Source organism: Tardiphaga sp. 839_C3_N1_4 (assembly GCF_051811045.1).
Lineage (GTDB): Bacteria > Pseudomonadota > Alphaproteobacteria > Rhizobiales > Xanthobacteraceae > Tardiphaga.
On the sequence record NZ_JBPWQD010000001.1, the window covers coordinates 3,341,826 to 3,457,168 of the forward strand.

104 protein-coding genes, 1 tRNA gene and 1 other RNA gene (2 of these 106 cut by a window edge) are annotated in these 115,343 nt (G+C 62.0%); 64 read left to right on the plus strand and 42 right to left on the minus strand.

What is annotated here, in order from left to right; all coding sequences use genetic code 11:
* Both AB8A38_RS16065 and AB8A38_RS16070 read right to left on the minus strand, forming a co-directional pair.
* Positions 1-449 carry the 5' portion of a flavin reductase family protein gene (locus tag AB8A38_RS16065; protein ID WP_439086626.1) on the minus strand. It extends 160 nt beyond the left edge of the window, so the window shows 449 of its 609 coding nt (coding positions 1-449); the start codon lies at positions 447-449; the stop codon falls past the left edge of the window.
* A 3-nt stretch (positions 450-452) separates the two neighbouring features.
* Complete coding sequence (locus AB8A38_RS16070) at positions 453-1,418, minus strand: Bug family tripartite tricarboxylate transporter substrate binding protein (RefSeq protein WP_439086627.1); 966 nt, start codon at positions 1,416-1,418, stop codon at positions 453-455.
* Positions 1,419-1,554: 136 nt separating this feature from the next.
* On the opposite strand from AB8A38_RS16070, the gene AB8A38_RS16075 reads away from it, so the two are divergent.
* Both AB8A38_RS16075 and AB8A38_RS16080 read left to right on the plus strand, forming a co-directional pair.
* Positions 1,555-2,391, plus strand: coding sequence for an IclR family transcriptional regulator (locus AB8A38_RS16075; RefSeq protein ID WP_439088536.1), 837 nt, complete (start codon positions 1,555-1,557; stop codon positions 2,389-2,391).
* A 335-nt stretch (positions 2,392-2,726) separates the two neighbouring features.
* Positions 2,727-7,553, plus strand: coding sequence for an NAD-glutamate dehydrogenase (locus tag AB8A38_RS16080; protein ID WP_439086628.1), 4,827 nt, complete (start codon positions 2,727-2,729; stop codon positions 7,551-7,553).
* A 453-nt stretch (positions 7,554-8,006) separates the two neighbouring features.
* On the opposite strand, the gene AB8A38_RS16085 is transcribed toward AB8A38_RS16080, so the two are convergent.
* Positions 8,007-8,083, minus strand: a tRNA-Arg gene (locus tag AB8A38_RS16085).
* A 159-nt stretch (positions 8,084-8,242) separates the two neighbouring features.
* Positions 8,243-9,670 carry an ATP-binding protein gene (locus AB8A38_RS16090; protein ID WP_175368586.1) on the minus strand — a complete coding sequence of 476 codons (1,428 nt, stop codon included), beginning with the start codon at positions 9,668-9,670 and terminating at the stop codon, positions 8,243-8,245.
* Between the two features lie 447 nt (positions 9,671-10,117).
* On the opposite strand from AB8A38_RS16090, the gene rpmH reads away from it, so the two are divergent.
* The 13 genes from rpmH (at position 10,118) to AB8A38_RS16155 (ending at position 20,428) form a co-directional block, all read left to right on the plus strand.
* A complete protein-coding gene (gene rpmH, locus AB8A38_RS16095) occupies positions 10,118-10,252 on the plus strand; it encodes a 50S ribosomal protein L34 (RefSeq protein ID WP_011471298.1) in 135 nt (44 codons plus the stop codon).
* Between the two features lie 24 nt (positions 10,253-10,276).
* Entirely contained in the window at positions 10,277-10,639 is a 363-nt protein-coding gene (rnpA, locus tag AB8A38_RS16100) for a ribonuclease P protein component (RefSeq protein ID WP_089262790.1), read from the plus strand.
* A gap of 73 nt (positions 10,640-10,712) precedes the next feature.
* On the plus strand, positions 10,713-12,572 hold the full coding sequence (yidC, locus tag AB8A38_RS16105) for a membrane protein insertase YidC (protein ID WP_439086629.1): 1,860 nt from the start codon (positions 10,713-10,715) through the stop codon (positions 12,570-12,572).
* Between the two features lie 61 nt (positions 12,573-12,633).
* The gene (gene yihA / locus AB8A38_RS16110; RefSeq protein WP_068732797.1) at positions 12,634-13,284 is read left to right on the plus strand and encodes a ribosome biogenesis GTP-binding protein YihA/YsxC; all 651 of its coding nucleotides are present in this window, start codon (positions 12,634-12,636) and stop codon (positions 13,282-13,284) included.
* The gene (locus tag AB8A38_RS16115; protein WP_439086631.1) at positions 13,284-13,661 is read left to right on the plus strand and encodes a DUF423 domain-containing protein; all 378 of its coding nucleotides are present in this window, start codon (positions 13,284-13,286) and stop codon (positions 13,659-13,661) included. The genes yihA and AB8A38_RS16115 overlap by 1 nt, the downstream gene beginning before the upstream one ends.
* A gap of 92 nt (positions 13,662-13,753) precedes the next feature.
* Complete coding sequence (gene argB / locus AB8A38_RS16120; RefSeq protein ID WP_120288257.1) at positions 13,754-14,650, plus strand: acetylglutamate kinase; 897 nt, start codon at positions 13,754-13,756, stop codon at positions 14,648-14,650.
* Between the two features lie 107 nt (positions 14,651-14,757).
* The gene (locus AB8A38_RS16125) at positions 14,758-15,768 is read left to right on the plus strand and encodes a DUF1036 domain-containing protein (protein ID WP_439088537.1); all 1,011 of its coding nucleotides are present in this window, start codon (positions 14,758-14,760) and stop codon (positions 15,766-15,768) included.
* Between the two features lie 23 nt (positions 15,769-15,791).
* Positions 15,792-16,499: a pyrimidine 5'-nucleotidase gene (locus AB8A38_RS16130; protein ID WP_315840437.1), complete on the plus strand. Its 708-nt coding sequence runs from the start codon at positions 15,792-15,794 to the stop codon at positions 16,497-16,499.
* Between the two features lie 100 nt (positions 16,500-16,599).
* Positions 16,600-17,445, plus strand: a complete 846-nt coding sequence (gene dapD / locus AB8A38_RS16135; RefSeq protein WP_231078267.1) for a 2,3,4,5-tetrahydropyridine-2,6-dicarboxylate N-succinyltransferase — start codon at positions 16,600-16,602, stop codon at positions 17,443-17,445.
* A gap of 67 nt (positions 17,446-17,512) precedes the next feature.
* Positions 17,513-17,989: a DUF805 domain-containing protein gene (locus tag AB8A38_RS16140; protein ID WP_439086632.1), complete on the plus strand. Its 477-nt coding sequence runs from the start codon at positions 17,513-17,515 to the stop codon at positions 17,987-17,989.
* A gap of 98 nt (positions 17,990-18,087) precedes the next feature.
* The gene (locus tag AB8A38_RS16145; RefSeq protein WP_439086633.1) at positions 18,088-18,708 is read left to right on the plus strand and encodes a DUF805 domain-containing protein; all 621 of its coding nucleotides are present in this window, start codon (positions 18,088-18,090) and stop codon (positions 18,706-18,708) included.
* A complete protein-coding gene (dapE, locus tag AB8A38_RS16150; RefSeq protein ID WP_439086634.1) occupies positions 18,705-19,871 on the plus strand; it encodes a succinyl-diaminopimelate desuccinylase in 1,167 nt (388 codons plus the stop codon). The genes AB8A38_RS16145 and dapE overlap by 4 nt, the downstream gene beginning before the upstream one ends.
* On the plus strand, positions 19,868-20,428 hold the full coding sequence (locus AB8A38_RS16155) for a phosphorylase family protein (protein WP_315840433.1): 561 nt from the start codon (positions 19,868-19,870) through the stop codon (positions 20,426-20,428). The genes dapE and AB8A38_RS16155 overlap by 4 nt, the downstream gene beginning before the upstream one ends.
* Here AB8A38_RS16155 and truA read toward each other — a convergent pair.
* The 3 genes from truA to def all read right to left on the minus strand — a co-directional run bounded on the left by truA (position 20,425) and on the right by def (position 22,755).
* Entirely contained in the window at positions 20,425-21,165 is a 741-nt protein-coding gene (gene truA / locus AB8A38_RS16160; RefSeq protein ID WP_439086635.1) for a tRNA pseudouridine(38-40) synthase TruA, read from the minus strand. The genes AB8A38_RS16155 and truA overlap by 4 nt on opposite strands.
* Positions 21,165-22,097, minus strand: coding sequence for a methionyl-tRNA formyltransferase (gene fmt / locus AB8A38_RS16165; RefSeq protein ID WP_439086636.1), 933 nt, complete (start codon positions 22,095-22,097; stop codon positions 21,165-21,167). Before fmt ends, truA begins: the two co-directional genes overlap by 1 nt.
* Positions 22,098-22,233: 136 nt before the next feature.
* Entirely contained in the window at positions 22,234-22,755 is a 522-nt protein-coding gene (gene def / locus AB8A38_RS16170; protein ID WP_439086637.1) for a peptide deformylase, read from the minus strand.
* 220 nt (positions 22,756-22,975) lie between these two features.
* On the opposite strand from def, the gene AB8A38_RS16175 reads away from it, so the two are divergent.
* Positions 22,976-24,190 carry a DNA recombination protein RmuC gene (locus tag AB8A38_RS16175; protein ID WP_439086638.1) on the plus strand — a complete coding sequence of 405 codons (1,215 nt, stop codon included), beginning with the start codon at positions 22,976-22,978 and terminating at the stop codon, positions 24,188-24,190.
* A gap of 42 nt (positions 24,191-24,232) precedes the next feature.
* The gene (locus AB8A38_RS16180; RefSeq protein ID WP_439086640.1) at positions 24,233-25,600 is read left to right on the plus strand and encodes an AmpG family muropeptide MFS transporter; all 1,368 of its coding nucleotides are present in this window, start codon (positions 24,233-24,235) and stop codon (positions 25,598-25,600) included.
* An 11-nt stretch (positions 25,601-25,611) separates the two neighbouring features.
* Here AB8A38_RS16180 and AB8A38_RS16185 read toward each other — a convergent pair whose 3' ends face one another.
* The 5 genes from AB8A38_RS16185 to ffs all read right to left on the minus strand — a co-directional run bounded on the left by AB8A38_RS16185 (position 25,612) and on the right by ffs (position 29,165).
* Positions 25,612-26,058, minus strand: a complete 447-nt coding sequence (locus AB8A38_RS16185; RefSeq protein WP_315840428.1) for a hypothetical protein — start codon at positions 26,056-26,058, stop codon at positions 25,612-25,614.
* A gap of 16 nt (positions 26,059-26,074) precedes the next feature.
* Positions 26,075-26,677, minus strand: coding sequence for a recombination mediator RecR (gene recR, locus AB8A38_RS16190; protein WP_439086641.1), 603 nt, complete (start codon positions 26,675-26,677; stop codon positions 26,075-26,077).
* A 1-nt stretch (position 26,678) separates the two neighbouring features.
* Positions 26,679-26,999, minus strand: coding sequence for a YbaB/EbfC family nucleoid-associated protein (locus AB8A38_RS16195; RefSeq protein WP_315840426.1), 321 nt, complete (start codon positions 26,997-26,999; stop codon positions 26,679-26,681).
* 21 nt (positions 27,000-27,020) lie between these two features.
* Positions 27,021-28,898, minus strand: a complete 1,878-nt coding sequence (locus tag AB8A38_RS16200) for a DNA polymerase III subunit gamma/tau (protein ID WP_439086643.1) — start codon at positions 28,896-28,898, stop codon at positions 27,021-27,023.
* A gap of 170 nt (positions 28,899-29,068) precedes the next feature.
* An RNA gene (gene ffs, locus AB8A38_RS16205) (signal recognition particle sRNA small type) lies at positions 29,069-29,165 on the minus strand.
* A 180-nt stretch (positions 29,166-29,345) separates the two neighbouring features.
* Between ffs and AB8A38_RS16210 the strand changes: the two genes are divergently transcribed.
* The 6 genes from AB8A38_RS16210 to AB8A38_RS16235 all read left to right on the plus strand — a co-directional run bounded on the left by AB8A38_RS16210 (position 29,346) and on the right by AB8A38_RS16235 (position 34,397).
* Positions 29,346-29,768, plus strand: coding sequence for an HIT domain-containing protein (locus tag AB8A38_RS16210; protein WP_439086645.1), 423 nt, complete (start codon positions 29,346-29,348; stop codon positions 29,766-29,768).
* Between the two features lie 5 nt (positions 29,769-29,773).
* On the plus strand, positions 29,774-30,712 hold the full coding sequence (gene nudC / locus AB8A38_RS16215; protein ID WP_439086647.1) for an NAD(+) diphosphatase: 939 nt from the start codon (positions 29,774-29,776) through the stop codon (positions 30,710-30,712).
* A 32-nt stretch (positions 30,713-30,744) separates the two neighbouring features.
* Positions 30,745-31,677 (plus strand): sugar kinase, encoded by a 933-nt coding sequence (locus AB8A38_RS16220; protein ID WP_315840424.1) that lies wholly within the window; start codon positions 30,745-30,747, stop codon positions 31,675-31,677.
* A gap of 78 nt (positions 31,678-31,755) precedes the next feature.
* Positions 31,756-32,265, plus strand: coding sequence for an Lrp/AsnC family transcriptional regulator (locus AB8A38_RS16225; protein ID WP_089262825.1), 510 nt, complete (start codon positions 31,756-31,758; stop codon positions 32,263-32,265).
* Positions 32,266-32,410: 145 nt separating this feature from the next.
* Positions 32,411-33,448, plus strand: coding sequence for a YeiH family protein (locus AB8A38_RS16230; RefSeq protein WP_439086648.1), 1,038 nt, complete (start codon positions 32,411-32,413; stop codon positions 33,446-33,448).
* Positions 33,449-33,515: 67 nt separating this feature from the next.
* The gene (locus AB8A38_RS16235) at positions 33,516-34,397 is read left to right on the plus strand and encodes a LysR substrate-binding domain-containing protein (protein ID WP_439086649.1); all 882 of its coding nucleotides are present in this window, start codon (positions 33,516-33,518) and stop codon (positions 34,395-34,397) included.
* 181 nt (positions 34,398-34,578) lie between these two features.
* Here the strand turns inward: AB8A38_RS16235 and AB8A38_RS16240 are convergent, their stop codons facing one another.
* From AB8A38_RS16240 to hrpB, 3 genes are all read right to left on the minus strand, one after another.
* The gene (locus AB8A38_RS16240) at positions 34,579-36,078 is read right to left on the minus strand and encodes a phosphomannomutase/phosphoglucomutase (RefSeq protein ID WP_439088538.1); all 1,500 of its coding nucleotides are present in this window, start codon (positions 36,076-36,078) and stop codon (positions 34,579-34,581) included.
* A 142-nt stretch (positions 36,079-36,220) separates the two neighbouring features.
* The gene (locus tag AB8A38_RS16245; protein ID WP_315840420.1) at positions 36,221-36,739 is read right to left on the minus strand and encodes a TIGR02281 family clan AA aspartic protease; all 519 of its coding nucleotides are present in this window, start codon (positions 36,737-36,739) and stop codon (positions 36,221-36,223) included.
* A gap of 141 nt (positions 36,740-36,880) precedes the next feature.
* Positions 36,881-39,355: an ATP-dependent helicase HrpB gene (hrpB, locus tag AB8A38_RS16250; RefSeq protein ID WP_439086650.1), complete on the minus strand. Its 2,475-nt coding sequence runs from the start codon at positions 39,353-39,355 to the stop codon at positions 36,881-36,883.
* A gap of 202 nt (positions 39,356-39,557) precedes the next feature.
* Here hrpB and AB8A38_RS16255 point away from each other — a divergent pair, with 202 nt between their 5' ends.
* Complete coding sequence (locus AB8A38_RS16255) at positions 39,558-40,622, plus strand: acyltransferase family protein (protein ID WP_439086651.1); 1,065 nt, start codon at positions 39,558-39,560, stop codon at positions 40,620-40,622.
* Positions 40,623-40,625: 3 nt separating this feature from the next.
* Here the strand turns inward: AB8A38_RS16255 and AB8A38_RS16260 are convergent, their stop codons facing one another.
* Complete coding sequence (locus tag AB8A38_RS16260) at positions 40,626-41,231, minus strand: hypothetical protein (protein WP_439086652.1); 606 nt, start codon at positions 41,229-41,231, stop codon at positions 40,626-40,628.
* A gap of 139 nt (positions 41,232-41,370) precedes the next feature.
* Here AB8A38_RS16260 and polA point away from each other — a divergent pair, with 139 nt between their 5' ends.
* Positions 41,371-44,406 (plus strand): DNA polymerase I, encoded by a 3,036-nt coding sequence (gene polA, locus AB8A38_RS16265; protein WP_439086653.1) that lies wholly within the window; start codon positions 41,371-41,373, stop codon positions 44,404-44,406.
* Between the two features lie 118 nt (positions 44,407-44,524).
* Positions 44,525-45,160 carry a LysE family translocator gene (locus tag AB8A38_RS16270; protein WP_175368563.1) on the plus strand — a complete coding sequence of 212 codons (636 nt, stop codon included), beginning with the start codon at positions 44,525-44,527 and terminating at the stop codon, positions 45,158-45,160.
* Here AB8A38_RS16270 and AB8A38_RS16275 read toward each other — a convergent pair.
* A complete protein-coding gene (locus tag AB8A38_RS16275) occupies positions 45,157-45,783 on the minus strand; it encodes a glutathione S-transferase family protein (RefSeq protein ID WP_439086654.1) in 627 nt (208 codons plus the stop codon). The genes AB8A38_RS16270 and AB8A38_RS16275 overlap by 4 nt on opposite strands.
* Positions 45,784-45,958: 175 nt before the next feature.
* Here AB8A38_RS16275 and pyrE point away from each other — a divergent pair, with 175 nt between their 5' ends.
* The 3 genes from pyrE (at position 45,959) to AB8A38_RS16290 (ending at position 48,917) form a co-directional block, all read left to right on the plus strand.
* Entirely contained in the window at positions 45,959-46,522 is a 564-nt protein-coding gene (gene pyrE, locus AB8A38_RS16280; RefSeq protein WP_089263651.1) for an orotate phosphoribosyltransferase, read from the plus strand.
* Positions 46,523-46,636: 114 nt separating this feature from the next.
* Entirely contained in the window at positions 46,637-48,001 is a 1,365-nt protein-coding gene (locus AB8A38_RS16285) for a sodium:proton antiporter (protein WP_439086655.1), read from the plus strand.
* A gap of 100 nt (positions 48,002-48,101) precedes the next feature.
* The gene (locus tag AB8A38_RS16290) at positions 48,102-48,917 is read left to right on the plus strand and encodes a DUF2865 domain-containing protein (protein WP_439086656.1); all 816 of its coding nucleotides are present in this window, start codon (positions 48,102-48,104) and stop codon (positions 48,915-48,917) included.
* A 1-nt stretch (position 48,918) separates the two neighbouring features.
* Here AB8A38_RS16290 and AB8A38_RS16295 read toward each other — a convergent pair whose 3' ends face one another.
* Positions 48,919-49,350, minus strand: a complete 432-nt coding sequence (locus AB8A38_RS16295) for a hypothetical protein (protein ID WP_089262853.1) — start codon at positions 49,348-49,350, stop codon at positions 48,919-48,921.
* 230 nt (positions 49,351-49,580) lie between these two features.
* Between AB8A38_RS16295 and AB8A38_RS16300 the strand changes: the two genes are divergently transcribed.
* A complete protein-coding gene (locus AB8A38_RS16300; RefSeq protein WP_439088539.1) occupies positions 49,581-52,112 on the plus strand; it encodes a glycogen/starch/alpha-glucan phosphorylase in 2,532 nt (843 codons plus the stop codon).
* Positions 52,113-52,124: 12 nt separating this feature from the next.
* Here AB8A38_RS16300 and AB8A38_RS16305 read toward each other — a convergent pair whose 3' ends face one another.
* The 3 genes from AB8A38_RS16305 to AB8A38_RS16315 form a co-directional block, all read right to left on the minus strand.
* A complete protein-coding gene (locus AB8A38_RS16305) occupies positions 52,125-52,562 on the minus strand; it encodes an EamA family transporter (RefSeq protein ID WP_439086657.1) in 438 nt (145 codons plus the stop codon).
* A 243-nt stretch (positions 52,563-52,805) separates the two neighbouring features.
* Complete coding sequence (locus AB8A38_RS16310) at positions 52,806-54,419, minus strand: phosphoenolpyruvate carboxykinase (protein ID WP_093759852.1); 1,614 nt, start codon at positions 54,417-54,419, stop codon at positions 52,806-52,808.
* Between the two features lie 183 nt (positions 54,420-54,602).
* Positions 54,603-55,340 carry a HugZ family protein gene (locus AB8A38_RS16315; RefSeq protein WP_439086658.1) on the minus strand — a complete coding sequence of 246 codons (738 nt, stop codon included), beginning with the start codon at positions 55,338-55,340 and terminating at the stop codon, positions 54,603-54,605.
* A 215-nt stretch (positions 55,341-55,555) separates the two neighbouring features.
* Here AB8A38_RS16315 and AB8A38_RS16320 point away from each other — a divergent pair, with 215 nt between their 5' ends.
* The 5 genes from AB8A38_RS16320 (at position 55,556) to AB8A38_RS16340 (ending at position 59,550) form a co-directional block, all read left to right on the plus strand.
* Entirely contained in the window at positions 55,556-56,257 is a 702-nt protein-coding gene (locus AB8A38_RS16320; RefSeq protein WP_068733897.1) for a response regulator transcription factor, read from the plus strand.
* Between the two features lie 134 nt (positions 56,258-56,391).
* Entirely contained in the window at positions 56,392-58,197 is a 1,806-nt protein-coding gene (locus AB8A38_RS16325) for a stimulus-sensing domain-containing protein (RefSeq protein WP_439088540.1), read from the plus strand.
* Positions 58,198-58,253: 56 nt separating this feature from the next.
* Positions 58,254-58,718, plus strand: coding sequence for an HPr kinase/phosphorylase (locus tag AB8A38_RS16330; protein ID WP_439088541.1), 465 nt, complete (start codon positions 58,254-58,256; stop codon positions 58,716-58,718).
* A gap of 131 nt (positions 58,719-58,849) precedes the next feature.
* Positions 58,850-59,251, plus strand: coding sequence for a PTS sugar transporter subunit IIA (locus tag AB8A38_RS16335; protein ID WP_068733893.1), 402 nt, complete (start codon positions 58,850-58,852; stop codon positions 59,249-59,251).
* Positions 59,248-59,550, plus strand: coding sequence for an HPr family phosphocarrier protein (locus AB8A38_RS16340; protein ID WP_315840409.1), 303 nt, complete (start codon positions 59,248-59,250; stop codon positions 59,548-59,550). The genes AB8A38_RS16335 and AB8A38_RS16340 overlap by 4 nt, the downstream gene beginning before the upstream one ends.
* Positions 59,551-59,583: 33 nt before the next feature.
* Here AB8A38_RS16340 and AB8A38_RS16345 read toward each other — a convergent pair whose 3' ends face one another.
* Positions 59,584-61,215 (minus strand): glycosyltransferase family 39 protein, encoded by a 1,632-nt coding sequence (locus AB8A38_RS16345; protein WP_439086660.1) that lies wholly within the window; start codon positions 61,213-61,215, stop codon positions 59,584-59,586.
* A 126-nt stretch (positions 61,216-61,341) separates the two neighbouring features.
* Between AB8A38_RS16345 and lepA the strand changes: the two genes are divergently transcribed.
* The 4 genes from lepA to AB8A38_RS16365 all read left to right on the plus strand — a co-directional run bounded on the left by lepA (position 61,342) and on the right by AB8A38_RS16365 (position 65,617).
* A complete protein-coding gene (lepA, locus tag AB8A38_RS16350) occupies positions 61,342-63,147 on the plus strand; it encodes a translation elongation factor 4 (RefSeq protein ID WP_439086661.1) in 1,806 nt (601 codons plus the stop codon).
* Positions 63,148-63,185: 38 nt separating this feature from the next.
* On the plus strand, positions 63,186-63,647 hold the full coding sequence (locus AB8A38_RS16355; protein ID WP_439086663.1) for a DUF1801 domain-containing protein: 462 nt from the start codon (positions 63,186-63,188) through the stop codon (positions 63,645-63,647).
* A gap of 81 nt (positions 63,648-63,728) precedes the next feature.
* On the plus strand, positions 63,729-64,250 hold the full coding sequence (locus tag AB8A38_RS16360) for a hypothetical protein (protein ID WP_439086664.1): 522 nt from the start codon (positions 63,729-63,731) through the stop codon (positions 64,248-64,250).
* Between the two features lie 146 nt (positions 64,251-64,396).
* Positions 64,397-65,617 carry an ABC transporter substrate-binding protein gene (locus tag AB8A38_RS16365; protein ID WP_439086665.1) on the plus strand — a complete coding sequence of 407 codons (1,221 nt, stop codon included), beginning with the start codon at positions 64,397-64,399 and terminating at the stop codon, positions 65,615-65,617.
* Positions 65,618-65,705: 88 nt separating this feature from the next.
* Here AB8A38_RS16365 and AB8A38_RS16370 read toward each other — a convergent pair whose 3' ends face one another.
* From AB8A38_RS16370 to AB8A38_RS16385, 4 genes are read right to left on the minus strand one after another with little or no spacing between them, the layout of a single operon-like run.
* Positions 65,706-66,881, minus strand: a complete 1,176-nt coding sequence (locus tag AB8A38_RS16370; RefSeq protein ID WP_439086667.1) for an MFS transporter — start codon at positions 66,879-66,881, stop codon at positions 65,706-65,708.
* Between the two features lies 1 nt (position 66,882).
* Positions 66,883-67,914, minus strand: coding sequence for an ACR3 family arsenite efflux transporter (gene arsB / locus AB8A38_RS16375; protein ID WP_439088542.1), 1,032 nt, complete (start codon positions 67,912-67,914; stop codon positions 66,883-66,885).
* A 31-nt stretch (positions 67,915-67,945) separates the two neighbouring features.
* Positions 67,946-68,398, minus strand: a complete 453-nt coding sequence (arsC, locus tag AB8A38_RS16380; protein ID WP_439086668.1) for an arsenate reductase (glutaredoxin) — start codon at positions 68,396-68,398, stop codon at positions 67,946-67,948.
* Positions 68,391-68,744: an ArsR/SmtB family transcription factor gene (locus AB8A38_RS16385; protein WP_439086669.1), complete on the minus strand. Its 354-nt coding sequence runs from the start codon at positions 68,742-68,744 to the stop codon at positions 68,391-68,393. Before AB8A38_RS16385 ends, arsC begins: the two co-directional genes overlap by 8 nt.
* Positions 68,745-68,786: 42 nt before the next feature.
* Between AB8A38_RS16385 and AB8A38_RS16390 the strand changes: the two genes are divergently transcribed.
* Positions 68,787-69,326: a DUF6428 family protein gene (locus AB8A38_RS16390; RefSeq protein ID WP_439086670.1), complete on the plus strand. Its 540-nt coding sequence runs from the start codon at positions 68,787-68,789 to the stop codon at positions 69,324-69,326.
* 69 nt (positions 69,327-69,395) lie between these two features.
* Here the strand turns inward: AB8A38_RS16390 and AB8A38_RS16395 are convergent, their stop codons facing one another.
* On the minus strand, positions 69,396-70,376 hold the full coding sequence (locus AB8A38_RS16395; protein ID WP_439086671.1) for a LysR substrate-binding domain-containing protein: 981 nt from the start codon (positions 70,374-70,376) through the stop codon (positions 69,396-69,398).
* 204 nt (positions 70,377-70,580) lie between these two features.
* Between AB8A38_RS16395 and AB8A38_RS16400 the strand changes: the two genes are divergently transcribed.
* From AB8A38_RS16400 to AB8A38_RS16410, 3 genes are all read left to right on the plus strand, one after another.
* Positions 70,581-70,967, plus strand: coding sequence for a cupin (locus tag AB8A38_RS16400; RefSeq protein ID WP_115031494.1), 387 nt, complete (start codon positions 70,581-70,583; stop codon positions 70,965-70,967).
* 87 nt (positions 70,968-71,054) lie between these two features.
* A complete protein-coding gene (locus tag AB8A38_RS16405; RefSeq protein WP_439086673.1) occupies positions 71,055-72,260 on the plus strand; it encodes an FAD-dependent oxidoreductase in 1,206 nt (401 codons plus the stop codon).
* A 170-nt stretch (positions 72,261-72,430) separates the two neighbouring features.
* The gene (locus AB8A38_RS16410) at positions 72,431-73,408 is read left to right on the plus strand and encodes a Bug family tripartite tricarboxylate transporter substrate binding protein (protein WP_439086674.1); all 978 of its coding nucleotides are present in this window, start codon (positions 72,431-72,433) and stop codon (positions 73,406-73,408) included.
* A 74-nt stretch (positions 73,409-73,482) separates the two neighbouring features.
* On the opposite strand, the gene AB8A38_RS16415 is transcribed toward AB8A38_RS16410, so the two are convergent.
* On the minus strand, positions 73,483-74,307 hold the full coding sequence (locus AB8A38_RS16415) for an AraC family transcriptional regulator (RefSeq protein WP_439086675.1): 825 nt from the start codon (positions 74,305-74,307) through the stop codon (positions 73,483-73,485).
* A gap of 138 nt (positions 74,308-74,445) precedes the next feature.
* Between AB8A38_RS16415 and AB8A38_RS16420 the strand changes: the two genes are divergently transcribed.
* Both AB8A38_RS16420 and AB8A38_RS16425 read left to right on the plus strand, forming a co-directional pair.
* Complete coding sequence (locus AB8A38_RS16420; protein ID WP_439086676.1) at positions 74,446-75,141, plus strand: O-methyltransferase; 696 nt, start codon at positions 74,446-74,448, stop codon at positions 75,139-75,141.
* A gap of 173 nt (positions 75,142-75,314) precedes the next feature.
* A complete protein-coding gene (locus tag AB8A38_RS16425; protein ID WP_439086677.1) occupies positions 75,315-75,863 on the plus strand; it encodes a siderophore-interacting protein in 549 nt (182 codons plus the stop codon).
* Between the two features lie 473 nt (positions 75,864-76,336).
* On the opposite strand, the gene AB8A38_RS16430 is transcribed toward AB8A38_RS16425, so the two are convergent.
* A complete protein-coding gene (locus AB8A38_RS16430) occupies positions 76,337-78,571 on the minus strand; it encodes a putative bifunctional diguanylate cyclase/phosphodiesterase (RefSeq protein ID WP_439086679.1) in 2,235 nt (744 codons plus the stop codon).
* 378 nt (positions 78,572-78,949) lie between these two features.
* Between AB8A38_RS16430 and mepA the strand changes: the two genes are divergently transcribed.
* The 6 genes from mepA (at position 78,950) to modC (ending at position 83,086) form a co-directional block, all read left to right on the plus strand.
* The gene (gene mepA / locus AB8A38_RS16435) at positions 78,950-79,885 is read left to right on the plus strand and encodes a penicillin-insensitive murein endopeptidase (RefSeq protein WP_315840394.1); all 936 of its coding nucleotides are present in this window, start codon (positions 78,950-78,952) and stop codon (positions 79,883-79,885) included.
* 152 nt (positions 79,886-80,037) lie between these two features.
* Positions 80,038-80,247: a TOBE domain-containing protein gene (locus AB8A38_RS16440; protein WP_089262895.1), complete on the plus strand. Its 210-nt coding sequence runs from the start codon at positions 80,038-80,040 to the stop codon at positions 80,245-80,247.
* Between the two features lie 2 nt (positions 80,248-80,249).
* A complete protein-coding gene (locus AB8A38_RS16445) occupies positions 80,250-80,747 on the plus strand; it encodes a hypothetical protein (protein WP_439086680.1) in 498 nt (165 codons plus the stop codon).
* A 171-nt stretch (positions 80,748-80,918) separates the two neighbouring features.
* Positions 80,919-81,704, plus strand: coding sequence for a molybdate ABC transporter substrate-binding protein (modA, locus tag AB8A38_RS16450; RefSeq protein WP_439086681.1), 786 nt, complete (start codon positions 80,919-80,921; stop codon positions 81,702-81,704).
* A 3-nt stretch (positions 81,705-81,707) separates the two neighbouring features.
* A complete protein-coding gene (gene modB, locus AB8A38_RS16455; protein WP_439086682.1) occupies positions 81,708-82,403 on the plus strand; it encodes a molybdate ABC transporter permease subunit in 696 nt (231 codons plus the stop codon).
* A 2-nt stretch (positions 82,404-82,405) separates the two neighbouring features.
* The gene (gene modC / locus AB8A38_RS16460) at positions 82,406-83,086 is read left to right on the plus strand and encodes a molybdenum ABC transporter ATP-binding protein (RefSeq protein ID WP_439086683.1); all 681 of its coding nucleotides are present in this window, start codon (positions 82,406-82,408) and stop codon (positions 83,084-83,086) included.
* Positions 83,087-83,091: 5 nt separating this feature from the next.
* Here modC and AB8A38_RS16465 read toward each other — a convergent pair whose 3' ends face one another.
* Entirely contained in the window at positions 83,092-84,888 is a 1,797-nt protein-coding gene (locus tag AB8A38_RS16465; protein WP_439086684.1) for a potassium/proton antiporter, read from the minus strand.
* Between the two features lie 239 nt (positions 84,889-85,127).
* Here AB8A38_RS16465 and AB8A38_RS16470 point away from each other — a divergent pair, with 239 nt between their 5' ends.
* The 4 genes from AB8A38_RS16470 (at position 85,128) to radC (ending at position 88,941) form a co-directional block, all read left to right on the plus strand.
* Entirely contained in the window at positions 85,128-86,450 is a 1,323-nt protein-coding gene (locus tag AB8A38_RS16470) for a mechanosensitive ion channel family protein (RefSeq protein ID WP_439086685.1), read from the plus strand.
* A 6-nt stretch (positions 86,451-86,456) separates the two neighbouring features.
* On the plus strand, positions 86,457-87,170 hold the full coding sequence (gene sfsA / locus AB8A38_RS16475; RefSeq protein WP_439086686.1) for a DNA/RNA nuclease SfsA: 714 nt from the start codon (positions 86,457-86,459) through the stop codon (positions 87,168-87,170).
* A 129-nt stretch (positions 87,171-87,299) separates the two neighbouring features.
* Positions 87,300-88,127 (plus strand): type I methionyl aminopeptidase, encoded by an 828-nt coding sequence (map, locus tag AB8A38_RS16480; protein ID WP_439086687.1) that lies wholly within the window; start codon positions 87,300-87,302, stop codon positions 88,125-88,127.
* A 97-nt stretch (positions 88,128-88,224) separates the two neighbouring features.
* Entirely contained in the window at positions 88,225-88,941 is a 717-nt protein-coding gene (gene radC, locus AB8A38_RS16485; protein ID WP_439086688.1) for a RadC family protein, read from the plus strand.
* Between the two features lie 15 nt (positions 88,942-88,956).
* Here radC and AB8A38_RS16490 read toward each other — a convergent pair whose 3' ends face one another.
* From AB8A38_RS16490 to AB8A38_RS16515, 6 genes are all read right to left on the minus strand, one after another.
* Complete coding sequence (locus AB8A38_RS16490; protein WP_439086689.1) at positions 88,957-89,652, minus strand: tetratricopeptide repeat protein; 696 nt, start codon at positions 89,650-89,652, stop codon at positions 88,957-88,959.
* A gap of 155 nt (positions 89,653-89,807) precedes the next feature.
* Positions 89,808-90,458: an AprI/Inh family metalloprotease inhibitor gene (locus tag AB8A38_RS16495; RefSeq protein WP_231081229.1), complete on the minus strand. Its 651-nt coding sequence runs from the start codon at positions 90,456-90,458 to the stop codon at positions 89,808-89,810.
* Between the two features lie 56 nt (positions 90,459-90,514).
* Complete coding sequence (locus tag AB8A38_RS16500; RefSeq protein WP_439086690.1) at positions 90,515-91,498, minus strand: 2-hydroxyacid dehydrogenase; 984 nt, start codon at positions 91,496-91,498, stop codon at positions 90,515-90,517.
* Positions 91,498-92,334: an ABC transporter permease gene (locus tag AB8A38_RS16505; RefSeq protein WP_410001763.1), complete on the minus strand. Its 837-nt coding sequence runs from the start codon at positions 92,332-92,334 to the stop codon at positions 91,498-91,500. Before AB8A38_RS16505 ends, AB8A38_RS16500 begins: the two co-directional genes overlap by 1 nt.
* The gene (locus tag AB8A38_RS16510; RefSeq protein WP_315840384.1) at positions 92,331-93,137 is read right to left on the minus strand and encodes an ABC transporter ATP-binding protein; all 807 of its coding nucleotides are present in this window, start codon (positions 93,135-93,137) and stop codon (positions 92,331-92,333) included. Before AB8A38_RS16510 ends, AB8A38_RS16505 begins: the two co-directional genes overlap by 4 nt.
* Before the next feature lie 8 nt (positions 93,138-93,145).
* Entirely contained in the window at positions 93,146-94,168 is a 1,023-nt protein-coding gene (locus AB8A38_RS16515; protein WP_439086691.1) for an ABC transporter substrate-binding protein, read from the minus strand.
* 89 nt (positions 94,169-94,257) lie between these two features.
* Here AB8A38_RS16515 and AB8A38_RS16520 point away from each other — a divergent pair, with 89 nt between their 5' ends.
* The 3 genes from AB8A38_RS16520 (at position 94,258) to AB8A38_RS16530 (ending at position 97,909) form a co-directional block, all read left to right on the plus strand.
* Positions 94,258-95,079: a creatininase family protein gene (locus tag AB8A38_RS16520; RefSeq protein WP_439086692.1), complete on the plus strand. Its 822-nt coding sequence runs from the start codon at positions 94,258-94,260 to the stop codon at positions 95,077-95,079.
* Positions 95,080-95,250: 171 nt separating this feature from the next.
* A complete protein-coding gene (locus tag AB8A38_RS16525) occupies positions 95,251-95,511 on the plus strand; it encodes a hypothetical protein (protein WP_068733822.1) in 261 nt (86 codons plus the stop codon).
* A 412-nt stretch (positions 95,512-95,923) separates the two neighbouring features.
* A complete protein-coding gene (locus AB8A38_RS16530) occupies positions 95,924-97,909 on the plus strand; it encodes a carbohydrate porin (RefSeq protein WP_439086693.1) in 1,986 nt (661 codons plus the stop codon).
* A gap of 59 nt (positions 97,910-97,968) precedes the next feature.
* On the opposite strand, the gene AB8A38_RS16535 is transcribed toward AB8A38_RS16530, so the two are convergent.
* Both AB8A38_RS16535 and AB8A38_RS16540 read right to left on the minus strand, forming a co-directional pair.
* Entirely contained in the window at positions 97,969-99,609 is a 1,641-nt protein-coding gene (locus AB8A38_RS16535) for an FMN-binding glutamate synthase family protein (protein WP_439086694.1), read from the minus strand.
* Positions 99,610-99,820: 211 nt separating this feature from the next.
* A complete protein-coding gene (locus AB8A38_RS16540) occupies positions 99,821-100,594 on the minus strand; it encodes a ferredoxin--NADP reductase (protein WP_439086695.1) in 774 nt (257 codons plus the stop codon).
* A gap of 374 nt (positions 100,595-100,968) precedes the next feature.
* Here AB8A38_RS16540 and AB8A38_RS16545 point away from each other — a divergent pair, with 374 nt between their 5' ends.
* Positions 100,969-101,976 carry a hypothetical protein gene (locus AB8A38_RS16545; protein WP_439086696.1) on the plus strand — a complete coding sequence of 336 codons (1,008 nt, stop codon included), beginning with the start codon at positions 100,969-100,971 and terminating at the stop codon, positions 101,974-101,976.
* Positions 101,969-103,288, plus strand: coding sequence for a bifunctional folylpolyglutamate synthase/dihydrofolate synthase (locus tag AB8A38_RS16550; RefSeq protein ID WP_315840377.1), 1,320 nt, complete (start codon positions 101,969-101,971; stop codon positions 103,286-103,288). The genes AB8A38_RS16545 and AB8A38_RS16550 overlap by 8 nt, the downstream gene beginning before the upstream one ends.
* Before the next feature lie 178 nt (positions 103,289-103,466).
* Here the strand turns inward: AB8A38_RS16550 and AB8A38_RS16555 are convergent, their stop codons facing one another.
* Both AB8A38_RS16555 and AB8A38_RS16560 read right to left on the minus strand, forming a co-directional pair.
* A complete protein-coding gene (locus tag AB8A38_RS16555; protein ID WP_439086697.1) occupies positions 103,467-104,384 on the minus strand; it encodes an amino acid ABC transporter substrate-binding protein in 918 nt (305 codons plus the stop codon).
* 8 nt (positions 104,385-104,392) lie between these two features.
* Entirely contained in the window at positions 104,393-105,688 is a 1,296-nt protein-coding gene (locus AB8A38_RS16560) for a dicarboxylate/amino acid:cation symporter (protein ID WP_439086698.1), read from the minus strand.
* Positions 105,689-105,922: 234 nt separating this feature from the next.
* Here AB8A38_RS16560 and AB8A38_RS16565 point away from each other — a divergent pair, with 234 nt between their 5' ends.
* From AB8A38_RS16565 to AB8A38_RS16580, 4 genes are all read left to right on the plus strand, one after another.
* Positions 105,923-106,924, plus strand: a complete 1,002-nt coding sequence (locus tag AB8A38_RS16565; RefSeq protein WP_439086699.1) for an NADP-dependent oxidoreductase — start codon at positions 105,923-105,925, stop codon at positions 106,922-106,924.
* A 1,129-nt stretch (positions 106,925-108,053) separates the two neighbouring features.
* A complete protein-coding gene (locus tag AB8A38_RS16570) occupies positions 108,054-108,512 on the plus strand; it encodes a PaaI family thioesterase (RefSeq protein ID WP_315840373.1) in 459 nt (152 codons plus the stop codon).
* 219 nt (positions 108,513-108,731) lie between these two features.
* Positions 108,732-109,145, plus strand: a complete 414-nt coding sequence (locus AB8A38_RS16575; RefSeq protein ID WP_315840372.1) for a response regulator — start codon at positions 108,732-108,734, stop codon at positions 109,143-109,145.
* Positions 109,146-109,270: 125 nt separating this feature from the next.
* A complete protein-coding gene (locus AB8A38_RS16580; RefSeq protein ID WP_439086700.1) occupies positions 109,271-110,833 on the plus strand; it encodes an ATP-binding protein in 1,563 nt (520 codons plus the stop codon).
* 3 nt (positions 110,834-110,836) lie between these two features.
* Here AB8A38_RS16580 and AB8A38_RS16585 read toward each other — a convergent pair whose 3' ends face one another.
* Positions 110,837-113,470 carry an EAL domain-containing protein gene (locus AB8A38_RS16585; protein WP_439086701.1) on the minus strand — a complete coding sequence of 878 codons (2,634 nt, stop codon included), beginning with the start codon at positions 113,468-113,470 and terminating at the stop codon, positions 110,837-110,839.
* A gap of 190 nt (positions 113,471-113,660) precedes the next feature.
* Positions 113,661-115,343, minus strand: partial view of an EAL domain-containing protein gene (locus AB8A38_RS16590; RefSeq protein WP_439086702.1) — the 3' portion only. The gene runs 951 nt beyond the window's last position; 1,683 of the gene's 2,634 nt are visible here — the last part of the coding sequence; the start codon falls outside the window, past its right edge; its stop codon occupies positions 113,661-113,663.

The window sequence follows — 115,343 nt, forward strand, 5'->3', positions numbered from 1 at the left end:
ATCAACCGGCTGCGGGTATCGCCGAATTCGAGGCATTGCCGAAATCGGCATTCCATCGCAATAGGCGCCGCCGTCAGCCGCGGCACCGCGATATGATCGCTGGGCGTCGTCTCGAGACCGAGCACTTCGACCTCGCTCACCTCCGGCGGATGTTCGGCGGAGCTTTCGTGAACCGCCGACATCAACGGCGAATCCGCGATGTGAATGACGTATTCTTCGCGATCCAGGATGTTGCGTGCCGTGTCCTTGTAGACGCCGGATTTGCGACCGACGCTGATTGCCAGCATCGGCGGCTTGGGTGAGACGAAGGTGAAAGCACTGAAAGGCGCAAGGTTGACAGTACCTGCCTGCGACAGGCTGGTCACCCATGCGATCGGTCGCGGGACGACGATGCCGGTGAGCAGACGATAGGCCTTCTCGGCGCCAAGTTCAGCGGGATCGATCTTCATTCGTCAATCCGCCTTAACGTTGGCCTTGCGCACGACCGGAATCCACTTGGCGTCCTCACGATCGAGATAGGCTCTGAACTCACCCGGCGTCATCGGGAGCGCTTCGGCGCCAAGTTTTTCGAACTTGTCAACCACGCCTGGCTCCTTGAGAATCTCAGCCAGCGCTTTATTCAATTTATCGACGACCGGAGCGGGGGTGTTCGCCGGAGCAAACAGCCCTGTGAAAGTCTGGCCGTCAAAATCCGGATAGCCGAGCTCGGCAAAAGTGGGCACGTCCGGAAGCGTCTTCAGTCGATGTGGGCTCGTAACCGCCAAGGCGCGCAACATTCCACTCTTGATATATTGAAGGCTGACCGACAGTTGATCGAATGCGAACTGAACCTGCCCGCCGAGCAGGTCATTGGTCGCGGGCGCGTTGCCGCGATAATGCGCCGTCACCCAACGAATCTCGAGCTTGGACTGCATAAGTTCGCTGAGCAGGTGATTGGTGGTGCCCGGCCCCGGAGAGGCCATCGTCAGCTTGCCCGGATCGCGCTTCGCGAGTTCGAGCAAATCGGCGAACGAAGTAGCCTTCACGGAAGGATGAACCTCGAGCACCAGCGGCGTCATCGAGATGCTCGAGATCGGCAGGAAGTCGCGCTTCCAGTTGTAGGCGTCGCGCTTGTTGATTTCGGGGGCGAAGAGAACCGGACCATTGGCGCCGACCATCAGCGTGTAGCCATCATTCGGCGCTTTCGCCAGCGCCTCCCCGGCGATCATGCCGCCAGCGCCCGACTTGTTTTCGATCACGAAGGGCTGGCCCAATTTCTCTTGCAGCCGATCCGCGACGATGCGCGCCGCGCTATCGACATTGCCGCCGGCCGGATAGGGCACGATCAGTTTGACAATACGCGCGGGCCATTCCTGGGCCGTCGCCGCGCCATTAACCAGCGTCGCGGCAATGGCTGCAGCGATCCATAGCGACTTCATCATTTCCTCCCGCCAGATGCGGCTTTCACGCCGCAGACCGTATGTTCGACGCCGATTAGGACCAGCGCTCTTGCGGCGAACAATTGGTTTCAAGCGCTTTACTTGTCGATGCCAATGTGCGGTTATTGTCCACATTATGGACAGTGGATTGCCGACAACGCTCGATCCGGAGCCGCGACAAGGCGCACAGGCGATCCGGCGCGCGCTCTTCCTCCTTCGCGTGCTTGCAGCGGGCGGTGAGAGCGGATTGCCGTTGAAAGAAGTCGTCCAAGCGACGCGTCTATCGCGCCCGACCGTACACCGGATCGTCCATGTCCTGATGGAGGAGGGGCTCGTCGAGCGCCACGAGCGCTCGGGTCGCTATGCAATCGGGACGCAGGTCCCTGAATTGGCACTCGCTCGCCCATCGCGCTCGCCATTGCTCGCAGCGGCGGACGACATTTTGCGCAAAACGTCGCAACGGGTCGGTGATACATTGTTTCTAACGGTGCGCACCGGCAACGACACTTTATGCGTGGATAGGAGAATTGGCTCATATCCGATTCAGGTACTCTCGATCGCCGTGGGTGCGCGGCGGCCGCTCGGCGTCAGCAGCGCAGGCGTCGCCATCCTGGCCGCGTTACCGGCTCAAGAGTCACGCAGGATCGCTGCGACGAATGAACCTCGATTCGCGGGATATCGGACCGACCGGCAGACCGTGTTGTCAGAAATCGCCGACGCCCGGCGCAGGGGCTATGGCGTGCGCGAAGTCGGATTGGTCCAGGGCACGAAATCGATTTCGACCTGGATCAAGACAGCCGATGGGGATCCGGCGGCGGCCCTCACCATATCGGCCGTCCGAACACGGCTCGGCCCGCGACGCGAGCAGGAAGTTGCCGAAACGCTTTTGAAGGCAGCTTACGAGGTTGAGCAGAAAATCCAGCAAGCGAGCACGCGTCGCTCAATTCAAGGCAAAGGTCCCCTTGCGATATAGCCAGCGATGAGCAGCCGATCGACGATTGGCTGTTTTAATCTGAACGGAAAAATGGCGCGCCATTCGGAACACAACCATGAACTCATATATATTGTTGAAATTGCTTGTGATTTCATAAGACGCCCATGGCGTGAGGCTCGTCGGCATCGATTCCGGCCTCAAGACACACCTCACAACTCCGCGCGCCACGGCGGCCCCGGGGTGCTAATATAGTCGAGACCGCACGACCGAAGATTTCACCTGTGCGATTGAAACGCGGTCGGGAAACGATGGCGCACGAAGAGATGCACTCCAAAAACAACGGCCGACCGTAATTGCGGTGAGTTGGCTGGGACGTGGAGGACGCTATGGCGTGGCGTGACGACAAGGCCCGGGCAACTCTGATCCGCGACGCGGCGGGAAGCGTGCAGCCGGGCAAGGCCCCCCGAACCTTTGCCGAGCTCATGTTCGGCTACACCAATGTCGAGGACCTCGCCAGTTACGATGCCTCCTCGCTTGCCTTCCTGGCGGAGCAAGCCTGGGAGCATGTACAGCGACGCACGGCGGGTCGTGCTGATATCCGTGTCGTCAATCCGATGATGCCGGACGGACGCGAGATGTCCGTGCTCGAAATTCTTAACGACGATATGCCTTTCCTGTTCGATTCCATCATGGCGGAGCTCGCCGAGCAGAGCATCGAAGTCACCCTCGTCGCTCACCCCATCATCGCGGTGGAGCGCGATGATCAAGGCAAGCTCCTGCACTTCCACGGTGAAGCTCTGCCGGAAGGGGCAAAGGGCGCGCGAGAGAGCCTGATTCACCTCCACATCACCCGCCTCGACGCCGACGCTGACCGCGAGAGGCTGATTGACGGCCTCACCAGGACGTTAAGCGACGTGCGCGCCAGCGTCGCGGACTGGCGCGTCATGCGCGACCGGGTCGAGAACTCGATCAAGACTTTCTCTTCCAATCCACCGCCGCTGCCGATCGACGAGGTCGCCGAGGCCAACCAGTTCCTGCAATGGCTGTGCGCGGACAATTTCACCTTTCTCGGCGTGCGCGAGTATCGCTTCTCGCCCGACAGCGATGCGTCGGACGACATCACGACCGCTGAGGGCCTCGGCATCCTCCGCGACCCCGATGTAAAGGTCCTGCGCCGCGGCAGCGAAATGGTGGTGATGACGTTGGAAATTCGCGAGTTCATGCGCGAGCCGACCCTACTCATCGTCATCAAGGCCAATGTGAGTAGCCGCGTTCATCGCCGCATCCGGATGGATTATATCGGCATCAAGCTCTATGCGCCCGACGGCCGGCTCGAGGGTGAATTGCGAGTCGTCGGCCTGTTCACCTCAGGCGCCTATACGCGCTCGGCACGACAGATCCCCTATGTTCGCCACAAGGTATCGCGGGTGCTCCAGCGCGCCGGCTTCGATCCGAACAGCCATTCGGGCAAGGCGCTGATGCATATCCTCGAGGAATATCCGCGAGACGAATTATTCCAGGTCGACGTCGACACCCTCTTCAATTTCGTCATGGAAATCCTGATCCTCTATGAGCGCCCCCGCGTCCGGGCGCTCGCTCGGGTCGACAAGTTCGATCGCTTCGTCTCCATCCTCGTCTTCATTCCGCGCGACAAATACGACACTGATGTGCGCATGCGCGTCGGCGCCTTCCTGTCGCAGATCTACAAAGGGATGCAGGCGGCCTCCTACGTGTCTTTCCCCGAAGGAGCATTGACGCGCGTTCACTACATCATCGGACGCTATGAAGGTAAGACTCCTGCCGTCGAGCGCGCCACGCTGGAAGCCGGGATCAGCGCCATTGCCGCGACCTGGGCCGACAAGCTGAAGGCCGCGCTAACTGCGTCTACCGATGGCATGCGGGCACGCATGCTCGCCAATCGCTATGCTCAGGCCTTTACCGGCGGCTATACCGAGGTTTCCACGGCGGAACAGGCGATAGCCGATATCGCCACCATCGAAAGGCTCACGCCAACCCGCCCGGTGACGATTTCGGTTCATCGCTTCGAGGGCGAGGACGATCCCAGACGCTTCGGCCTGAAAGTGTTCTCGGATGCCGCGCCGCTGTCGCTGTCCTATCGCGTGCCGGTGATCGAAAATCACGGCCTGCGCGTGGTCGATGAACGTACCTATCAGATCGTGCCCGGTGCCAGGCCGGAGCCGGTGTGGCTGCACGACATGACGATCGAGACCAGCGACGGCCAGCCGATCGAGATCAACCGGGAATTCAGTCATCGGCTCGAAGCCTCGATCATGGCAGTGGTCGGTGATCGCGCCGAATCCGACGGATATAACGGGCTGATCCTGCGCACGGCCCTGGGCTGGCGCGAAGTCTCGACCATCCGGGCGCTGTCCCGCTATTTGCACCAGATCCGCGCGCCGTTTAGCCAGGATTATATGTGGGAGACTCTGCGCAAGAACGTAGCGATCACCGCCAACCTCGTCGCGCTGTTCCAGGCCCGCCTCGATCCACGCCTCACCCTTACTGATTCCGAGCGCTCGGCCCGGGAGACCGCCCTCCTTGCCGATATCGAGGAGCAGCTCAAATCCGTCGCATCGCTCGACGAAGACCGCATCCTCCGCCGTTTCACCAATCTGGTGCAGTCCACCATCCGCACCAATTTGTGGCAGGTCGGCGAGGACGGACATCCGCGTCCGGTGATCTCCTTCAAGTTCGACGCGCGCGGAATCGAGGACCTGCCGGCTCCACGACCGCTCTACGAGATTTTCGTCTATTCCCCCCGCGTCGAAGGCATTCACCTGCGCTTCGGCAAGGTTGCGCGCGGCGGACTGCGGTGGTCCGATCGGCCACAGGATTTCCGCACCGAGATTCTCGGCCTGGTCAAAGCCCAGCAGGTCAAGAACGCCGTGATCGTGCCGGTCGGCGCCAAAGGCGGCTTCGTGCCCAAGCGCCTGCCCCCGCTCTCCAGCCGCGATGCGTGGCTCGCGGAAGGCACCGAAGCCTATCGCATCTTCGTTCGCTCGCTGCTCGAACTCACCGACAACCTCGACGGCGACGACCTCCTCCCACCCGACTCGACCGTGCGGCATGATGGCGACGATCCTTATCTGGTCGTCGCCGCCGACAAGGGCACCGCCACCTTCTCCGACATCGCCAACGCGATTTCGGCCGAGAAGAACCATTGGCTCGGCGATGCCTTCGCCTCCGGCGGCAGCCAGGGCTACGACCACAAGAAGATGGGGATTACGGCGCGAGGCGCCTGGGAGGCTGTCAAACGCCACTTCCGCGAGCTCGGCACCGACATTCAGACCATGCCTTTCACCGTGGTCGGCGTCGGCGACATGTCCGGCGACGTCTTCGGCAATGGCATGCTGCTCTCGCCGGCGACGAAACTCGTTGCGGCGTTCGATCACCGCGACATCTTCATCGATCCCTCTCCCGATCCGGCGATCAGCTACGCCGAACGCAAGCGCATGTTCGACATGCCGCGATCGAGCTGGCAGGACTACAACAAATCGCTGATCTCGCAAGGCGGCGGCGTGTTCTCGCGCTCCCTCAAGGCGATTCCGCTCGCACCGGAAGTTCGCACCTTGTTCGATCTCGACAAACCGCAGGCGACGCCGTTCGAGGTGATGACGGCGATCCTGAAGACGCGCGCAGACCTACTGTGGTTTGGCGGCATCGGCACCTATATCCGGGCATCGGTGGAGAGCGACGATCAGGCCGGCGATCGCGCCAATGATCCGATCCGCATCACCGGGACCGACGTTCGCGCCAAGGTGATCGGCGAAGGCGCCAATCTCGGCGTCACCCAGCGCGGCCGCATCGAAGCGGCGCAGACGGGCGTGAAGCTCAACACCGATGCGATCGACAATTCGGCCGGCGTGAATACGTCCGACGTCGAGGTCAATATCAAGATCGCATTGGCGCGCCCCGAGCGCGAGGGACGCCTCAGCCCGGCTGACCGTAACACGCTGCTTGCCGCGATGACCGACGACGTCGGTGCGCTCGTTCTACGCAACAACTATCTGCAGACGCTCGCGCTCTCGCTCGCTGAACGCAAGGGCGTGGCAGAGACCGGCTTCCTCACCCGCCTGATGCAGTCGCTCGAGCAGCGCAGCCTGCTCAGCCGTGCAGTCGAATTTCTGCCCGACGACGCCGCGATCGCCGAGCGCACGAGGCGCGGGCAGTCCCTGACACGGCCTGAACTTGCCGTGTTGCTCGCCTACGCCAAACTGACGCTCTACGACGACCTGCTCGGCACCAGCGTGCCGGACGATCCTTATCTCGCTCGCGAGCTCTCGAGGTATTTTCCTGGCCAGGTTCAGGACAGATTCCCGACAGCGGTAGAGTTCCATCGCCTCCGACGCGAAATCATCGCGACCAGCCTCGTCAATACGGTCATCAACCGCGGCGGCCCGGCGTGTATCGTGCGCCTGATCGACGAAACCGATGCCGATATCACCACCATCGTCATGGCCTATGTGGCGGTCGATGAATCCTACGGGCTCAAGGGGCTAAATGATGCGATCGATACGCTCGACGCCTGCATCGAAGGGCAGTTGCAGTTGTCCCTCTATGAGGCGGTCCAGGACCTTCTGCTTTCCCGGATGGTCTGGTACGTGCGCAATACTAATTTCAAGGACGGCCTCAAGGCGGTGATCGCACGTTTCGGCCCGGGTATCCGGGAGATCAGGGCCTCTCTCGACAACGCCCTGCCACCGGACTTGCAGGCCGCGCGCGGCAAACGCCGGCAGGAGCTGACCGATGCCGGCGTCCCGTCCGGCCTCGCCGGCGAACTGGCCGATCTCAACACCCTGGTCTCGGCGCCTGACATCGTGACGGTCGCCGAGCGCACCAGCCGCAGCATCGGCGATGCCGCCGCGACGTTCTTTGCCGCCGAGGCCAATTTCCGTCTCGACCGCATTATCGCCGCCGCGCGTAGCGTGCCGGCCACTGATCGTTTCGAACGCCTCGCCATCGACCGCGCCGTCGACCTGATCGCATCGGCCGAAAGAGGCCTTGCCGCTGATATGCTGGCAACCGGTCAATCCGGCCAGCAGGCTACGGAGATCTGGCTTGCAGCTCATCCCGAGGCGACGCGCATCCGCCGCGCAGTCGAGGAGATTGCGGCAGGCGGTCTGACGCTCGCCAAGCTGATGGTGGCGGCAAACCTGCTGGGGGACTTGGTCAAAGGCTGAGGCGTGCGGGGCAGCGATGTGAAACTCTAAAGAGCAATGCTAGCGCAGGTTGTTAGCCAGCGAACGGAGGACCCCAATGATCCACGCTACTTGCCATACCGCTGATAATGTCCGCTGCATCGAGTTCGATGCCACACCCTGGTTCAGCGAGGCTAACGCTCCGAGCATTATCGATTTGGCCCAACGCGGATGGGCCAGCACAGCGATTGCAGATTCCCTCGAGCGCCGACGAGGATACGAACGCTTGCACGACCTCGTTGAGTATGCAGCGAAGCGACTGCAACCGGAATCCCTGGAGGACCCCACTTGGGAAACCTTCGAGTGCGTCGTCGATGGACCCGAGGCCGTAGCCTGGCTCGAGAAAAACCGGCCCAACGTTCTGGCAAGGATCCCGTAAGCTACGAGAAGCGCAGCAATGGCGACGATGATTGGCGCATCACAATGAAGCGGAAATGGCGCGCCCGAAAGGATTCGAACCTCTGACCCCGTGATTCGTAGTCACGTGCTCTATCCAGCTGAGCTACGGGCGCGTGCCGCGATGTGTGGGGCCAAAAGTTAGAGCCGCCAACACCGGATGCGTTTCGGAAACGATGTTTGCGAAAGCGGGCCATAGCTACCGGGTCGAGCCCGGCTTGGCAAGCGCCCTGAGCCGCTTATTTCACTCCCGTGACATACCCGGAAAAGACGGCTCAGGCCCGCGCGCGTTCGTTACGGATGCTGTGCAGTTCCACCGGCCTGTCCGGAAGGCTGATCCGGAAGGTGGCGCCCAAAGTGCCTTCCACAAGGTGAATATCGCCGTCATGGGCGCGGACCAGTTCGGCCGCAATCGCGAGGCCCAGCCCGCTACCGCCGGGGCGGGACGAGCCCTGAAATGCTTCGAACAGGTGGTCGCGCGCCCGCTGCGGGACGCCGGGGCCGGTGTCGGACACTTCGAGAATGGTGACAGCGCCTTCGCGGCGGCCGGTGATGCGGATCTGCTGCGGGGCGACGTCGCTCTGCGGCTGCCCCTCCAGCGCCTGGGCCGCATTGCGGACCAGATTGAGCAAAATGCGAAACAACTGGTCGGGATCGGCATCAATCATCAGCCCGCGCTCGATGGCGTTGACCCAGCCGATCGACACGTCGGTCGCAAGCCCGGCCGATTCGCGGACTTCGTTGACCACCGGCTCAACGAGAATCATCTTGCGATCGGGGGCAGCTTCCTGCGCGCGGCCATAAGAGAGTGTCGACTGGCAGAAGGCGATGGCGCGCTCCAGCGAGCGCATCAGCTTCGGCGCGAAGCGCTGCACGCGCGGATCGGGCACGCTGGCGAGCTGATCTGACAGCAATTGTGACGACGCAAGCAGGTTGCGCAGGTCATGATTGATCTTCGAGACCGCGAGGCCGAGCGCAGCGAGACGACTCTTCTGATGCAGCATTGAAACGAGATCGCGCTGCATGTCGGACAATTCGCGCTCCGCCACGCCGATTTCGTCGGCGCGCTGGCTCGGCACGATAATCCGCGCCGAGCTCTCGGGGTTTTCATGGAAAGCGACGAGATTGGCCGTCAAATTCCGCATCGGCCGCACGAACAGATAATGCAGCGCCAGATAGACCAGCCCCGCCGAGAGAATCGCCAATCCCAGCGACACCCACAACAGATTGCTGGAGAAACGATACATCGCCTGCCGCAGCGGCAATTCATCGACCACTACTTCAATGAATTGCGCTCCGCCGGGCGCCGGCCCGATGATGCGCATCGTCTGATCGCCAGTTTCCAGCATGACCTCGAACGCATCGACGATCGCCGACCACACCGTCATCGACCGCATGTCGATGTCATGATCGATCTGCGCCGGCAAATCAGCGCTAGCGAGCAGACGGCGCTGCTGGCCCATCTTGATGGCCACCGCACGGGCGCCGATGCTGCTCAGGATCTGCCGCGACAGCGATTCCGGGACCATCCCAAGCGGCGCAGCGTCCAGCACCAGTGCTGCCGTATTGGCCGCGGCCAGCCTGTCGTTCAGCCTGTTGATTCGGAAATTAGCGATCGAGGGCACATAAATGAGAATTTCGGCAATCAGCACCAGCGGAATGGTGAGCAGCAACAGCTTGCCCGACAGCCCCAGCCGTCGCATGGGGCCGAGCCTGAACGCGGGCTCGATGGGCTTTTCGCCGGCCGAAGACACAATATTGGCCTCTGATCTCACGGTCTGACGCTGAACTATTGAGCGATACGGGTCCAACGACGATTTGTTACGATGATGTTTGCGACCAGTTCTTAAATTTGTCCGCTGAGCGAACACGCTTAAGCCATAGAGCAATTTCACAACCGCCAACAACCTGAAAACACCGGGAAATTGGGATTAATCCCGTGGTTCCAGGAATTTGGCGGATCAGAGCACCGCTACAGGGCAACGTTGACGAAAACAGGACGCTCCCGTATAAGCCCGCCAACTGTCCGCGATGACCCGGTTTTAGATCGGGTGCGGCTCGTCTTTGGGCCCGAAATGGCTCGTTGAGCCAACATCTTAGGACTTACCTCAAATTACTCGGCGAATTGCCCGGTCAGCGGAGAACGACCCGTGAAGCGGACTTATCAACCCAGCAAATTGGTGCGCAAGCGCCGTCACGGCTTCCGCGCTCGCTTGGCGACCGTTGGCGGCCGCAAGGTTCTGGCTGCGCGCCGCGCACGTGGCCGCAAGCGCCTCAGCGCCTGATCGGATCTCTTCCGAGAGTTCATCATGGACCGGTTACGGCAGCGGGCGGACTTTCTCGCCGCTGCCAATGGGCCGCGGGTGAACAGCCCTGCCTTTGTGATGCAAACCCGGCGACGTGACGACGACGGCCCGATCAGGGTCGGCTTTACCGTGACCAAAAAAAACGGAACCGCCACCGAGCGGAACCGTATCCGGCGCAGGCTTCGCGAACTGGTGAAGCGCGTCGATGTCTTATCCATGCGACCCCACAGCGATTATGTGCTAGTCGGCCGTCGTGTCGCGCTCCAACGCGATTTCACGATGATGCTCGACGACCTCCGCTCGGCGCTGCACCGCCTCGATCGGCAATCTTCTAAGACGCAATCTTCTAAAACCAGCGTGACCTGACGCTTTCAGCCTGCGACAAGCGCGCAGCCGGAAGCGAGAGCCGCACCCGCATTTGAATGACGAGACCTGAACGATGACCGACAATCGCAACACCATCATTGCCGTCATTCTGTCCGGCCTGGTGCTGATCGGCTGGCAATATTTCTACAACATCCCGCAGATGGAGAAGCAGCGCGCACAGACCGCGACGCAGACCCAGCTCGCCAACCCGACCGCACAGCCAAACGCCACGCCCGGCAGCACGACGCCGACCGCGAATTCCACCGCCGCAGGCGGCGCACCCACGAATGTGGCGCCGGCCAACGCTCCGATCGTCAGCCGCGATAGTGCCATTGCAGCATCGCAGCGCGTCAAGATCGACACGCCGCGCATCTCCGGTAGCATCGCGCTGAAGGGCGCGCGCCTCGACGATATCTCGCTGACCAAGTTCCGCGACACTGTGGATCCGAAGTCGCCGGCGATCGTGTTGTTCTCCCCGTCGGGCACGGCCGCGCCTTATTATGCCGAATTCGGCTGGGTCGCCGCCGCCGGTGCAAACACAAAAATCCCCGACCAGAACACCCAGTGGCAGCAGGAAGGCTCCAACGCCCTGACGCCGACCACGCCTGTCGTTCTGAAGTACAACAATGGCGACGGCCTCACTTTCACCCGCACCATTTCGATCGACGACCGCTACCTGTTCTCGGTCAAGGATGACGTCAGCAATATCGGCAACGCACCGGTGACGCTGTATCCCTTCGCGCTGATCTCGCGCCACGGCACGCCGCATGTCGAAGGCTATTACATCCTGCATGAAGGCCTCGTCGGCTATCTCGGCGACCAGGGTCTGCAGGAATACGGTTACAAGAAGATCGACGAAGCCAAGGCGGTGAATTTCAAGGTCACCAATGCCTGGCTCGGCATCACCGACAAATACTGGGCTTCGGCGCTGTTGCCCGATACCAATGCGCAGCTGCAGGCCCGTTTCTCGTCGAACCTGACCGGCACCCAGCGGACCTACCAGACCGATTATCTGCAGGACGCGCAGACCATCGCCATCGGCGGCACCGGCACGGCCAATGCCCGCCTGTTCGCCGGCGCCAAGGAAGCCGCCACTGTCGGCATCAACTTCCCGCTGGCTGTCGGCCTCGGCGGCTACAATCAGGCGCTCGGCCTCAATCACTTCGACCTTCTGATCGACTGGGGCTGGTTCTACTTCATCACCAAGCCGATGTTCCTGGCGCTCGACTGGTTCTTCCACCTGTTCGGCAACTTCGGCATCGCCATTCTGCTCGTCACCGTGCTGGTGAAGATCATCTTCTTCCCGCTGGCCTCGAAGTCCTACGCCTCGATGGCGAAGATGAAGGCCGTGCAGCCGCAGCTGGCGGCGCTCAAGGAGCGCTTCCCTGACGACAAGATGAAGCAACAGCAGGAGATGATGGAGATCTACAAGAAGGAGAAGATCAACCCGATCGCCGGTTGTCTTCCCGTCATGTTGCAGATCCCGGTGTTCTTCTCGCTCTACAAGGTCCTGTTCGTCACCATCGAAATGCGCCACGCGCCGTTCTTTGGCTGGATCAAAGATCTGTCGGCGCATGATCCGACCAATCTGTTCAACCTGTTCGGCCTGATCCCCTTCGATCCGACGACGATTCCGGTGTTCGGCCACTATCTCGCGCTCGGCATCTGGCCGATCATCATGGGCATCACGATGTGGTTCCAGATGAAGCTGAATCCGACACCGCCGGATCCGACGCAGAAGATGATCTTCGACTGGATGCCGCTGATCTTCACCTTCATGCTCGCCGGCTTCCCGGCTGGTCTCGTGATCTACTGGGCTTGGAACAACACCCTCTCGGTGCTGCAGCAGGCCTACATCATGAATCGTAACGGCGTGAAGGTCGAACTGTTCGACAACGTGAAGTCGACCTTCGCGAAGAAGAAGACCACCTGATCAAACCAAGTGGCTGACGCCCCCGGCGCAACGCCGGGGCGCGCAGCCGGAAAGACTTCGCATGACCACTGACACCGATGCGAAGCTGATCGAACAGGGCCGCCTGCTTTTTGCAGGCGAATGGACGTTCATCTGGGCGTCGCCCTCGATCGAGACGCTGCCGCCAATGGCAGGGATGGAAGTGGCCTTTGCCGGCCGCTCCAATGTTGGCAAATCCAGCCTGATCAATTCGCTGACCGGCCGCAACGCTCTGGCGCGGACCTCGCACACGCCAGGCCGCACCCAGGAGCTGATCTTCTTCGAAGGTCCAGATGGCTCCGACTTCCGACTCGTAGATATGCCTGGCTACGGCTATGCCTCGGCGCCGAAGGTCAAGATCGCGTCCTGGACCAAGCTGATCTACAATTTCCTCCAGGGCCGTGCGAGCCTCGCCCGTGTCTACGTCCTGATCGACTCCCGGCATGGCCTGAAGGATGTCGACCTCGACGTGCTCAAGTCCCTCGATCGCTCGGCGGTCAGCTACCAGATCGTGCTGACCAAGGCTGATCAGGTGAAGAAGAGCGAACTCGAAAAGACCTTCGAAGAGGTTCGCACCGAGTTGCGGACTCACCCGGCAGCCTTTCCCGACGTGCTGGTTACATCGTCGCGCACCGGTGACGGCATGGCCGAATTGCGGGCTGCAATGGTCCGTCTGTTGAACGAGCGCAACTGATGACCCGCTTTAGCTTGTTTCGCATTCTTCTCATCCTGGCTGGCGTGATGGGCGCCGACGGCGTCATTCTCGCCGCCGCTTCGGCGCACCAGCCGGACGCGACGCGGCTGGCTTCCGCCTCCTCGATGCTGCTGTTTCATGCCGCCGCCATTCTCGGCGCCGTCGCCCTGATCGAGCGCGGCGTCGCCCATCTGCAGATCGGCCTGACGGCGGCTTTCGGCTTCGTCATTGCTGCCGCGATTTTCGCCGGCGACCTGACCCTGCGCCAATATGTCGGTCACGGCTTGTTCACAATGGCCGCACCGACCGGCGGCACCCTGCTGATCCTGAGCTGGCTGGCGCTGGCGGTATCCGCAGCTTGGCCGCGCCCCACCTGACGCCGGGCCACTGGACAGAGCAGCGATGCTTTGCGCGGCGGCAATCAATCGGCTAGAACGCGCCGCAGATTGCTCACCGTGAGATCCGCTTCATGACCGACGCGCCCATCATCAGTGCTCTCGACCAGGCCCGCATCCTGTCGGAGGCGCTGCCCCACATGCAGCAGTATGACGAAGAGACGATCGTCATCAAATATGGCGGACACGCCATGGGCGCCGAGGATACGGCCCGCGCATTTGCCCGCGATATCGTCCTCTTGGAGCAGACCGCCATCAATCCGGTGGTCGTGCATGGCGGCGGCCCGCAGATCGCGCAGATGCTGACGCGCCTCGGCATCAAGTCGGAATTCGCCGCAGGATTGCGTATCACCGACGCGGCGACGATCGAGATCGTCGAGATGGTGCTGGCAGGCTCCATCAACAAGCAGATCGTCAGCTACATCAACGAAGCCGGCGGCAAGGCCGTGGGCCTATGCGGCAAGGACGGCAACATGGTCACCGCGTCGAAGGCGACGCGCACCATGGTCGACCCCGATTCGAACATCGAGAAGGTGGTCGATCTCGGCTTTGTCGGCGAGCCGGAAAAGGTCGATCTTACGCTGCTCAACCAGCTGATCGGCTATGAGCTGATCCCGGTGCTGGCACCGCTCGCAGCAAGCAAGGACGGTAAGACCTTTAACGTCAATGCCGATACCTTTGCCGGCGCCGTCGCGGGCGCGCTGAAGGCCAAGCGCCTGCTGCTGCTCACCGACGTGCCGGGCGTGCTCGACAAGTCGAAGAAGCTGATCCCGGAACTGTCGATCAAGGATGCCCGCAAGCTGATCGCTGACGGCACGATCTCCGGCGGCATGATTCCGAAGGTCGAGACCTGCATCTATTCGCTCGAACAGGGCGTCGAAGGCGTCGTGATCATCGACGGCAAGACTCCGCATGCCGTGCTGCTCGAACTCTTCACCAATCAGGGCACGGGCACGCTGATCCACAAGTGATGGACGCACCACACCACACGTCGTCATGGCCGGGCTTGTCCCGGCCATTCGCGTCTGGCTGGTGGAAAGCGAAAGGCGTGGATGCCCGGGTCAAGCCCGGGCATGACATGCGGAGGGTGTTCGGACGAACGCTCCTTTCCGGTGCCGCTCTGATCTGCTCAGCATTCGTCTCGGGCGAAGCCCGCGCCGATCTCAAACTCTGCAATCGCATGAGCTATGTCGTCGAAGCCGCCATCGGCATCGACGACAAGAGCGCCACCGCGACGCGCGGCTGGTTTCGCATCGACCCCGCGCAGTGCCGCGTCGTCGTACAGGGCACGCTGACGGCCGACCGTATCCTGCTGCATGCCCGCGCGCTCAGCATCTATGGCGCCTCACCCGTGGCGCAGAACGGCACCGACAACCTCTGCATCGCGCCGGATAACTTCGTCATCGCTGCTGCCCGGCAATGCCGTGCCGGACAGTCACAAGTGCCATTCACGATGATCAAGCCGACGCAGACCGACGACGGCAATATGATCGCCTATCTCGCGGAAGACAGCGAATATGACGACGAGCAGGCCAAGCTCGCTGCCATCCAGCGTCTGCTCGTCATCGCGGGCTATGACGCAGCGCCCATCGACGGCGTGGACGGGCCGAAGACCCAGAGCGCGCTCTCGTCCTTCCTCAAAAGCCGCAGTCTTCCGGCCGATGTGGTTTCGACGCCGAATTTCTTCGAGACCATGATCGCTGCGGTACAGGCTCCCTCTGCGACCGGCCTCACCTGGTGCAACGACACGTCCTACAAGGTGATGGCGTCAGTCGCGACCGACGATGGCAAGGGCATTGTCAGCCGCGGCTGGTATCGCATCGAGCCGGGCAAATGCCTGCGGCCCGACGTGGTCGGCCAGCCCCGCCAGATCCTTAGTTTCGCCGAGGCTGTCGACGACAATGGCCGCGCCATCAAGCTCAACGACAAGCCCCTGAGCTGGGGCGGCGTTCGCATGCTGTGCACACGCGAGAGTAAGTTCGAGATCCGCGAACACAATGACTGCAATACCCGCGGCCTCACCAGCGCCGGCTTCGCCATCGTCGACATGTCGGGCGGCGGCAAGACGCTGCGCTTTGCGACGCCGTGACGACCGGACAACAGAGACAATCAATGACCCTGCCGACCAAATCGCCGCGTGCCTTCAACCATGTCGAGACATGGGTGTTCGATCTCGACAACACGCTGTATCCGCACCACGTGAACCTGTGGCAGCAGGTCGATGGCAAGATCCGCGACTTCGTCGCGAACTTCCTCAGGATTTCGCCCGACGAGGCCTTCAAGGTTCAGAAGGATTATTACAAGCGCTACGGCACCACCATGCGCGGCATGATGACCGAGCACGGTGTCCGCGCCGACGACTTCCTCGCCTTCGTCCACGAGATCGATCATTCGCCGCTGGAGCCCAACCCGGTGATGGGTGCCGCCATCGCGCAATTGCCCGGCCGCAAGCTGATCCTGACCAACGGCTCGGTCGCCCATGCCAGCGCGGTGCTGGAGCGCCTCGGCTTCGCCGACCAGTTCGAAGCGATCTTCGACATCATCGCCGCCGATCTGGAGCCGAAGCCCGCGCAGCCGACCTATGACAAGTTTCTTCGCCTGCACGGCGTCGATCCGTCCAAGGCCGCCATGTTCGAGGACCTGTCGCGCAACCTCGTAGTGCCGCACCAACTCGGCATGACCACCGTGCTGATCGTGCCCGACGGCGCCAAGGAGGTGGTGCGCGAGGACTGGGAGCTGGAAGGCCGCGACGACGACCATGTCGACCACGTCACCGACGATCTGACAGGTTTTCTGGCGGCGCTGAACGCGGCGCGGTAGGGCGGGATGGCCGCCCGCGCGTCTTGACTCTCCCCGGCCAAATCCCGACAAAAGCTTCAAGAAATCACCCTTTACCCACGATCTGCCCAAGGAAATTGCGATGTCGCTGACCGCCCTCGAGTCCACCATCAATGCCGCCTTCGACGCGCGCGATAACGTCAACGCCTCGACCAAAGGTGAAGTCCGCGACGCCGTCGATCAGGCGCTGAACCTGCTCGACAAGGGCGAGGCCCGCGTCGCCGTCCGCGCCGACGACGGCAAGTGGACCGTCAATCAGTGGCTGAAGAAAGCCGTGCTGCTGTCGTTCCGCCTCAATGACATGGCGCAGATCTCTGGTGGTCCCGGCGGCGCGGCCTGGTGGGACAAGGTGCCCTCGAAGTTCGAGGGATGGGGCGACAACAGCTTCCGCGACGCCGGCTTCCGCTCCGTACCGGGCGCTATCGTGCGCAAGTCGGCCTTCATCGCCAAGAACGTCGTTCTGATGCCGTCCTTCGTCAATCTCGGCGCCTATGTCGATGAGAGCTCCATGGTCGACACCTGGTCGACGGTCGGCTCCTGCGCCCAGATCGGCAAGCGCGTGCACATTTCGGGCGGCGTCGGCATCGGCGGCGTGCTGGAGCCGCTGCAGGCCGGTCCGGTGATCATTGAGGACGACTGCTTCATCGGCGCCCGCTCGGAAGTCGCTGAAGGCGTGATCGTGCGCAAGGGCGCGGTACTGGCCATGGGCGTGTTCCTGGGCGCATCGACCAAGATCGTCGATCGCGAAACTGGCGAAGTGTTCGTCGGCGAAGTGCCGGAATATGCGGTGCTGGTCCCCGGCAACCTGCCCGGCAAGCCGATGAAGAACGGCCAGATCGGCCCCTCCACAGCCTGCGCCGTGATCGTGAAGCGTGTCGACGAGCGCACCCGGTCCAAGACCAGCATCAACGAGCTGCTGCGCGACTGATTGTCGTTCGGGCCGGTTTGCGCGTAGCATCGCGCAGACCGGACCGATCGACAACTTGGGGGCTGCCATGGACTGGACCACGCTGCTTTTCAGCTTCACGGGACGGATCAATCGCGGCAAATACTGGCTAGCCATCCTGATCTACATAGTGGCCTGGATCGCCTTCATGGCTGCTGCCCTGATATGGCTCGGCGGCTTTGACACCGATCGCCTGTTCAGCATGGTCGGCGGCGCACTGCTGCTGTGGCTGGCCGCCATTGTCCTCATCACCGCCGGCACATGGTCCGGCATCGCCACCGGCATCAAGCGGCTGCACGACCGCGAGAAGAGTGGATGGTGGATCCTGGTGTTCTGGCTCGGCCCCAGCGTCCTAAGCGGCATTGGTAGTACCAGCAGCGCGAGCACCAGCTTCGTCTTTCATATCGCCAGCTTCGCCGTGACCATCTGGGCCATCGTCGAACTGGGCTTCCTGCGCGGCACCGCCGGGCCGAACGAATACGGTCCCGATCCGCTTGCCGAACCCGCGATTGCACAGAGAGTCTGAGCCTCGTCGGCCGCGCGTTCCGCTCCGCGATCGAACCGAAGTCCATCCGAGGCGACCAACTATCCTGAGCCGCGCCGTCGCCGTGCTCCGGAGCACCGATGATGGGCTATCAATGGCTTCTGTTCGGCTTTGACGGCCGTATTAACCGCGCCAGAGTCTGGCTTGCGGCACTGATCATGCTGGGCCTCATGGCATTGCTGGGCTTTGCCATGTTCGCAATCGGCAAGTCGTTGGGCATGCCGATCAACTCCTTCAGTTTCAGCACCGACGACATTTTCGCCATCGTCGATCCCGCATCTTATCGCTCTATGTCATCGGCCAACCTGTTCCAGCTGATCGTCCGCGTGGTGGCGACGCCCTTCTTCCTCTGGATCTATGCCGCCATCTCGATCAAACGGCTACATGATCGGGACCGAAGCGGCTGGTGGACGGTTCCGTTCTTTGTCGTGCCCGGCCTGTACAATCAGCTTGGTGGCTGGCTGGGCGACTCGATCCCCGCTATCACGCTGGCCATAGTCGTATTCATCGTCGCCCTCTGGGGGGCGGTCGAACTGTACGTTCTCAAGGGAACGCATGGCGACAACCGGTTCGGCGCCGACATGCTGGCCCCCGCCGATCCGGTCCATACGCGGCCGGCCTGGGACCAGCAAAGTGAGCTCGAATTTGTCCCGCATCGCGCTGGCCCATCGGCGGGACCTCATGTTAATCGGGGGATATGAATGATGTTCTGTCCATCGCCCAGGCGCTGCTGCGCTGCCCGTCCATCACGCCCGCGGATGCCGGCGCCCTCGGCGTGCTCGAGAGCCTGCTGACGTCGGCCGGCTTCGAAGTCCATCGCGTCACCTTCAGCGAGGAAGGCAGCGCCGACATCGAAAACCTCTATGCCCGGATCGGGACTTCCGCGCCGCATATATGTTTTGCTGGCCATACCGACGTGGTGCCGCCCGGTGATGAAGCGGCGTGGACCCATGGTGCTTTCTCCGGCGACGTGACGAACGGCCTGCTCTACGGTCGCGGCGCGGTGGACATGAAGGGTGGCATCGCCGCGTCGGTCGCCGCCGTGCTGGACTATCTGGCGGCGAATGACGGCAGGCCGCAAAAGGACGGCGGCGGTTCGATCTCCTTCCTCATCACCGGCGACGAAGAAGGCATCGCCGTCAATGGCACCGTGAAGCTGCTGCAATGGGCGACCGAGCGTGGCGAAAAGTTCGATCATTGCATCGTCGGCGAGCCCTCGAATGTCGAGGAGATGGGCGACACCATCAAGATCGGCCGCCGCGGCTCGCAATCCGGTACGCTCGTGGTCGATGGCGTGCAGGGCCATGTCGCCTATCCGCATCGCGCGTCCAATCCGGTGCCGGACATTGCTGCGCTGATCACAGCGCTGAGCGGCGATCCGCTCGATCAGGGCAATGCGCAGTTTCAGCCGTCCAATCTCGAATTCACCTCGGTGGATGTCGGCAACAAGGCGACCAACGTCATCCCCGCGCAAGCGCGGGCGAAGTTCAATATCCGTTTCAACGACCATCACACGCAGGCGTCATTGCGCGACCTGATTGATGCACGCGTCGCGGCTGCCGCCGGCAACCGTATTCGCGCGCATGTGATCTGGGAGCCGAGCAATTCGGACAGCTTCGTCACAAAGCCCGGCGCATTTACCGATACGGTCGTCGCCGCGATCAAGGATGTCACCGGCCGCACACCGGATCTCAACACGGGCGGCGGAACCTCGGATGCGCGCTTCATCAAGAACTATTGCCCGGTGATTGAATTCGGCCTAGTCGGGCAGACCATGCATCAGATCGACGAACACACGAAGGTTGCCGATCTGGAGAAGCTCACCCAAATCTATCGTGGCGTGCTGGATCGGTATTTCGCATGAACGGCAAGATTCTCGTCCTCACCGCGCTCGAAAGCGAGCTCGACAAATCGCGCGCGCCTGCCGAGATCGAGGTGATTTTCACCGGCGTCGGCAAGATCAACACCACGATCGCGACGCTTCAGGCGGTGCAGGCCATGCAGCCCAAGCTCGTCGTGAACTACGGCACCGCCGGCAAGCTAAACACCAAACTCAACGGCCTCGTCGAGGTCAGCGACGTAATCCAGCGCGACATGAATGCTGAGCCGTTGGCGCCGCGCGGCCGCACGCCCTTTGCGCCCGATCTCGACCGCCTGGTCTCGGGCCAGCGCGGCGTGATCTGCGGCAGTGGTGACAGTTTCGTCACCTCCACCGATCCTTGGCTGGTGACGAACAATGTCGATATCGTCGATATGGAACTGTTTGCCATCGCACAGGTCTGCCTGCGCCACGGCATTCCCTGGCGCGCCTTCAAGTTCATCACCGACGACGCCAATGATTTTGCGCACGAGCATTGGACGGCGAATGTCGCGAATGGACAGGATCTGTTCTGGGACGCGATGAAGGGCGTGAAGGTCTAGTAATCGACCTTTACCAGATACAGCCCATCCGGCGGCGCCACGATGCCGCAGGCGCTGCGGTCCTTCGCGGCAAGCGCCGCAGCCAGGTCGTCCGGCGTCCAGCGACCGTTGCCGACCCAGACCAGTGAGCCAACCATCGAGCGCACCTGGCTGTGCAGGAACGAACGCGCGGACGTCTTGATCGTGATTGCCTCGCTATCCTGCACGACATCGAGCTGATCGAGCGTGCGAATCGGCGACTTGGCCTGGCATTCGGTATCGCGAAAGGTCGTGAAGTCGTGTCGGCCGAGCAGGCGCCTGGCGCCCTCCTGCATGGCGGCAACATCGAGCGGACGCGGCACGCGCCAGACCCGGCCGGCATCGACGGTGAGGTTCGCACGGCGATTGGTAATGCGATAGACGTAGTGGCGTTTGATGGCTGAGAACCGCGCCTCGAAATCATCCGGTACGATATCCGCAGACAGCACACCGACCGGGTGCGGCCGCAGATGGGCATTCATGCCATCGCGAAAGCGACCGGGCACCAGCACTTTCGGCACATCGCAATGGGCGACCTGGCCGAGCGCATGGACGCCGGCATCGGTGCGACCGGCGCCATGGACGCGGATTGGCTCGCCGCAAATGGCCTCGGCGGCGCGCTCCAACGCGCCCTGTACGGTCAGCGTCGCGTTGGCCTGCACCTGCCATCCGGAAAATGGCGTGCCGTCATATTCGATGATCATCTTGTAGCGCGGCATCAGCCCACCTGCAGAGGCGGCTTCAACGGCGTGCCACGCAGAAATTCACTGGCTTTCATCGGCTGCTTGCCGGCGCGCTGCAGGTCGATGATGCGGATCGCACCGTCGCCGCAGGCGATGGTGAGCTGATCGTCGATGATCTCGCCGGGCGCGCCCGCGCCCTTTGCAAGCTCGCAGCGCAGAACCTTCACGCGCACCGCCTCGCCCTCGATCGGCACTTCGCACCACGCGCCGGGAAACGGCGACAGGCCATGACAATGCCTGAGCACCTCGCGCGCCGACTTCGACCAGTCGATCTTGGCCTCCGCCTTGTCGATCTTGGCCGCGTAAGTGACGCCATCTGCGCTCTGCGGGGTCAGGCTCAGCCGTCCCCTTTCCAGCGCACCCATGGCCCGCACCATCAAGTCGGCACCAAGCGGCGCCAGCGCATCGTGCAGGTCCAGCGCCGTCATCGCATCGGTGATCGCCAGGCGCTCGGCCATGGCGACATCGCCGGTGTCGAGGCCGACATCCATCTTCATCACCATGACGCCGCTCTCGGCGTCGCCCTCCATGATGGCACGATTGATCGGCGCGGCGCCGCGCCAGCGCGGCAGCAGCGAGCCGTGCAGGTTGAAGCAGCCTAAGGGCGGCACATCGAGAATGTTCTGCGGCAGGATCATGCCGTAGGCGACGACGACCGCAGCCTCGGCCTCATGTGCACGAAATTCGGCTTCGGCTTCCGGCGTGCGCAGCGTCTTCGGCGTGAACACGGGAATGCCGAGTCGCTCGGCCTCGCGGGCCACCGGCGTCGGCTGCAGCTTCATGCCACGGCCAGCGGGCTTTGCTTCGCGGGTATAGACGGCGACGATCTCATCGCCATGGGCCACGAGTTCAAGCAGCGTCGGCACCGCGAAATCCGGCGTGCCCATGAAGATCAAACGAAGCGACATGTGGAGCTTCCAGCTAAGAGCACCAGCCTATCCGTCATGGCCGGGCTTGTCCCGGCCATCCACGTCTTTCGGTTGCTCGCTTCAAGACGTGGATACCCGGCATTCGCCGGGCATGACGAAGGAAAGGTCGGAGAATTTACTCAGCCCGCTTCGCTAACTTGGTGAACTTCTTCAGCACCCGGTCGCGCTTCAGCTTGGAGAGATAGTCGACGAACAGCACGCCATTGAGATGGTCGATCTCGTGCTGAATGCAGGTCGCGAACAGGCCGCTGGCCTCTTCCTCGATGGTCTTGCCGTCGAGGTCCATATAACGGATCCGCACTGTCGCCGGGCGTTCCACTTCCTCGTAATATTCGGGAATCGACAGACAGCCCTCTTCATAGACCGAGAGTTCTTCCGAGGCCGAGATGAGCTCCGGATTGATGAAGACACGCGGCTTCTTGCCGTCCTCCTCATCGTCCTTCTTGGCGATGTCCATGGTGATCAGCCGCAGCGGAACCGCGATCTGGATCGCCGCGAGCCCGATCCCGGGTGCGTCATACATCGTCTCGAACATGTCGTCGGCGAGCTTGCGCACCTCTGACGTCACCTTCTCGACAGGTTTGGAGATCAGCCGCAACTGTTTGTCGGGCAGGATAATGATTTCACGAATGGCCATGGCGGCGATTTAATCTGCGCGCCGGTCCGGGTCAATCCGCTGGAAAAGCTGGACTTTGAAGGACGTTAACTCCCCGCTAACCATGAAAATTAAGGCGAGGTTAACCACGCCGGTTAAGGTCCGCTTGACCACATTTCTTAGGCTTGGAAATTTATCTTTCATTAACCATAAATGTTCCCTCTTCGTTCGCGCGACCGACCGAATCGGCTACAAGGATGGGATGAACGAGATTCTTTTCATGATCGGCGACATGCCGGTCACCGCCGGTGTGGCATTGATGGGCTTCAGTGCTCTGGCGCTGGGTTTGCTGCTCACCATCGCCATCATCATCGCTCGCTCCGGTAGCCGCGGCGCCGCCATGGCCATGGCACAGGCGATCCGCGCCGACGAACTGGAAGAACGCCTCAGCGAAGTGCTGAAGGCGCAGAACGAGGCCACCGGCCGCGTCGACGCCATGGGCCAGGCCCTCGCGGGCCGTCAGGCCGACATGGCACGCGCGGTGTCCGAGCGGCTGGACTCGGTGACCCATCGCGTGGGCCAGTCGATGGAACAGACCACCCGCAACACCATGGAAAGCCTGAGCGCGCTGCATGAGCGGCTGGGCATCATCGACAACGCCCACAAGAACCTCACCGACCTCACCTCGCAGGTGACGACCTTGCGTGACGTGCTCGCCAACAAGCAGTCGCGTGGCGCCTTCGGTCAGGCGCGGATGGAAAGCATCGTCAAGGACGGCATGCCGAACGGTGCCTATGCGTTCCAGCACACGCTGTCGTCCGGCAAGCGGCCGGATTGCGTGATCTTCCTGCCGGACCAGCGCCCACTGTGCATCGACGCAAAATTCCCGCTGGAAGCCGTTACCGCGCTACATGACGCACGCAGCGACGACGAGAAGAAATACGCGGCACAGCGGCTGCGCGCCGACGTGATGAAACATGTCACCGACATCGCCGAGAAGTATCTGGTTGCCGGCGAGACGCAGGATACGGCGCTGATGTTCGTGCCATCGGAATCCGTCTATGCGGAAATCCATGACGGCTTCGACGACATCATTCAGAAGGCCTATCGCGCCCGTGTGGTGCTGGTATCGCCGTCGCTGCTGATGCTGGCGATTCAGGTGATGCAACAGATCCTGAAGGACGCGCGGATGCGCGATGCTGCCGACCAGATCCGCACCGAGGTACTGAATCTGGGCGACGACCTCACCCGCTTGCGCGATCGCGTGATGAAGCTGCAGACCCATTTTGGGCAGGCCAATGAGGACGTCCGCCAGATCCTGATTTCCGCCGACAAGATCGAGAAGCGCGCCGGCCGCATCGAGGAACTGGATTTCAGCAAGAGTGAACCCGCAACGCAAGTGACCCCGGCGATCGCCAAGACCGCCGCCCCCGACATGTTCGCGCCGCTGCCGCGCAAGATTCAGGCGGGGGAATAGGCCACAGGCCGCTTCCCCCCCCGAATCTGCTAACCCTTCCCCATGACCAGCGCGCCTGACTCGTCCGAAGCCGCCCTCGCCTTGAAGCCCCGTGCCACCTGGCGCGAGAGCATGGTGGTGTATCTGCAGCCGCGGGTGCTGATCGTGCTGCTGCTTGGCCTGTCGTCGGGTCTGCCGCTTGCATTGTCCGGTTCCACGCTGCTGGTGTGGATGCGCGAATCCGGCGTCGATCTCGGCACCATCGGGCTGTTCGCTCTTGTTGGCACGCCCTACACGCTGAAATTCCTCTGGGCGCCTTTGGTCGATGCGCTGCATGTGCCGTTCTTCACGCGACAGTTCGGCCGCCGCCGCGGCTGGCTGGTATTTTCACAGCTGCTGCTGATCGGCGCGATCCTGCTGCTGGCGCTGACCGATCCGGCGCGCTCGCCGCTGTTCGTAGCCCTTGGCGCCCTGCTGGTCGCTGCCATGTCATCGACGCAAGACATTGTCGTCGATGCGTTTCGTGTGGAGAGCCTGCCGGAGAGCGAACAGGCGGCCGGCATGGCGTCCTATGTCGCGGCCTATCGCATCGGCATGCTGATCTCCACCGCCGGCGTGCTGTTTCTGGTCAGCGCCTTCGAGAGCACGGGCATCGCGCGCTCCACCGCATGGATGTGGGGCTATGTGGCGATGGCTGCGATGGTGCTGATCGGCACGGTCACAGCGCTTGCGGCCACCGAGCCCGAGCAATCCGCACAGGCCGAAGCGGCCACGCGCGGCGAAAGCGCCTTCACGCGCGTGTTGCAGGCCGCAATCGGCGCGTTCTCCGAATTCCTGGCGCGCAAGGACGCCTGGGCGGCGCTGGCGTTCGTGGTGCTGTTCAAATTTACCGATGCGTTTTCTGGCACCATGACCGCGCCCTTCGTGATCGATCTCGGTTTCACGAGGAATGACTATGCGGCCATCGTCAAAGGCGTCGGCCTTGCCGCGACGCTGATTGGCGGTTTCGCTGGAGGTTTTGTCGCGCGGCGCTATTCGCTTGCGGCGAGTTTGTGGATCGGCGCCGTGTTGCAGGCGGTGTCCAATCTCGCCTTCTCGTGGCTCGCCATCGTCGGCGTCAATCAATGGGCGCTGGCACTGGCCATCTCGGTCGAGAATTTCACCAGCGCCATCGGCACGGTAATCTTCGTCGCCTATCTCTCCGCGCTCTGCAAGAATCCGCTGCACACGGCCACGCAATATGCGCTACTCACAGCGCTCGCTGCGGTCGGGCGGACCTATCTGTCAGCAGGCGCAGGTTACGTTGCGCAAGCGACGGGATGGCCGATGTTCTTCGTCATCAGCGTGGTGGTCGCGGTACCGAGCCTGATCCTGCTGATCTGGCTGCAGCGCCGCGCGCATTTCGAGATGCTGGGGCCGGTGCGGGTTTAACCGAAGCGAACTCAGTTCGGCTTCGTCACCACGCTCCATTTCGTCACGAGCGCTTCACTCATCTGCCCGGCCTGCTCGGCGCAGGTGACTTCAGCAACCTTGAGCGCCACTTCCTTGCCGACAAGTTTCTTCAGCTGCGTGGCTTGCGCGTCATTGGCGACGACGATCTCGAAGGTCTCGGGGCCGGTCTCGAGGTTGCACAGACCGGCGGGGGCCGGCAGCCGGCGGGGCTCACTGACCACTTGATACACATTGGTGCGCTTGCCCTTGGCGTCACGGCTGCGCATGGCATTGAGTTGCCCGGTCAGCACATCGCCGATCTTCATCGTCTTCGGTGCCACCGGTGTCGTTGGCGCAGCCGGCGTTTCCGTCGCGCCGCTGGCAGCCGTCGCAAACAGGCCGGCCGCGCAAATCGCCGCCGCCCAGATCGGCAAAGCCTTCAAGTCATATCGTGTCATCAATGCTCTTCCAGTCTTAAAACAGCGTCCGCTGTCGCATCGCCGCCGACAACGTGCCTTCGTCGAGATAATCGAGTTCACCACCAACCGGCACGCCATGGGCCAGCCGCGTCACCTTCACATTGGCCTCCTGCAGGAGGTCGGTGATGTAATGTGCCGTGGTCTGCCCATCAACCGTCGCATTCAGCGCCAGGACGATTTCACTCACTTCTGAATCATGCGCACGTGATACCAGTGCGTCGATGGTCAGATCCTGCGGGCCGACGCCGTCGAGCGGCGACAGCGTTGCACCCAATACATGATACTTGCCCGTCGTCGCATGGGCGCGTTCGAGCGCCCACAGGTCAGCGACATCTGCGACTACGACGATTGTCGAGGGATCGCGGCGCGGGTCCGTGCAGATCGTGCAGGGATTCTGCGTGTCGATATTGCTGCAGACCTTGCAGACCTGAATACGGTCGATCGCGACCTGCAAGGCACCGGCCAGCGGCGTCATCAGCGCCTCGCGCTTCTTGATCAGATGCAGCGCGGCACGCCGGGCCGAGCGCGGGCCAAGCCCGGGCAGCCGCGCCAGCAGTTGAATCAGGCGCTCGATTTCCGGACCGGCCGTGGACGCCATCTCAGGTAAGGCCCATCCCCGGCGGCAGACCGAGGCCGCCGGTCAGCGCCTGCATCTTCTCTTGCATCGCAGCTTCCGCCTTGCGGCGCGCATCGCCCAGCGCGGTGACCAGCAGGTCTTCCAGTATCTCGACTTCATCGGCTTTCATCAGCGACGGATCGATCTTCACGGCCTTCACTTCGGTCTTCGCGGTCATCCGCACTGACACGAGGCCGCCGCCAGAGATACCTTCGACCTCGACATGGTCGAGCTCGTCCTGCATCGCCTTCATCTTCGATTGCAGCTGCGCTGCCTGTTTCATCATGCCGAGAAAATCAGCCATGAGCTTTCCTTCGCAATTCGATTAATCGTCGTCGTTGAGACCGTCGGACGCATCGTCGCTGATCAGGTCCCTGTCACTACCGCTAAATTCCGGCGGCTCGGGGGCGATGACACGCACTTCGACCTTCGCACGAGGAAACCGTGCGAGTACTTCCTTCACTCGCGGATCGGCCTCCGCCGCGCGCTGGCGCTCGTTCTTCTGCTCGAGCTGCTGCTCACGCAACGTCGCCTGGCCCTGTTCGTTGGACACGATCACGGCCCAGCGCCGGCCCGTCCATTGTTCAAGCTTGCGCGACAGATCGTTGATCAATGTGCGCGACGCCGTACGCTCCATCGCCAGCTCAAGCCGTCCGTCCTCGATCCTGATCAGGCGTACATCCGCTTCAAGCGCACCGCGCACCATCAGGTCACGTTTCTCGCCGGCCAGTGCCACGAGCTCAGCGAAAGTCGAAATCTTCAGCACGGCCGCGGGCGGCGCGTCTGCCATGCCGACTTGCGGTCGCGGCGATGGTTCTGCGCTGCCGCGCTGCATGGTCGGACCACGCGACGCACTCGCCGACATCGTCGGCATGGCGGATGGCATCTGCGCTGACGGCAAGGATGCCAACGGAGCGGACGATGGCGCGGCACGGCCTCCACCATTCGTTGGGATCATCGGCGACGTCCCGCCATTCTGATCGAGCATCCGGATCGCTTCATCCGGCGTCGGCAAATCGGCAACGTAAGCGATGCGCACCAGCACCATCTCTGCGGCGGCGGCGGGACGCGTCGCTCCCTGCACTTCCGTGATGCCCTTGAGCAACATCTGCCACATGCGCGACAGCACACGCATGGAGAGCTTCGAGGCGAAATCGCGTGCGCGCAGACGTTCGGTCTCGCCAAACGCGACATTGTCGGCGGTTGCCGGCACGATCTTCACGCGGGTGACGAAATTGACGAATTCGGCAAGATCGCTCAGCACCACGATGGGATCGGCGCCGACATCATATTGTTCACGAAACTCGCGGAAGGCACTGGCGATGTCGCCGCGCGCCAGCGAATCGAACAGGTCGATCACCCGGGTGCGGTCGGCAAGGCCGAGCATCTGCCGGACCGCATCGGCGCGCACGGTGCCTGCGGCATGCGCAATGGCCTGATCGAACAGCGACAGTGAATCGCGCACCGAGCCTTCGGCGGCGCGGGCGATGATGCCCAGCGCTTCCGGCTCGACCTCGACATTCTCTTTGCCCGCAATGTTCGACAGATGCGACATAAGCACGTCGGCATCGACGCGGCGCAGGTCGAAGCGCTGGCAGCGCGACAGTACCGTCACCGGCACCTTGCGGATTTCAGTGGTGGCGAACACGAACTTGGCGTGTTCCGGCGGCTCTTCCAGCGTCTTCAGGAACGCGTTGAAGGCCGCGGTCGACAGCATGTGGACTTCGTCGATGATGTAGACCTTGTAGCGCGCGCTGGAGGGCGCATAGCGCACGCTGTCATTGATCTGGCGGACATCGTCGACGCCGGTATGCGACGCGGCGTCCATTTCGAGAATGTCGATATGCCGGCTTTCCATGATCGCCTGGCAATGGATGCCGGGCGTCGGCATGTGGATGGTCGGGCCTTTGACCGAGCCATCCGCCATTTCATAATTCAATGCGCGCGCGAGAATACGCGCCGTCGTCGTCTTGCCGACCCCGCGAACGCCGGTGAGAATCCAGGCCTGCGGAATGCGGCCGGTCTCGAACGCGTTGGAGACGGTGCGGACCAGTGCTTCCTGGCCGATCAGATCGTCGAAACTGCCGGGGCGGTATTTGCGCGCGAGCACGCGATAGGGCGTGGCGGCAGCAGGCGCCGGGGCAGCGCCCATATCGAAACCGGTCTGGTGATCATCGGGAGGGGACGTGCCAGCGTCGGTCATCGAGGAATCCGCAATGTGTTGTCTCGTAAAGCCGGCTTGCGGAACATCTGGCGCATCATAGGCGGAACGGGACACAGGTTCCGGCCTTCGATGCTGCCTCACTCATCGAACAAGGCGCCCACCGAGCAAACGACCCATGTGCAGGACGCTGAATTTGCTCGATAAAACAAGTAGGAGACTGACGAGCGACCCGATCCGGATCTCGTTAGGGCTGCTTCCTTCCGGACCTGACCCGATTGGCGAGTGGCTCGTCCACCGCCAATCTCCCGGTGCTTATTTGGGGCCAAAATGGTCGGAAAGCAAGCGCGGCGCGTGTCGCAAGTCCGCCGCAAGATTTGCGCAGGAAAGTCGCAAGAAAACGTGGTCCAGACGCGCAAAACCGGCCATGACGGGAGTTGTCTGCGCAGCCGCTTCCTGCGACGCTGTGCGCCTTAATCGAGAGTCAGAATGGCCGCTCCCTCCTCCTGGTCGCTGCACGAGCAGCTGCAACAAGACACCATCGACATCGGCGACCTCCCCCTCAGCCGCGTGCTGGTGGTGAAGGACGCGCACTACCCCTGGCTGATGCTGGTGCCGCGCCGCGCCGACACGACCGAGATCATCGATCTCGACGAGGTCGCGCAGGGCCAGTTGATGACCGAGATCAACCGCGTCGGCCGCGCGCTCAAAGAAACCACCAAATGCGACAAGCTCAATGTCGCCGCCCTCGGCAACATGGTGCCGCAGTTGCACGTCCACATCATCGCCCGCCGCAAGACCGATGCCACCTGGCCGCGGCCGATCTGGGGCGTGATGCCGCCACTCGCCCATGACGCCGCCGAAGTGCAGCGCTTCATCTCAGAACTCCGCCGCAAGATCTGGCTCGGTTGACCATCATGACAAGCAAGCTGTTTCCGCTCGGCCATCCGGCCTTCGTCTCCAACACGCTCGATCGCGCCGCGCATCTGCGCTTCAGCGACGAGAAACTGTTCGCACTGGAGGGCAAAAGCTCCTCGCGCGCTTATGTGATCTATCGCGACTCGCTGGTCATGAAGAAGGATGGCGATGCCCAGCGCGCGCTGCTGACCATCGACGAAGCGCTGAAGTTCGGCGCCAATCCCGGCACCGTCTTTCTCGGCCTGCGTGATGGCGATGCCGTATTCGGCATGGGCATCGGCGCACCCGCCGTGGAAAAGCTGCTGACCCGCGACGATGTCGTCGTCAGCGAACTCCGCGGCATGGCCATGCAGGGCGTGGTGCCGCCGGAGCAGCTTTCGGCGGTTGCACAGGCCAAGTCGCTCGTCTCATGGCATCAGCGCCACGGGTTCTGCGCCAATTGCGGCGCCAAGTCGTCGATGGCCGAAGGCGGTTGGAAGCGCGTCTGCCCGAGCTGCAAGACCGAACATTTCCCGCGCACCGATCCTGTCGTCATCATGCTGGTGGAGAAGGGCGACAAGTGCCTGCTCGGCCGCCAGAAGCAGTTCGCGCCGGGCATGTATTCGTGCCTCGCCGGTTTCGTCGAAGCGGCCGAGACCATCGAGGACGCAGTGAAGCGCGAGATCTTCGAGGAAGCCGGCATCCGCTGCACGGACGTCACCTATTACATGACACAGCCCTGGCCCTACCCGTCATCCCTGATGATCGGCTGCTCGGCCCGCGCCATCAGCGACGAGATTACCGTCGACAAAATGGAACTTGAGGACGCCCGGTGGTTTGACCGTGACGAGGCGATGCTGATGTGGAAACGCGAACACCCCGACGGGCTCGCGGGACCACATCCATTCGCCATCGCGCATCATCTGCTCGGTCGCTGGCTGCATCCCGACCAAGCCTGACCTGCAAGTCTGACTTTACGGGGGAGTTTCTCATGAGTGCCAAGCCTGTCCACGTATTGTGCATCGGCCTGCCGGTTCGCGACCTGACCTTTGCCGTCGAATCCGTACCCGGGCGTGGCCAGAAATTCCCTTCCCAACGGTTCGCCCAGATCATCGGCGGCAACGCGCTCAACGCCGCCATCGGCGTCAGCCGGCTGGGCGGCCGGTCGTCAATGACCGGACCGATGGGCGACAAGAGCGAAACCGCCGACCAGTTTCTGTTCGACGATCTTGCCAAGGAAGGCATCGACTCCGCGCATCTGGTGCATATGCCGGGTCTGGTGACACCGATCTCGGCCGTCATGATCGACCCTTCGGGCGAGCGCACCATCGTCACCTTCCGCGATCCCGAACTCTGGAAGGTGAAGTTGCCCGACCACGACGTGCTGCTGAAGGACAGCAGCGCCATCCTGGTCGAGAGCCGCTGCGCGGGCTTTGCCACCGAGCTTTGCATCGAGGCGCGCCATCGCGGCATTCCCGTCGTCGTCGATATCGATAGCACGCTGTCACAGCGCGAGGGCCTGCTGACTGCTTCGTCGCACCTGATCTTCTCGGACGATGCGCTGCAATCGACCGCTGGGATCACCGACAATCTCAAGGCGCTGCAGAAGATGGCAACGCTGACCTCGTCCTTCCTCGCCGTCACCCGCGGCCCCCGCGGTACGCTTTGGCTCGACGAGCAGGGACATCCGAAGGAAACTCCGGCCTTCCCGGTTCACACCGTTGATACCCTCGGCGCCGGCGACATTTTCCATGGCGCCTTCGCGCTGGAATTCGCGGGCGGCAAGTCGGTACCGGAGGCGCTGCGCTTCGCGTCCGCCGCCGCGGCCCTGAAATGCACCCGCTATGGCGGTGCTTTTGCCTGCCCGCAACGTGCTGAAGTCGAACAGCTTTTGAGGGAATCCAGGGTCGGCGCCCTTAGCTGAGGCCGCGCAGGGCTTGCTTTGGAAGAATGTTCTATATATGAGGTTACATTACCCCATAATTAGAACAAAGTTCTTCCCATGACCGATGTCGCCGACCAGCCCCTTGAATCCACCCGCCGCCTCGATGCGATCGATCGCAAGATCCTGACGGTGCTGCAGGAAGACGCCTCGCTATCGGTGGCCGAGATCGGCGACCGCGTGGGGCTTTCGTCGACACCGTGCTGGAAGCGCATCCAGCGCCTCGAGGCCGATGGCGTGATCCTCCGCCGGGTGGCGCTGGTCGATCAGAACAAGATCGGCCTCGGTATCTCGGTGTTTGTCTCGGTGGAGAGCGGCGACCATTCCGACGCCTGGCTGAAGAAATTCGCCGATGCCGTCAGCGCCATGCCGGAAGTCATGGAATTCTACCGGATGGCCGGCGACGTCGACTACATGCTGCGCGTGGTGGTCGCGGACATGCAGAGCTACGACATCTTCTACAAGAAGCTGATCAGTGCCGTGGCGCTGAAGAACGTCACCTCTCGCTTCGCCATGGAGAAGATCAAGTCGGTCACGGCGCTGCCGGTGCCACCGATGCCGGCTGCTTGAGGAATACCGTGCTGTCGTCGCCCAGTCGGACCGGGCGACGGCGCCGAGACAGATCAATCATATATTTCGATTGAATCAACAATAACGATCAATTAGATTTATTGATCGAACGGCATGAGGATGTGGCCAAACCGGAGTTTGGCCCATGACCGTTCTTGCCCAAGATGCGAACCGCACTAGCCCGCTTGCTGCTCGCAACCTCCCGCTTCTTCCCGGATTGGCGCTCACCGCCGCAATCGCCGGCGCCGCATTCGCCTTGCGTGAGATGCCCTATGTCGGCCTGGCCAGTCCGATGATCCTGGCCATCGGCATCGGTATCGCGATCCAGAACACATCCGGCACGCCGGCTGCAGCCAAAGCCGGCATCACCTTCTCCATGCGCAGCATCCTGCGCTTCGCCATCATCCTGCTCGGCCTGCAGATCACCGCGGCGCAATTGCTCGAGGTTGGCGCCGTCGGTTTTGCAGTGATCGCAGCGACGCTCATTGCAACCTTCGTCTTCACCACCTGGCTCGGCCGCACTATGGGCATCGACCGCCAGCTTGTCGAACTGATTGCCGCCGGCACATCGATCTGCGGCGCCTCCGCCGTGATCGCGACCAACACCGTGACCCGCGCGCCCGATGAGGATGTCGCCTATGCGGTCGCCTGCGTCACCATCTTTGGCTCGATTGCCATGTTCGTCTATCCGCTACTCGGTAGCGCGCTGCAGCTCGACCCACATCATTTCGGACTTTGGGCTGGCGCATCGATCCACGAGATCGCGCAGGTGGTCGCGGCCACCTTCCAGCAGAGCCGCGACGCCGGCGAATTCGGCACCGTCGCGAAACTCGCGCGCGTGATGATGCTGGCACCGGTGGTGATCACACTTGGCCTGCTGGCGACACGGCGCACACGTGCCATCGGCGCGGAATCCGGCAGCGCCAAGGTGCCGATGCCGTGGTTCGCCTTCGGCTTCGTGGCGATGGTGATCCTGAATAGCCTCGTTGACGTGCCGCATGCAGCTATGAGCCTGATCATTCCGATCACGACCTTCCTGCTGACCATGGCGCTCGCCGCCATGGGGCTGGAAACCAATATCCAGAAGCTGCGCGCCAAGGGCCTGCGCCCGCTGCTCCTCGGCGCCGCAGCCTTCCTCTTCATTGCCAGCTTCAGCCTCATGCTAGTGAAGCTGACTACTTAATTTTTTGACGCGTTTTCCTGAGCGAACCGGCATCCACTTCGCTCGAAAACACTATGACGGAGATCACATGACGCTCGAACAGCTCCGGATCTTCGTCGCCGTCGCCGAACACGAGCACATGACGCGGGCTGCCGAGAGTCTGCATCTCACCCAATCCGCCACCAGCGCCGCCATTGCGGCGCTGGAAACGCGCTATGCGACGCAACTGTTTCACCGTGTCGGCCGCCGCATCGAGTTGACCGAGATTGGCCGCGCCTTTCTGATCGAAGCTCGGGCCGTGCTGGCACGCACCGCCGCCGCGACGACCGTGCTCACCGATATGGCCGGCATGACGCGCGGCTCTCTTGCGCTTGCCGCGAGCCAGACCGTCGGCAATTACTTTCTGCCGCCTGTCATGGCGCGCTATCGCCTGCGCTTCCCCGGCATCGACCTCAGCCTGCGCATCGGAAATACCGAACAGGTGGCCGACTGGGTGCGCGATGGCGAAGTCGATCTCGGCATCGTTGAAGGCGCGGTTGACGACCCAGCCCTCGCGACCCGGCCCGTGGGCGACGACGAACTCGTGCTGGTGGTCGGCCGATCGCATCCATGGGCGAAGCAACACACTGTCGTGCCGGGTCAGTTCGCCGAGACAGACTGGGTGCTGCGTGAAGCCGGCTCCGGCACGCGCGCCATCGCGCAATCGGTGCTGGACCAATCAGGCATCGCGCCTGACCACATTCGCGTTGCCATGGAGCTGCCATCGAACGAAGCCGTCTGCGCGGCCGTCGTGGCTGGCGCTGGTGCGAGCATTATCTCACGCCTGGTTGCCGCCGCCTTGATCGGCAGCGGCGATCTCATCGCCATCAAGGCCTCGCTGCCGACACGGCGCTTCATCCAGCTGCGCCACAAGGAGCGCTATGTGACGCAGGCGACAAGGGAGATGTCGGAGATGATGGGGGCGCGATGAGTAAATCGTTACACGTCGACTATCAACCTGGAACGCTGTCATGCCCGGGCCTGACCCGGGCATCCATCTTTACGAGCAAGCGCGAACGGAAGATGAATGGCCGGGTCAAGCCCGGCCATGACGTGGGGAGAGGTCCGCGCGCAACGGAAAGATCGGACGCGCTGTCACGCGAGGAAGAGTGCTAAATCGTCTGGTTATACGCACCGACTTCCGGATGCGTCCGCAGCACCACATTCATGGCCTCGAACATGTCGTGCATCCGCGCTTCGGAGACCGGGCTTTCGACCACGACCACGAGTTCCGGCTTGTTGGACGATGCGCGCACAAGACCCCAGCTGCCGTCCTCGCAGGTGACGCGCACGCCGTTGACGGTCACGAGATCACGGATCGCTTGTCCGGCAACCTTGTCGCCTTTCTTCTGCGCATCCTCGAAATGCTTCACCACCGCAGTGACGACGCCGTATTTGGTCTCGTCGGCACAATGCGGCGACATGGTCGGCGACGACCAGGTCTTCGGCAGCGCGTCCTTGAGATCGGCCATGGTCTTACCCGGCGCGCGGTCCATCATCTCGCAGATCGCAATCGCCGACACGAGGCCGTCGTCATAGCCGCGCCCCACCGGCGCATTGAAGAAGAAGTGACCGGACTTTTCGAAGCCAGCGAGCGCATTCAGCTCATTGGTGCGGCGCTTCATGTAGGAATGGCCGGTCTTCCAATAGGTCGTCTTCGCATTCTGCTTCTGCAACACCGGATCGGTCACGAATAATCCGGTCGATTTCACGTCGACCACGAAGGTCGCATCCTTGTGAACCGCGGACATATCGCGCGCGAGCATCACGCCGACCTTGTCGGCGAAGATTTCCTCGCCGGTGTTGTCGACGACGCCGCAGCGATCACCGTCACCGTCGAAACCGAGACCGACATCGGCCTTGTGTTCGAGCACTGCATCGCGGATCGCGTGCAGCATTTCCATGTCTTCCGGATTCGGATTGTATTTCGGAAAGGTGTGATCGAGCTCGGTATCCAGCGGGATCACCTCGCAGCCGATCGCTTCCATCACTTGCGGCGCGAAAGCACCGGCGGTACCGTTGCCGCAGGCCACGACGACCTTCAGCTTGCGCTTCAGCTTCGGGCGGTTGGTGAGATCGGCGATATAGCGCGCCGGATAATTCTCGTGGAATTGATAGGAGCCGCCAGCCTTGTTCTTGAACTCGGCATTGAGCACGATTTCCTTGAGCCGGGTCATCTCGTCCGGGCCGAAGGTCAGCGGCTTGCTGGCGCCCATCTTCACACCGGTCCAGCCATTGTCGTTATGCGAGGCCGTCACCATGGCGACACAGGGCACATCGAGATCGAACTGCGCGAAATAGGCCATCGGCGTTACCGCGAGGCCGATATCATGGACCTTGCAGCCGGCGGCCATCAGGCCCGTCATCAGCGCGTATTTGATCGAGGCGGAGTAGCCGCGGAAATCGTGTCCGGTGACGATTTCCTGTTTCTGGCCGAGTTCTGCAATCAGCGCACCGAGCCCCATGCCCAGCGCCTGAATGCCCATCAGGTTGATTTCCTTGCCGAACAGCCAGCGCGCGTCATATTCGCGAAAACCCGTGGCCTTTACCATCGGCTCGGATTCGTAAGCGTAGGTATTCGGCACGAGCAAGGGCTTCGGCTTCGGAAACATCGCGGGACCTCGCATCTATTGGGATCAATCTCGAATGCGCAGGCTTAGCCTTTGCGCACGCCTGTGGGAAGACGCATGGGCATTCAAGGATGCGAGTTTGTTTAGAATTGGGCTGCGGCGTGAATGCGTGGGATATGACGTACTACTGTTCGAGTACCATCCGGCCATTTGCATATTCGAAGCGTTTCAACTTCGAGAGAAACGACAGGCCGAGCAGATTCTCGGACAGTGCCTCATCGGGCAGCACCATCGCATCGACATCACGCACGGTCAGCTCGCCGACCTGCACGACAGCGATTCGCGCGCGCGCAGCCTTCAGCGTTCCGTTCGCCGTTGTCACCGTGGCGTTATAATCGGCACGCGAGGGACGCAGGCCAAATCGCGCCGCCGACTTTTCATTCAATGCGATGACGGACGCGCCAGTATCGACCATGAAGCCGATGCGCTGGCCCTCGATACTCCCCTCAGTCTGGAAGTGACCGCGCGCATCGCGCGCAATCGACAGGCTGCGGACACCGGCCTTTGCGTTGCCCTCTGTGGTGGGTGCGGGGGATGACGCCTTCGCCATGGCCGGCGTCGTCGCCGTCATCTTGTCGGCCATCTGCGCCATCACGGTGCCCAGACCGATCAGGATCGCCGCGAAGAACATGATACTACGCATACGCAACCTCACTGAACGTAATCAGGGGAACCGCGAGTTCATCACACGGGCTCACCACCGTCCGTTCAGGACGGTCTTACAGACTGCTATTTTCGCGAAAAGGATGAGCGAAGCGTTAATGAGCGGCACTTTGCCTGATGATCACGTCCCGCGCGGCTTTACGCGGCGCGTCGGCAGTGCATTGGCGGGGTCTTCCGGCCAGGGATGGCGCGGATAGCGGCCGCGCAGGTCGGAGCGCACATCGAGGTAGCTGCCCCGCCAGAAGCCCGGCAGGTCGCGCGTCACCTGCACCGGCCGCTGCGCCGGCGACAGCAATTCCAGCACCAGCGGCACCTTGCCCTTGGCGACCGAGGGATGGGTGTTCAGCCCGAACAATTCCTGCAGACGGACGGCAATGGTCGGCCCCTGCTCAGCTTCGTAATCGATCGCCAGCACGGTCCCCGTCGGCGCCTCGAAATGCGTCGGCGCTTCCTTGTCGAGCCGCGCGCGCAGATCCCAGGGCAGCAGGCCCATCACGGCATCTGACAGATCGCCGGCCGAAAAATCCTTCAGCGAGGTCTTGTCGAATAGCGCCGGCATCAGCCAGCTCGCGCGCGCCGCGGCGAGCGCAGTGTCGGACAGATCGGGCCAGGCGTCGCCTTCCGACGCGCGCAGGAACATCACGCGCCCCCGCCACTGCTCCAGCGCCTTCGACCATGGCAAGCGGTCGATGCCCGCGGCCACAAGACCGTCGGCGAAAACACGCGCGGTGTCTTCGGACGGCTTCAGTGTGAACGGCGCTTCCGAGAGCGTGATCGCATGCAGCACACGCTTGCGGCGCCCGCGCAGCGACATCGACGCACGATCGAAACTGACATCGTCGGTATTCTCGATCTGATCGGCGAAACGCGTTTCGATATCGGCCTGCGCGATCGGCGCCGCCAGCAGGACACGGCCATTGGCGGCGGTGCCGGTGAGTTCGGCCACCGCGATGTAAGGCGCGCGCGCCAGTGCGGCGCTTTGTTCGATCGACGCCCCGCGTCCATTGGCGAGCACAAAACTGCCATTGCCGCGGTTCCTGGCGACTCGGTCCGGGAAAGCGAAAGCAAGCATGGTGCCGGTGGAAAGCTCCTCGTTCTCTTGGGCTGAAGAAGATTTTTCCACCTGATCAGCCCAGCGCTCCGCGAGCTGCCGGGCGCTACCGGCGCGCTGCGAACGGTCGCGGCGGAATTGATCGAGGCGGTGGTCGAGATCGACGCTATCGCCACCAAGACCACGTTCAGTGAGGATGGCAGCGATCTCGGCGGCCTCCTCGCCATAACCGAACCGCGCCGAATCCACGATCATGCGCGCCAGTCGCGGCGGCAGCGCCAGCGCGCGCAGCGCGTGACCTTCCTCGGTGATGCGGCCATCGCCATCCAGCGCGCCGAGTTCGCCGAGCAGGCCGCGCGCTTCCTTCAGCGCCGGCGCGGGCGGCGGATCTAGGAAGGTCAGTTGCGCGGGATCGCTGACGCCCCATTGCGCAAGATCGAGCACCAGCGTCGACAGATCGGCGCTTAGAATTTCCGGCTGCGTGTAGGCCGGCAGCGACGCCGTCTGCGGCTCGTCCCACAGCCGATAACAGATGCCGGGCTCCGTACGTCCTGCACGGCCGCGGCGCTGATCGACGGCGGCGCGCGAGGCCCGCACGGTTTCCAGCCGCGTCAGCCCAATGTCCGGCTCATAGCGCGGCACGCGCGCGACGCCGGAATCCACGACGATGCGCACGCCTTCGATGGTCAGCGAGGTCTCGGCAATCGAGGTCGCCAGCACCACCTTGCGCTGCCCCTTGGGCGCCGGCTGGATCGCACGGTCCTGCACGCCGGCATCAAGTGCACCGAACAACGGCACGATCTCGATGGACGCGTCGTGCACGCGCTCGGCGAGAAAATTCTGCGTGCGGCGGATTTCCGCGGCGCCCGGCAGGAACGCCAGCACCGAGCCGGGATCGGCACGCAAGGCGGTCGCGATGGCGTCGGCCATCTGCCGCTCAAGCTGGATGTCGGGCTTGCGGCCGAGGTAGCGCGTCTCCACAGGATAGGCGCGTCCCTCGCTGGCAATGACCGGCGCGTCGCCAAGCAGTTTCGCGATGCGCGCGCCGTCGATGGTCGCCGACATCACCAGGATGCGCAGATCCTCGCGCAATCCGGTCTGCGCATCTCGCGCCAGCGCGAGGCCCATATCGGCATCGAGCGAGCGCTCGTGAAATTCGTCGAACAGCACCGCCCCGATAGTCTTCAGCTCGGGGTCATCGAGAATCTGCCGCGAGAAGATGCCTTCGGTGACGACCTCAATCCGGGTATTGCGCGAGATCTTGGAGCCGAAGCGCACCCGATAGCCGACAGTCTCGCCGACGCGTTCGCCCAGCGTCTTCGCCATCCGCTCGGCGCTCGCCCGGGCGGCGATGCGCCGCGGCTCCAGCATGATGATCTTCTTGCCCTGCAGCCACGGCGCATCGAGCAGCGCCAGCGGCACGCGCGTGGTCTTGCCGGCGCCCGGCGGGGCCACCAACACCGCGGCATTGCCGGCCTCCAGCGCGCCCGACAGGTCGTCAAGCACAGCATCGATGGGCAGGGATGTATCGAAGGTTCGGGTCAAATCAGGCTCTGCAATGGTCCCGGCTGTCATACGCGGCAGCGGAGCGGCGGACCATCCCACATTCCTTAACCTGCGTTAACCACCCCACCAAACTCGCACTGCCGCGACCATTTGCGGGGCTTATTCTTCGGCTAGGGAAAGGCAATTGAAACCGATCTCGTCTCATGATCCGGCCAAAAGAAGCGCCGAACAGGGGATACCGATGACCACCAGTGGCACCTTCGCCGTCGCCGATCGCGCGGCGCTGTCGGGGACAGAGCGAATCGACTGGGTCGATTACGCCAAGGGGATCTGCATCATCATGGTGGTGATGATGCATTCGGTGCTGGGCGTGGAACTAGCCGCCGGCCAGACCGGCTACATGCATCTGCTGGTGGCCTTTGCCAAACCGTTCCGGATGCCGGATTTCTTCCTGATCTCGGGGCTCTTTCTGGCCCGTGTCATCGACCGCGACTGGCGGACCTATCTCGACCGCAAGGTCGTCCACTTCCTGTATTTCTACGTGCTGTGGGTGACCATCCAGTTCGGCTTCAAGGCGCCCGGCTTCGCCGCCGAACATGGCTGGGCGTACGTCGCCAACCTCTATCTGACCTCCTATATCGAGCCGTTCGGTACGCTGTGGTTCATCTATATGCTGCCGGCGTTCTTCATCGTCACCAAGCTGGCGCGGCGCGTGCCGCCGCTGCTGATCTGGGGCATCGCCGCCGCGCTGGAGATGGCGCATATCAGCACCGGTTGGACGATGATCGACGAGTTCTGCGCGCGCTTCGTCTATTTCTATTCCGGCTATCTGTTCGCAACGCAGGTGTTCGCGTTGTCCGATCGTGCGCGCGCCAAGCCGGCGATGGCATTGATCGGCCTTGCGGCCTGGGCGCTGGTCAATGCCGCGCTTGTCTATGATGGCTGCAGCGAATGGCCCGTGATCTCGCTGATGCTCGGCTTTGCCGGCGCGGTCGCCATCATCGTGATGGGCATGCTGCTGGCGAAAATGCAGTGGCTCGGCTTCATCCGCTTCTTCGGCGAGCATTCCATTGTCATCTATCTCGCCTTCTTCCTGCCGATGGCGACATCGCGCGCGCTGCTGCTGAAATTCAGCCCGTTCGACATCGGCACGATCTCGCTGCTGGTGACACTCTGCGGGGTCATCGGCGCGCTGGTGATCTGGAGGCTCGCACTGATGGTTCGTGCGAACTTCCTGTTCGAGCGCCCGACAGCGTTCTGGATCGCACCGAAGAAGAAAGGCGCGACCCTGCAGGCGGCGGAGTAAAACTCACACCACCTTGGGCGACGTGCCGTCATTGAGCTTTACGCCGTCCTTCATGCCCTTAATTTTGGCGCGGAAACCTTCCGCATCGCCGAAATCCGCAAAGCCGACATAATGCGGATGTGGGCCGAGCACGCGGCGCGCATGCTTGATCGGGCACCAATAGACCTCAGTGCGCGCGGCGACTTCGCGCACGAAGGCGGCGGCGCCATTGCAATAGGAGCAATAGGCGCAATTCACCTTCTCGATGATGTTGAGATAGGCGAGATGATGCCGGTCGAACACCAGATAGTCGCGCCGCCGCACCTTGGGGATACCATAGATCGGAAAGCAGATTGCCTGATAGGCCATCACCGAGAGATCGATCAGCACGAAGGGGATGATCAGCGAATAGATCACCGGAGCCGACAACACGATCAGCGGATTGGCGCTGAAGAGGTATTTCGACGCGCCCACCTTGATGGCGCGCTGCAGCTTCTCGATATCCTGCTCGAACACGATCTTGCGCCGCTCGAAACGGAAACGCAGCTCTTCCCGCCGGCGGGTCAGCTCGGCCTCGATCTCGGCCTCCACGCCCTTCATCTTGTCCATCAGTTCGGCGAGCTCGGGCATGACTGGTCCTTCGATTGGCAATGACCGGCGCAAGGACACATGGAACAGGGTGCGGCGCAAGCCGGGCGGCATCACAAAAACCGGCGGGATGACTGGCTGACAGACTGTCATTTCCGGCGAAAATCCTTAAGTTGCGGCCATGCCGAAAACCTCAGAAACAGCCGCCGCCAAGCCCGCCACCGTCAAGGCCCTCGCGAAGGGCGACCATGTCTTTCTGGTCGACGGCTCGTCCTATATTTTCCGCGCCTATCACGCGCTGCCACCGCTGAACCGCAAATCCGACGGACTGCAGGTCAATGCGGTGCTGGGCTTCTGCAACATGCTGTGGAAACTGATCCGCGACATGCCGCCGGACAACCGGCCGACGCATCTGGCGATCATCTTCGACAAATCGGAAGTGACTTTTCGCAACAAGCTCTACCCCGAATACAAAGCCCACAGGCCGCCGGCGCCGGACGACCTGATCCCCCAATTTGCACTGATCCGCGACGCCGTCCGCGCCTTCGACCTGCCGAGCATCGAGCAAGGTGGTTTCGAGGCCGATGACCTGATCGCGACCTATGTCCGCGAAGCCGGTGAACGCGGCGCGACCGCTACCATCGTGTCCTCTGACAAGGATCTGATGCAGCTCGTGACCGAGCAGGTCACCATGTACGACACCATGAAGGATCGTCGCCTCGGCATTGCCGAAGTGATCGAGAAATTCGGTGTACCGCCGAACAAGGTCGTCGAAGTGCAAGCGCTGGCCGGCGACAGCGTCGACAACGTGCCCGGCGTCCCCGGCATTGGCATCAAGACGGCTGCGCAACTGATCACCGAATATGGTGACCTCGAAACGCTGCTGAACCGCGCTGGCGAGATCAAGCAGCCGAAGCGCCGGGAATCGCTGATCGAGCACGCCGAAAAGGCGCGCATCTCGCGGCAGCTTGTGCTGCTCGATGACAAGGTTGCGCTCGACGTGCCGCTCGATGACCTCGCGGTGCACGAGCCCGACGCGCGCAAGCTGATCGCGTTCCTCAAGGCGATGGAATTCTCGACGCTGACGCGGCGCGTTGCCGAATATGCGGAGATCGATCCGGCCGATGTGGAGGCCGACAGCGCGACGAAGAGCAGATCCGCGCCTTCCGCTCATAAGGCTGGCGGCGATCTGTTCGGGAACACCGAATCTACACCCACTGCAGCTACACCCACTGCGAAAAGCAAAACAGGCGCAACTGGCCCAGTGAGCGGTAGCGCCCATGCGACCGGTCCAGGCAGCAAGGACGTGCTCACCCCGATCTCGCTGGCCAAGGCCCGCGCCGAAGCCGCACGCAAATTGCCGGTCAAGCGCGACGCGTATCAGCCGGTGCGCACGCTCGCCGATCTCGACAAGTGGATCGCGCGTATCCTCGATACCGGCCATGTCGCATTCGAATGCAAGGCGTCGTCGATCGATCCGATGCAGGCCGACATGGTCGGCATCGCGCTGTCGCTCGGTCCGAATGATGCCTGCTATGTGCCGCTGGCCCATCGCCAATCCGGCGACGGCGCTGGCCTGTTCGCCGCCGATCTCGAGCCCGACCAGATCAAGCCCGCCGATGCGCTTGCAGCGCTGAAGCCGGTGCTGGAATCCGCCGGCCTGCTGAAGATCGGCTTCAACATCAAGTTCACCGCGGTGCTGCTCGCACAACACGGCATCACGCTGCGCAACCATGACGATGTGCAGCTGATGTCCTATGCGCTCGATGCCGGGCGCAATGCCCATGGACTCGATGCGCTCGCCGAGATCTGGCTCGGCCATGCCATGCTGACCTTTGGCGAACTGATCGGCTCCGGCAAAGGCAAGCTGACGTTCGAGCAGGTCAAGATCGACCGCGCCACGGCCTATGCCGCCGAAGACGCCGACGTGCTGCTGCGGCTGTGGAATGTGCTGAAGCCGCGGCTTGCGGCCGAGCACATGACCACCGTCTATGAGACACTGGAACGACCGCTGATCTCGGTGCTGGCGCGCATGGAACGTCGCGGCATTTCCATCGACCGTCAGGTGCTGTCAAAACTCTCGGCCGACTTCGCGCAGACCGCTGCGCGCATCGAAGCCGAAATCCGCGAGATCGCCGGCGAAGAGGTCAATATCGGCAGCCCAAAGCAACTCGGCGACATCCTGTTCGGCAAGATGGGCCTGCCGGGCGGCAGCAAGACCAAGACCGGTGCATGGTCGACGTCCGCGCAGGTGCTCGATGACCTCGCCGAACAGGGCCACGAATTCCCGCGGAAAATCCTCGACTGGCGCCAGGTGTCGAAACTGCGCTCGACCTATACCGACGCGCTGCCGAATTATGTGCATCCGCAGACCCATCGCGTCCATACGACCTATGCGCTGGCGGCGACCACCACGGGCCGCCTCTCGTCCAACGAACCGAATCTGCAGAACATTCCTGTTCGTACCGAGGACGGCCGCAAGATCAGGCGCGCCTTTATCGCTTCGCCCGGCCACAAACTGGTGTCCGCCGACTACTCGCAGATCGAATTGCGCCTGCTGGCGGAGATCGCCGATATCCCCGTGCTGAAACAGGCCTTCCAGGACGGGCTCGACATTCACGCGATGACGGCGTCGGAAATGTTCGGCGTGCCGGTGAAGGACATGCCCGCGGAAATCCGCCGCCGCGCCAAGGCGATCAATTTCGGCATCATCTACGGCATTTCGGCCTTCGGCCTCGCCAACCAGCTCAGCATCCCCCGCGAGGAAGCCGGCGCCTATATCAAGAAGTACTTCGAACGTTTCCCCGGTATCCGCGCGTATATGGACCAGACGCGCGACTTCTGCAGGGAGCACGGCTATGTGCAGACCCTGTTCGGCCGCAAATGCCACTATCCGGACATCAAGGCGAGCAACGCCTCGATCCGCGCCTTCAACGAACGCGCCGCCATCAATGCGCGCCTGCAGGGCACCGCTGCCGACATCATCCGCCGTGCCATGACGCGAATGGAGGATGCGCTGGCAGAGAAGAAGCTGTCAGCGAAGATGCTGCTGCAGGTGCATGACGAGCTGATCTTCGAAGTCCCCGACGACGAAGTCGCGGCGACGCTGCCGATCGTGCAGCACACCATGCAGGACGCGCCATTCCCGGCGGTGCTGCTGTCGGTGCCGCTGCAGGTGGATGCGCGCGCAGCGGTTAACTGGGAAGAGGCGCACTAGTTTTACCGCCGGAACAGGCGTCGCCGATGGATTCGCCTATCTGCGATGCTGAATCCGGAATGGTTCGACGCCATCGCATGGGCTACACAACGATCATCCCCAGCCTGCGATCGGTCCCATGCCCCATCTCACATCCCTGCTCGGTTTCGCCCTCGTCTCGCTCGGCATGGTGCTGACGCCGGGGCCGAACATGATCTATCTGATCTCGCGCTCGATCACGCAGGGGCCGGCGGCCGGGATGGTGTCGCTTGGCGGCGTGGCGCTCGGGTTCATCTTCTACATGCTCTGCGCGGCCTTCGGCATCACCGCGCTGCTGTTCGCAGTGCCCTATGCCTATGATGCGCTGCGTCTTGCCGGTGCGGCCTATCTGCTGTGGCTGGCCTGGCAGGCATTGAAGCCGAACGGCCGCTCGCCGTTCCAGGTCAAGAAGCTCGCCATCGACAGCCCGCGCAAGCTGTTCGTCATGGGCTTCGTCACCAATCTCCTCAATCCGAAGATCGCGATGCTGTATCTGGCGCTGCTGCCGCAATTCATCGATCCCACGGCTGGCAGCGTGCTGACGCAGTCGCTGGTGCTCGGATCGACGCAGACCATCATCAGCGTCGGCGTCAACGGACTGATCGCGCTCGGCGCCGGGTCGATCGCCCTGTTTCTCGGCGAACGACCGACCTGGCTCAAGCTGCAGCGCTGGCTGATGGGCACGGTGCTCGCTGGCCTCGCCGTGCGGATGGCGCTGGAGACAAAGCGGGCTTAATCCAGCTTCGCGTCCATGCCGCGCTTCACACCCGGACGCGCCATCAGCGTGTCGTACCAGCGGCCGACATTCGGGAAATCGGCGAACGACACCTTGTGGCGCTCATGGCGCCAGGCCCAGCCGAGGACGGCGAAATCGGCCACCGACAGCGCGCCGGCGACGAATTCGTGGTCGGCCAGGCGACTATCCAGCACGCCATAGAGCCGGCGCGTTTCGTCGGAATAGCGCTTCAACCCGTAGGCACGCTGACTTTCGTCCTCCAGCGCGATGAAATGATGCACCTGGCCAGGCATCGGGCCGAAGCCCCCCATCTGCCACATCAGCCATTCCAGCACCGGAATCCGCTCGCCGAGAGACTTCGGCAGGAATTTGCCGGTCTTTTCGCCGAGATAGAGCAGGATGGCGCCGGATTCGAACACGCTGACCGGCTTGCCATCCGGCCCTTCGGGATCAACGATGGCCGGGATCTTGTTGTTGGGGCTGATTTTCAGGAATTCGGGCTTCATCTGCTCGCCCTTGCCGATATGCACCGGGAAGACCTTGTATGGCAGGCCCATTTCCTCCAGCGCGACGGAGATCTTGCGGCCATTCGGCGTATTCCAGGTGTGCAGCTCGATAGTCATGCGATTCCTCTTCCGGTCTTGCCCGATCTTGTTGCCCGGTCTGTAGCATCGTCCCAACGGGCGGTAAAACGGCCCGAGAGTGTTGACGACGCCCGTCCTGGTCTGGAATGTGCCGGAAAGCGCCGATAGATTGCGCCCGGTTCAGCACAGAGACCGTTTCAACAGAGACATGCCATTGACCAAATCAGCCGCCCGCGCCCGCCTGTTCGAGATCATCCGCGACCGTTCGTTCGGTTACGGCGAGATCACGCTGGCTTCGGGCCGCAAGAGCAATTTCTATTTCAACCTGAAGCCCACGATGTGCCACCCGGAAGGCGCGGCCCTGCTGGCCGAGCTGACCTATGACGCGCTGCGCGACGACAATCTCGATTATGTTGGCGGGCTTGAGATGGGCGCCGTGCCGCTGGCCGGCGCGCTGGCGCAGCTCTCCTGGCTGAAGAACCATCCGATCGCGGCCTTCTTCGTCCGCAAGAAGCCGAAGGAACACGGCGCGCGCCTCGCTGTGGAAGGTCTCGCCAAGGGCGAGACGCTGGAAGGCAAGCGCATTGTCATCGTCGAGGACGTCACCACCACCGGCGGCTCGGCGGTGAAGGCGCTCGACGCCGTGCGCGAAGCCGGCGGCGAAGTCGTGCTGGTCTTCACTATGGTGGACCGCGACGAAGGCGCAGCCGAGACCTTCGCCAAGGCCGGCGTGGCGTTTCGCTCGCTTTACAAGGCCGGCGAATTTCTGAAGGGTTGAACCTTCATCGGCTCCGTTCGCGCATTCGCGCGCAAGGACGCAGTGAAAGGTCACCTTTTGCTTCGCTTCATCGCCCTCGCTGCCTTGCCCCTTGTTGTCATGCTTGCGCCCGACATGGCACATGCAGCCGCGGGCGGTCTCGATGGCACCAAGCTGTCGCTGCTGTGGGCATTACCATTCGCCGGCATCCTGCTGTGCATCGCCACCGGGCCGGTGCTCTATCATCATCTGTGGGAGCACCATTACGGCAAGTTCGCCGCCTTCTGGGCCGCGCTGGTGATCGTACCGCTGTTCTTCGTGACTGATGCAACGACCGTGGTGCACACGCTCTCCCACACCGTGCTGCTCGAATACATTCCCTTCATTCTGCTGCTGCTGGCGCTATTCACCGTGGCCGGCGGAATCTATGTCGAGGGCAACCTGCATGACAGCGTCTTCACCAATACGGTGCTGCTGGGCTTCGGCACGCTGATCGCGAGCGTTGTCGGTACCACCGGCGCGTCGATGATCCTGATCCGGCCGCTGATCCGCGCCAATGACGATCGTCGCACTAACGTCCACGTCGTGGTGTTCTTCATCTTCCTCGTCTCGAATATCGGCGGCTCGCTCTCACCGCTCGGCGACCCTCCACTCTTCCTTGGCTTCCTCCGCGGCGTCGATTTCTTCTGGACCACGGTGCACATTTTTCCGGAAACGCTGTTCGCGGCCGGCATCGTGCTGGCGATCTTCATGGTGCTCGATGTCTATTTGCATCATCGCGAAGGCAACTTTCCCAGGAAGAAAGACCCGACGCCGGATTCGCCGTTGCACCTGCACGGCAAGATCAACCTGCTGCTGCTGGTCGTGATCATCGGCGCAATCCTGACGAGCGCGAGCTGGAAGCCCGGCATCACGTTCACCGTGCTCGGCACGCCGCTCGCATTGCAGGATTTGCTGCGCGACGTGATCTTCGTGCTGGTGACATTTGTGTCGCTGTGGCTGACAAAGACCGAGCACCGCAAGGCCAACGATTTCAAATGGGGCCCGATCGAGGAAGTCGCGCTGTTGTTCGCCGGCATCTTCATCTGCATCGTGCCTGTGATGGCGATGCTGCAGGCGGGCGCGCAGGGGCCGTTTGCACCGCTGGTTGCCCTGGTCAGCCATGCCGACGGCACGCCTAACAATGCCGCCTATTTCTGGCTGACCGGCATCCTGTCGTCATTCCTCGACAATGCACCAACCTATCTGGTGTTCTTCGAACTCACCGGCGGCGATGCCAAGACGCTGATGACGACGGGGGCGGCGACGCTGGCGGCGATTTCGGCAGGTGCAGTGTTCATGGGCGCCAACACCTATATCGGCAACGCCCCGAACTTCATGGTCTATGCTATCGCCCGCGACGCGGGCATAAAAATGCCAAGCTTCTTTGGTTACATCCTGTGGTCGGGTGCGGTGCTGATCCCGGTCTTCCTGGTGATGACATGGGTGTTTTTCATCTAGCGCGCTGCGCTGGTTACCATTCATTTACCATGACGCCCTAACATGACACCGCACCGGAGCGTTTTCGCTCGGGCACTGACATGCGGTCGCGGAGCTGGCGTTGCGTCACAATCGAACATCCTCGCGTGTCGTGCGTCCCCTGGTGCTGCTGACGGCGATGAGCCTCGTCGCATTGACCCCGCAGATGGCATCTGCGCAAAATTTCTTCGACTTCCTGTTCGGCGGCAACCAGCCGCAGAAGCAGCAACAGCGTCGTGGCGCGCCACCGGCCGAGAGCAATTTCTTCTCGGATCCGTTCGGTCTCAACACGCCAGCCGAAGCACCGCCGCCCCAGCGCAGCGCATCTATCGGCGGCTCCGGCCCGGCCTTCTGCGTGCGCACCTGCGACGGCAAATATTTTCCGCTCGGTCGCGGCATGAGCCCGGCGCAGATGTGCCAGGCATTCTGCCCGGCGGCGACCACCAAGGTCCTGTTCGGGAGCAGCATCGAAAGCGCCTCGTCGAGCACTGGCGAACGCTACAACGATCTGGAAAACGCCTTCGCCTATCGCAAGGCGCTGAAGGCCGAATGCACCTGCAACGGCCGCGATCCCTCCGGCCTCGCGCCGGTCGATCTCACGCTGGACACTTCTTTGCGTCCCGGCGATGTCATCGCCACCACCAACGGCCTCGTCGCTTTCTCCGGCGTCCGCACCGGCAACACCCAGACTGCGGAATTCACGCCGGTTGCGAATTATCCCGGCCTGACCTCGGACGTCCGCGCACGCCTCGGCGAGATGAAGGTCGCACCAGTCTCCGCCGAAATGATCACCGACGAAGCGCCCATGTCGGAAGCCGCGCGTGATGCAGCGCCAGCAACGACCGTCGTACCGAAGAGCGCGCCGGCTGCCCGCGCCAAGCGCGCCGAGCTTCAATAGATCATCGCCCGACGATGACGCCGATCACGTTCGGCGCCGAGAGATACTTCTCCTCGATCTCGGCACGCGCCGCCGCGCGATTCTCCGGCGTCAGCAGTCCGCGCTTCTCGGCGAGGATCATCCAGCAATAGCCCCACCAGTCGGTGAGCATGCCGTGGTCGTCGACAAGGTCGTAGCCCTGTTCCGCGGCGAAAATCCGCGCATGCGCCTCGTCGAGCTGGTCGAGCCAGGCGTGATCTTCCAGCGAGAACAGGTCATCGCTGATGTCGTCCGTCGTATAGCCCCAGACCGAGAGGCAAACGGTGTTGAACTCGCGATCGATCTGATCGTCATCGATCGGATGCCGGCGCGCCATCAAATGCAGCCGCGACAGCGACCGCGCGAAGTCGGCTATGCGGGTGAGAGCAAACTGATCGAAGGCAATGGTGGACATCTAGTCCTCGCGAGCTTGAACAGACCATAGATATTGTAGGCGAAGGCAACGAATCACCTCGGAATATCAATAGCTTACTAATTTGTTCTTAATTTGTTCCAGTTTTTATAGATCCGGTTCTCGCGTGCCTGCCCAAATCCCGGGCAGTTCCATGGCAAAAGCTCGCCACCCCCACGGGTTCCGGGAGCAGCCAAATGCGCGTATGATTTTGGTCAGTGACACAGCTCAGGATGGCCGGTTTGTCAGATCAATCAGTCCCAGCAAAATTCCAGCCGGAGAACATGCCTGTCGATGAACTGGCGCTTGCCGACATCAAGAGCGCCATTCTCGTCAAGCTGCGGCTGGCAATCGGCAAGGAAGCCGCCTTCGCCACCAAGCACGACTGGTACAAGGCTGCCGCACTGACACTGCGCGACCGCATGGTGCATCGCTGGCTGACCTCGGACAAAGAGAGCTACGATGCCGGCCGCAAGCGGGTCTATTACCTCTCGCTGGAATTCCTGATCGGCCGCCTGTTCACCGACGCGCTGAACAATATGGGCCTGCTGCCGCTGTTCGAAGCCGCGCTCGGCGATCTCGGTGTCGGCCTCGACGAACTCAGAAAATGCGAGCCCGATGCAGCGCTCGGCAATGGCGGCCTCGGCCGCCTCGCCGCCTGTTTCATGGAGAGCATGGCAACGCTCGGCATTCCGGCTTTCGGTTACGGCATCCGCTACGACTTCGGCCTGTTCCGTCAGGTCATCTCGCACGGCGTGCAGCAAGAATATCCCGACGAGTGGCTCGGCTTCGGCAATCCGTGGGAGCTTCCGCGGCGGGAAGTCACGTATAACGTCTATTTCGGTGGCAGCATCGAAACCGTCGAGGACGGCAGGGGCCGCAAGCAGCTCATCTGGCATCCCGGCGAGACGGTCGAGGCTGTTGCCTATGACACACCCATCGTCGGCTGGCGCGGCCAGCATGTGAACGCGCTGCGACTGTGGTCGGCGCGCGCGCCGGATCCGCTGCGGCTCGACGTGTTCAACACCGGCGACTATGTCAGCGCCAGCGCCGAGCAATCGCGCGCCGAGGCCATCTGCAAGTTTCTCTATCCGAACGACGAGAGTGCCGCCGGCCGCGAATTGCGTCTGCGCCAGGAATACTTCTTCGTCTCCGCCTCGCTGCAGGATCTGGTGAAGCGTCACCTCCATTCCGACGGCAATCTGCGTGGCCTCGCCAACAAGGCGGCGGTGCAGATGAACGACACGCATCCGAGCCTCGCCATCGCCGAGCTGATGCGCATTCTGGTCGATCAGCACAATATGCGCTGGGATGCCGCCTGGCAGATCACCAACGCGACCTTGTCCTACACCAACCACACGCTGCTGCCCGAAGCGCTGGAGACCTGGCCGGTCGAACTGTTCCAGCGTCTGCTGCCGCGGCATCTCGAAATCATCTACCGCATCAATGAAGCGCATCTCGACCGCGCCGATGCGACGCGTCCCGGCGACACCGCCTATCGCGCTTCGGTCTCGATCATCGACGAGACCTCCGGCCGCCGCGTGCGCATGGGCAATCTCGCTTTCATCGGCTCGCACCGCATCAACGGCGTCTCGGCAATGCATTCGGAGCTGATGAAAGAGACCGTGTTCCACGACCTCAACCAGCTTTATCCTGGCCGTATCACCAACAAGACCAACGGCATTACTTTCCGCCGATGGCTGATGCTGGCCAATCCGAAACTCACCGACCTGTTGCGCGCAACCTGCGGCGAAGCCGTGCTCGACGATCCCACCCGGCTCATCAAGCTCGAGGCCTTTGCCGGCGACGCCTCGTTCCAGCAGGAATTCCGCAAGGTTAAACATCACAACAAGCTCGCACTCGCGCGCGTGATCGGAGAGAAGCTCGGCGTACAGGCCGATCCCTCGGCGCTGTTCGACGTGCAGATCAAGCGCATCCACGAATACAAGCGGCAGCTACTCAACCTGGTCGAGACCGTTGCGCTGTATCAGGCGATCAAAGACGAGCCGGGCAAGGACTGGGTGCCGCGCGTCAAGATTTTCGCCGGCAAGGCGGCGGCGAGCTATCGTTACGCCAAACTGATCATCCGCCTTATCAATGACGTCGCCGAGGTCGTGAACAACGACACCACGATCGGCGGCAAGCTGAAGGTCGCGTTCCTGCCGGACTACAATGTCAGCCTGGCGGAAGTCATCATTCCCGCAGCTGATCTGTCCGAACAGATTTCGACCGCAGGCATGGAAGCCTCCGGCACCGGCAACATGAAGCTCTCGCTGAACGGCGCGCTGACCATCGGCACGCTGGACGGCGCCAATATCGAAATCCGCGACAATGTCGGCCCGGAGAACATCGCGATCTTCGGTATGACTGCTGCCGAAGTTGTCGAGCGCCGTGCCAAGGGCCTGGATGCCTCCGATGTGATCAACAAGTCGCCCAATCTCGGCCGCGCGATCCAGGCGATCGAGACCGGCGCGTTCTCGCCGGATGATCCCGGCCGCTACGCCTCGGTCGGCCACGCGCTGCGCCACCTCGATCACTATGTGGTCTCGGCCGACTTCGACTCCTATTACGAAGCCCAGCGCGGCATCGACACGCGGTGGAAGGCCGGCTCAGCCTGGAGTCGCGCCGCGATTCTCAACACTGCGCGGATGGGCTGGTTCTCGTCAGACCGCACCATCCGCGAATATGCCGACGATATCTGGGGCGTGCCGGTTGCTGGCGATCTGCCGGGCACACCGAGTCTGCAGGCGCGAAAGGCGACGTGAGCGCGGCGGTGCTCACGCGCGATACGCAACGAGCACCGCGCCGCAGGCGATCAGGATGACGCCGAGCCAGTTCGGCAGCGACAATTTTTCCCCGAGAAACAACACGGCAAACACTGCCACGAACACCACACTGAGCTTGTCGATCGGCGCCACCTGCGCGGCATTGCCAAGCTTGAGCGCGCGGAAATAGCAGATCCACGACGCGCCGGTCGCCAATCCCGACAGCACGAGGAACAACCACGTCTTCGGTGAGACCGCTGACGGCGATTGCCAGTTGCCCGTGACATAAACCATCATGCCAGCGGCAAAGAGAATGACGATGGTGCGGATGAACGTCGCGAAGTCCGAATTGACGTTCTCGATACCGATCTTGGCGAAAATCGCCGTCAACGCAGCAAAGGCCGCGGACAGCAGCGCCCAGAACGGCCAGGAGAGCATGACGTTTTTCATTTGAAGCGTCCTTACCTGTCAGCCGTCATTGCGAGGTCAAGGAAAGCTGGCTAGCCAGCTTTCCTCTTAGCCCTTGCGACGAAGCAATCCGTTCTTCGCGTTCTAGCTGGTCGTGCATCGCATTCCGACTAACGGTTTCGTCATGGCCGGGCTTGTCCCGGGCATGACGGCTGACAGGTTCCGCGTGACATGAAAAAGGCGGCCTCACGGCCGCCCTTTCGCATTCATAATCGCTACCGCGAATTACTCAGCTGCCAGCTTCACATCCGGCGCAGCGGCGCGGACATCCGCATCGACCTGCGCTTCGAACTTGGCGAAGTTCTTCTGGAACATGCCAACCAGCTTGCGCGCGGTGGCATCGAACTCGGCCTTGTCCTTCCAGGTGTTCACCGGATTGAGGATTTCCGACGGCACGCCATCCAGCGCGGTCGGGACCGCGAAGCCGAAATACTTGTCGGTGCGGAATTCCACATTGCGCAGCGAACCGTTCAGCGCCGCGGTGAGCAGCGCACGGGTCACCTTGATCGGCATGCGCGAACCGACGCCGTACTTGCCACCGGTCCAGCCGGTATTGACCAGCCAGCAGTCGACATTGTGCTTGGCGATCAGGTCACGCAGCATGTTGCCATAGACCGAGGGATCGAGCGGCAGGAAGGGCGAGCCGAAGCAGGTCGAGAATTCCGGCTCCGGATCGTTGCCGAGGCCACGTTCAGTGCCTGCGACCTTGGCGGTGTAGCCGGACAGGAAGTGATACATCGCCTGCGCCGGCGTCAGCTTGGCGATCGGCGGCAGCACGCCGAAGGCGTCGGCGGCGAGCATCACGACGTTCTTCGGCTGCGGCGCGCGGCCGGTGCGCGAGGCATTCGGGATGAAGTCGAGCGGATAGGCCGAGCGGGTGTTCTCGGTCTTCGAACCATCGTCGAAATCCGGCAGGCGGGTATTGGCGTCGAGCACGACGTTTTCCAGCACCGCGCCGAAGCGCTTCGATGCCGCATAGATCGCGGGCTCGGCTTCTTCGGAGAGTTTGATGGTCTTGGCGTAGCAGCCGCCTTCAAAATTGAAGATGCCATCCTTGCCCCAGCCGTGCTCGTCATCGCCGATCAGCGTGCGCTTTGGATCGGCCGAGAGCGTGGTCTTGCCGGTGCCGGACAGGCCGAAGAAGATCGCGCTGTCGCCATCAGGGCCGACATTGGCCGAGCAATGCATCGGCAGCACGCCCTTGGCAGGCAGATAGTAGTTCAGCGTGGTGAAGACCGACTTCTTCATCTCGCCAGCATAATAAGACCCGCCGATCAGGACGATCTTGCGGGCAAAATCGATGGCCACGACGTTTTCCGAGCGGCAGCCGTGACGTTTGGGATCGGCCTTGAAGCTCGGCAGGTCGATGATGGTGAGTTCAGGCACGAAGTCCTTCAACGCAGCGGCTTCCGGGCGGATCAGCAGCGTGCGGATGAACAGCGAGTGCCATGCGAGTTCGGTGAACACGCGGGTCTTGATCTGGAAACTCGGATCGGCGCCGCCATAAAGGTCCTGCGCGAACAGGGTCATGCCTTCGGCGTGCTTCTTGAAATCGATATAGAGCGCTTCGAACTGCTCCGGCGTGATCGCCTGATTGCCAGCCCACCACATCTGTTCGGTGGAAGCGTCCTTGACGGTGAACTTGTCCTTCGGGCTGCGGCCAGTGAATTCACCCGTGTCAGCACAGAGCGCGCCATCGGACGACAATTCGGCTTCGCCGTTACGCAGCGAATATTCGTAAAGCTGCGGCGCGCCGAGATTCCAGTTCACCGCTTTGAGATTTTTCAGTCCGAATTTGTCGGCGCCATAGGCACCGTTGCGTACGCCCGTCTCTTGCACGGAATATTCCTCCTTGAGTCCGCATATCCGACCTGTGCAACTGTCTTCAATCGCACGTCAGCAGCGGTAGCCGTCATTATAACCACCGAGGCCGTAACCCGGCGATCTAATAGTGACGAAGATGTGAAATGCCAAGCTGCAGTCCGCATATTTGGTTTATTCCAGCACGGCACTTGATACCGCTCAATTACTCAAAGCGCGGGCCTGCTCTGCGAGTTCCTTCAGGACTTGCCGCAATGCACCCGGAGTGACAATCCGCCGCGGAAAGTCCAGCCGGATCACCGCCGAGCCGTTCTGCAGGTCCATGCCATCCGGATCGCATCCGGTGCACCGCCAGTCGCCTGCGTCCGCATGGAGAAGCTTCGTTGCATAGAGATTGAGCGCATCGAGATGGTCGGCGTTCATATGAGCAACAGCGCCCTCCTCGGCCTCCAGCATCCCTTCTGCATCGGTAAGATCGGTCAGGAATTGCTCCGGCTTCAGGTCGTTGATACGGCCAAAGCCGGCCACCAGATGGGCACTCTTCGGCTTGATCCGGAAGAACGAAAAATCCTTAAAATCCACAAAGGCTTGCGCGGATGGATGGACGCTGAGATAGCGCCGGCGCAGTAGCCATTTTTCGCTGTCGCTGGCCTCCTGCGCGATACCTCCGAGCATGATGCGTGAGCCCTCCAGAGGGTCCCCCGGCGCCCTCTCATCCAGCATCAGCGAGACGCGGGCATCCGCCAGAATATTGCGGGTATGGAGTGCCAGCCGGGAAATCAGGAGAATTGGCGACCCGTCCGGGTGGCTGGCGACATTGGCCAGCGCACAATAAGGATCGCCGGAACCGACAGCCAGGGTGGCCAGCGCCCCCTGCCGACTGCGCCGCAGCAGCGACCGGGTGACGCGCGAGGGGTCGAAATCAGGGGTCGGTTGCATCGTTAAATCCCGTATTTCATTGCAAAAAGTAGCTTCTTCTTCCTTGGCGGGAGGTCTATACATCTATGGAACCCACGCGTCATTCAAGCGTTCAGGGAACTCGGCCACACTTCAGCCCAGCTTGCATTGCTCGTTGACTGTGTTCTTAAGGCCACCTCATACGGCGGATTGTCGAATTCTGCCGGATAGCCCATCCCGCTTCGGAAAGTAGGCTCATGCCAACTATCGCACTGGTCGACGACGACCGTAACATTCTCACATCCGTATCGATCGCGCTGGAAGCCGAGGGCTACCGCATCATGACCTATACGGATGGTGCTTCCGCACTCGATGGCTTCCGCACGAGCCAGCCGGACCTCGCAATCCTCGATATCAAGATGCCTCGCATGGACGGCATGGAGACACTGCGCCGTCTACGCCAGAAGTCCGATCTGCCGGTGATCTTCCTGACGTCGAAGGACGAAGAGATCGACGAGCTGTTCGGCCTCAAGATGGGCGCGGACGATTTTATCCGCAAACCGTTCTCGCAGCGTCTGCTGGTCGAGCGCGTCAAGGCCGTGCTGCGCCGCGCCGCGCCGAAGGATCCGACCGCCGCTCCGAAGGAGACCGACGCCAAAGCGCTTGATCGCGGTTTGCTGCGGATGGATCCGGAACGTCACACCTGCACCTGGAAGAACGAGCCGGTCACGCTGACCGTCACCGAATTCCTGATCCTGCAGGCGCTGGCGACGCGCCCCGGCGTGGTGAAGAGCCGCAACGCGCTGATGGATGCCGCCTATGACGATCAGGTCTATGTGGACGATCGCACCATCGACAGCCACATCAAGCGGCTGCGCAAGAAGTTCAAGGTCGTCGACGACGACTTCGAGATGATCGAGACGCTGTATGGCGTCGGTTATCGCTTCAAGGAAACCTGATCTGTAGAGGTTCCCGCGGTACGGTTGGGGCCTGACGGCTCAGCCGTGCTGCGCTAGAATGCGCATCCGCACACGCAACAATGAGCGCGGCGTGGCGCATCGCAGATATCGACAACAACCGGGCAGTTTTGGCATTGCTGGATCGTACGCAGCCTGATGAAAGCCTGGACGCCGACGGCACGTCGCCGCATGCGGCAGGCGGTGATGCCGATCGCACCCGTCGCGGCTGGCAGCGCCCGCTCGACTGGCTGCGCCGCGCCCGGCAGTTCTTCGTTGCGCTGACCTTTTCGAGTCTGACGCGTCGCATCGTTTCGCTCAACCTCGCCGGCCTCTGTGCCCTCGTCGCCAGCATTCTCTATCTCTCGCAATTTCGCGCCGGCCTGATCGACGCGCGTGCGCAGAGCCTGCTGGTGCAGGCCGAAATCATCGCCAGCGCCATCGCCGCTTCGGCCACCGTCGAAACCAATACGATCACGATCGATCCCGATCGCTTGCTCGATCTCAAGCCCGGCGAAACCTATGGCGTGCCGGACGAACTCTCCGGCCTCGATTTCCCGATCAATCCCGAGCGCGTCGCGCCGGTGCTGCGACGGCTGATCTCCCCGACCAAGACTCGCGCGCGCATCTACGACCGCGATGGCGTGCTGATCCTCGACAGCCGCAGCCTTTATGGCCGCGGTGATGTGCTGCGTTTCGAACTGCCGCCGCCGACCACCGAAAAGCCCGGCTTTGCCGAACGCACAATGATCGCAGTCCGAACCTGGCTGAATCGCGGCGACCTGCCGCTGTATCGCGAACTTGGTCCGGAAAACGGCAACGGCTATCAGGAAGTGCAGCAGTCGCTCGACGGTCTGAAGAGCAGCATGGTGCGCATCAACGAACGGGGCGAAGTCATCGTCTCGGTCGCCGTGCCGGTGCAACGTTTCCGTGCCGTGCATGGTTCGCTGATGCTGTCGACCCAGGGCGATGACATCGATCAGATGGTGACCGCCGAACGTCTGGCGATTCTGAAAGTCTTTGCGGTCGCGGCCGTGGTAATGATCGTGCTGTCGTTGCTGCTGGCATCGACCATCGCAGGTCCGGTGCGACGGCTGGCCGACAGCGCCGAGCGCGTTCGCCGCCGTATCCGCACCCGTGTCGAGATTCCCGACTTCACACGCCGCCGCGACGAAATCGGCCATCTCTCCGGCGCACTGCGCGACATGACCGATGCACTCTATAACCGCATCGAGGCGATCGAGATGTTCGCGGCCGACGTCTCGCACGAGCTCAAGAATCCTTTGACCTCGCTGCGCTCCGCCGTGGAAACACTCCCGCTGGCAAAGAACGACAACAGCCGCGGCCGCCTGCTCGCGGTGATCGAACACGACGTGCGGCGGCTTGATCGGTTGATCTCGGATATTTCCGACGCCAGCCGTCTCGATGCCGAACTCCAGCGCAACGACACTGCGCCCGTCGATGTCAGACGGTTGCTGACCACGCTGACCTCGGTCGCCAACGAAACCAAGCTCGGTCATGACGTCGGCGTTGAAGTCCGCTTCGAAGGCGCTGCTGGTGATGCGTTTTCGGTGCCCGGCCACGACTCCCGCCTCGGTCAGGTCATCACCAATCTCGTCACCAATGCGCAGTCGTTCTCGACGCCCGGTGGCAAGGTGCGGATCGTCTGCCGTCGCCTGAAAGGCAAGATCGAGATCGTCGTCGATGACGACGGCCCGGGCATCGGACTGGATGCGCTCGAACGGATCTTCGAACGCTTTTACACCGACCGTCCGCATCAGGGCTTTGGCCAGAATTCCGGCCTCGGCCTGTCGATTTCCAAGCAGATCGTCGAGGCCCATAGCGGCACGATCTGGGCCGAGAACCGCATCGGCCCGGCCAACGCCGACGGCGAGATCCCAGTGCTGGGTGCGCGCTTCGTGGTACGGTTGCCGGCCACATGAGCGCGGATGGCAAAAGCATCCATGCCTCCGCCGTACTGGTCGATGACCGCGCCGTCCTGATCAGGGGGCCGTCCGCGTCCGGAAAATCGCGGCTGGTCTTCGACCTGATCCTCGCCGGTCAGAGTGGGCAGGTTCCGGAGGCCATGCTGGTCGGCGACGACCGGGTGCATCTGGATGTCAGGGATGGAAAACTGTGGGTACGGCCGGCGCCCGAACTGGTCGGGCTGCTTGAGATCAGGGGGCTCGGAATCCGGCGTCTGGACTGCGCTACCGGCGCCATTGTCGGGTTGGTGGTCGATCTCGACGCCACCGACGCCGCGCGCCTGCCAGAGCCGGAAGCGCTCAGAATCACACTGGAGGGCGTCGAATTGCCCCGAATCCCGGTGGGGGCGGGCTTTTCGCCACTACCATTGGTCGTAGCTACACTTACGACAATCGATGGTTTAGCCGCAGTGCGACCTTTGGACGATTGCTCGAAGGGAATTGGTAACCATATTAGTCCCACTATCGCCACCGAATAGACCCGCGCTACTTCCCGCCGCATCCGTGCAATTTAAGGGAGATTCGCGAAGAGCCCTCTTGCATAGGGGCTCTGGATGGTCAAAGTGGCCCTTTCGTGCGGTGCACCAAAAGCACCCACGAGGAGTTTCCGATGATTGGTCTAGTACTTGTGACCCATGGGCGCCTTGCCGACGAGTTTAAGGCGGCGCTTGAACACGTAATGGGTCCGCAAAAACAAATTGAAGCCGTGACGATCGGCGCCGAAGACGATTCCGATTTGTGTCGCAGCGACATTATCGAAGCGGTCAATCGCGTCGACAGTGGCGATGGCGTTGCCATCCTCACTGATATGTTCGGCGGCACGCCATCGAATCTGGCGATCTCCTGCATGAGCCGTCCGAAGGTCGAGGTTCTTGCCGGTATCAACCTGCCCATGCTAGTGAAGCTCGCAAAGGTGCGCGAAGAGCGCACACTGCCCGATGCGATCGCCATGGCACAGGAAGCCGGCCGCAAATACGTCACCATCGCCAGCCGCGTTCTCGCCGGCAAATGAGCGAAAGCCCAGACGATACGACGGTGTCCGGCGGCGTCTCCCGCGAGATTCCGATTACCAACAAGCGCGGCCTTCATGCGCGCGCCTCTGCCAAATTCGTGCAGATGGTCGAACGCTTCAATGCCGACGTCACGGTGACACGCAATGGCGAGACCGTTGGCGGTACATCCATCATGGGCCTGATGATGCTGTCCGCCGGTCCCGGAACCAGCATCATGGTCACCGCCAAAGGCGCCGAGGCTCAGGCGGCGCTGGATGCGATCACCGAGCTTGTGACCAACAAGTTCGGCGAAGAGTAGCGGTTCGCCGAAAGCTGCTTCGTCAGCGAACGGCTATTTCATCGCAACAGGCGCCACCACATAGACATTCCACCGCGTGGTCGTGCCGACATTGCCCTTGAAGAAGCGCCGCGTCGACATCACGATGCGTTCGGCATTCGGCAGATTGTCCTTCATCCACGCTTCGCAGCGCTCGAATTTCCAGTCACCCACCAGGCAGATTCCGATGAAGCCGTTGCGCTCCGCTTCCTCCATTGACGTCACGCCTGACGGCCACGGCTCATAAGGCGTCAGCGGCAGCGGATGATCGGGACTGTAGAACGTCATCTGCTCGGCGACATCGACGAAGCCCACCACGTTACTCCAGCGCGTATGGAAGCGCTTGTGCCAAACCTCGGTGAGTTCACGCGCAAGCTGTGAGTAGGAGATATGAGCGAAATTGCCGTTGGCATCGCGCGGCAGTGAGGCGATGGCGATCTGCGGCGCGGCGGCGAGCGTGACCAGCGACAGGACGAGCCAGATCGCGGCGAGCCTTACCAGCGCGACCCGCGGCACCTTCAGCGATGGAATCGCGATCACGGCCAGCGGCACCAGGAAGAACAGCGAGATCCCCCAATCCGTCTTGATGTAGATGTCAAACAACAGCGCGCCGATCGGCGGGCCGACAGCGACGATGGCCTGGATCAGCCAGATATTCAGGGCCCGATCCTTGCGCACACCGGGATTAGTCGTCAGTGACCACGGCCGCTTGACGAATGCGCCGGGATCGCGCGCCAGCGACGCCCACCAGCGTGGGCCCCAGGCCAGCACCGCAGCGGCCAGACCCAGCGGCAACAGCAGCAGCGCGATATTGTGGCCGACATAACCCCATGCCAGCTGCAGACTCTCCCAGCGTGACGAGATCTTGTAGGTATCGCCGGCGTAGCGAAATGGCGCGTATTCCACCTGCCGCACCCAGTCGAAATGCGGGATCATCGCCGCCGCCATCGTCGCGATGGCGATCCATGGTGCCGGCGAGCGCAGGAACAGCATCCGCTGGGGATGGATCAGCGCGGCCAGACCGATGGCGCCAATCATCGTCACCACCCAGTATTTGGTCATCAGCGCCAGCGCAGCGGCGAGGCCAAGCAGGAAGCCCGAGCGAATCGAGCGCTTCTCGAACGCATGCAAATAGGCCAGCACCACCAGCGGCAAAGTTACCAGTTGCAGCAGGTCCGGATTGTACTTGAAGCCCTTGAAATTGAAGATCGGATAGATCGCGACCATCAGCAGCACGAAAAAGGCGCGGCGGCGATCGACCACGCGCAGCGCGATCGCCCAGCAAAGGACCATGCCTATGCCGACCGTGACCATGGCGAGCAGATAGGTCGCCCAGTCCACCGGCGGGAAAAATTTGAACCAGACACCCGAAATCCAGCCCGACAGCGGCGGATGCTTGCCGTAGCCCATGAGGAACTTCTGCCCCCAGGCGTAACCCTCGGAAACGTCGAAATGGATGTCCTGCGCCGCCTTCACCTGGGTCAGGATCGCGGTCCACAGCACCACATGGGCGATCGTGAAGCCGAGCACCAGCAGGACGCTCAATTGCGGATCACACGCCCAGGCAACGAGCCGCGCAGCGCCGCGGCGGCCGATCGACAGCAAGCCCCGGCGTTTGGCGGGGGTGGAGGAAGCGATTGTACTCATGGGGCCCTGCCTAGCGTGTTTCGGGCCGGAGTAAAATCAGGATGCCGTGACGGAAACAGGGCCGGGAATCAGGCCGAAACCCGCATTAAGGTTGCCGCATCGGGGCCTGAATGCTATCCCGCGCGCATGACAACCTCCCCGATTTCGAACGTCCGCAACTTCTCCATCGTCGCCCATATCGACCATGGCAAATCGACGCTGGCCGACCGCCTGATCCAGATCACCGGCGGGTTGCAGGCGCGCGAAATGAAGGAGCAGGTGCTCGATTCAATGGATATCGAGCGCGAACGCGGCATCACCATCAAGGCGCAGACCGTTCGCCTGCATTACAAGGCCAAGGACGGCAAGGATTACATCTTCAACCTGATGGACACGCCCGGCCACGTCGACTTCGCCTACGAGGTCTCGCGGTCGCTGGCCGCCTGCGAAGGCGCGCTGCTGGTGGTCGACGCCTCGCAAGGCGTGGAAGCGCAGACGCTCGCCAACGTCTATCACGCACTCGACGCCAATCTCGAAATTGTGCCGATCCTGAACAAGGTCGATCTGCCCGCGGCAGAACCCGAGCAGGTGAAGAAGCAAATCGAGGACGTCATCGGCATCGACGCCTCTGACGCGTTGATGATCTCGGCAAAAACGGGTCTGGGCGTGCCTGACGTTCTGGAAGCCATCGTGCACCGGCTGCCTCCACCGCAGGGCGACCGCGAGGCCACGCTGAAGGCGCTGCTGGTCGATAGCTGGTACGACGTCTATCTCGGCGTCGTCGTCCTCATCCGCGTCGTCGACGGCGTCATGAAGAAGGGCCAGCGCGTCCGCATGATGGGCACCAACGCCGCCTATGATGTCGAGCGCGTCGGCTACTTCACGCCGAAGATGGTCAATGTGGACGAACTCGGTCCCGGCGAGATCGGCTTCATTACGGCCGCCATCAAGGAAGTCGCGGACACCCGCGTCGGAGACACCATCACCGACGATCGCAAGCCGGTCACCGACATGTTGCCGGGCTTCAAGCCCGCGATCCCTGTGGTGTTCTGCGGGTTGTTCCCGGTCGATGCCGACGACTTCGAGACGCTGCGCGCCGCCATGGGTAAACTGCGGTTGAACGACGCGTCGTTCTCGTTCGAAATGGAAACCTCGGCTGCATTGGGCTTCGGCTTCCGCTGCGGCTTCCTCGGCCTGCTGCATCTGGAAATCATCCAGGAGCGCCTGAGCCGCGAGTTCGATCTCAACCTGATCGCGACCGCGCCGAGCGTGATCTACAAGATGCATCTCACCGATGGCGAGGAGATCGAGATCCATAATCCGATCGACATGCCGGATGTGGTGAAGATCGCCGAGATCCAGGAGCCGTGGATCGAAGCCACGATCCTGACGCCCGACGAATATCTCGGCAGCGTGCTGAAGCTCTGCCAGGAACGCCGCGGCAATCAGAAAGAACTGACTTACGTCGGCGCCCGAGCAATGGTGAAATACGAGCTACCGCTCAACGAAGTGGTGTTCGATTTCTACGATCGCCTGAAATCGATCTCGAAGGGCTACGCCTCGTTCGACTATCATCTGACCGACTACAAGGCCGCCGATCTCGTCAAGATGCAGATCCTGGTCAATGCCGAGCCCGTCGACGCGCTGTCGATGCTGGTCCATCGCACCCGCGCCGAAGGCCGCGGCCGCGCCATGGTCGAGAAGATGAAAGAGCTGATTCCGCCGCACATGTTCGTCATTCCGATCCAGGCAGCGATCGGCGGCAAGGTGATTGCCCGCGAAACCGTCCGCGCGCTGCGCAAGGACGTCACCGCGAAGTGCTATGGCGGCGACATCAGCCGCAAACGCAAACTTCTGGAGAAGCAGAAGGAAGGCAAGAAGAAGATGCGGCAGTTCGGCAAGGTCGACATCCCGCAGGAAGCGTTCATTGCCGCGCTGAAGGTGGATAGCTGAGGACACAACCGACCGCCGTTCTGACCAGAGGTACCGCAATGACCGCGATACGGGATGCGAACAGAACGGCGAAGCGACCTCCCCAAGGCTTTTCAGATCCAGCTGTCAAAGCAGCATTCGACCAGCATCCACCGGCGATGAAGGCCCGGCTCTTGGCGCTTCGCCAGTTGATCTTCGAGACCGCCGCGGAAATCGATGGCGTAGGCCCACTCGAAGAGACGCTGAAGTGGAACCAGCCGAGTTATCTCACGGTGGCAACCGGAAGCGGCAGCACCATACGGATCGACCGGATCAAGGACACCAGCCGGTACGCGCTCTACTTCAACTGCAATACCAATCTGGTTGAAACGTTTCGCTCGCTGTATCCCGAAGGCCTGGATTACGGCGGGAACCGAAGCATCATCCTCAGCCTCGACGACGCCCCTCCCGAAGTCGCTCTGCGCCATTGCGTCGGACTGGCGCTCACCTATCACCGAAGCAAACGCAAGCCGCGCTCATAGGCACCGCGAGAAGCATTGAGCGGATTCTGCCACGACGCTTGCCGTTTCGCGGCTTTTCGGCGCTTCCGCTTGCAGCTAGAAATGAACGGATCCGCCAGTTGCGACGACCCATTCCCGATGAGTGGAAATTGCATTCCAGAGATCTGTCCCGACAATCTCGCCCGCCGCTATGACACGGCGCGCGGATGGTTCGTCGATGCACTGTCTATTGCCGCAGCCGCACTGGCCGTATTCCACTACAATCCGGAGGGCGTAATCGCCACGATCGTCGTCTTCATCGGGCCCTACGCCGTGGCGCATTATCTCGGGGACGTGATCTGGCTAACCAGCCTGACCTGGCTCTTGTTGCTCACTATGCTGATCTATGCCTGCACCTTCTTCTATACTTTCAGCCACCTCCCACTGCTCACCGCTTTGCTCCTGACCATGTTCCTTCCGGGAATTGCGCAAGCCTATGTGATTTGGGATTTGTGGCCCGCGACAAGCCATCCGCTGCCCCTGTTCTGTGTGGCCTGGCTGATCCTGCTGGCGATCTGCATTTTTGAACCAACGACGTTCAGCCGGCTGAACTCCTTCGTCAAAGCAAGACGCGGCCGGAGCTAGCCGCCGGTCCAATTTTCCGTCCGGCGCAACGCAGCAGATTTCTGCGACCAAACATCCCTCACGCCGCCCTTGCCTCTCCACCCCTCGCGCCTCATGCTGCCGCCACGACGCCGAAAACGGCGCGTATAAAATTTGGGGAGGATTGAATGATCGCGCACCGCACGGTTGCGGCTACGACGTTTGCTGTTTCGCTGCTTTTCGGCGCTTCCGCACTGGCCCAGCAGGCCAACACGCTTCCGCTCAAGATCGGCGTGCTCGCCGACTTCGCCTCGGTCTATGCCGATATCGGCGGCCAGGGCAATGTCGAGGCAGCCAAGATCGCCATCGAGGAATTCGGCGGCAAGATGTTCGACAAGCCGATCGAACTGGTCACCGCCGATGCGCTCAACAAGGCCGACGTCGCCGCCACCATCTCGCGCAAATGGTACGAGGCAGAGAATGTCGACATGATCATCGACATGCCGACATCGGCCACCGCGCTGGCCGGCATGGAAATGTCGAAGCAGTTCGAGAAGATCATGATCGTCACGGACGCCGCGTCGTCGGACATCACCGGAAAGTCCTGCTCGCCCTATACCGCGCACTGGACCTACGACACCTATGGTAATGCGCAGACCGTCGGCAGCGCCATCGTCAAACAGGGCGGCGACTCGTGGTTCTTCATCACCGCCGATTATCTCTTCGGCCATTCCATCGAGCGCGACACCGGCGACGTGATCCGCAAGGCCGGCGGCAAGGTAGTCGGCAGCGCCAAGCACCCGCTCAACACCGCGGACTTCTCGTCCTTCCTGCTGCAGGCGCAATCGTCCAAGGCCAAGATCATCGGCATGGCCAATGGCGGTGGCGACACCATCAATACCATCAAGCAGGCGTCGGAGTTCGGCATCGTCGCCGGAGGCCAGAAGCTCGCGGGCATAGTGATGTTCATCTCCGACATCCACTCGCTCGGCCTGAAGATGGCGCAGGGCTTGATCATCACCGAGGCCTACTACTGGGATCTCAACGATCGCACCCGCGCCTTCGGCAAGAAGTTCTTCGACAAGATGAAGCGGATGCCGACCATGAACCAGGCGGCGACCTACAGCGCCACGCTGCATTATCTCAAATCCGTGCAGGCCGCAGGTACCCGTGCCACCAAGCCGGTGCTGGCGAAGATGCGCGAGATGCCGGTGCGCGACGCCTTCACCGATAACGGCGTCCTGCGCGAGGACGGCCGCATGGTGCACAGCATGTTCCTGCTCGAGGTCAAGAAGCCGGAAGAATCCAAGGCGCCGTGGGATTACTACAAGGTGCTCGCGGAAGTCCCCGGCGATCAGGTGTTCCGTCCGATGAAGGACGGCGGCTGCCAGTACGTGAAGAAGGACTGAGGGTCTTTCGCATCAGCAACAAAGGCCGTCGCTCGGCCTGGCGCGCAATTGCACGTCTGGCCGGGTGGCACGCTAGTTTTCATCGCATTTAGACAATGGCACTCGTTGCCGGTTTCGCGGCCGGGGTCCTTAGCCAAAACAGTGCCAGAAACGCGAGCGACGTCAGCCCGCCTGTGAGCGCCAGCGCGACGCGCGGGCCACCGTGATCCAGCACAAGGCCGAACAGCAGCGGCGCTGCACCCTGCAGGATGCGCGCCGGCGCGGCCAGCCAGCCGGTTCGCATGCCGTATCCGACGGCGCCGAACATGGCCAACGGAAGCGTTCCGCGCGCGATCGTGAACAGGCCATTTCCGGCACCGTGCAGAAGGGCGAATGGAAGCGCCACGGGCGCTCCGAACAGGATCAGCAATCCGGCGCCGACGGGATGCAGGCCCGCGGCCAGGCGCGCGGATATCATCGCCGACGCATGTCGTAGCAGACCGAATTCTCCGATCCGGGCCGCGACTTGCGCAGGCCCCATCAAAGCCCCGGCGAGCACGGCCTGGGCCGGCGTGGCCCCGAGCGCTTCCAGCAGGCGCGGCATATGCGCGGCAAAGGCGGTGGTGACAAACCAGGTCGCACCGAAGACGCCCGCCAGAACGATCATCGCCCATGGAATGCCTGATGTCGGGACGGCAGGCTCATCCAGATGCGCATGCGGCGGCGCCTTCGGAACGAGAAAGCGGTTGAGCGGCAGACCGATGACGATGTGCAACGCGGCCCATGCGAAGCAGGCGCCGCGCCAGCCGAAGGCATCGATCATCGCAGCACTGAGCGGCCAGCCGATGGTACTCGCAAAACCGGCGAACAGGGTGATGCCCGTGATCGCACTGCGGGCCTGTCGCCCCCACAATCCCGCAACCGTCGCAAACGCAGCTTCATACAGGCCGAAACCCATGCCGGCGCCGATGACCAGCCAGGCCAGGGCCAGCGCGATCGGTCCCGTTGCAACCGCAAGCAAGGCCAGCCCCGCCGCAAACATCAGATTGGTGGCGACAAGCACGTCCCGGCCACCACTGCGGTCGATCATGCGGCCGGCGAGCGGGCCGAGCAAACCCGACACCAGCAGCGCCACGGAGAACATGGCGAAGAACCACGTCCTGGACAGATGCAGGTCGTCGCAAATGGAATCCGCGAACACGGCCGGAACATAGTAGCTGGAAGCCCATGCCAGTGTTTGCGTCGTACCGAGCGCGGATACGACTTGCCAACGAACGACTGCCACCTCAGTTCACAGCTCCCCGCTCGTACCAGTCCCGTGTCGCCTTCACGATGTGAACCACGGAGAGCATCACCGGCACCTCGATCAGAACGCCGACGACCGTTGCCAGTGCCGCGCCCGATTGAAAGCCGAACAGTGCGATCGCCGCCGCCACCGCGAGCTCGAAGAAGTTCGATGCGCCGATCAGGGCGGAAGGGCCGGCCACGCACCAGGCGACACCAAGGCGGCGGTTGAGCCAGTAGGCGAGACCGGCATTGAAATAGACCTGGATCAGGATCGGGACGGCGAGCAGCGCAATGACCATGGGTTGCCGGGTGATCTGCTCGCCCTGCAGGCCGAACAACAGCACCAAAGTTAGCAGGAGCGCGACCAGCGATACTGGACCGAGTAGCGACAGCGCCTGCGAAAGCGCCACCTCGCCTCCCCTCACCAGCAGTGCGCGCCGCCAGAATTGCGCGATTGCCACAGGCACGATGATGTAGAGCAGGACGGACAACAGCAACGTGCCCCAGGGCACGATGATGGATGATAGTCCGAGCAGAAGGCCGACGATCGGCGCGAAGGCAACCACCATGATGGTGTCGTTGAGCGCGACCTGTCCAAGCGTGAAGTTCGGCTCGCCATCGACCAGATTCGACCAGACAAACACCATCGCCGTACAAGGCGCCGCAGCAAGCAAAATCAGACCAGCCTTATAGCTATCGATCTGGTCCGCAGGCAGATACGGCCTGAACAGATGGCCGATGAACAGCCAGGCGAGCAGCGCCATCGAGAACGGCTTCACCAGCCAGTTGATCCCGACGGTCGCAGCGATGCCGCGCCAGTGTGCGCCAACGTGACCGAGCGCTCCGAGGTCCACCTTGAGCAGCATGGGAATGATCATCAGCCAGACGAGAACAGCCACCGGCAGATTGACCTGTGCAATCTCCGCCGCGCCGAGCGCATGGAAAACGGCCGGCATCCATCGGCCCAGCAGAATGCCGACGACGATGCACAGGCCCACCCAGATCGTGAGATAGCGTTCGAACAAACCCATGACCGGAACGGAAACCGGCCTGCCGATGACCTCACTGGTCATGACATTGTCCTGTGATCCGCTGACCGCTCGCATCCACGACCCGGTCGCCATCCTCTTTCGAGAACGCTCCAAGCTGCGGAGTGGGCATGATGTCGAGAACTGCTTCGGACGGCCGGCAGAGCCTCACACCCAGCGCGGACACCACGATCGGGCGGTTCATCAGAACCGGATGGGCTTCGATGGCGTCGAGCAACTGCGCGTCGGTCAGACTGGTGTCGGAGAGGCCGAGCTCGGCATAGGGCGTTCCCTTCTCGCGCAGGATATCGCGCACCGACATGCCGGCACGTGCGAGCAATTGAACGAGCAGGACCCGCGACGGAGGGGTTTTCAGATACTCGATGATGTGCGGCTCGATGCCGGCATTACGAATCATCGCCAGCGTGTTGCGCGAGGTGCCGCAATCCGGGTTGTGATAGATGATGACGTCGACGCTATCAGGCACGTGACAGCTCCTTGCCATCCGACGTGCATGCCGACGCCGTGGCCGGCATACAGATGTCGGGATGACCCGCGCAGCAATCCCGCATCAGGAACTGGATGAGGCCCGACAGCGCGTCGTAATCGGCGGTGTAGACAATCGAGCGGGCCTCCCGCTTCGCGCTGGCAAGGCCGGCCTGGGTCAGCTCCTTCAGATGGAAGGACACATTCGAGGCCGACACGCCTGCAGCCTCCGCGACAGCGCCGGCCGGCATCCCGCCAGGACCGGCCTGCACAAGCAGGCGCACGATGCGAAGCCGCGTCTCCTGGGACAGCGCTGCGAAAGCCGACAGGGCTTGACGTTCTTCCATATTTCAATAATCCTAAAAATATCGAATAATGGAGTAACATCGATGCTGGACCTTGCCAAGCCGGAAATTCCGCCTTCGCCACAGATCACCACCGGCGACATCAGCATCGGGGCACTCCTCGCCGCCTGCGATGCCGCACCGGCATTACCTTTGGTGTTCGCCTATGGCGGTCACAGCATTCGGCCGGGCTACCACGTCACCGAAGTCAAGGCGGGCGCCTTTTCCGCGCTTGATTGCGGCGGCAATCCCGAAGCGTGGTCGGAGATCTTCGTGCAGTTGTGGGACATCGTCGAAGGCGACCGAACCCATATGACCGCGGGAAAGTTCGCGGCCATCATCCGGAAAGTCTCCGACCATGTCGCTCTCGATACTAACGCGCGACTGACCTTCGAAGTGAGCGATGGCGTCGCGCCGATGCAACTACACTGCGCGGATACACCGCGCTTGGAGGGCGACAATCTCACTGTGGCGCTTACCCCGCGTCCGGCGAGTTGCAAGCCGCGCGACCGCTGGCTGGAGGCGCAGAACAAAGCCAGCGCATGCTGCGCGCCGGTATCGTCCAAAAACACGTGCTGCCCGTAGACGCCGCCGTTCAGACCGGAGGCCTGCGACCGGGCTCTCAACGATCGCGCGCGGTAGAGCCCGCGATCATCATCCTTTGCCGCCTGCGGTCGTTGTGCTGCGTCGATCCGCGAGGCGACCAGTCTCTTTTGGCAAAGCTCCTGGCGAGGAACCAGAATGCGCTGACGCCTGGGCTTGCGACAGCAACCATGCCCGGAAGGACAGCAGCAAAGGATTCCCGGCTTTTTCCTCCGGACAGGCGAAATAGTATGAGCCGACGCTTTTCAGGGTCAGGCTCGACAGCACCTTCAACTTGCCCGACCTGAGTTGATCGGAGATCAGGAATTCGGGAAGCAGGGCGACGCCAAGACCGGAGCTTGCCGCACTGATCAGCGTGGACTGGATATCGAAACGCGGCCCGCGGATCACATTCGTGCCGCCGAGCTCCGCAGCGTCGAACCACCGACGCCATGCGTCGGCGCGTGTGACCAGATGCAGAAGCCGCAGCTCGGCGACCTCGCTCGGCGGCAATTCGCCGCGCCTGCCGATCAGCGTCGGCGATCCGACCGGCAGAAGAATTTCGTCGAACAGATAGTCGGCCTGCGTGCCCGGCCAATCCGGCTGGCCGAAGTAGAGGGCACCATCGAGCGCGGTCTCGCTGAAGAAGAAGCGCGCGTTGCGCGCACTGACATTGACGGCGACGCCGGGATGGCGCGCATAGAAGTCCGGCAGGCGCGGAATGAGCCATTGGGCGCCGACGGTGGGCAGCGCCGCGACGTCCAGAACCATGCCGTCAGCCTCGTAACCCATGATCTCGAGCGCATCGCGCTCGATCCGCTCGATCGTCTGCGCCACGCGGGTGCTGTAGGCCGCCCCTGCCCGCGTTAACGTGATCCGCTTCTTGATGCGATGAAAGAGCTTCACGCCGAGCTGCGTCTCCAGCTGCGCAATCTGGCGCGACACCGCGCTTTCGGTCAGCGCGAGTTCGCTGGCGGCGCGGGTGACGCTGAGGTGCTTGGCTGCCGCGCTGAACGCCATCAGCGCGCCGAGGCTCGGTATTCTGCGGCGCATAGTTCATTCCAAAAACGCAAGATGTCCGCAGATTAAATTGTTTGCACGCCTAAGCACAAGGCAACAATCTCCCCGCAGATGACAAAAGTCGTGGTGGGCAGCACCTCTAACGAGGTCGCGCTCCGGCAACGGTCTCAAGACATGCAGACTGCAGCGCGGTGCCGCGTGCAGGCGCTTCGGTCAACAACTTCAAGGAGCACATCAGTGGCCGTCAACAAATTGCACGATGAATTCCATACGCTCGACATGGAGAGCGGCTGGCAATTGCCCGAGGGCTACGATCCCGCCTCGGGCGCGCTGGAGAAGATCCTGTCCGGATCGCTCGATACCGCGAACAAGCGCGGCAGCCGGACGCGCCTGCTGAAGTTCCCTCCGGGTCTCTTCACCAAACAGCAGATCGTTCACGACCACTGGGAAGAAGTCTTTCTCGTCTCCGGCGACCTGATCGTCGGCAACGACGAGAACGGGCAAGGCGGCACGCCATTCGCCGGCTACACCTACGCCGTCAGACCGCCGGGTGCCTGGCATGGTCCGTTCAAATCCGAGGGCGGCTGCCTGCTTCTCGAAATGCACTACTACGATCCCGCCTGAGAGCGAGAGACGATGACGGCAGCCCCTTTCGGGGGCAGCCGATCAGCGCCGATGCTCCCTGAAATCCCCGCAAGAGGTCTTGATAGAATGAGTAATGCGAAGCTTCCCGTCATCATCGCTGGTGCAGGGCCGGTCGGCATGGTGGCTGCCGCAGATCTGGTGCGACAGAACATTCCGGTTCTGGTGCTCGAGAAGAACGACGCGCTGAGCAGCGAGTCGCGCGCATCGACATTCCATCCGCCGACACTGGACATGCTCGACGATCTCGGTTTTGCCAGCACGCTGATTGCACAGGGACTGAAGGCACCGACGGTGCAGTACAGCTCGTCCGAGGACGGTGTGCTCGGCACGTTCGATTTCGCGGCGATCTCCGATCTGGTGCGACATCCGTTCCGTCTGCAGGCCGAGCAATTCAAGCTCACGCGCATCATTCTGGACGCCCTGTCCGGCAATCCATTGTTCTCGATCGCGTTCGGCAGCGAGGTCAAATCGGTCGAGCAGACCAGCGATACCGTCAAGGTGGTGGTCACGGCCAACGGCCACGACACGACGCATGAATGCGCGTGGCTGATCGGCGCCGATGGCGCGAACAGCATTGTTCGCCGCAGCCAGGACATGGAATTCGAGGGCTTCACCTGGCCCGAGCGCTTCCTCGTGATGACGACACCGGTGGATTTCACCACGCTTCGCCCGGGCGTCTCGTCGGTCAGCTATGTCGCCGATCCCGAACGCTGGTACTTCCTTCTGCGTATCCTCGGCGCATGGCGCGTAATGATGCCGGTGGCCGCGGAAACATCCGATGAGGAAGCACTGTCCGAAGCCTATGTGACGGAGTCGATCCGGCGGATCGTTCCCGCAGAGCTGGACGCCCCCATCCTCCATACGACGCTCTATCGTGTGCACCAGCGCGTCGCCGCGAATTTCCAGAAAGGCCGCACGTTTCTGGCCGGTGACGCCGCTCATATCAACAATCCCCTCGGCGGCATGGGCATGAATGGCGGCATTCATGATGCCTTGAACCTGACCGCGAAGCTGGGTCCGGTCATCAATGGTACGGCCGATGAGCGCATTCTCGCCGATTACGATCTGCAGCGCCGCACGGTCACGATGCAGGCTATTCAGGGCGACACCATCCGCAACAAGAAAAACCTCGAAGCGAAAGACGAAGCCGATCGCGCGCGTTTCCGCGACGACATTCGCGCAGCCGCCGCCGATCCGGAAAAGGGACGAGCGCTATTGCGCCGGATCGCGATGCTCGACTCGCTCGAGCGGGCCGGTGCGGCATGTCGCTGAGCACCGCCCGGAGTGATCAGCAACTCTCTCTGAGACGATGTCGACGGCAACCGGTCACTCGGCTGGATAAGAACCGCGGCAGTGGAAGCGCCAGTAAGCCTGGAGGAGCCAACACCATGGTTCCCAAGATGTCATGCAGGAGTTTCAGAATGCCAAGCAAGGATTTACGGATGAAGTGGACGACGTTTCTTTTCGCGGCGCTGGCAGCGCCTGTCGCCTTCGGCGTGCCCGGCGCGGCAGCGGCCGGCTTTCCTGAAAAAATGATCACGATCGTGGTCCCCTATCCGGCTGGAAGCACGGCGGACGCGATTCCGCGACTGGTGGCTCCGCTGATGTCGAAGTCGCTCGGCGTCACCGTGATCATCGAGAACCGCGGCGGCGCCAACGGCTCGATCGGAGCGGCTCGCGTCGCCGCGTCGCCGGCGGATGGCTATACGATTCTGCTCGCGACGACCGGCATGATGGCGATCAATCCGTGGATCTATGAGAAGCCCGCCTATAATCCCGAGAAGGATTTCGCGCCGATCACCAATGGTGCCTCGACGCCCAACATCCTGGTCGTCAATCCGTCGGTCAAGGCGAACTCGCTGAAAGAACTGGTGGCGCTGGCCAAGGCCGAGCCGGGCAAGCTGACATTTGCGTCAGCAGGTATCGGCAGCACGAGCCATCTGTGCGGCGAGACACTGAAGGTGCTCGAAGGCATCGATGCCGTCCACATCCCGTATCAGGGCGCGGCTCCGGCACTTCAGGATGTCATCGGTGGTCAGGTATCCATGATGTGCGACAACCTGTCGAATACGGTCCAGCAGGTGCAAAGCGGAGCATTGAAGCCCATCGTCGTGACCGCCGCTGAACCAAGCAAGCAGTTGCCCAATGTGCCGACGTCACCGCAGGCAGGCTATCCCGATCTCCTCGCAGGCAACTGGTACGGTTTTGTCGCTCCATCGGCGACCCCCAAGGACGTGATCGAGAAGCTCAACACATCGATCGTGGAGGCGTTGCGAGATTCAACCGTTTTGGCTCGCCTGGAAGGCCTTGGTTTGACCGTGATCGCGGACAAGCCCGATCAGTTCGGAGCGGCTATCGCCAAGGATTCTGCGCGGATGGAAAACATCGTGAAGCGCTCGAAAGCGAAGATTTCCAACTAGGGAATCTTCCGCGTGCAGAGGGGCACAGACGAGGCAGAGAAATATCAGCGTGCCGGCGCGGAACCTTCTCTTGATTATCTCGCTGTCGCACCTCGGCCGGAATATCGCTCCGCCATGTACCTGCCCGGTGAGGTGCCGAGCGTCTTGCGGAACATCGTCACGAAGCTCGGTACGCTCTCATAGCCGAGGTCGGCAGCCACCTGTTGAATCGAAGCGCCGCCGGCCAGCCATTGTACAGCCAACATGACGCCAAGTTGCTGGCGCCAACGTCCGAAGCTCATTCCGGTCTCGCGGCCGATCAGCCGCACAAGCGTCCGCTCGCTCAGGCCCGCTCGCTTCGCCCAGCCCTCGAGCGAGCTGCGCTCCGCCGGAGCGGCCATCATCAGGTCAACCAAGGCGCGCAGCCGCGGGTCGGCCGGCATCGGCAGATGCAAGTCTTCGACCGTGGCAGCCGCGAGCTCGTCGAGCAGCACCGCCATCAACCGTGAATTCGCACCGTCCTCGTCGTAGAACAGCGGCAGGCTGGCGGCACGGAACAGCAATTCGCGCAGCAGCGGCGTCACGGAAACCGAGCAGCAGCGTTGCGGCAGGCGCGAGTCGATGTCGGCCGCGACGAACGCGCTGTAGCCTTCGAGCGAGCCCGTCGCCTTGATGGCGTGGAGCGCGCCACTTGGTATCCAGACCGCGCTGCGCGGAGGTACGATCCACAATCCGCCTTCGACCCGGCAGCTCAGTGCACCGCGCTGCACGAGCATGATCTGACCCTTGGCATGGCAGTGCATGTCGAGCTCGATCGTGCCGACCTTGTTCGACGCCACGCCATAGGTGACCACCGGGCGCGCAACGTCGTCGGGCTCGATCCAGTCGGACGCAACGGAGCTGTCTGTGAGAATGGGCATGGTTCGACCTAGCATGCGTTTGGCGCGAATGGATAAGAACTTGTCCAGACTTGGTAATGACGCCAGAGCCGCCGCGCTCTATCCCGCACGGACCGGTCGAGGCCGACCCGGCCGCGACGACCACCGAAAGAGGCATTCATGACTTCACTGGACAGCGTGCGGGTTTCAGAAACCCTCGACCAACTCCATGCCGACGCCGATGCGACGGATCGCGACTTCATGGCCAGGATGATGGCGCGGTTCGAGGCATCGGGCGAGACGGTGGAAGATGCGGTCGGCAAGCTGATTGCTGAGGAACGGGCGGACTACCGAACGACGTATCGCGGTCACGCCGATCATTTCCTGGCCATTTCACCTGCCTATGGCCGCTTCCTCTACGCCATCGCTCGCGCCCGGCGGGCGACCCGGATCGTCGAGTTCGGTACGTCGATGGGGATCTCGACGATCTACCTCGCGGCTGCACTTCGCGACAACGGCGGCGGAAAGCTGATCGGCTCCGAGCTTGAGCCCACGAAGGTGGCAAGGGCGCGGGCCAACCTTGACGCGGCGGGCCTCGCCGATCTGGCGGAGATCCGCGAAGGCGATGCGCTGGAGACGCTCAAGGAGGTCGGCGGCGAGGTGGATGTCCTGCTGATCGACGGCGCATTCTCGCTTTACCTGCCGGTGCTCAAGCTGATCGAGCCGCGCTTGGCGTCCGGAGCCGCGATCCTCGGGGAGAATGCGTTCGCGCAGGATTATCTCGACTACATCCGCAATTCCGCCAACGGCTATCTGTCCCAGCCGCTTGCCGTCGACGAAGGTCGCGGCAACGAATTCACCGTGCGGGTCGCCTGATGCCGGCGGAGAGCGTTAAGGGACGTCTCGATGGTGTGCTGCGCCGTATGCTCATGCGACGCGCGACCATCTCCGCATGCAGACCGATCGCCGAACGGTTTCACCTGATCACACTTGAAGGTCCAGCGCTTCAAGGCGTGTCCTGGGCGCCTGGCCAGAAGGTGCAGATCGCGATGGCCGCCCCATTCGTCACACGGACCTATACGCCGATCGAATGGGACGCGTTGACCGGACGGACCCGCATTCTTTGTTACGTACACGGCGAAGGTCCCGGGAGCGCCTGGGCCCGGGACGTCAAGCCCGGCGACGAATGCGACGTCTTTGGCCCGCGGAGTTCGATCGACCCGCGTCCTGCATCCGGACCGCTCGCTGTGTTTGGCGACGAAACATCGATCGGCCTCGGCTATGCGCTATCCGGTCGGTATCCCACCCGATCCGCCGCGCTTCATTTCGAACTCGACGACACAGAAGCCGGCAAGCACGTGCTGAAGCATCTTGATCTTTCGGGCGTCGCTCTGTTCGAGAAACGTACGGACGATGCGCATGTCGAGCAGATGGCGGCAGCCCTTCCATCGCTCGTGGCTGCCGGGGCATCGTTCGTGTTCGTCGGAAAGGTCGCGACCGTGCAACGGCTGCGACAGAGCCTCAAACAGCTGGATGTCACAACTCCACGCATCACGACCAAGGCCTATTGGGCACCCGGCAGGGTGGGGCTCGACTGAGTGTCGCCATCGCACGCGGACATCGCCGATATTTGCCTCTGGGCGGAGAGCCGACGTTTAGTGGCCGAATGAGCCAGTTGCCTGGATCGCTCCCCTGCAGAGCTTCAAATTATTTATTGACTTTAGTCCTAGTTTGGATTACTATCGCCTCAGCCTGCTCGATTGCTGCGTGCTCATGACACACAGCATCGATCAGACTGCAGTGGCGGCCCGGTCATCCGGGCTGCGGCTGGTGGAGCGCCGGGAGGCGCAGCGTTCGCTCGGCGGGCTTCGCACCCCACCGATGTCGTAACGCGCGCGTCTTCCCTGCGGGACTCGCAATCCCGCCGGTGCTGACGTGCGGGCCGGCCCTCGCAAGGTCAGCCTCAAGGGGTCTCGCAAACCCCTGGCGCCTCCCGGCGCTCCATTCTCGCAATTGAAAACGGGATGAAGGGTTGTCCGCACCCTCGCCGAAGCGGAGATCGGTGCGTGCCTTATGCGACCTGTGCGCGGACGGACAGTTCCGCGTCCGGCGCAGCCATGGCCTGAGCGCGCAGCAACTCGATGATCTCTTCATTCGGCCGCGCCCGGCTGAACAGGAAGCCCTGACCTTCATGACAGCCTTCGCTGCGCAGGCAGGCGAGTTCGGATTCGGTCTCGACACCTTCCGCCGTGATGGTGACACCAAGGCCCATGCCGAGGCTGATGATCGAGCGCACGATCGCCTGCGCATCGCGGTTGGAGCCCAGATCGCGCACGAAGGACTGGTCGATCTTGATCTTGTCGAACGGAAAGCTTCTGAGATAGCTCAGCGACGAATAGCCGGTGCCGAAATCATCCATGGATATGCGAACGCCGAGCGCGCGCAACGCGTGCAGGGTCGCCAGTACCTGATTGCTCTTTTCCAGCAGCAGCGTCTCGGTGATCTCCAGTTCAAGCCGCCGTGGCGGCAATCCGGAATGCTTCAGCGCATCCATCACCACCGAGAGCAGATTGCCGACGCGGAACTGCAGCGGCGACAGATTGACTGCGACGCGCACTTCATCGGGCCAGCGCGCAGCCTCGTTGCAGGCACGGCGCAGTATCTGCGTGCCGAGCGCATTGATCAGGCCGGTATCTTCTGCGACCGGGATGAAATCCGCCGGCGAAATCATGCCGCGCTCCGCATGCGGCCAGCGCACCAGCGCCTCGCAGCCGGTGATGCGGCCGGTCTTAAGATCGATCAGCGGCTGGTAGAATGGCCGCAATTGATCGTCCTGAATCGCAGCACGCAGATCGATTTCGATCTTGCGCCGCGCTTGCGCGCGAGCGTCCATGCCGGACTCGAAGAAGCTGAAGGTGCCGCGCGAGTCGTTCTTGGCGCGCGACAACGCCATGTCGGCGTTCTTGAGCAACCGCTCGGATTCGTCGCCGTCGCTCGGCGCCATCGCGATGCCGATGCTGGCGCCGATGACCACCGAATGACCGTCGAGCAGATAGGTTTCACCGACGGCGTCGAGCAGCCGCCGCGCCAGCAGCACCACATCCTCGGGACGATTGATGCCGGTCTGGATAATGGCGAATTCGTCGGAGTTCAGCCGCGCCAGCGCATCTTCCTCACGCAACGACGACCGCAGCCGCCGCGCCACGCCGCGCAACAGCTTGTCGCCGATACCATGGCCGAGCGTGTCGTTGACGCCCTTGAAGTTGTCGAGGCCGAGAAACAGCACCGCGACCTTCTCGCCGGTGCGCCGCGTATGTGCGAGGACCTCGTCGAGACGCTGACGCAGCAGGTTGCGATTTGGCAGGCCGGTGAGGCCATCATGATGCGACATGAAAGCCAGCCGCATCTCGGCACGCTTGCGCTCCGTGATATCCATCAGCGCCAGCATCACGGCTGGCTCCTCGTTGTAGACGAGGTGCCGCGAATAGATCGCCAGATCAATCAGCGAGCCGTCGGCCTTGACGTGTTTCCAGGTCCGCGCGGCCTGCTCGTCATTGGCATGATCGCCGACCCATGGCGGGGCGGCCTCGAAGGCCTGCAACTGGCGGATGGTGAGCTTCTCGAACTCCGGACGCGTGTAACCGTAATGCTCGATCGCGGCGTCGTTGACGCTGAGGATGCGTTCGTCATCGAGTGCGCACACGATCATCGGCACCGGATTGCTCTCGAACAGCAGGCGGAACGACGCCTCGCGCTGTTTCAGCTCGGTGATGTCGACGCGCAGACCAACGACACCGCCGTCTTCGGTGAGCCGCTCTTCGATCAGAACGACGCGGCCGTCGGCCAGAACCTGTTCGTGACGTTCACCTGGATGGAACAGTTTGGCGACGCGTTCCGCGATCCATTCGTCCTCGCGACCGATGGCTTCAGGATAGTCGCCGCGCTCGACACCGACGCGGATCGTGTCCTGCAAACGCGCGCCGGGCACGAACTGATCCGAGCTGCGGTTGTAGATTTCCGCGTACTTCTTGTTCCAGAGGATGTAGCGCCCATCGGAATCGAGAAACACGATGCCTTGCGGCAGGATGTCGATCGCCTCGCGCAGACGCTCATGAGATTTGCGGGCTTCCGCGATCGCCGCCTCGGCCTGGGCACGCTGGCGCACGATCTCGCGGATGGGACCGCTGACAAGACCCTTTTTGGGCGCCAATTTCGGCTCAGCCGCCATCGCCCGGCTCGGCCGGGTGATCCGAGACGCCAGTCCGGCTTTCGCTTTCTTTTTCGCTTCGGGCCGGAACTTCGGCATCAATGATCCACTCGCAACGCGCGTGTGACAATCTGTGCAAGAAGTGTCTGAAAAAACGGTATCAATGCCCGTTCATAGCAACCGATTACCGTCAGAATTGCGCGCCTGTACACATCCCGTGCCTTCACAACAGGCAAAAGCCGTGGACCTATGGTTACTCATGTCTGGACAGCAGCGGGTCACGCGCGATCATCCCCGCCAAGTGAGAGCCGCAAGCGGCTCGAAACGCTGATAAAACGACTGAACTGGTGGCAACAGTAGGACTGGCAAACCCAGACGCAAAAAAAAGCGCCAGCGTCAGACATGGTTATCCGCGCGTTAAAATCACGCGTCCCGCAGGTCACTCACGTCATCGACAGCTTCAGCTATAGTCGCAAGATGAGCCTTCGTCTGATTCTCAGCCTCATATCCCTGCCGGCCGTCATTGCTTCAACGTCGCTGGCGTTGGCGCAAACCATAGGCAGCGTCGATCCAAAACCGCTGCCGCCGCTAACCAATCCGAACGACCCGACCATCGGCGCCAAGGAATTGTTTGGCCGCAAGGTACTGCCAACGAAATCGCCGGTGCGCGTGGTCGGCTTCTACGCCAAGGGCTGCATCGCAGGCGCCGAAGCCCTGCCGATCAACGGACCGACCTGGCAGGTGATGCGGCTGTCGCGCAATCGCAACTGGGCGCATCCCCAACTGGTCGAGCTGCTGGAGCGGCTGTCGGCTAAGGCCAACAAGAATGCTGGCTGGCCAGGCATCCTCGTCGGCGACATGTCTCAGCCCCGCGGCGGGCCGATGATCACAGGTCATGCCAGTCATCAGGTCGGGCTTGATGCCGATATCTGGCTGACGCCGATGCCGAACCGCCAACTCTCACGTAACGAGCGCGAGGAGATGTCGGCGGTGATGATGGTGCGGCACGACCGGCTCGACATCGATCCGACCACCTGGACACCGACCCATCTGCCGGTGATCCGCGCCGCGGCGATGGAGCCCAGCGTGGAGCGCATCTTCGTCAACGCCGCCATCAAGAAGGCGCTGTGCCGTGAAGCCAAGGGCGACCGCAGCTGGCTGTCGAAGGTGCGGCCGATGTACGGCCACGATTATCATTTCCATGTCCGCATCAAATGCCCGGTGGGCAGTACCGAATGCGAAGCCCAGCCACCGCCAAACGAAAGCGAAGGCTGCAGCGCCGGTGACCTCGCTTACTGGTTCAGCGATGCCGTGCTGCACCCCAAACCGCCGCCGGTTCCGCCCAAGCCGAAGCCGCCCATGACGCTGGCAGAAATGCCGGCCGCGTGCCGACAGGTTCTGACGGCACCGTGATCGGCCGACTGGCTATCGCATTGTCGTGAAACCGGGTTAGAACACGCCATCGTTGTGCCGTAAGCCGACGATCAACAATGGGCGCCCCTCCCGAACTCCCTGTCGTATCAGCCGTGGCTGTAGCTGCCCGGCACAATCCTGCGAGATCCAACATGCGCATCAGTGCACGCAACCAGATCAAAGGTACTGTCCTCGAAGTCACCAAGGGCGCGACCACATCCCATGTCCGCGTCGACATTGGCGGCGGCCAGGTCGTGACCTCGTCGATCACCAACGAAGCCGTTGACGATCTGGCGCTCAAGGCCGGCGGCAAATGCATCGTCGTGGTGAAAGCCTCCGACGTCATGATCGCGGTGGATTGATCATGCGTGCGCGTCTGATTGTCGCGCTCACCCTGCTGGGTTCGGCGCCCGCATGGGCTGCCGAGCCAAGCGGCTGTGACAAATTCAAGTGGCCGATCGACAAGGAGCGCGCTGCACTGACGGCACAGGATCGCCCCAAGATTGTCTCAGGTGCCGAACTCGCAATTCCCGCTGCAGCGACACTCGATCTGAAGACACCCGCCGAGGCGAAGCTGCCGTCGTCACCGGAGCGAGAGCCGAAAGACGGCACATTTGCAGGCTTTGCGCGCTTTCAGAAGGCGCCGAAGGCCGGCACATACACCGTCAGCCTGTCGTCGGCGGCGTGGGTCGACGTGGTCCAGGATGGCGAGATCCTGAAGCCGATGGAATTCAGCGGCGCAACCGACTGCGCCGGCATCCGGAAGACCATCAAGTACGATCTCGCGGCAGGTTCGTTCGTGATCCAGGTCAGCGGCGTGACCGAGAACAGCATCAGCATGGCCGTGCTACCCTCGGAGTGACGATCGGGGGCCTTTACCCCCTTGGCCAGCCTGATATTATTCCCCAGCGATATCCCTGCGGACCGTAAGTCCCCGGGATTGCCGGAACGGCGCTTCCGACTGTCGCATGTCCCACCCAACCAACGCCTGAGTTGCGCGCACTTTGTGCTGCGCTCACGCATGGAGCGCCACATGAATCGATTTGCCGGACTTTTCGCTGCGTTCTCGATTCTGCTCGGATCGACCTTCACGCCTTCCCATGCGCAGGACAAAGCCCTGACCGTGTTCGCCGCAGCGTCGATGAAGAACGCCCTCGACGAGCTCGATGCCGCCTACACCGCCAAGACCGGCGTGAAGATCACCGCCAGCTATGCGGCTAGCTCGGCGCTCGCCAAGCAGATCGAACAGGGCGCACCGGCCGATGTCTTCGTGTCCGCCGACACCGACTGGATGGACTACGCCATCGGCAAGAAGAACATCAACGTCGCCACGCGCACCGACCTGCTCGGCAACAGCATCGTGCTGATCGCCGCAAAGGACGCCAAGCTCGACAACGTGACCATCGGTCAAGGCTTCGATCTCGCCAAGCTCGCCGGCGACGGCAAGATCGCTACCGGCGATGTGAAGTCCGTGCCCGTCGGCAAATATGCCAAGGCGGCGCTGGAGAAGCTTGGCAGCTGGAGCGCGACCGAGTCCAAATTCGCCATGGCCGAGAGCGTACGCGCTGCGCTGACGCTGGTCTCACGCGGTGAAGCTCCGCTTGGCATCGTCTATGCGACCGATGCCAAGATCGATCCGGGCGTGAAGATCATCGGCACCTTCCCGTCGGACTCCCATCCGGCGATCATCTATCCGGTCGCTGCGACCACCACCGCGAAGACCGAAGCTGCCGACTACCTGGCCTTCCTGAGGTCATCGGCCGCAAAGACGGTTCTTGAGAAGTACGGCTTCACGTTCCTGGTCAAGCCGACGTCCTGACACGTGTCCGACGTCTCCCCCGAAGAATGGACGGCGATCCTGCTTTCAGTCAGGGTCGCCGTGATCGCGACATTGATCTCGACGCCGATTGGAATCGGCGTCGCCTGGCTACTCGCGCGTCGTGACTTCTGGGGCAAGCCGATCATCGACGCCATAATCTATCTGCCGCTGGTGCTGCCGCCCGTCGTCACCGGCTATCTGCTGCTGCTGCTGCTCGGCAAACGTGGCCTTCTCGGCGCATGGCTCGCCGAACATCTCGGCATCGTCTTCGCCTTTCGCTGGACGGGTGCCGCGCTCGCATGCGGCGTGATGTCGTTTCCTCTGCTTGTGCGGCCGATCCGGCTCTCGATTGAAGCGGTTGACCGGCGGCTCGAACAGGCGTCGAGCACGCTCGGCGCATCGCCCTGGAAGGTGTTTGCGACCGTAACCCTGCCGCTGGCACTGCCCGGCGTCCTGGCCGGCATGGTCCTCGGCTTCGCCAAGGCCATCGGCGAATTCGGCGCCACCATTACTTTCGTCTCAAACATTCCCGGCGAGACCCAGACGATTTCCTCCGCGATCTACTCGTTGATACAGACGCCCGACGGTGACGCGGCAGCCTCACGTCTGGTGATGATCTCCATCGGCATCGCCGTACTGGCGCTTATCGCTTCGGAATGGTTCGCGCGCCGCGCGACGCAACGACTGCACGGAAACTGATCGTGCTGCGCGTTGATGTGTTCAAACAACTCGGCGAATTTTCAGTCGACGTCGCCTTCACCAGCGAAGGCCGCGTGACGGGCCTGTTCGGCTCCTCAGGTGCGGGCAAGACCTCGCTGGTCAGCATGATTGCCGGCCTCGTGCAGCCGGATCGCGGCATCATCGCCGTGGATAGCGACGTGCTCTATGACGGCAGCGCGCGCGTCCACGTCCCGCCGCATCGGCGCCGCATCGGCTACGTGTTTCAGGATGCGCGACTGTTTCCGCATCTCAGCGTCGCGCAGAATCTCGATTACGGTCGCCGGATGAACCGCCTGACACGCGATCCCGCTGAGGAAACACGCATTACGGAGATGCTTGATATCGGACATCTGCTCGACCGCCGTCCCGGCGGCCTCTCGGGCGGCGAACGCCAGCGCGTCGCGCTGGGACGTGCGCTGCTATCTCAACCGAGGCTGCTACTGCTCGATGAACCGATGGGTGCGCTCGACGAGGAGCGGAAGGCGGAGATCCTGCCCTACCTCAAGCGGCTGCGCGATGCAGGCGATGTGCCGATGGTCTTCGTCAGTCACGATGCCGACGAGATGCGGCAACTGGCGACGCAGGTCGTGATGCTGAAGCGTGGCCGTGTCGCGGCCTTCGGTGGCACCGAGATCCTGCCGCGTATCATCCCGGCAGCCTGAGCCAATCAGGCGCCGGACAGCGTCGTCCAGCCTCGCTTCAGTTTCGCCTTGAGGGCTTGCCTGCGTGTCAGCTTTGGCGGCGCGGGATCTTCATCTTCGGGCAGACGCAGGCCAACCACATTAACGCGTCCGCCACCAAGACTGCGCGCGACAAGATCAATACTGTCGATCGGCAAGGCGGCGCCAACGGTCGGCGCATGATCGAGATGGATATCGAAATAATCGGCCAGCGTCAGCGATGCCTGGGTTGGATCGACGGCGATGCCGTAGATCGCCGCAAGATCGCCGAGAGTGATCTCGCCAGACACCATGAAATCACCAAGCAGATGCGGGTCCGGCGCTGTACTCGGCGGCATGTCGACAAAGAAGCGATCCAGCGCCTCGGCCTTTTCCGGCGGCGCCAGCAGATAGATGTAATCGCCGGCCGTAACAGGCTCGGCCTCCGCCGGCGTCAGGATGCGCTCATCGCGAATGACCAGCGTCGGCTTCGACCATGACGGAATGAGGTTGCGTTTCAGGTAGAGGCTCTTCGGGCGCACGGCATAGCCGACCAGTTGCTGTTCGAGCTGACCTGGCAAATCGAGTTCGATACGGCGCGGCCCCCTGTCGGTGCGCGGCAGAGCGACATGCAGCTTCCGGGCGGCAAAAGCCAGCGTCCATCCCTGAAACAACAGTGAGATGATCACGACCACGAAAGCGACGTCGAAATACAGCGACGCCTTGGGCAGACCAACCAGCATCGGGATCGAGGCAAGGAAGATTGCGACGGCACCGCGCAGGCCGACCCACGAAACGAACATCTTTTCGCGCCAGTTGAAGCGAAAGGGCTGCAAACACAGGAACACCGCGACCGGGCGCGCCACGAACATCAGAACCAGGGCAACGCCGACCGCCGGAATGATGCTGCCTACCAGCCGCTCCGGCGACACCAGAAGACCGAGCATGACAAACATCACGATCTGCGCCAGCCACGTCGCAGCATCGAGGAACGTCACCACTGAATTGTGCGCCCGCGTCGGACGATTGCCGATGATGATGCCGGCAAGATAGACCGCCAGAAAGCCCGAGGCGTGAGCGATCTGGGCCAGCCCGAAGATCACCAAAGCCGCCGTGCAGACGAAGGGCGCATGCAACCCCTGGGGCAGCGCCACGCGATTCATGGCCAAGACAACCAACCGGCCACCGACGACGCCGATCAGGGTGCCCAGCACGGCTTCCTGAACAAATTCCATTGCCACGTGACCGGCAGAGGCGTCCCCCAGCGACAGAAGCTTGACCAGCGTCAGGGTCAGAAAGACGGCGAAAGGATCGTTCGTTCCGGACTCAACTTCGAGCGTCGCGCCAACCCTCGGTCTGAGGCGCAAGCCTTGCGCGTGGACCAGCAGAAAGACCGCCGCCGCGTCGGTGGACGCCACCACCGCGCCGGTCAGCAGCGCCTGGGTCCAGTTCAGGTCGAGGGCATATTTGGCGACCGGCGCCGTGATCAATGCCGTCAGCAACACGCCAATCGTGGCCAGCACCATCGACGGGGCCAGCACCGCGCGAATGGCCTGAAATCGTGTCTTCAACCCACCGTCGAAGAGGATCAGCGCGAGTGCAACCGAGCCGACCACATAGGTTGTATGGACGTCGTCAAACCGCAGTCCGCCAGGGCCCGCTTCGCCGGCCACCATGCCGATAAACAGGAAGAACAGCAGCAAGGGCGCGCCGAAGCGAAGCGCAAGCAGGCTGGACAGGATGCCGGCCATGACCAGAACTGCACCGAGAAGGATGGCAATGCTGACGGAATCAAGTGACGCCATGAGGCTCCGAGGCCAGAAATACTTGTAAATCCATGCTTATCGTCGTCATCCCGAGACGCCAAACGTTTTCTGCGTGATACCTATTTGCAGGTATATTTCTCGGGAATTGCTCAAGGCAGAAGCTCCGTTCGATGGCGCCCGCGTGGTGCTTGTGTGAATCTCTGCCCATCCGAATCAAATGCGCCGTCCAGCGATGATTCCACACCACACGATACATTCACGACAACGAGAGCTGCGCGATGCTTGACCTGACCGACACCCACGAATTCGTGCTGGCAACCGCACGATCGTTCGGCGCCGAGGTAACCTCGCCGTGGTTCTATCTGCAGCTCGGACTGATGATGGCCGGCGGCGGGATTGCCTTCGCCATCGGGGCCGCAATCCGCTCGCGAGTCGATATGACCTCGCTGGCGATGGGCTGGCCGGCGCCGCTGCGCATGTTCATGCGTATTCTCGTCGGCAGCGCAGCCACCGCGGCCTTTGCCATCCTGATGACCCTCGACCGCGAGATCATGCTGAGCGTGACATGGCCGAGCCGCAGCTATTTGCTGTCGGTGGCCGCGAAGCTTGCACTCGCCTGGCTCGTGATCCGGCTTGTCACCAGCGTGATCCGCAACGAATTCCTGGTCCGGCTGGTGTCGATCTCGGCCTGGCTCGTGGCGGCCCTCAGCATTGTCGGCCAGCTGCAGCCGACCATCACCATGCTGGATGCGAACGGGATCGATCTCGGCGGCCTCCGGCTGACCCCGCTGCTCTTGATCAAGCTCGGCGTCTTGCTCGCAGTGGCGCTGTGGCTCTCGAACATCGCCAGCAATTTTCTGGAAGGCCGGATCAGGCAGTCCCATGATCTCACACCTTCGATCCAGGTCCTGCTGATCAAGCTGGTGCGCCTTCTCTTGATGGTGTTCGCCGTCGCTCTCGTCATGGGTGCGGTCGGCATCAATCTTTCGGCGCTCGCAGTGTTCTCAGGCGCAGTCGGTGTCGGTATCGGTTTCGGCCTGCAGAAGATCGTCGCCAATTTCATCAGCGGCGTGATCCTGCTGGCGGACAAATCGGTGAAGCCCGGCGACCTCGTCACCATCGGCGACAGCTCCGGCCGCATCAGTGCGATGAATACGCGCTACATCTCGGTCGCCGCGGGCGACGGCCGCGAGTTCCTGATCCCGAACGAGGACCTCATCACCCAGAAGGTGGTGAACTGGACTTATACGGACAAGGATACGCTGGTGAAGGTCAATTTCAGCGCCAATTACGATGCGGATCCGCGCGTCGTCTGCAAGCTGGCTATCGACGTCGCAACGGCATCGCCACGGGCCAATACGGCCAAGACGCCAAACTGCATCCTCACCGAATTCGCCGAAGCCGGCATGAAATTCTCGCTGACCTTCTGGATCGACTCGCCCGATGGCATGGATGCCGTGAAGAGTGAGGTGATGCTGGGACTGTGGGATGCCTTCAAGCGTGAGGGCATCCGCGTGCCCTATCCGGTCCGCGAGCTGAAAATTCGTGGTGGGGCTCTACCGGTCGAAACCATCGTCGAAGTCGCATCCGGTCCGGAATAGGTCCCGATGAAGCTTCCGGCCGACCTCGTTCCGGCGACGCTGCTGCGGCGCTACAAGCGCTTCCTTGCCGATGTCGAGCTCGCCGATGGCAGCGTGATCACCGCCCATGTCGCCAATCCCGGCGCGATGCTCGGCCTGCAGGCGGCCGGCGCGCGGGTCTGGCTGTCCAAGTCGCCGAGCAAGACCCGCAAGCTGCCTTTTTCGTGGGAGCTGATCGAAGCCGATTTCGGCAGTGGCCCGGAGCTGGTCGGCGTCAATACGATGCACCCCAATGCCATCGTCGCCGAGGCGCTGGCCGCCAACGCGATCCCCGAACTCTCCGGCTACGACATCGTCCGCCGCGAGGTGAAATATGGTGCGGCGTCGCGGGTGGATTTCCTGCTGGAACACCCGTCGCGGCCACCCTGCTATGTCGAGGTCAAGAACGTCCACATGATGCGCCAGCCCGGATTGGCCGAGTTCCCGGATTCCGTCACCGCACGCGGCGCCCGGCATCTCGACGAATTGGCCGGCATGGTCGCCACAGGCGCCCGGGCCGTAATGCTGTTCGTGGTCCAGATCGGGTCGTCCACGGCTTTTGCGCTGGCGCGGGATATCGACCCGGCCTATGGCCGCGCCTTCGACAAAGCCCGCGCCGCAGGTGTCGAAGCCATCGCCTATACCTGCCGGATCGACCACGGCAGCATCGTTCTGGCCGGCCGAGTGCCGATTCAGCCATGAATATGGCCGGCTTGGGACCGAGCGATGAGGTCTGAAGGGGCTGCTTCGGCTTGCGCTGACCGCCCCAGCCATTAAATTGGGGCCTCAAATCGCACATTCCCGTCGCATCCTGCCTGGCAAGATCACCTGATGAGCTACGTCGAAGCCTCCGAAACCTCCCAGCGCAAAACCGGTCAGATCAAGCTGCATGGTCCCGCCGCTTTTGCTGGCATGCGCAAGGCCGGCGCGCTGGTGTCGCAGTGTCTCGACGAGCTGACCGATCTGGTGAAGCCGGGCGTGCTGACCTCGGCGATCGACGACTTCGTCCGCGAATTCGCCTTCAGCCATGGCGCCTTTCCGGCCACGCTAATGTATCGCGGCTATCGCTATTCGACCTGCACGTCGATCAATCACGTGGTCTGCCACGGCATGCCCGGCGACCGTGCGCTGAAGGAAGGCGACATCGTCAATGTCGACGTCACCTTCATCGTCGAGGGCTGGTATGGCGATTCCAGCCGCATGTATGGCGTCGGCGAACTCGCCCGCAAGGCGGAGCGTCTGGTCGAGGTCACCTATGAATCGCTGATGCGTGGCATCGCAGTGGTCAAGCCCGGCAATACCACCGGCGACATCGGCCATGCGATCCAGAGCTTCGTCGAACCGCAGCAGATGAGCGTGGTGCGCGACTTCTGCGGCCATGGCCTCGGCCGCATGTTCCATGACGAACCGAATATCATCCATGTCGGCCGCCCCGGCGAGGGCGTGACTTTGCGCCCGGGCATGTTCTTCACGATCGAGCCGATGATCAATCTCGGCAAGCCGCATGTGAAGGTTCTGTCCGACGGCTGGACCGCCGTGACCCGCGACCGGTCGCTGTCGGCGCAATTCGAGCACACCGTCGGCGTGACGGCGACCGGCGTCGAGATTTTCACGCTGTCCAAGCGGCATAACGAACAGCCGCCGACGCCCGTCGCCTAAACTTCAAATCGCCGCAGCGTTACAGACACTTTCTGGTTGCAAATGTAGCCGGGCACGGCATGCTCGCGGATAATGTCCATGCGAGCGTTGGCGCCACATGCCCGTCAGCCCCATCGATCCGACTGCGCCGGGTCTTGCCGAAGCGCAGCATTATCATGGCCATCGGGAGCGACTGCGGGAGCGCTTTCGCAGTGTCGGCGCCGATGCGCTGAGCGACTACGAACTGCTGGAAATGGTGCTGTTCCGCGCGCTGCCGCGCCGTGACGTGAAGCCGCTGGCGAAATCGCTGATCACGAAATTCGGCTCCTTCGCTGAGACGGTGCATGCCCCGGACACGCGGCTCCGCGAAATCGGCGGGCTCGGTGAAGCCGCCATCACCGAGATCAAACTGATCGCCGCTGCCACCAGCCGCGTCGCCAAGGGGCAATTGAAACAGCGCACCGCATTGTCGTCATGGGCCACGGTGATCGACTATTGCCGCACGGCCATGGCCTTCGCCGACAAGGAGCAGTTCCGCATCCTGTTCCTCGACAAACGCAACCAATTGATCTCGGACGAGGTGCAGCAGGTCGGCACCGTCGACCACACACCGGTCTATCCGCGCGAGGTGGTGAAGCGTGCCCTCGAACTGTCCGCGACGGCCATCATCATGGTCCACAACCATCCATCCGGAGATCCCACACCCTCGCAGGCCGATGTGCAGATGACCAAGGCGGTGATCGATATCGCCGCGCCGCTCGGCATCGCGGTACACGATCACATCATCGTCGGCAAACACGGCCATGCGAGCTTGAAGGGGCTGAAGCTGATCTAAGGCAACTGGCGCCACCTAGTTCTTGGCGGTTTTCAGGTGTTCTTCTGCTGCGCGAATGCCGCCCTTCGCCTTCAGTGTCAACGCAGTTACCTGTGGCTTCCATTCGGAAACCATCTTCTCTGCATTCTTGAGCTCTGGCTCGGACAATGTGGAAGCCATCTCATTCACGTTTTTCTTGGGTGGTATTTGAGAAAGCTTGAAATACGCATACGCCAAAGATGCATCCCTTGGCGTGCCCTTTCCTGCAAAATACGAACGAGACAAACTAAAGAGGGCGCCCGGATATCCCTGATCGCCCGCCCGCTTCCACCATTTCAACGCTTCTTCCGGATTTTCGCGGCGATCATACAGGTTGGCAACGTCGTGCTGGGCAAGCGAATAGCCGGCTTCGGCCGCAACAAGTTTGTACTTCAAAGCTTGATCGGCGTTGGATTCTACGACGCCCGCGCCTTGCCCGTCATAATAACACCCAAGCTTATAGGCGCCCAGCGGGTCGTTGGACGCGGCTGATTTTTGAAACCACTCAAAGGCCTGCCTACGATCCTGTTGTGTGCCGATGCCATTATTGTACATCATGCCCACATGATATTGCGCCTCTGCATCTCCCTTGTTCGCCAATGCGACCATTGCACTAAAGGTGTCTGCGTCGTTTGCGTTGGCAGGCATTGAGAAAAATAAAAGGCACGAAAAAGCCAAGGCGAAAAATTTCATCTCACCCTCCAATCGGGTTTGAACCATTTCATCTTGGTCACGTGCAGCGGAAATAGGTTCGAAGAAGCTGGTTTGAACCGGACGGATTGATGCGTAGGGCGCAATCCGGGCACCCCGTCTTCGCAGGGGCGACCAAAGCGAGTGCGAGCCAGCTCCTACTGCCGCAGCAGGATCAGCGGATCGGCACTATCGGGCACACGGCGCCACTGCGCATTATCATCGGCCTCGAAATGCCAAGTCTCGCCTGATGCCGACATCATCAGCAATTCGCCGCGTTCGAGACGCCACTGCTTGGGATTGAAATTCGCCACCAAGGGGTCGCAGCGCGGCTTCAGGAACACGGCGAAATTATCCTGGGTCGTCTCGGTATTGGTCAGCGTCAGACCGCAGACCACGCGGCCGCTGCCGCGCACCATCGACCAGTCGCCAATCATCTGGTCCATCGACTTGGTCAGCGAGCGGGCGGCCGCCAAGTTCTGCAGGATATAGACGCCCTCGCCAGTGCGAATGCCCTCGAAGATGCCGCTCTCCACCTCGGTGAAATCGATCACCGCTTCGCCCGTCGGATTCTGCAGCCGGACGATATCGAGCCCCTTGATGTTCCAGGCCGCGATATCCTTGGTGAAAGGCAGCGCCTTCGCGCAATCCGGTTCGAGTTCGAGCTTCAGCCCCTGCGGCGACGTGTCGTTCTTCAGCGTCACCACGCAGGTCTTGCTGCGTTCGGTGGTGGAGAGCTCCCACTGCCCGATCATGTTTTTTCGAAGGGTGGCAGCATCCTGAGCTCGTGCCGGTGCGCCGACGAGCATCACGCCGGCAACTGCCAGCGCAAAATATCGACAGAGCACCGACGCGTGTCCCACGATCAGCGTCCCTTTATCGGTGTTTCCGCAATCGGCGTCGTCGGCGCCTTGCCGGCAAACCAGAGCTTGAGGTTGTCGACCACCAGCTGATCCATCGCGTTGCGCGTCACCACCGACGCCGAGCCGACATGCGGCAGCAGCACGACGTTCTGCATCGACTTCAGCTCGTCCGGCACTTTCGGTTCCTGCGCGAACACGTCGAGGCCAGCAGCCAGAATGGTGCCCGATTTGAGCGCCGCAATCAGTGCAGGTTCATCGATCACCGAACCGCGCGCGATATTGATGATGATGCCGCGCGGACCGAGCGCCTGCATGACTTCCGCATTGACGAGATTAGCCGTCGACGGCCCGCCCGGCGTAATGACGATCAGTGTATCCACCGCCTTCGCCATCTCGATCAGGTTCGGATAGTGCTTGTGCGAGACGCCAGCCGCGGGGTTCCGCGAGTGATAGACCACCGGCACCAGCGAGGCGTCGAGACGGCGCGCGATGGCCTGACCGATGCGGCCCATGCCCACCATGCCGACCTTGCGGTCGCGCAGCGAGCCGACCGTGAGCGGATAAGGCTGTGTCCGCCACAGGCCCGAACGGACATATTTATCCGCCTTGATGAATTCGCGGGCAGTGGCGATGAACAGGCCGAGCGCCGTATCGGCGACTTCCTCGGTCAGCACATCCGGCGTGTTGGTGACGAGGATATTGTTCTCGGCGGCATATTTGGCGTCGATGTGATCATAGCCGACGCCGAACGAGGAGATGATCTCGACCTTGGGATATTTCGCCAGCACGGCGCTGTTGGTCGGCACCAGGCCAGTCACGGCGATACCGCGGATTTTCTCGGCAACGCCCGCCGGCAGCCGTTCGAGATCGTGCTGGGTTTCATATTTATGCAATACGAACTGATCCGAGAAACCGTTATTGATCAGCGGCTTCGTTGGCCCGTAGATCAGCAGGTCGATTTTGTCCGAAGAGATTCCCGTCCCCATTATTTTTCCTTTCGCAGTGCACTCTCATGCCAGCGCCTCAACACAACGTGGGATACCAGCGCGAGCAGCATATAAATCACAATCCCCGCAACGGACAGCAACAATAACGCGGCGAACATTCGGGGAATATTGAGGCGATAGCTGGATTCCGAAATGCGATAGGCGAGGCCCGAACCCGCGCCGGCCGCCCCCGCCGCGATTTCCGCCGCCACCGCGCCGATCAGCGACAATCCGCCGGCAATGCGCAATCCGCCAAGTATGAATGGCAGCGCCGCCGGAAGCTTCAGATAGCACAGCACCTGCCAACGTGATGCGCGATAGAGCTGAAACAGCCCCGCCAGATTGCGATCCACCGAATTGAGGCCCAGCGTCGTATTGGCCAGCACCGGGAAGAACGCCACGATCCAGGCGCAGACAACGACGGCCGTCTGCTGCGGCAGATAGATCAGCATCAACGGCGCGATGGCGATGACGGGTGTCACCTGCAGCACGATGGCATAAGGCAGCAGGGAATATTCCAGCCATTTGGACTGGTTGAACATTAGCGCCAGCGCGATACCGCCGACGGCCGCGGCGATGAAGCCCTCCAGCGCTGTCAGCAATGTCACGCCGAGCGATTCAGACAGGATCGACCAGTCGGCGATCAGTGTCTGAAAGACAAGCAAGGGGCCGGGCAGCAGATAGGGCGGGATGTCGCCGATCCGGACGACGAGATCCCACAACACGATTCCGGCGACGAACACGACCACCGGCCAGACGATGCGCTGCCATTGCATATCGCTGCCCGGCGCGACCGAACCGCGATCGACTGCGGGCAATGGCTCCAGTCCTTTCATGCCCGCGCCTTTGTCTCATTGAATGCCGGGTCACTGGCCGCCATCAGTGCTTGCGAAACATCGCGGCAATAGCCGGCATAGGCCATCGAGGTGCGAAACGCGTCGTCGCGCGGTTCGGCGGATTCGATACGGCATTCGGCGCTGACACGACCAGGCCGTGAGGTCATCACCACAACGCGCTGCGACAGATAAACCGACTCGAACACCGAATGGGTGACGAAGATGACCGTCTTGCCGAGTTCGCGCCACAACATCAGCAAGTCGTTGTTGAGCCGGAAGCGCGTGATCTCGTCGAGCGCTGCAAAGGGCTCGTCCATCAGCAGGATATCCGGCTCAGTCACCAGCGCGCGGGCCAGCGACGCGCGCATCTTCATGCCGCCCGACAATTCGCGTGGATAGGCTCCGGCGAAGTCCGCGAGACCGACCTGTGCGAGCACCTCGTTCACGCGCACGCTCGATTGAGCATCCGGCATATGCGCCAGCTTCAAGGGCAGCCGTACATTCTCCCGGATTGTGCTCCACGGCATCAGCGTCGGCTCCTGGAACACGAAACCGATGGCGTGACCGCGGCTCTGCGCAGCGACATCTAAAGTGCCCGCTGACGGCGCGATCAGGCCGGCGATCAGACGTAATGCAGTAGATTTGCCGCAGCCGGACGAGCCCAACAGCGAGACGAACTCGCCCTTGCGGATATCGAGATCAAGCGGCCCTAGCGCCACGGTGCCGTTGTCATAGACCTTCGTGACACCGCGCAGACGCACGGCGGTGGGGGGATCGCTCGACGACAACGCAGGTTCGACCATCTGCCGGGCTACTTCTTCGGCCGGAGATCGAGACCGACACCCTTGTTGATGAACTGCAGCGTATAGGCCTTGCGATAGTCGATGTCGCGCTTGACCACACCTGCGCGTGACATCTTGTCGAAGAAGCTGGCGACACGCGCCTCACTCATGGCGCCGATACCGTCTTTCAGCGTGTCACCTGAGTCGACGATGCCGTATTCCTTCATCTTGGCGATGGAATAGGCCAGCAGGTCATCGGTCATTTCGGGGTTGAGCTTCTTGATAACCTCATTGGCGGCTTTGTTGTCGCCATAGAGATAGTTGTACCAGCCAATCATCGAGGCATCGACGAAACGCTGGACAAGGTCCGGCTTCTTGTCGACCCATTCGCGGCGCGTTTCGATCAAGGTCGAATAGCCATCGAAACCGTAATCCGCGAGCAGCATCACGGTTGGCTTGAAATTGGCCTGCTTCTCGACCACGAACGGCTCGGACGTGACATAGCCCTGCATCGCGCTGTTCTTGTCGACGATGAAAGGCTGAGCATTATAGGTGTAAGGCTTGACCTTGGACGCGCTGAAGCCAAGCTCGGATCGCATCCATTGGAAATAGCCGGCGACGCCCTCCTTCGAGATCAGCAGCGTCATCGGCTTGAGGTCTTCGAGCTTGGTCACCTTGGGATTGGGATGCGCCAGAAAGACCTGCGGGTCCTTCTGGAAGATCGCGGCGACAGCGACCACCGGCACATTATTGGCGACGGCATCGAAGGATTGCAGCGTGTTTGCGCTCATGAAGAAGTCGAGCTTGCCCGAGATCAACAGGATGCGATTGTTCACGTTCGGCCCGCCCGGCACGATGGTGACGTCGAGCCCGTAATTCTTGTAGGTGCCGTCCGCGACCGCCTGGAAGAAGCCGCCATGTTCAGCCTCGGCCACCCAATTGGTTCCGAAACTGACCTTGTCGAGCCTGGTTTCCGCTGTAGCGGGCGACCACGCAGCCATCACGACCAGTGCGCCAATGGTTAACGCGCGCAGCAGGGATATCGGGCTCATATTGGACTCCGTCGACCGTTATGGCCCATGATAGGAAGCAATCTGCTGCCAGACTACCCTGCAAAATTGACCAAAGAAACGCATCCGCGATGACTGCCAACATGCCGCCCCGCAACTGGACTGACATTCACTGGCCCGACATCGTCCAGAGCGATCCGGCCTCCTGGATTGCAGTGCTGCCGCTCGCCGCGACCGAGCAGCACGGGCCGCACCTGCCTCTCGGCACTGACGTCATGATCGCGGAGGCCTATCTTGCAGAGGTTCAGCACCTGCTGCCTGCCGATATTCCGGCGACGTTTCTGCCGCTTCAACCTGTGGGCATTTCAACCGAGCACCTCGCCTTTCCCGGTACGCTGACCCTGCCGACCGAGATCGCATTGCAGACCTGGACCGCGATCGGCGAAAGCGTCGCGCGCGCCGGCGTTCAGAAACTCGTGATCGTCACTAGCCACGGCGGCAACAGTGCAGCAATGACGCTCGCGGCGCAGGACCTGCGCGCCGAATACGGCATGCTGGTCGCCACCACCGGATGGAATCGGTTTGGCGCGCCGGATGGCCTGTTCACCGACGAAGAATTGCGTCACGGGATTCATGGCGGCGCCGTGGAAACATCGATCATGCTGGCACGCTATCCGCGTCACGTGCGCAACGACAAGATCGCAAATTTCGCATCGTCAGCGATTACGATGGAGAAAAACTATCGCTGGCTCTCCGCAAGCCGGCCCGCGCCATTCGCGTGGCAGGCCGAAGACCTCAATCCCAGCGGCGCGATTGGCGACGCCACGCAGGCATCAGCCGACAAGGGCGAGAAACTGCTGGCACACGGCGCAAACGCGTTCTGCGAATTGCTCGCGGACATGCATCGCTTCGACGTGACAGCGTTTGATCGCGAACCGGATGCCGGCGTGTGAGATGTGGTTAACCGCGGATTGCGCGATTCACGCGACGACATATTCTGCGCGGATGACGACACAATCCTGAAACCAAATAGTTCGACCGGGCCTCGAACCCGATCCGTTTGGGCTCCGACTGATTGGCATGCAGGCCACGATGGCTGCACTTCAACAGGATGGAGTTATCCCATGTCGATCAAGTCCAAGATTGCTGCTTTCGCTCTCGTTGCTCTCACCGCTGCCGGCACCATGGCATCGTCCCAGCAGGCTCAGGCCAAGGGCCCGGGCATCGGCTTCGGCATCGCTGCCGGTGTAGTCGGCGCCGCAGTCGTCGGCAGCGCCATCGCCGCCAACAACGGCTACTACGGTTACGGATATCGCTGCGGCTGGGTCCGCCAGTATGACGGCTACGGCAACTATGTCGGCCGCGTCCGGACCTGCAACTACTAATCTCTTGATCGACTGACGTGGATTTGCGTCCGACACGGGCGCCTCATCCACCCCGTGTCGCACCAGACCCGCTCGGTTGTCCCCCCGAGCGGGTCATTTTTTTTGCGCTCGTCGAATGCCTTTCGAGGCCTGCCGGACGGCTACCGTTATCCAACCGTCATGATCCGCTGCCACTGAAACATGCTTCTCCAGTTGCTTCTTGCTATTGCGAATTAGTTGCAATTATAGTCAGGGAATCGACGGGTTGCTCATTTTGTTTCGTTTTGTCTCATGACGACCTTCGATACCCCCAAGGTTATGGGCGAATCGACTATTTTTGTGGAATATCAAACGGTTCGTCGCATGATCGGCGGCGACCTAAAGCGAGAAACAACGGCCGCATGAAGTACCCCGATCGATCACGAGCATTGTCGTGAAGCGCGTTCTGGCCGGTTTTGCGCTGGGTGCACTGGCATTCGATGGCTCTGCGATCGCGGCCGATATTTCGCCCGGCATGGCGCTGAAAGCGCCCCGCCTGGTTTACGACTGGACCGGGTTTTATCTCGGCGGTCACATCGGCTATGGCGGCGGCAGCTTTGGTCCCGGCGCTAATGCGATGCCCGCGCAGGGCGTTCTCCTGCCGCCTTCGCCGACCGGCCTGATCGGCGGCTACCAGATCGGCTACAACAGGCAGCTCAGCAACAACGTCGTGCTGGGCTTCGAGGCCGACGCCACGTTCAGCAGTCCGCAGGACGCAGCGCGGTTGATGCCAGCGCCTTTCCATACGACCTTCGACTATTTTGCGACCGCACGTGGCCGCATCGGCTACGCCTTCGGCGCGTTGATGCCTTACGTCACCGGTGGCGTGGCGTGGGGGCGCACCAAGCTCAATCTCAACGATGCCGACGGCGACCTCATATCATCGGCGACCCGCACCCATTTCGGCTGGACCGCCGGCGCGGGCGTCGAATTTGCTGTCGGCGGCAACTGGACGGCCAAAGTCGAATACGCCTATCTCGATTTGATGCGGCAGACCTATGACCTCGGCAATGCCGGGCTGCCGAATGTGAGCGTTGATCCGAATATTCACACCGTCAAAGTCGGCTTGAATTATCGGCTGTGGGACACGCCGCCATGGTTGCCGTCAGCCTCCATCGCCGGCAAGACTGTGCTGCCGGAATCGACAGACTGGAACGTTCACGCCCAGACCACCTTTATCGCGTCCGCCTATCCGCGGATTCGCTCGCCCTATGAAGGCACCAACAGCCTTCCCGGCGGCGGCCAAGGGCGCGAGACCTTTACGACGACAGCGTTCCTCGGCTGGCGGCTGTGGCAGGGCGGTGAGCTCTATCTCAATCCCGAGCTGGCGCAGGGCTTCGGCCTCAACTCCACGCTCGGCCTCGCCGGCTTCTCTAATGGCGAGGCGCAAAAGGGGGGCGCGCCGTTTCCGCGCTTTCGCATGCAGCGCTATTACTTCCGCCAGACGCTTGGCCTCGGCGGCGAACAGGAAGACGTCCCCGACGCCGCCAATCAATTGGCAGGCAAGCGCGACATCGACCGCATCACGCTCACGGTCGGACGCTTCGCAGTGGGTGATTTCTTCGACGGTAATTCCTACGCCAAGGATCCGCGCGCGGACTTCATGAACTGGGCGATGTGGTCATCGGCCGCTTACGACTTTCCAGCCGATCTGCCGGGCTTCACCCGCGGCGCCATCGTTGAACTGAACCGCAAGGACTGGGCAATCCGAGCCGGCCTGTTTCAGGTGCCGGCGCAGCCTAACAACGACGTCCTGACGTTCAAGACCGGCGGCGCGGTCGTCGAATTCGAGGAGCGTCACCAGATCTTCGACCAGCCCGGCAAGCTGCGCGTCGGTGCCTTCATCAATCGCGGCAATACCGGAAGCTATCGCGGCGCGCTGGCGATCGAAGCCAATGATCCCACGCTGGATATCAACGACGTGATGTCCTCGATCCGCCGCGCCAGCGACAAATACGGCTTCTACGTCAACGGTGAGCAGCAGGTTGCCACTGACGTTGGCATCTTCGGACGCGTCAGCTGGAACGACGGCCAGAACGAGATCCTGTCCTTCACCGATATCGACCGCAGCGTCTCTGCCGGCGTCTCGATCAAGGGCAGCCATTGGGGCCGCGCCAATGACACGATCGGCTTAGGCGGCGCGATCAACGGCCTGTCCGCTGCGCATCGCGACTTCCTCGCCGCTGGCGGCAACGGATTGCTGATCGGCGACGGACGGCTGAATTACGGCACCGAGCGCATCCTCGAAACCTATTACGCCTATGCCATCGACAAGAACTTCACCCTCACGGCCGACTACCAGCTGATTGCGAACCCTGCCTACAACAAGGATCGCGGACCGGTCTCGATCTTTTCAGGCCGATTGCACGGCGAGTTCTAGGGCATTTTCGAGCGAACTGGACACCGCTTCGCGCCGAAGAAAACGCGGCGAACAAAACTCTAGGCCGAACGTTCCAGAGCTGCTGGCAGGAACGAGCCCGCTTGCGCCATCTCCCATGCATCGCGAAAGCGCTTGTCGCCGGTGCCATCGACCAGCTCGTTGTGGCGCAGCGCCGGATACATCCGCGTGAAAGACAGGACGTCGGTGCTGGAGGCGCGGTGCGAGAAATGGATCGGGCGAATATCCTGCGGATGATCGAGCCCGGCTGCCGCAATCAGCTCGGCCAGCGCATGCAACGTCGCCTCGTGATAGTTGTAAACGCGATCGGTCTTCTGCGGCACGGCCAGCGCGCGATTGCGCGTGGGGTCCTGCGTCGTGACGCCGGTCGGGCAACGATCGGTGTGGCAGCTCAGTGACTGGATGCAGCCCAGTGCGAACATGAAGCCGCGCGCCGAATTGCACCAGTCGGCGCCAAGCGCCATGGCGCGGGCGATATCGAAGGCCGTCGCGATCTTGCCGGAGGCGCCGATCTTGATGCGATCACGCGCGCCGATGCCGATCAGCGCATTGTGCACGAAGTTGACGCCCTCGCGCATCGGCATGCCCAGATGGTCCATGAACTCCAGCGGCGCCGCACCCGTGCCGCCTTCATTGCCATCGACGACGATGAAATCCGGATAGATGCCGGTCTGCAGCATCGCCTTGCAGATCGCGAGGAATTCCCAGGGATGACCGATGCACAGCTTGAAGCCGGCCGGCTTGCCGCCGGACAGACGGCGCATCTTGTCGATGAACTCCATCATCTCGATCGGCGTTGAAAACGCCTTGTGATAGGCTGGCGAGATACAGTCCTCGCCCATGGCGACGCCGCGGATGCGCGATATCTCTTCCGATACTTTAGCCGCCGGCAACACGCCGCCATGGCCGGGCTTTGCGCCCTGGCTGATCTTGAGCTCGACCATCTTGATCTGATCGTTGACGGCAAGCTTCGCGAAGGCGTCGGGATCGAAGTTGCCATCGCGCGTGCGGCAACCAAAATAGCCGGAGCCGATCTCCCAGATAAGGTCGCCACCCATTTCCTGGTGATAAGGGCTGACGCCGCCCTCGCCTGTGTCATGGGCGAAGTTGCCACGCTTGGCACCGGCATTCAGCGCGCGGATCGCATTGGGGCTGAGTGCGCCAAAGCTCATGGCCGAGACGTTCAGTACCGAGGCCGAATAGGGCTTGAGGCAATCCGGACCGCCGATGGTGATGCGAAATTGCTCAGTCGCATGCGGCCGCGGCGCGACCGAATGGTGCATCCACTCATAGCCCTCTTCGTAGACGTTCTTCTGCGTACCGAAGGGACGCTTGTCGAGCACCATCTTGGCGCGCTGATAGACCACCGCGCGCGTGTCGCGGCTGAACGGCATGCCATCCTTTTCGCTCTCGAAGAAATACTGCCGCATCTCCGGACGGATTTCTTCGAGCAGGAAGCGGATATGCGCCGAGATCGGATAGTTGCGCAGAACCGCATGGTCCTTTTGCAGCACGTCGTGAATGCCGAGCATGGTCAGGCCGCCGAAGACGATGACCGGGATGACAACGAGAGGGATGACCTTGGGGTCGTGAATGCCAATGCCGACCAGCAGCAAGGTGGCAACGCCGCAGATCGTCAAAACGATGAAGCGCGGCGAGAGGGGAAGCATCAACGTTTCCATAAAATCCTGCCTGACATGAATGGCGCTAGCGTTACACAGACCCGATGACGCAAACATCACAAGCGCGTTGCCGCAGAGCATCGCACCCGAGCGCCCAATCTAGCGCGCCACGCTCAATGAATTGTTGCCAAAAGCGAGAGCCTGAAACGACAAAACCCGCGCCGAAGCGCGGGTTTTGCAGTGCAGTGCATTTCGATGGTGTCGGGCTGCCTTAGCGCTCGACGAAAGCCTTCTCGATCACGAAATGACCGGGCTTGTTGCCGCTGCCTTCGGTGAAATCGCGCTTCTCAAACATGACCTTCAGGTCTTCGAGCATCGCCGGACTGCCGCACAGCATGACGCGGTCGGTGGCGATGTCGAGCAGGCCCTGGCCGATATCCTTGAAGATCTGGCCGGACTCGATCAGGTCGGTGATGCGGCCGCGATTGCGGAAGGGCTCGCGGGTGACCGTTGGATAATAGGTGAACTTGTCCTTCATCAGCTCCCCGAAAAGCTCGTCCTTCTGGAGTCGCTCGACCAGGCGCTCGCCATAGGCCAGCTCCGAGACCTGCCGGCAGCCATGCACCAGCACGACCTGCTCGTACTGCTCATAGACTTCGGGATCCTTGATCAGGCTGGCAAAGGGCGCGAGACCGGTGCCGGTCGACAGCATGAGAAGGCGTTTGCCCGGCAGCAGACTGTCGGTGACCAGCGTGCCCACCGCCTTACGCGCGACCAGGATGGTGTCGCCTTCCTTGATCTTCTGCAGGCGCGAGGTCAGCGGGCCATCCGGCACCTTGATGCTGAAGAATTCCAGCTCTTCCTCGTGGTTCGCGCTGGCCATCGAATAGGCGCGCAGCAGCGGCTTGCCATCGACTTCGAGGCCGATCATGGCGAACTGGCCGTTCTGGAAGCGGAACGAGGTATCGCGGGTGGCTTTGAAGCTGAAAAGTGTATCGGTCCAATGCTGGACAGAAAGAACTTTCTCTCTGTGAAAGGCGCTCATGAGATTTGATTTTCCAGTGCGGGCTTTTTTAGAACAAGTCCATTGTTTGCCGCGTCACGATGCCGAGAAACCATTGCGGCTATTGGCTAATTTTGGTTCTCGCAGCTGCGAATGACAATTAGTCAAAGTAGCCATGAAGTGCAATTGCGGACTGAGGGAGGCGGTCGATTAATTTCCAAAGCAGGTTACCCATGCAGCAGCAGCCCATCTGGCCGCGACATTAAATTACCCGATATGGGAGGTTTCGTTCAATTTCTTGCCGGACACCGTTAATGGTATCCGGCTGGATCGCCCGATCCCGATCCGGTAGTTTCCGGCCACCTCGTTAAAGTCGTCGCAGGCGGCTTTTCGTTCAATCGTCGGCCTGGTCCTTGATGACATCCCTTCGCGACATCCGGGCCGGAAAGGCCACATTCTATCCCGACCAGTCGATCTATGCCGAATACGCTTGCCGCCAGTTCGGGCTGGATTTCGCCGACGTCGATGGCGGAACGGGCCTGATCTTCACGGTCGGCCGCAATGGCAGGAGCGCTTCCTTCGGTGCCGGACGCGGCTCGTTCTTTCCGCAGAACAACGCCACGGCTGCGACGCTGGCGAATGACAAGTATTTCGCCAATGTGCTGATGGAGCGCGCCGGCGTCCCGACTTTGGGCGGGAAATACTTCTTCCTGCATGAGCGTTATCGCGCCCATCGCCCGCCCGGCCACGAACACGCCGACGCCGTCTGGTATTTCGCCGAACTCGGTGACCGGGCCTTCATCAAACCGCTGATGGGATCGCGCGGCGACTTTGCGGAGATTGTCGTGGGCGGCGATGCGCTGATGGCCTATCTCAGGCAGGTTGCACAGTATTATGACGCGATCCTGATGCAGCGCATCTATACCGGCCAGGAATATCGCGTGTTCATCCTCGACGACGAGGTCGTGTATTGCGCGCAGAAGACGTCGCCCTTCGTGACGGGCGACGGCAAGGCGACGCTCAGGCAATTGATCGCCGCGGAAACGTCCGCGCTGGACCGCCACGGCATTTCGTCGGTCACGTCAGGTCTCGATGACGCCTCCCTCGATCGCGTGCTGCCATATGGCGAGCGGCGCGCGATTCCCGGCCGGATGAATCGCAGCGCAGGCGGCAGCATGAGCTTTACGGCGCCGGGCAACGAAACTGTTGCCTTTGCGATGGCGCTGCAGGCCGCCAAGGCGCTCGGCCTGCGCGCTGGCGCGGTCGACCTGTTTACGGATATCGACGGAGATGCTGCGGCCTTGCGCGTGATCGAGGTCAATGCCAATCCGTCGATCCGCTTTCTCGAAGACAGCGGCCGCGAGGATCTGATCCTGCGCATCTGGCGGCATACATTCACGGCGATCGGCCTGCTCGATGTTTAACCTGCCCAAATATGGCGACGGCCTCTGCCTCGCCCGGCTGGCGATGCTGCTCGATGCGCTGTCCATCGACCGCATCAGGCTGCGCAGACATTCCGTGGTCGTCACCGGCTCCAACGGCAAGGGCTCGACCGCGGCATTCTGCGCCAGCATCGGACGTGCTTTCGGCCTGCGAACGGGCCTGTTCACGTCACCGCATCTCTATCGCTTCAACGAGCGCTTCCAGATTGACGGCGTGCCTGTCGATGACGAATTGCTGGAAGCCCTCGTACTGCGTGTCGCCACCGCCATCGCCGATCTCAAGCAGCACACGCTGCATGAGACCTTCGGCGCCTTCGAGGCTCAGTTCGCGCTGGCCTGCCTGTATTTCCAGGAGACCGAATGCGAATTCGCCGTGTTCGAGGCGGGCATTGGCGGACGCTACGATCCGGTTCGGCTGGTCGGCGCCGACATCACCTGCGTCACCTCGGTCGATCTCGAACACGTCAACCTGCTCGGCAACTCGCTGGAGCTGATCGCCTGCGACAAGAGCGATGCGTGTATCTCGGGCGGCACCGTCGTCTATGGCGAGAACTGCCTGCCCATGCGCGGCAATCTCGCCGAGTACAACCGCAACCGCAACGTCACCGGCCTGCATATCGGCGACGAGATCACGATCAGCAACGTCTTTGCCTCGGCCAAGGCCCAGGCCTTCAACTGCCGGCTGGGCGCATTCGATCTGCGCGCGCTCGAACTCATGCTGGCCGGCGAGTTCCAACTCAACAACGCCGCCATTGCGGCTGCGCTGTTCATTCTCTGGATGCAGCGCATGCATCCGGATGCGACCACCAGCGCCATCGATCTCGCGGTCCGCACCGGGCTGCGCGATACCAGATGGCCGGGACGGCTCGAGATCGTTCAGCGCGATCCCCTGACCGTCATCGATGTTGGCCATACGCCTGATGGCGTCGCACAGGCCCTGAAGAGCCTTCGCGCCATTCATGGCGATGACAACTGGTTGCTCGTGCTCGGCGTCTCCGGCGACAAGAATGTCGATGATATCGCCAAACACCTCGCGCCCGTCTTCGATACGATCGTGTGCACCCGCGCCTATCACAAGGGCGCAGACGCGCGCGTTGTCGGCGCTGCGGCGCGCAAGGCTCATCCGGCGGCGCGCATTCATGTGGCCAATGCCATGGAAGACGCTGTGCGCCTCAGCCAGCAACTGGCACGCGCGGTGCCGCGCAAGATCTATGTGGCGGGCGGACTGTTCGCGGCGATCGAATATGCCACGGTGCTGCGCGGCGGCAAGGCGCAGGATCTGGTGTTTTTTTGAGAGATTGAGCGGCCTCTCGGCTGTCGTCCCCGCGAAGGCGGGGACCCATACACGCCGATTAAAAGTTTTGGCACTGTGGCTACGGCCGTTTCTAACCTCAGGCTCGGAGGTTATGGGTCCCCGCCTTCGCGGGGACGACATTTGATGGTACCGCGGACTTTATGAAGAACGCTAAGCCTCAATTCGTCCCACCAGCGCTATCGTCCAGCACTTTAAAACTCTCTTCCAGCTGCGGCGAGATCGACACGCCCATGCGCTCGCCTGTCGGCAGGCGTGCGACGAACCATTTGTTGTAGAGCGGGATCAGATCGCGATTCGAGCCGAGGCGCCGGAAGGTACGCTCGACGACGTCACTCAGTTGCTTCTCGCCCTTGCGGAACATGATGCCGTAGGGATCGTAGGACAGGTAGTCGCCGACGACGCGAAACTTGTCCTGCGACTTGTGCCGCGCGATCAGGCCGGACAGCAGGATATCGTCAGTCGCAAACGCATCGGCCTTGCCGTCAACCAGCATCTGGTAACTCTGCTCGTGATCGGGCGAGACCACGATGTTGAGGCCGAGGTTGAACTTCTTGTCGACCGCATGCATCGCCTGTTCGTTGGTGGTGCCTTTGGTGACGACGATGGTCTTGCCTTTGAAGTCGGTCGGCGCGGTACCCGTCGTGGTTTTCGGCACCATCAGCTTGGTGCCGGCGACGAACATCAGCGGCGAGAACGCAACCTGCTTGCGCCGTTCGGCATTGGCTGTGGTCGAGCCGCATTCGAGATCGATCTTGCCGTCGACAACGGCGGGAATGCGATCGTCCGACGTGACCTTGACGTATTCGATCTTCAACGCGGGATCATCAACCTCGATGCCGATGTCCTCGACGATGGCCTCGCAGAGTTCGAGACTGTAGCCGATCGGCCGGCCGGCCTGATCGAGGAACGAGAACGGCGGCGAGCTTTCGCGATAGCCAAGCTTGACCACATGTGCCTTCTTGATCGCCGCCAGCGTCGGACTAAGCCCTTCCGCAGGCGCTTGCGCCTGCGCGGTCGTCGCCAGCAGCAATGCTGCCAGAATTCCGGTAATCGAACCGGTCAAATCATGGCGCATCTTGCACCTCATCCATGCCCGAGAGCGGGGATTTCTCCGGGAATCATGTTGCCCGGCACGACATCATCGGGGCCGAGTTCATGTTCGGGCGCGAGTTCGCCTTCCCATTTCGCGACCACCGCCGTGGCCAACGAGTTGCCGATCACATTGGTGGCGCTGCGACCCATGTCGAGGAAGGTGTCGATACCCATGATCATCAACAGGCCGGCTTCGGGAATGTTGAACTGGCTGAGCGTGGACGCGATCACCACCAGCGAGGCGCGCGGCACGCCGGCCACGCCCTTCGAGGTGATCATCAACGTTGCCAGCATCGCGAGCTGCGTGCCGAGCGACATCTCGATGTGATAGGTCTGCGCGATGAAGATGCTGGCGAAGGTGCAATACATCATCGTGCCGTCGAGATTGAACGAATAGCCCAGCGGCAGCACGAAACTTGAGATGCGCGACGAGGCGCCAAAGCGGTTGAGGCCTTCCAGCGTCTTCGGATAGGCGGCTTCCGAACTTGCCGTGGAGAAGGCGATCATCAGCGGCTCGCGGATCAGCCGCAGCAGATGGCTGTAGCGCGGGCCGATGACGACAAAGCCGACGACGATGAGGATCGCCCACAGGATCGCCAGCGACAGATAGAAGCCGCCCATGAAGACGATCAGCTTCCAGAGTACGCCGAGACCGTTCTTCGATACGGTCGCCATGATCGCCGCCCACACCGCCAGCGGCGCGAACAGCATCACATAGCCTGTCACTTTCAGCATGATGTGACCGAGGTCATCGATCAGCGCCAACATCGGCTTGGAGCGTTCCGGCATCGCGCCCATGGCAACGGCGAAGAAGATGGCGAAGATGACGATCTGCAGGATCTCGTTCTGCGCCATCGCATCCGCGATAGAGGTCGGGATCAGATGGGTCAGGAATTTCTCGATGGAGAAAGCCGACACCGGCAGGCCCGTCGATTGCCCCGCAGCCGGCAGCGTTCCCGGGAAATTCGCGCCGGGCTGCAACAGGTTGACCATCACGAGGCCGAGCAGCAGCGAGATGAAGGAGGCGCTGACGAACCAGCCCATGGTCTTGGCGAAGATGCGGCCGAGCTTGGAGCCCGAGCCCATATGAGCGATGCCGCCGACCAGCGTGGCGAAGACCAGGGGCGCGATGATCATCTTGATCAGGCGCAGAAACAACATGGCGATCAGATTGACGTCGGCCGCGATCTCGACACGGCTATCGGGCAAATAGTTGAAAACCAACGAGCCCATCACGATGCCCAGCGCCATCGCGATCAGAATGTATTGCGTAAACCTGTTCGACATACCGACCCCCGTTACACATTCCCAACTGCGACAGTCTGTCATATTGATCAGGGCACGCAACAAGCTTCGTCAGCCGCGTACCGTTTCGGTATCATCAGGCGGTAAATAGCCGTTGTGGATTGCCGCGCTGCCGCATAGCGTCATCGCCAACTACAAAAACTGTGCAGCCTGATTGTTTTGTACGCGGCGACTGCAACAAGTTTCGACAAAGGAAGAAACAGGGAGACAACGGCCATGACCGACACCGTCAATCATCAGGTGCTGCTCGTCGAAAAGCCCACAGGAAAATTGGGGCCCGAGCATTTCAAACTATCAAAGGGCCCGATTCCCGAGCCGAAGGATGGCGAAGCGCTGCTGCGCGTGCGTTACATCTCGCTCGATGCCGCCAATCGCGCATGGATGCATGGCGCGACCTATCGCGCGGCTGTCGAGGCCAATACGGTGATGGCGGGCGGCGGCATTGCCGAAGTCGTGTCCTCGAAGTCGCCTGCGCTGAAGCCGGGTGACATCGTGTTCGGCGACACCGGCTGGCAGAATTACGCGGCGGTGCCAGCCAAGCATCTCAACAAAATGCCGAAGATGGAGCCGATGACGCATCTGCTCAGCGTCTATGGCATTGCCGGCCTCACCGCCTATTTCGGGCTGCTCGATGTCGGCAAGCCCAAGGCAGGCGAGACCGTCGTCGTCTCGGCGGCGGCAGGCTCGGTCGGCTCCATCGTCGGCCAGATCGCCAAGATCAAGGGCTGCCGTGTGATCGGCATCGCCGGCGGCAAGGACAAGTGCGACTGGCTGACCAGAGAACTCGGCTTCGATGCTGCGGTGGACTACAAGGACGGCGCGGTGTTCAAGGCGCTGAAGGCGGCTGCTCCCAGTGGCATCGACGTCTATTTCGACAATGTCGGCGGCGACATTCTCGAGGCGTGTCTCGCACAAATGAATCTCAACGGCCGCATCGCCTGCTGCGGCGCCATCTCGCAATATGACGGCGCGCCCTCTGCGACCGGCCCGCGCGGCGTGCCCGGTCTCATCGTGGTGAAACGCCTGATCATGCAGGGCTTCATCGTGATGGACTATATGAACCAGCGCGAAAAGGCCCTGACGGATCTGCAGTCCTGGGTCGCCGCGGGCAAGCTCAAGGTGCAGGAAGACGTCATCGATGGGCTGGAGAACACGCCGCAGGCACTGATCGGTTTGCTGGCCGGTGAGAACCGCGGCAAGCGGATGGTGAAGGTGTAGGGAGTATTCGTCATTCCGGGGCGGGATCGACGCCGCAGGCGCCGAGGCCGAGCCCGGAATCTCGACATGGGAGTGTCTCGACAACGCCAAGCCACCTCAAGATTCCGGGCTCATTCCGGCCCGCTTCGCGGCCCGGCCTGCCCCGGAATGACGAGCGGGGACGCTTTCTCTTTTCAAATTTCAAACAGCCACTGCTCTTCAGACATGCGTCATCGCCCCCATTGTTTGCGGCGCGGGGGCGCCGTCGTCGCTTGCATTCCCACCCTCCTGTGAGAGGGCGTGCGGAACGCCGGGTGCCCGTTGCACCCTTGGGCCTGATGCGAATGCGGTCTTCCGCAATTGAGAGTGCATCAGGACTTTCGGAGGCGCCGAGCCAGTGCCCGACGTTCCGCCTGCGGTGTTTTTTCAGCCTGCTTGCACTTTGCCTTGGCGAACGGTCCGATCACCAAAATGATGGTCCCACGGCGGAGGGACAGGGAGCCTCAAGCGAGTAAGCCGGACGCGTTTCGATTTGGTCGTCCGTCACACTGTCCAGGGGTCTTTCCATCCGAAGGTCGGCCGTCTCCTTGCCAGTGGCAGTGCTGGCGCAGATCCGTCCTGCCCGAAGACAGACGTCACCCCCAAACCGCGTAACGCCGCATCTCCGGCGTCCACCGCATCCCACCCCGCGAACGTGACGATCGCGATCGCCCCTCTCGGTGGGGCAGGACAAAGGGGAATATAAACCTGATGGAGATGCTGTCAACGGGAGATAGGAAAAAATGTTTAAGCACTGTCCTGCCGTTCCATACCCGTCATTCCGGGGCGCGAGGAGGCGCCGAAGGCGGCGTATCGCGACCCCGGAATCTCAGCATGGGAATCTCCAGACAGCGCAAAACACTCGGGGATTCCGGGTTCAGTCCGGCCCGCTGTGCGGTCCGTCCTGCCCCGGAATGACGTGTGTAAATCGGGCTTCCCCGCCACTCCAAATGGAGTGGCGGGGTTCACGCTCTGCCAGCTTCGCCGACGACGAGCCATGCAGATTGCGACGCGCCCCCTCGCCGCGACGTCCTATCCACCCGTCCCGCGCTTTTGTATGACCTAGCATCACTCCCTCCAGCCCATCGATATCTCGCAAGAAGGAAAATCCATGACTGATGCGGCGACTGACGCGGCCTATGCTGACCTCGAAGCCGCCGGCTGGCGCATCATGGACGATGACGGGTTCATCCATTTCGTCGGCCCGATGTGGCACCGGATCGTCGATGGCATCAATGAATTCGCCATTCTCGGCCAGGACAAGCACCGCAACCGCCGCGGCGTGGTTCAGGGCGGGGCGGTGATGACGCTGGCCGACCGGAGCTGCGGCATGGCGGCGCGCGAGGCTGCAGGGGTCGAGGCGCTCGCCACGGTCCAGATGGATACTTATTTCGTCGATGCCGCGCGGATCGGCGACCTGATGATCTCCCGGCCGAAGGTCGTGCGCGCCACCAAGAGCCTGATCTTCATGAGCACCGAGGTCAGTGTGAACGATCACGTGGTCGCCACGGCGCATGGTGTGTTCAAGACAGTCCGCGACCGCACCGATGCCGGGCGCAAGAACGACTGACCCGGCGGCCGCCGCGGATTTCCGTCATCTTCACGATTTTTTTTCGCAGGCGGCGGAACGAAAGCACGAGCAGCTCGCTTAGCAAAGACATGCGAACCAAAACAGTTTTTACGCGACCTATATTCGTATTGGATTGATCACGTTTAGACTGACCGACGCTTTCGACCGAACCATCCCGGCCCTGCGGCCCATGGAACCGGCGATCAAGGTTCAAATCCCATGGCCCAAGACGCTGCCGTAAACAACGCCACCCTCCCCGCCACCGTCCTGGTCGTCGAGGACGACGTGCTGCTGCGCATGTTTGCGGTCGAGATGATCGAGGACGCCGGTTTCCGGGTGATCGAGGCGCCGGACGCTGACGCCGCGATCCGCGTGCTCGAAGCGCGCAACGATATCCGCATCATCTTTACCGATATCGACATGCCCGGCTCGATGAACGGGCTCAAGCTCGCCCATGCGGTCGCCAATCGCTGGCCGCCCATTCGCATCATCGCGACATCAGGCCACTTCAGGATAGGCGAACGCGACCTGCCGGATGGCGGCCGCTTCATTGCCAAACCCTATCGCCAGCACCAGATCATCGGCGCCCTCACCGAACTCGCAAATCCCCGCAGCGCATTCGGCGGGAGATAAGCCCCGTTCGCAATTGCGCTCACGCTTGACGCCTCCACACCGCCCAGTCACGCTGGTTCCACGATACCAGCTATCGGCAGGGGCAGGCGATGTGGGCATCACTCAAGAACTTTCTCGATAGTTCCATGTTTGCCCCGCACGGCATTTGCCTGCTGTGGGATCCCGGCCTGATCTGGCTTCACGTCGGCTCGGACGCACTGATCGCCGCGGCCTATTTCTCGATCCCCATCGTCCTCACAATCTTCGTCTGGAAGCGCCGCGATGTGGAGTTCGGCTGGATCTTCTGGGCCTTCGCGCTCTTCATCATGGCCTGCGGCCTGACTCATGTGATGTCGATCTACACGCTGTGGGTTCCGGCCTATGGCGCCGAAGGAATCCTCAAGGCGATCACCGCCATCGCCTCGGTCGTCACCGCAGCGATTCTCTGGCCACTGCTGCCACGACTACTGGCGATCCCCTCGCCTGCGCAATTGCGCGAAACCGAACTGGCGCTGATCGAGGAAGGCCGGCACCGGCGCGAAGCCGAGGACATGCTGCGCCATACGCAGAAGATGGAAGCGATCGGCCACCTCACCGGCGGTGTCGCTCATGACTTCAACAATCTGCTGACCATCATCATCGGCAATCTCGAAATCGCCGAGCACAGCATCTCGACCTGGACGGAATCGTCGCGCGATCGCCTCAGGCGCGTCATTGCCAGCGCGGCCGGCGGCGCGCAGCGCGCCGTGGTGCTGACGCAGCGCCTGCTCGCCTTCGCACGCAAGCAGCCGCTCGACCCGAAGACCATCAATGTCAATGGATTGCTCCACGGCATGTCGGACTTCTTCCAGCGCACATTGAGCGAGAACATCGATCTCGAAATCGTCGGCGGCGCCGGGCTGTGGCAGGTCGAGGTCGATCCGAGCCAGATGGAAGCCGCCATCCTCAATCTCGTGGTCAATGCACGCGACGCTATGGCCGGCTCGGGCAAATTGACGATCGAAACCAGCAACGCTTTTATCGACGAGATCTACGCCCTGCAGAATTCCGATGTCGTCATCGGGCAGTATGTCCTGATCTCGGTGACGGATACCGGCCCGGGCATGCCAAAGGACGTGCAGGAGCGCGCCTTCGATCCGTTCTTCACCACCAAGGAGCCCGGACAGGGCACCGGTCTCGGCCTGAGTCAGGTCTACGGTTTCGTCAAGCAATCCGGCGGCCATGTGAAGATCTATAGTGAGGTCGGCGAAGGCACGACCATCAAGGTCTATCTGCCGCGCAGCAGACAGCAGACGGAGCAATCGACCGAGATCGAGAGGCGTATTATCGGCAGCAAGGGCAATGAAACAGTGATGGTGGTGGAGGACGATCCGGATGTGCGGTCCTATCTGGTCGAGACGCTGGAAGGTCTCAACTATCAGGTCCGCGAGGCCGGCAATGCCGACGCAGCGCTGGCCGATTTTGCCGCTGACCCCGAACCGTTCGACCTGCTGCTGACCGATATCGTGATGCCCGGCATGAACGGACGACTGCTGGCCGACGAGATGCAGAAGCGACAGCCGAAACTGAAAGTGCTGTTCATGACCGGCTATTCGCGCAACGCCATCGTGCATCAGGGCCGGCTCGATCCCGGCGTGTCGCTGCTGCAAAAGCCGATCACGCAAGCAGCGCTCGGCGGCAAGGTGCGCGAGATGCTCGACAAGCGGTAAAGGTTAAGGGATTCGCCTGACGGGCACGGCGCCGCGCGTCCGCTCGGCCTGACGCCGCATATCGCTCAGGGTCGTGGCGGCACGCGACGTTTCGTGACTCGCGAGCCAGAGTTCGAAATCCGGCACCGGCAGCGCAGGCGAATAGACGAAGCCCTGGATAACGTCGCAGCCGAGTTCGGTGAGAATCCGGCGCTGCCCATCGGTTTCGACGCCCTCGGCCACCACGATCATATCGAGGCTCTGGCCGACGCGTATGATGGCGCGCGTAATCGCCAGCGCGCTCGCCTCGCTTTCAAGGCCACGCATGAAGCTGCGATCGATCTTCAACTCACGGATCGGTAGATGCGCGAGACGGCTGAGGCTGGAATAGCCGGTACCGAAATCATCCATCGACAGCTGCACGCCGGACTTGCGAATTTTCTCCATGGTCTCGACGGCGGTCGAATGCTCGCTCATCACCACACCTTCGGTGACCTCCAGCATCAGCATGTCCGGCGACAGGCCGTTTTCGGCGATCACCTCGCCGACCAGCGTGGCGAGATCGCCATTCTGGAAATTGATCGGCGACAGATTTACCGAGACGCTGGGCACATCGATGCCATTCTTGCGCCAGGCCGCGACCTGCCGGCATGCTTCGCGCAGCGACCAGGTGCCGATCAGCTCGATCAGCCCGTATTCCTCTGCGAGCGGGATGAACTTCGACGGCGGCACTTCGCCGAGCACCGGATCGGACCAGCGGGCCAGCGCCTCGACACCGTAAAGGCGACCGTCAGCGCGCACCTGCGGCTGATAGTGAAGCCGCAGCGCATCCTGCACGATGGCATTGCGCAGCGCCGTACTGAAAGCGAGTCGCTCCTCGCTGACGCGGTTCATCTCCGCACTGAAGAAGCGATAGGTCGAGCGGCCGGCCTGCTTGGCCTGATACATCGCCGCATCCGCATGTTTGAGCAGACCGTCGATATCACCGGCATTGTCGGGATAGATGCTGACGCCGATACTGGCGGATACCGGCACCAGCTTGGCGCCGAGTTGCATGGGCGGCAGCAGCGTCTCGAGCAGGCGGCTGGCGATCAAGGCAGCGCCTTCAACATCGCAATTCGGCAGCACAATAACGAATTCGTCGCCGCCCTGCCGGCTCAGCGTATCGGCCGGCCGGATCTGCCTGCACAGTCGTTGCGTGACCGTGACCAGCAACTCATCGCCGATGGAATGACCGAGCGTGTCGTTGACGTCCTTGAAGTGATCGATATCGAGGAACATCACGGCAATGCGGTCCCGTGGTTTGCTCTTGTCGATCAGCCCCGTCAGGATCTGGCGCAGTTGCGCGCGGTTCGGCAGGCCGGTCAGCGCATCGAAATAGGCCAGACGCGCGATTTCGCTGCGGGCCTCGTGCCGTTCAATGGCCAGTGCGCACAGATGCACACAGGCGTCGACGATAGTCTGGTGCCAGCGCGTCGGGCCGCGCATTTCATGGAAATAGAAGGCAAAGGCACCGATGACGCGACCATCCCGCGCCTTGATCGGCGTCGACCAGCAGGCGCGCAAGCCGGCTTCCAGTGGCAGCGTATTATAGGGCAGCCACCGCGGATCAGTGGCGATATCGGCGGCCAGCACCGCGTGGCCCAGAAAGGCTGCCGCGCCGCAGGACCCGACATCGGGACCGATGGCAATACCGTCAATAATGGGCGCGAAGGCCGGCGGGAGACTGGGGCCACCGAGCGGATGGAGGCGACCTTCCGCGTCCACATGCAGCACCGACGAGACGATATCAGGCGCGATGGCTTCGACGCGGTGGCAGAGATCGCCGATCACATCAACGACCGGCATGTCGTTGGCAAGATTTTCCAGCACATGATGCTGCAGCGAATTGATCTGTTTGCTCTCGGTGATGTCGTCGAGTACCGCGATCAGATGCTCGACCTCGCCGGCTTCATTGCGGCCTGCGTTGACCGTGCTTGAGATCCAGATCTCGTGGCCGTCCTTGTCATAGACAAGGATATCCTCTTGCCCGTGTCCTTCGGCATCGATCTGCGCGTGAAACCGCTCCAGCGTTTCGTTGTCGGTATACTCTCCGGTCAGCAGATCCCGGGGGTGTTTGCCCATCGCTTCCGCGAGGGTGTATCCGAACAGCTCTGTGAAAGCATCGTTGACATAGACGATGGTCATGTCCCGTTTGGAGACCATCACGACACGGTCGGTCTTTTCGGCAACCAGCGCCATCAGCGCATTTTGCTCGCGGCCACGGACGTCGTCCGTCACGTCGCGGATGAAGTTGATGTAGAGCGTCTTGCCCGCATAATCGACGCGTGAGATCGAGAACGCGCCCCAGGCCTCGCTCCCGTCCTTGCGGCTGATCCTGAACTCGCGGCGGCCCTTGACCGCCGTCCGGGGGTCCATGGCAGACTTTGCCGCGATGACTCCATCGAGATGTTCGCGCACGTCGAGCGGAACGAGGACGCTGATCTGCCGCCCCACGACTTCGTCGCGGTGATATCCCCACATCCGCTCGGCCGCGGCATTGAAATGCCGGATCTGATTGTCGATCCCCGTGATAACGACAGGATCGACTGCCTGTTCGAACGCCGAGAACAGCGCCTTCGCAGCTTCACTGGGCTGGCCGACAGGACTTGTAGGCATGAAACGACCTTCGATCACGGGAGCCGCGTGAGCACGATGGCGGCTGTCTTCGTTACAACGGCAATGTCATTCGCAGGTACGACTGTATTTGAACTCCAGTAGCTAAGAAGTTCGTTCGACCTCATCTTGAGGGGGCTGAATCCGGGATGTCGTTAACAACACGTTAACGACAGTCGTCGACTTCTCGGAATTACATGGCCGCAAGCGCACCCGGCCGTATGTCCTGTCGCGAAGCTTCGGCCCGGCGCTCGTCGACCAGCGCCGCCCAGCGTTCGGCATGGCGGGCCACCAGCCAGGCTTCGAAATCGAATGCGGACAATGCGGGCGAATACAGGAAACCCTGAATGACGTCACAGCCCAGCCCGGCGAGAATCCTGCGCTGCTCTTCGGTCTCGACGCCTTCGGCCACGACCGTCATGTTGAGGCTCTGCCCGACGCGCACGACGGCGGTGGCGATCGCGAGAGCGCAGACCTCGGTCTCGATACCGCGCATGAAGCTGCGATCGATCTTGAGCTCGCGCACCGGCAAATGCGCCAGGCGGCTCAAGCTCGAATAACCGGTGCCGAAATCATCCATCGACAATCCGATGCCCGCCGCGCGGATCTGCATCATGATCTCGATCGCGGTCGTGTGTTCGCTCATCACCGCGCCCTCGGTGACTTCGAGCATCAGCCTGTTCGGCGCCAGCCCGTTTTCCACGATGATGTCGGAAATCAACGCCGGCAATCCCGGATTCAGAAAATTGATCGGCGACAGGTTGACCGAGACGCAAGGCACATCGAGCCCTGCCTTTTGCCACGCCGCAATCTGCCTGCACGCCTCGCGCAGCGACCAGACACCGATCTGCTCGATGAGCCCGCATTCCTCCGCGAGCGGAATGAACTTCGCCGGTGACACATCGCCCAATACGGGATCATGCCAGCGCGCCAATGCTTCGACGCCGTAGAGATCCCCGTTGCTCGCGCGAATCTGCGGCTGGTAGTGCAACCGCAGACCGCCTTGTGCAAGCGCGTGGCGCAAAGCGGTGCTGAGACGAAGGCGCTCCTCGTTCACGCGGTCCATGTCATTGCTGAAAAACCGATGCGTGGAGCGGCCGGCCTGCTTGGCCTTGTACATTGCCGCATCGGCATATTTCAGCAGACTATCGAGATCGCGGGCATTGTCCGGAAACATGCTAATGCCGGCGCTGGCGGAAATCGGCACCTGATTGTTGCCTAGCTGCAGCGGAACCGACAGTGCCTCGGTGAGCCGGCCGGCGATGCGGGATGCATCTGCCGCGACGCAGTTCGGCATCAGGATGATGAATTCATCGCCGCCCTGACGACTGAGGATATCGCCAGGCCGGATATGCTGATGAAGCCGCTGTGTGACGGCGACCAGCAAGTCATCGCCGACAGCATGCCCCAGCGTATCGTTGACGTCCTTGAAGTGATCCAGGTCAAGAAATATCAGCGCCATCTGCGCATCTGCGGTGCATTCCGCGACGGCGCGCTCCATCAACTGGCGCATATGGGTCCGATTCGGCAGACCGGTGAGCGCATCGAAATAAGCAAGCCGCGAGATTTCGTTGCGCGCTTCCTCACGCTCGATGGCGACCGCGGCGAGATGAACACAGGCATCGACGATGCCGTGATGCAAGCGGCTGGGTCTGCGACATTCCCTGAAGTAGAATGCGAACGTGCCGATGACGCGCCCATCCTTGGTCTTGATCGGCATCGACCAACAGGCCTTCAGACCGGAAGCCAGCGGCGCGCTGTTGTATGGCAGCCATAGAGGATCGTTTTCGATATCGGTGACCAGAACAGGCTCACCGCGAAAGGCCGCGGTCCCGCAGGAGCCTACATCCGGTCCGATGGCAATGCCGTCCAGCGC

What these genes read in the sequence shown, in the direction of transcription:
- AB8A38_RS16070 (WP_439086627.1), bottom strand. Translation starts at nt 1,418, where the DNA reads ATGAAGTCGCTATGGATCGCTGCAGCCATTGCCGCGACGCTGGTTAAT.
- AB8A38_RS16075 (WP_439088536.1), top strand. Translation starts at nt 1,555, where the DNA reads ATGGACAGTGGATTGCCGACAACGCTCGATCCGGAGCCGCGACAAGGC.
- AB8A38_RS16090 (WP_175368586.1), bottom strand. Translation starts at nt 9,670, where the DNA reads ATGCGACGGCTGGGGCTGTCGGGCAAGCTGTTGCTGCTCACCATTCCG.
- rnpA (WP_089262790.1), top strand. Translation starts at nt 10,277, where the DNA reads ATGGACCGGTTACGGCAGCGGGCGGACTTTCTCGCCGCTGCCAATGGG.
- yidC (WP_439086629.1), top strand. Translation starts at nt 10,713, where the DNA reads ATGACCGACAATCGCAACACCATCATTGCCGTCATTCTGTCCGGCCTG.
- yihA (WP_068732797.1), top strand. Translation starts at nt 12,634, where the DNA reads ATGACCACTGACACCGATGCGAAGCTGATCGAACAGGGCCGCCTGCTT.
- AB8A38_RS16115 (WP_439086631.1), top strand. Translation starts at nt 13,284, where the DNA reads ATGACCCGCTTTAGCTTGTTTCGCATTCTTCTCATCCTGGCTGGCGTG.
- argB (WP_120288257.1), top strand. Translation starts at nt 13,754, where the DNA reads ATGACCGACGCGCCCATCATCAGTGCTCTCGACCAGGCCCGCATCCTG.
- AB8A38_RS16125 (WP_439088537.1), top strand. Translation starts at nt 14,758, where the DNA reads ATGCGGAGGGTGTTCGGACGAACGCTCCTTTCCGGTGCCGCTCTGATC.
- AB8A38_RS16130 (WP_315840437.1), top strand. Translation starts at nt 15,792, where the DNA reads ATGACCCTGCCGACCAAATCGCCGCGTGCCTTCAACCATGTCGAGACA.
- dapD (WP_231078267.1), top strand. Translation starts at nt 16,600, where the DNA reads ATGTCGCTGACCGCCCTCGAGTCCACCATCAATGCCGCCTTCGACGCG.
- AB8A38_RS16140 (WP_439086632.1), top strand. Translation starts at nt 17,513, where the DNA reads ATGGACTGGACCACGCTGCTTTTCAGCTTCACGGGACGGATCAATCGC.
- AB8A38_RS16145 (WP_439086633.1), top strand. Translation starts at nt 18,088, where the DNA reads ATGATGGGCTATCAATGGCTTCTGTTCGGCTTTGACGGCCGTATTAAC.
- dapE (WP_439086634.1), top strand. Translation starts at nt 18,705, where the DNA reads ATGAATGATGTTCTGTCCATCGCCCAGGCGCTGCTGCGCTGCCCGTCC.
- AB8A38_RS16155 (WP_315840433.1), top strand. Translation starts at nt 19,868, where the DNA reads ATGAACGGCAAGATTCTCGTCCTCACCGCGCTCGAAAGCGAGCTCGAC.
- truA (WP_439086635.1), bottom strand. Translation starts at nt 21,165, where the DNA reads ATGCCGCGCTACAAGATGATCATCGAATATGACGGCACGCCATTTTCC.
- fmt (WP_439086636.1), bottom strand. Translation starts at nt 22,097, where the DNA reads ATGTCGCTTCGTTTGATCTTCATGGGCACGCCGGATTTCGCGGTGCCG.
- def (WP_439086637.1), bottom strand. Translation starts at nt 22,755, where the DNA reads ATGGCCATTCGTGAAATCATTATCCTGCCCGACAAACAGTTGCGGCTG.
- AB8A38_RS16175 (WP_439086638.1), top strand. Translation starts at nt 22,976, where the DNA reads ATGAACGAGATTCTTTTCATGATCGGCGACATGCCGGTCACCGCCGGT.
- AB8A38_RS16180 (WP_439086640.1), top strand. Translation starts at nt 24,233, where the DNA reads ATGACCAGCGCGCCTGACTCGTCCGAAGCCGCCCTCGCCTTGAAGCCC.
- AB8A38_RS16185 (WP_315840428.1), bottom strand. Translation starts at nt 26,058, where the DNA reads ATGACACGATATGACTTGAAGGCTTTGCCGATCTGGGCGGCGGCGATT.
- recR (WP_439086641.1), bottom strand. Translation starts at nt 26,677, where the DNA reads ATGGCGTCCACGGCCGGTCCGGAAATCGAGCGCCTGATTCAACTGCTG.
- AB8A38_RS16195 (WP_315840426.1), bottom strand. Translation starts at nt 26,999, where the DNA reads ATGGCTGATTTTCTCGGCATGATGAAACAGGCAGCGCAGCTGCAATCG.
- AB8A38_RS16200 (WP_439086643.1), bottom strand. Translation starts at nt 28,898, where the DNA reads ATGACCGACGCTGGCACGTCCCCTCCCGATGATCACCAGACCGGTTTC.
- AB8A38_RS16210 (WP_439086645.1), top strand. Translation starts at nt 29,346, where the DNA reads ATGGCCGCTCCCTCCTCCTGGTCGCTGCACGAGCAGCTGCAACAAGAC.
- nudC (WP_439086647.1), top strand. Translation starts at nt 29,774, where the DNA reads ATGACAAGCAAGCTGTTTCCGCTCGGCCATCCGGCCTTCGTCTCCAAC.
- AB8A38_RS16220 (WP_315840424.1), top strand. Translation starts at nt 30,745, where the DNA reads ATGAGTGCCAAGCCTGTCCACGTATTGTGCATCGGCCTGCCGGTTCGC.
- AB8A38_RS16225 (WP_089262825.1), top strand. Translation starts at nt 31,756, where the DNA reads ATGACCGATGTCGCCGACCAGCCCCTTGAATCCACCCGCCGCCTCGAT.
- AB8A38_RS16230 (WP_439086648.1), top strand. Translation starts at nt 32,411, where the DNA reads ATGACCGTTCTTGCCCAAGATGCGAACCGCACTAGCCCGCTTGCTGCT.
- AB8A38_RS16235 (WP_439086649.1), top strand. Translation starts at nt 33,516, where the DNA reads ATGACGCTCGAACAGCTCCGGATCTTCGTCGCCGTCGCCGAACACGAG.
- AB8A38_RS16240 (WP_439088538.1), bottom strand. Translation starts at nt 36,078, where the DNA reads ATGTTTCCGAAGCCGAAGCCCTTGCTCGTGCCGAATACCTACGCTTAC.
- AB8A38_RS16245 (WP_315840420.1), bottom strand. Translation starts at nt 36,739, where the DNA reads ATGCGTAGTATCATGTTCTTCGCGGCGATCCTGATCGGTCTGGGCACC.
- AB8A38_RS16255 (WP_439086651.1), top strand. Translation starts at nt 39,558, where the DNA reads ATGACCACCAGTGGCACCTTCGCCGTCGCCGATCGCGCGGCGCTGTCG.
- AB8A38_RS16260 (WP_439086652.1), bottom strand. Translation starts at nt 41,231, where the DNA reads ATGCCCGAGCTCGCCGAACTGATGGACAAGATGAAGGGCGTGGAGGCC.
- polA (WP_439086653.1), top strand. Translation starts at nt 41,371, where the DNA reads ATGCCGAAAACCTCAGAAACAGCCGCCGCCAAGCCCGCCACCGTCAAG.
- AB8A38_RS16270 (WP_175368563.1), top strand. Translation starts at nt 44,525, where the DNA reads ATGCCCCATCTCACATCCCTGCTCGGTTTCGCCCTCGTCTCGCTCGGC.
- AB8A38_RS16275 (WP_439086654.1), bottom strand. Translation starts at nt 45,783, where the DNA reads ATGACTATCGAGCTGCACACCTGGAATACGCCGAATGGCCGCAAGATC.
- AB8A38_RS16285 (WP_439086655.1), top strand. Translation starts at nt 46,637, where the DNA reads ATGGCACATGCAGCCGCGGGCGGTCTCGATGGCACCAAGCTGTCGCTG.
- AB8A38_RS16295 (WP_089262853.1), bottom strand. Translation starts at nt 49,350, where the DNA reads ATGTCCACCATTGCCTTCGATCAGTTTGCTCTCACCCGCATAGCCGAC.
- AB8A38_RS16300 (WP_439088539.1), top strand. Translation starts at nt 49,581, where the DNA reads ATGGCCGGTTTGTCAGATCAATCAGTCCCAGCAAAATTCCAGCCGGAG.
- AB8A38_RS16305 (WP_439086657.1), bottom strand. Translation starts at nt 52,562, where the DNA reads ATGAAAAACGTCATGCTCTCCTGGCCGTTCTGGGCGCTGCTGTCCGCG.
- AB8A38_RS16315 (WP_439086658.1), bottom strand. Translation starts at nt 55,340, where the DNA reads ATGCAACCGACCCCTGATTTCGACCCCTCGCGCGTCACCCGGTCGCTG.
- AB8A38_RS16320 (WP_068733897.1), top strand. Translation starts at nt 55,556, where the DNA reads ATGCCAACTATCGCACTGGTCGACGACGACCGTAACATTCTCACATCC.
- AB8A38_RS16335 (WP_068733893.1), top strand. Translation starts at nt 58,850, where the DNA reads ATGATTGGTCTAGTACTTGTGACCCATGGGCGCCTTGCCGACGAGTTT.
- AB8A38_RS16340 (WP_315840409.1), top strand. Translation starts at nt 59,248, where the DNA reads ATGAGCGAAAGCCCAGACGATACGACGGTGTCCGGCGGCGTCTCCCGC.
- AB8A38_RS16345 (WP_439086660.1), bottom strand. Translation starts at nt 61,215, where the DNA reads ATGAGTACAATCGCTTCCTCCACCCCCGCCAAACGCCGGGGCTTGCTG.
- lepA (WP_439086661.1), top strand. Translation starts at nt 61,342, where the DNA reads ATGACAACCTCCCCGATTTCGAACGTCCGCAACTTCTCCATCGTCGCC.
- AB8A38_RS16355 (WP_439086663.1), top strand. Translation starts at nt 63,186, where the DNA reads ATGACCGCGATACGGGATGCGAACAGAACGGCGAAGCGACCTCCCCAA.
- AB8A38_RS16360 (WP_439086664.1), top strand. Translation starts at nt 63,729, where the DNA reads ATGAACGGATCCGCCAGTTGCGACGACCCATTCCCGATGAGTGGAAAT.
- AB8A38_RS16365 (WP_439086665.1), top strand. Translation starts at nt 64,397, where the DNA reads ATGATCGCGCACCGCACGGTTGCGGCTACGACGTTTGCTGTTTCGCTG.
- arsB (WP_439088542.1), bottom strand. Translation starts at nt 67,914, where the DNA reads ATGGGTTTGTTCGAACGCTATCTCACGATCTGGGTGGGCCTGTGCATC.
- AB8A38_RS16385 (WP_439086669.1), bottom strand. Translation starts at nt 68,744, where the DNA reads ATGGAAGAACGTCAAGCCCTGTCGGCTTTCGCAGCGCTGTCCCAGGAG.
- AB8A38_RS16390 (WP_439086670.1), top strand. Translation starts at nt 68,787, where the DNA reads ATGCTGGACCTTGCCAAGCCGGAAATTCCGCCTTCGCCACAGATCACC.
- AB8A38_RS16395 (WP_439086671.1), bottom strand. Translation starts at nt 70,376, where the DNA reads ATGCGCCGCAGAATACCGAGCCTCGGCGCGCTGATGGCGTTCAGCGCG.
- AB8A38_RS16405 (WP_439086673.1), top strand. Translation starts at nt 71,055, where the DNA reads ATGAGTAATGCGAAGCTTCCCGTCATCATCGCTGGTGCAGGGCCGGTC.
- AB8A38_RS16410 (WP_439086674.1), top strand. Translation starts at nt 72,431, where the DNA reads ATGAAGTGGACGACGTTTCTTTTCGCGGCGCTGGCAGCGCCTGTCGCC.
- AB8A38_RS16415 (WP_439086675.1), bottom strand. Translation starts at nt 74,307, where the DNA reads ATGCCCATTCTCACAGACAGCTCCGTTGCGTCCGACTGGATCGAGCCC.
- AB8A38_RS16420 (WP_439086676.1), top strand. Translation starts at nt 74,446, where the DNA reads ATGACTTCACTGGACAGCGTGCGGGTTTCAGAAACCCTCGACCAACTC.
- AB8A38_RS16425 (WP_439086677.1), top strand. Translation starts at nt 75,315, where the DNA reads ATGGCCGCCCCATTCGTCACACGGACCTATACGCCGATCGAATGGGAC.
- AB8A38_RS16430 (WP_439086679.1), bottom strand. Translation starts at nt 78,571, where the DNA reads ATGCCGAAGTTCCGGCCCGAAGCGAAAAAGAAAGCGAAAGCCGGACTG.
- mepA (WP_315840394.1), top strand. Translation starts at nt 78,950, where the DNA reads ATGAGCCTTCGTCTGATTCTCAGCCTCATATCCCTGCCGGCCGTCATT.
- AB8A38_RS16440 (WP_089262895.1), top strand. Translation starts at nt 80,038, where the DNA reads ATGCGCATCAGTGCACGCAACCAGATCAAAGGTACTGTCCTCGAAGTC.
- AB8A38_RS16445 (WP_439086680.1), top strand. Translation starts at nt 80,250, where the DNA reads ATGCGTGCGCGTCTGATTGTCGCGCTCACCCTGCTGGGTTCGGCGCCC.
- modA (WP_439086681.1), top strand. Translation starts at nt 80,919, where the DNA reads ATGAATCGATTTGCCGGACTTTTCGCTGCGTTCTCGATTCTGCTCGGA.
- AB8A38_RS16465 (WP_439086684.1), bottom strand. Translation starts at nt 84,888, where the DNA reads ATGGCGTCACTTGATTCCGTCAGCATTGCCATCCTTCTCGGTGCAGTT.
- AB8A38_RS16470 (WP_439086685.1), top strand. Translation starts at nt 85,128, where the DNA reads ATGCTTGACCTGACCGACACCCACGAATTCGTGCTGGCAACCGCACGA.
- sfsA (WP_439086686.1), top strand. Translation starts at nt 86,457, where the DNA reads ATGAAGCTTCCGGCCGACCTCGTTCCGGCGACGCTGCTGCGGCGCTAC.
- map (WP_439086687.1), top strand. Translation starts at nt 87,300, where the DNA reads ATGAGCTACGTCGAAGCCTCCGAAACCTCCCAGCGCAAAACCGGTCAG.
- radC (WP_439086688.1), top strand. Translation starts at nt 88,225, where the DNA reads ATGCCCGTCAGCCCCATCGATCCGACTGCGCCGGGTCTTGCCGAAGCG.
- AB8A38_RS16490 (WP_439086689.1), bottom strand. Translation starts at nt 89,652, where the DNA reads ATGAAATTTTTCGCCTTGGCTTTTTCGTGCCTTTTATTTTTCTCAATG.
- AB8A38_RS16495 (WP_231081229.1), bottom strand. Translation starts at nt 90,458, where the DNA reads ATGCTCGTCGGCGCACCGGCACGAGCTCAGGATGCTGCCACCCTTCGA.
- AB8A38_RS16500 (WP_439086690.1), bottom strand. Translation starts at nt 91,498, where the DNA reads ATGGGGACGGGAATCTCTTCGGACAAAATCGACCTGCTGATCTACGGG.
- AB8A38_RS16505 (WP_410001763.1), bottom strand. Translation starts at nt 92,334, where the DNA reads ATGAAAGGACTGGAGCCATTGCCCGCAGTCGATCGCGGTTCGGTCGCG.
- AB8A38_RS16510 (WP_315840384.1), bottom strand. Translation starts at nt 93,137, where the DNA reads ATGGTCGAACCTGCGTTGTCGTCGAGCGATCCCCCCACCGCCGTGCGT.
- AB8A38_RS16515 (WP_439086691.1), bottom strand. Translation starts at nt 94,168, where the DNA reads ATGAGCCCGATATCCCTGCTGCGCGCGTTAACCATTGGCGCACTGGTC.
- AB8A38_RS16520 (WP_439086692.1), top strand. Translation starts at nt 94,258, where the DNA reads ATGACTGCCAACATGCCGCCCCGCAACTGGACTGACATTCACTGGCCC.
- AB8A38_RS16525 (WP_068733822.1), top strand. Translation starts at nt 95,251, where the DNA reads ATGTCGATCAAGTCCAAGATTGCTGCTTTCGCTCTCGTTGCTCTCACC.
- AB8A38_RS16535 (WP_439086694.1), bottom strand. Translation starts at nt 99,609, where the DNA reads ATGGAAACGTTGATGCTTCCCCTCTCGCCGCGCTTCATCGTTTTGACG.
- AB8A38_RS16540 (WP_439086695.1), bottom strand. Translation starts at nt 100,594, where the DNA reads ATGAGCGCCTTTCACAGAGAGAAAGTTCTTTCTGTCCAGCATTGGACC.
- AB8A38_RS16545 (WP_439086696.1), top strand. Translation starts at nt 100,969, where the DNA reads ATGACATCCCTTCGCGACATCCGGGCCGGAAAGGCCACATTCTATCCC.
- AB8A38_RS16550 (WP_315840377.1), top strand. Translation starts at nt 101,969, where the DNA reads ATGTTTAACCTGCCCAAATATGGCGACGGCCTCTGCCTCGCCCGGCTG.
- AB8A38_RS16555 (WP_439086697.1), bottom strand. Translation starts at nt 104,384, where the DNA reads ATGCGCCATGATTTGACCGGTTCGATTACCGGAATTCTGGCAGCATTG.
- AB8A38_RS16560 (WP_439086698.1), bottom strand. Translation starts at nt 105,688, where the DNA reads ATGTCGAACAGGTTTACGCAATACATTCTGATCGCGATGGCGCTGGGC.
- AB8A38_RS16565 (WP_439086699.1), top strand. Translation starts at nt 105,923, where the DNA reads ATGACCGACACCGTCAATCATCAGGTGCTGCTCGTCGAAAAGCCCACA.
- AB8A38_RS16570 (WP_315840373.1), top strand. Translation starts at nt 108,054, where the DNA reads ATGACTGATGCGGCGACTGACGCGGCCTATGCTGACCTCGAAGCCGCC.
- AB8A38_RS16575 (WP_315840372.1), top strand. Translation starts at nt 108,732, where the DNA reads ATGGCCCAAGACGCTGCCGTAAACAACGCCACCCTCCCCGCCACCGTC.
- AB8A38_RS16580 (WP_439086700.1), top strand. Translation starts at nt 109,271, where the DNA reads ATGTTTGCCCCGCACGGCATTTGCCTGCTGTGGGATCCCGGCCTGATC.
- AB8A38_RS16585 (WP_439086701.1), bottom strand. Translation starts at nt 113,470, where the DNA reads ATGCCTACAAGTCCTGTCGGCCAGCCCAGTGAAGCTGCGAAGGCGCTG.